This is a genomic window from Atlantibacter hermannii, from assembly GCF_009907385.1.
Taxonomy (GTDB): domain Bacteria; phylum Pseudomonadota; class Gammaproteobacteria; order Enterobacterales; family Enterobacteriaceae; genus Atlantibacter; species Atlantibacter hermannii_A.
Genome location: NZ_JAAATR010000042.1, coordinates 1 through 115,343, shown reverse-complemented (window position 1 = coordinate 115,343; position 115,343 = coordinate 1). Strand labels below are relative to the sequence as shown.

The following is a 115,343-nucleotide window of genomic DNA, read 5'->3' as shown; positions in this document are numbered from 1 at the left end:
TCGCCGCGATTTTCCCGATCTGCCGCTGGATCTGAGCGTAGGGAATACCCAGGACGTGGTGAACGCGATTATTGATTTTCGCGCCGACGTCGGGTTTATCGAAGGGCCATGTCATATGGCGGAAATCGTCACCGAGCCGTGGCTGGATGACGAGCTGGTGGTGTTCGCCGCGCCGGATAATGCGCTGGTCAACGGCCCGGTGACGCTGGAAAGCCTGGCAGCCGCGCCCTGGATCCTGCGCGAACGTGGCTCCGGCACTCGGGAAATCGTCGACTATTTATTGCTGTCTCATCTGCCGCGTTTCCATCTTGAGATGGAGCTGGGCAACTCCGAAGCCATTAAACACGCGGTGCGCCACGGGCTGGGTATTAGCTGCCTGTCGCGCCGGGTGATTGCCGAACAGCTGGCGGCGGGGACGCTGGTGGCGCTGGAACTGCCGCTCTCCCGCCCGGTGCGCACGCTATACCGCATCCATCACCGGCAAAAGCACCTGTCCCGGGCGTTGCAGCGTTTTATCGGCTATTGCGGGCCGTAGCGCCGAAAAGCCGTCCTGCCGTTCCCTGAATGACGGCTTTACTTATAATCCTACCCCGATCATGAAGGTCTCTTATAACCGCGATTTTCTGCCGTGATATAAGGAAACGCTCTGCTACAATCGCGCCTCATTTTATGGATGGGCATTATTTTTATATGGTTAGCGAAACGAAAACCACACAAGCGCCTGGCTTACGCCGTGAATTAAAGGCGAGACATCTGACCATGATCGCCATTGGCGGCTCAATCGGCACCGGGCTTTTTGTCGCCTCTGGCGCGACCATTTCCCAGGCGGGCCCCGGCGGCGCGCTGCTTTCTTATATTCTGATCGGCCTGATGGTCTACTTCCTGATGACCAGCCTCGGCGAACTGGCGGCGTATATGCCGGTGTCCGGTTCTTTTGCCACCTATGGTCAGAAGTACGTGGAAGAGGGCTTCGGCTTCGCGCTGGGCTGGAACTACTGGTACAACTGGGCGGTGACCATCGCCGTTGACCTGGTGGCCGCGCAGCTGGTGATGACGTACTGGTTCCCGGATACCCCGGGCTGGATCTGGAGCGCCCTGTTCCTTGCCATCATGTTCCTGATTAACTACATTTCGGTGCGCGGTTTCGGTGAAACCGAATACTGGTTCTCGTTGATCAAAGTGACCACGGTGATTGTGTTTATCATCGTCGGCATCCTGATGATCCTGGGCATCTTCCAGGGTTCGCAACCGGCGGGCTGGAGCAACTGGACCGTGGGCGAAGCGCCGTTCGCTGGCGGATTTGCCGCGATGATCGGCGTGGCGATGATCGTCGGCTTCTCCTTCCAGGGCACCGAGCTTATCGGCATTGCGGCGGGCGAATCCGAGAACCCGGAGAAGAACATTCCGCGCGCGGTGCGTCAGGTGTTCTGGCGTATCCTGCTGTTCTATGTGTTCGCCATTCTGATCATCAGCCTGATTATTCCGTACACCGATCCGAGCCTGCTGCGTAACGATGTGAAAGACATCAGCGTCAGCCCGTTCACCCTGGTGTTTGAACACGCGGGCCTGCTTTCAGCGGCGGCGATCATGAACGCGGTGATCCTGACGGCAGTACTGTCGGCGGGCAACTCCGGTATGTACGCCTCAACCCGTATGCTGTACACCCTGGCCTGCGACGGCAAAGCGCCGCGCATCTTCGCGAAGCTGTCCCGTGGCGGCGTGCCGCGTAACGCGCTGTATGCCACCACCGTGATTGCCGGTCTGTGCTTCCTGACCTCTATGTTCGGCAACCAGACCGTGTACCTGTGGCTGCTGAATACCTCGGGGATGACCGGCTTTATCGCCTGGCTGGGTATCGCTATTAGCCACTATCGCTTCCGTCGCGGCTACGTGATGCAGGGGCATGATATTAACGATCTGCCGTATCGCTCCGGGTTCTTCCCGCTGGGGCCGATCTTCGCTTTCGTGCTGTGCCTGATTATTACCCTCGGCCAGAACTATGAAGCCTTCCTGTCGGATACCATCGACTGGGGCGGCGTGGCGGCGACCTATATCGGTATCCCGCTGTTCCTGATTATCTGGTTCGGTTACAAGCTGGCGAAGGGCTCGCACTTCGTGAAGTACAGCGAGATGGAATTCCCGGATCGCGTTAAAAAATAACCCCTTAAAGGCGCGGCTCCCGCGCCTTTTTCTTTTCCTCCGATATATTCTGCTTACCCTTTCTCGCCGTTTTTTCCATTTAACAACAAATTTTAACAATTTAATTGATAAGCATTATCGTTTGCTTTATGGTTAGCCGCGTAAAAAGCCACCCGCCTCGATGCGGGGGCGCGGCGGTGTGAGCGATGAGATGAATTTGTTGTATTTCACCTCATGGAGATAAGGAATGTTCAGGTTGAATCCTTTGGTCAGGGGCGGACTGTGCGCGTCTGCGTTGACCCTGGCCTTGCCCGTTATGGCGGCCGACAATCCGGAAGAGACGATGGTTGTCACCGCATCGTCTACCGAACAAAACCTCAAAGATGCGCCCGCCAGCATTAGCGTGATCACCCAGCAAGATTTGCAACGTAAACCGGTTCAGAACCTCAAAGAGGTGCTGAAAGAAGTGCCGGGCGTGCAGCTGACCAATGAAGGCGATAACCGCCAGGGCGTCAGCATTCGCGGCCTGAGCAGCAGCTATACGCTGATTCTGGTAGACGGCAAGCGGGTGAACTCGCGTAACGCGGTGTTCCGTCATAACGATTTCGACCTGAACTGGATCCCGGTAGACGCCATCGAGCGCATCGAAGTGGTGCGCGGGCCGATGTCTTCGCTGTACGGTTCCGATGCGCTGGGCGGCGTGGTCAACATCATTACCCGTAAAGTGAGCAAAAGCTGGCACGGCTCCGTCACCGCAGACACCACCATCCAGGAACACCGCGATCGCGGCGACACTTACAACGGCCAGTTCTTCACCAGCGGCCCGCTGATTGATGACGTACTGGGCGTAAAAGTGTACGGCAGCCTGTCGAAGCGTGAAAAAGACGATCAGCAGCCGACCAGCACCGGCGAAACGCCGCGTATTGAAGGCTTTACCAGCCGTGACGCCAGTGTGGAGTTCAACTGGACGCCGAACGAGAATCATGACATCGACTTCGCCTATGGCCGCGACCGCCAGGATCGTGACTCCGATTCCCTCGCCAAAGACCGCCTTGAGCGCGAAACCTGGGCCATCGGCCACAACGGGCGCTGGGATTCAGGTAACAGCGAGCTGCGCTTCTACGGCGAAAAACTTGATAACAAAGATCCTGCCAGCACCGGCACCATTACCTCCGAAAGCAATACGCTGGACGGTAAGTACGTGCTGCCGATTGGCGCGATCAACCAGTTAGTGACTTTCGGCGGCGAATACCGCCACGACAAACTGAAAGATCCGGTCAATCTGACGGGCGGCAACAGCAGCGAAACCTCTGCCAGTCAGTACGCGCTGTTCCTGGAAGACGAATGGCGGATTATCGATCCGCTGGCGCTGACCGCCGGTCTGCGTATGGACGACCACGAAACCTACGGCGACCACTGGAGCCCGCGTGCGTATCTGGTGTACAACGCCACCGACACCCTGACGGTGAAAGGCGGCTGGTCCACCGCGTTTAAAGCGCCTTCGCTGCTGCAACTGAGCCCGGACTGGACCACCGGTTCCTGCCGTGGCGCGTGCGAAATCGTCGGTAGCCCGGATCTGAAGCCGGAAACCAGCGAAAGCTACGAGCTCGGCCTGTACTACGCCGGGGAAGAAGGGTGGCTGGAAGGCGTCACCGCCAGCGTCACGACCTTCCAGAACGATATTGACGACATGATCAACATCGACCGTACGCAAAGCCGCACGCTGGCGCCAAGCTACAGCAACTTTGTGGGGTTCAACAGCGACGGCGAACCGATCTTCCGCTATTACAACGTCAACAAAGCGCGGATTCGCGGCGTGGAAACCGAGCTGAAAGTGCCGTTCAACGACCAGTGGAAACTGACGGTGAACTACACCTATAACGACGGGCGTGACCTGAGCGGCGGCGGCAACAAACCGCTGTCCTCGCTGCCGTTCCATACCGCCAACGGCACCCTGGACTGGACGCCGCTGGAAGACTGGTCGTTCTATGTGTCCGGTAACTATACCGGCGAGCAGCGCGCCACCACGACCGCTACCACCGCCACCGGCGGCTATGTGATCTGGAATGCGGGCGCGGCCTGGCAGGCCACGAAGAACGTCAAGCTGCGTACCGGCGTGATGAACCTCGGCGATAAAGACCTGAGCCGCGAAGACTACAGCTATAACGAAGATGGCCGTCGTTACTTTGTGGCCATGGATTACCGCTTCTGATGGATTGCTGAAAAGAGAGAAGGGTATCCCGGGCGGGATACCCTTTTTTACTTACGCCTCAGCAAAAAGATGCTCAGCATGAAAGCGCAGGTGATCTTCAATAAACGAGGCAATAAAGAAATAACTGTGATCGTAGCCTGGCTGAATGCGCAGGGTTAACGGCCAGCCGGTCTGGCGCGCCACTTCCGCCAGTTGCGCAGGCTGAAGCTGATCGGCGAGGAACTGATCGTTATCGCCCTGATCCACTAAGGTCGGGATCTGCTGTTCGGCGCTTGCCTGCGCCATCAGCGCGCAGCTGTCCCATGCCGCCCACTGGTTTTGATCCTCGCCCAGATACGCGCTGAACGCTTTCTGGCCCCAGGGCACGCGCACCGGGTTCACAATGGGCGCAAACGCCGAAATCGACGTAAAGCGTCCCGGATTTTTCAGCGCCATGATCAGCGCCCCGTGGCCGCCCATCGAGTGACCGCTGATAGCGCAACGATCGCTGACGTTAAAGTGCTCCTGAACCAGCGCCGGTAGCTCATCGCGCAGATAGTCGTACATCCGGTAATGTGCTGCCCACGGCGCCTGGGTGGCGTTCAGGTAAAAGCCCGCGCCTTTGCCCAGATCGTAGCCGTCGGCATCCGCCACATCATCGCCGCGCGGGCTGGTGTCCGGCATCACCAGCACAATGCCCAGTTGCGCCGCGACGCGCTGAGCGTTGGCTTTGGTAGTGAAGTTTTCATCATTGCAGGTCAGGCCCGAGAGCCAGTACAGCACCGGCGGCGGATTGGTGGAAACCGGCGGCGGCAAAAATACGCTCAGGGTCATGGTGCAGTTGAGCACCTCTGAATGATGACGCCAGCGTTGTTGCCAGCCTTCAAAACAGCGGTGCTCTTCAATCATCTCCATAATGGCTCCTTGGGGTATCGAAAGGGTACGCAGGTTATTCATTTTACAGTGAAGAAATTTCAGTTCAGCTTTATTTGGCTATCCTGCATCATCTATATAACCGCATTGTAACAAATGGAGTGGCCGTGGCGCTGCGAATTGCGATAACGGGTTTTCTGGTTTTAGTCGTGGCGATGGGTATCGGCCGTTTTGCCTTTACGCCGCAGGTGCCGTTAATGATAGCCGAAGGGCAGCTTACCCTGACCAGCGCGGCGCTGGTGGCGGCGATTAACTATCTGGGCTATCTGGCAGGGGCATGGGACGCGATGCGCGCCTGTCGCCACGTGGAGTGCCGGTTGCACCTCGGCGTCTGGGGCGCGGTAGGGCTGACGTTACTCTCTGCGCTGGCCCCGGAGGCCTGGAGCCACGCGATAATTCGCTTTGTCATTGGCGGTATGAGCGGCTGGGCGATGGTGTTGATCGCCGCCTGGACCAACGAACAGCTGGCGCATTTCGGCAAACCGGGGTTAAGCGCGGCGGTATTCGCCGGGCCGGGCGCGGGTATCGCCATCAGCGGGTTGCTGGCCGTGGCCATTCAGGCGGGCGATTTGCACGCCTGGCAGGGCTGGCTGGTATACGGGGTGCTGGCGCTGATCCTGATTGGCCTGATCGCGCGTAATTTGCCGCGCAAGGGGCAACTCCATCGCCCGGAGAGCCAGCCGCAGCCGCTGACGCTCACGCCTGGCCTGAAGCGCCTGGTCTGGAGCTACAGCCTTGCCGGTTTCGGCTACATCCTGCCCGCGACGTTTCTTTCGCAAATGGCGGCGGCGCGCTTTCCCGGCAGCTTTATGGCGCAGTTCGTCTGGCCAGTGTTTGGCATCGCTGCGGTGTGCGGTATTGCATTAAGCATTGCCCTGCGCCACGTGGGCTCCAGCAATCAGCGGCTGGCGGTGGTGCTGTTGTTACAGGGCGTCGGGGTGCTGGGCGCGGCGTTATTGCCTGCGATGGCGGGGCTGGTGGTTGGCGCGTTGCTGGTGGGCGGCGGATTTTTATGCGCGGTGCAGCTGTCGCTGCTTTACGGACGCGAGCTTGCGCCCCAGCATACGCGCTATATGGCGGGGTTATTAACCACCGGCTATGCCGTCGGGCAGTTGGGCGGGCCGATGACGTCGGCGCTGTCCACCGTCCTGACCGGCAGGCTGGAGCCTGCGCTGTGGATTGCCGGCGTAGCGCTGTTTGTCGCCGCCGGGCTGGTCTGGAAGCGTGAGCCTGAAAGGCCAGACCAATTTCAATAATTATCATGGTGAATACTGGATTATGTGCACCGGCTCACGCACAATGAATGCGCACTTTGCCCCGGGAGGGCAGAGGTACGCCACACCTGCAGGAGAAAAATAAATGTCATCACTCAGTAAAGAAGCCGCCCTGGTTCATGAGGCGCTGGTCGCCCGCGGTCTGGAGACGCCGTTGCGTCCGCCGTTGCGCGAACTGGACAACGAAACCCGCAAGCGCCTCATTTCCGAACATATGAGCGAAATCATGCAACTGCTCAATCTGGATCTGAGCGATGACAGTTTGATGGAAACGCCGCACCGCATCGCCAAAATGTATGTCGATGAGATTTTCTCCGGGCTGGATTACGCCAATTTCCCGAAAATCACCGTCATTGAAAATAAAATGAAGGTTGATGAAATGGTCACCGTGCGCGACATCACCCTGACCAGCACCTGTGAACACCACTTTGTGACCATCGACGGGAAAGCCACCGTGGCCTATATTCCCAAAGAGTCGGTAATCGGCCTGTCGAAAATTAACCGTATCGTGCAGTTCTTCGCCCAGCGCCCGCAGGTGCAGGAGCGTCTAACCCAGCAGATCCTGGTGGCCCTGCAAACCCTGCTTGGCACCAACAACGTGGCGGTGTCGATCGATGCGGTGCATTACTGCGTGAAAGCGCGCGGCATTCGTGACGCGACCAGCGCGACCACCACCACCTCGCTCGGCGGGCTGTTCAAGTCCAGCCAGAATACGCGTCAGGAGTTTTTGCGCGCGGTGCGTCACCACAGCTAACAGAAGGCCGGATGCATGGAACGAAATGTCACGCTTGACGCGGTTCGTGGCGTTGCCATTCTTGGCATCCTGCTGTTGAATATTATGGCTTTCGGCCTGCCGAAAGCCGCCTACCTGAATCCCGCCTGGTATGGCGATATTACCTCCCGCGACGCCTGGACCTGGGCGCTTCTCGACCTGTTTGCCCAGGTGAAATTCCTGACCTTATTCGCGCTGCTGTTTGGCGCGGGCCTGCAACTGCTATTGGCGCGCGGCAAACGCTGGATCCAGTCGCGTCTGACGCTGTTAGTTTTGCTCGGTTTCTGCCACGGTCTGCTGCTGTGGGATGGCGACATTCTGCTGGCTTACGGGCTGGTGGGGCTGATTAGCTGGCGGCTGATCCGCGACGCGCCCAGCGTCAAGTCGTTATTCAATACCGGCCTGATGCTGTTTCTTGTAGGGCTCGGGGTATTGATATTGCTGGGCCTGATTTCCGGCGACCAGCTTAACCGCTCGTGGATCCCTGACGAGTCGGCCCTCCAGCTGGAACAGTTCTGGCGTACTGAAGGAGGAATGACCGCCATTCGCTACCGGGCGGATTTGCTCTCCTCCACGCTGCTGGCTTTGGGCGCGCAGTACGGTTGGCAACTGGCGGGCCTGATGCTGATCGGCGCGGCGCTGATGCGCAGCGGCTGGCTGAAAGGGCAGTTTAGCATGGGGCATTACCGGCGCACGGGCGTCATACTGATCCTGACTGGCGTGGCGATTAACCTGCCGTCAATCCTCCTGCAATGGCATCTCAACTGGGCCTACCGCTGGTGCGGCTTCCTGTTACAGGCCCCGCGCGAGCTGAGCGCGCCGTTTCAGGTGCTGGGCTATACCGCGCTGATCTACGGTTTCTGGCCGCAGCTTTCCCGCTGGCGCATCACCGGCGCGGTGGTGTGCGTCGGGCGGATGGCGCTCAGCAACTATCTGCTGCAAACCCTCATCTGCACCACCTTGTTCAGCCGCTTCGGTCTGTTTATGAAATTTGACCGCCTGCAACTGCTGGCCTTTGTCCCGGCGGTTTGGGCCGTGAACCTGCTGTTCTCCGTTTGCTGGCTGCGCTATTTCCGCCAGGGACCGGTGGAATGGCTGTGGCGGCAATTAACCGCACGGGCGTCAGGGGTTAGCCTTTCCCGCACAGACAGATAACGATCCAGATCACAATCATTAACATTTTGGATGTAACCGTTTTCAGCGGTGTGATGCGCTTCACGCAGCATCCATTCACGCGCTGACACAATATCCTGAGCTTAACACAGGGGGTATTCGTGAGTTGCTGCCAAAATAAACAGGATGAGGGTTATGATCACCATTCGTGATGTCGCACGTCAGGCGGGCGTATCCGTCGCCACCGTTTCCCGGGTCCTGAATAACAGCGCGCTGGTGAGTCCAGAGACGCGCGAACTGGTTCTGCAGGCCGTCAATCAGCTGGGATACCGCCCGAACGCCAATGCCCAGGCGCTGGCGACCCAGGTCAGCGATACCATTGGCGTGGTGGTCATGGACGTCTCCGACCCCTTCTTCGGCGCGCTGGTGAAAGCGGTGGATACCGTGGCCCAGCAGCATCAAAAATATGTGCTGATCGGCAACAGCTATCATGAAGCGGAAAAAGAGCGCCACGCCATTGAGGTGCTGATACGCCATCGCTGTAATGCCTTGATCGTTCATGCAAAAGAACTTCCTGACGACGAGCTGGCGCAGTTCATGGATCACATCCCCGGCATGGTGCTGATTAACCGCATTGTTCCGGGTTATGAGCACCGCTGCGTCGGGCTGGACAACATCACCGGCGCGATGATGGCGACGCGGATGCTGCAAAGCAACGGCCATCAGCGCATCGGCTATCTGGCCTCAAGTCACGCTATTGAAGATAACGATCATCGCCGTGAAGGGTGGCAGCGCGCGCTGGCGGAGCAGGGGATTGTCGCCCCGGAAAGCTGGGTTGGCACCGGTTCGCCGGATATGCAGGGCGGCGAGGCGGCGATGGTTGAACTGCTGGGCCGCAATCTCCAGCTGACGGCGGTTTTCGCCTATAACGACGGGATGGCGGCGGGGGCGTTGACGGCGTTGAAAGATAACGGCATTGCGGTGCCGCAGCATTTGTCACTGATCGGCTTTGACGACATTCCCATGGCGCGTTACACCGATCCGCAGTTAACCACCGTGCGTTATCCGATTGTTTCAATGGCGCGGTTGGCGACAGAGCTGGCGTTACAGGGTGCGCAGGGGCTGCTCGATAATGCAGCAACCCACTGTTTTATGCCGACTTTAGTGCGTCGCCATTCGGTAACCGGGCGCCAAATTGTGGCTCCGATCACTAGTTTGTAAATATGCGTGATGTAACCGCTTTCAATCTGTGAGTAAATTCACAGTATCTTAACAAGCCGCTGACTATGATGTCAGCGGTTTAGGGGCTGAAACACTATGTAACGATAACCATAGATGACAAGCCCGAAAGCGCAAATAACACGCAGTACTGGAGCGTTACCTGTCACGGAAGAAAATTTTCATCAGTGAACTTAGGCAGTCAGTAACGTGAACTCCACGCTGTCCTGCCGTCCATTATTCACAAGAACTACCCTGCAAATACCGGAGATACCATGAATAAGAAGGTGTTGACCCTGTCCGCTGTGATGTCGTGCATGCTGTTTGGCGCTGCTGCTCAGGCAGCCGATCGTATCGGCGTGACCATCTATAAATATGACGATAACTTCATGTCTGTAGTACGTAAGGCGATTGAGAAGGAAGCTACCGCCTCTCCGGATGTTCAACTGCTGATGAACGACTCGCAGAACGACCAGTCCAAACAGAACGACCAAATTGACGTCCTGCTGGCGAAAGGCGTGAAGTCTCTGGCTATCAACCTGGTTGACCCGGCTGCAGCGGGCACCGTGATTGAAAAAGCGCGCGGCCAGAACGTGCCAATCGTGTTCTTCAACAAAGAACCGTCCCGTAAAGCGCTGGACAGCTATGACAAGGCCTTCTACGTCGGTACTGACTCCAAAGAATCCGGCATTATCCAGGGCGACCTGATTGCCAAACACTGGGCGGCAAACCCGGCGTGGGATCTGAATAAAGATGGCCAGATCCAGTTCGTACTGCTGAAAGGCGAACCGGGCCACCCGGATGCTGAAGCGCGTACCACTTACGTGATCAAAGAGCTGAACGATAAAGGCGTGAAAACCCAGCAGCTGCAGCTTGATACCGCTATGTGGGACACCGCCATGGCGAAAGACAAGATGGACGCCTGGCTGTCTGGTCCGAACGCGAACAAAATTGAAGTGGTTATCGCCAACAACGACGCCATGGCAATGGGCGCGGTTGAAGCGCTGAAAGCCCACAACAAATCCTCTATTCCAGTATTCGGCGTTGACGCCCTGCCGGAAGCCCTGGCGCTGGTTAAATCCGGTGCGATGGCCGGTACCGTGCTGAACGACGCCAACAACCAGGCGAAAGCCACCTTCGATCTGGCGAAAAACCTGGCAGCAGGTAAAGGCGCCGCCGACGGGACTAACTGGAAAATCGAAAACAAAGTGGTTCGTGTTCCTTACGTCGGGGTTGATAAAGAAAACCTGGCTGAGTTCACCAACAAATAATAAGCCGTATTTAAAGGGCGCAAGCTGCGCCCTTTTTTAAACTCGTCATACCCGTCAACCTATACGCCACCAGGTATAACTATGGTCAGCACGAACACGCAATCCTCAGGCGAATACTTGTTAGAAATGAGCGGTATCGACAAGTCATTCCCGGGCGTTAAGGCACTGGATAATGTTAATTTGAAAGTACGCCCACATTCTATCCATGCATTAATGGGTGAAAACGGGGCGGGTAAATCGACATTATTAAAATGCCTTTTTGGGATCTATAAAAAAGATTCCGGCAGCATTCTTTTTCAGGGGAGAGAGATCGATTTCCAGTCAACCAAAGAGGCGCTGGAAAATGGGATCTCAATGGTTCACCAGGAATTAAACCTGGTATTACAACGTTCCGTGATGGACAACATGTGGTTGGGGCGTTACCCGACTAAAGGCGTGTTTGTCGATCAGGACAAAATGTACCGCGATACCAAAGCGATTTTCGACGAGCTCGATATTGATATCGATCCACGCGCGCGCGTAGGGACGCTTTCTGTCTCGCAAATGCAGATGATCGAAATTGCCAAAGCGTTTTCCTATGACGCCAAGATCGTAATTATGGATGAGCCCACTTCTTCCTTAACGGAAAAAGAGGTTAATCATCTGTTCAAAATTATCCGTAAATTGAAAGAGCGCGGCTGCGGCATCGTGTATATCTCCCATAAAATGGAAGAGATCTTTCAGTTGTGCGATGAAATTACCATTCTTCGTGATGGTCAATGGATTGCCACCCAGTCGCTGGAAGGGCTGGATATGGACAAGATCATCGCCATGATGGTGGGTCGCTCCCTGAACCAGCGCTTCCCGGATAAAGAAAACGTTCCTGGCGAAGTGATCCTCGAAGTGAAAAACCTGACCTCTCTGCGTCAGCCGTCGATTCGCGACGTCAGCTTCGATCTGCATAAAGGCGAAATTTTAGGTATTGCCGGGCTGGTGGGCGCCAGGCGTACCGATATCGTGGAAACCTTATTCGGCATTCGCGAGAAATCCGCCGGGACGATTAAGCTGCACGGTAAGCAAATTAATAACCATAACGCTAATGAGGCAATTAACCACGGTTTCGCCCTGGTGACCGAGGAGCGTCGCTCTACGGGTATTTATGCCTATCTGGATATCGGCTTTAACTCGCTTATTTCCAACATTCGCAAATACAAAAACAAAGTCGGGCTGCTGGATAATTCCCGCATGAAAAGTGATACCCAGTGGGTTATTGATGCCATGCGCGTAAAAACGCCGGGCCATCGCACCCAGATTGGTTCGCTTTCCGGTGGTAACCAGCAAAAGGTGATTATCGGGCGCTGGCTGTTAACCCAGCCGGAAATACTTATGCTTGATGAACCCACCCGCGGTATTGACGTGGGCGCGAAGTTTGAAATTTATCAGCTCATTGCTGAACTGGCGAAAAAAGGCAAAGGGATCATTATCATCTCCTCCGAAATGCCAGAGCTGTTAGGAATAACCGACCGTATCCTGGTAATGAGCAATGGTCTCGTTTCCGGAATTGTTGACACCAAAACGACGTCGCAGAATGAAATTTTGCGTCTTGCGTCTTTGCACCTTTAATATCAGGGGCTCCTCATGAGTGCGTTAAATAAGAAAAGTTTTCTCACTTATCTGAAAGAAGGCGGTATTTACGTCGTCCTTTTAGTTTTGCTGGCCATTATTATTTTCCAGGACCCGACCTTCTTAAGCCTGTTGAACTTAAGCAACATCCTGACCCAGTCTTCGGTACGTATTATCATTGCGCTGGGCGTGGCGGGGCTTATCGTCACCCAGGGGACTGACCTGTCTGCCGGTCGTCAGGTTGGCCTGGCGGCAGTCGTGGCGGCAACCCTGTTACAGTCGATGGAAAACGCCAATAAAGTGTTCCCGGAAATGGCGACCATGCCGATTTTCGTGGTGATCCTCATTGTCTGCGCTATCGGGGCGATCATCGGCCTGATTAACGGCATCGTTATCGCTTACCTGAACGTGACGCCGTTTATCACCACCCTGGGCACCATGATCATCGTGTACGGCATCAACTCCCTGTACTACGACTTCGTGGGCGCATCGCCGATTTCCGGTTTTGACAGCGGCTTCTCGACGTTTACCCAGGGCTTTATCGCGCTGGGCAGTTTCCGACTCTCGTATATCACCTTCTATGCGCTGATTGCGGTGGCCTTCGTCTGGATCCTGTGGAACAAAACCCGCTTTGGTAAAAACATCTTCGCTATCGGCGGCAACCCGGAAGCGGCAAAAGTCTCCGGCGTTAACGTGGCCCTGAACCTGCTGATGATTTATGCGCTGTCCGGCGTGTTCTACGCCTTCGGCGGGATGCTGGAAGCAGGCCGTATCGGCTCCGCCACCAACAACCTTGGCTTTATGTACGAACTGGATGCGATTGCCGCGTGCGTAGTGGGCGGCGTTTCCTTCAGCGGCGGCGTGGGTACGGTGATTGGCGTGGTAACCGGTGTGATCATCTTTACGGTTATCAACTACGGCCTGACCTACATCGGCGTGAACCCGTACTGGCAGTACATTATCAAAGGCGCAATCATCATCTTCGCGGTTGCGCTGGATTCCCTGAAATACGCCCGTAAGAAGTAATGTTGACCTGTTTTGTCCAGCCCCCGGTTACGGGGGCTTTTTTTATTAGCGCTTCGTTTCCGTCACTTCCTGCTGCGCAGGCACTTTCGAATCATCCCCGTTCAGCCGCCGCTTCTCCTGGTCAGCCTGATAGAAATAGTTCCAGCAGGTGACAAACAGCGCCGCGACCATCGGGCCAATCACAAAGCCGTTGATGCCGTAGATGCTCAGCCCGCCCAGCGTGGTGATCAGGATCAACCAGTCCGGCATCCGGATATCTTTACCCACCAGCAGCGGGCGCAGAATATTGTCCGACAGGCCCACCACCACCACAAACCACAGCGTCAGCAGTAAGCCTTTGATAATCATCCCGGTGGCAAACAGATAAATTGCCGCCGGGATCCACACCAGCGCCGTGCCCACCGCCGGGATCAACGACAGGAACGCCATCAGCGCGCCCCACAGCAGGCTGGCTTCAATGCCCGCAAAGTAAAATGCGATCCCCCCCAGCGCGCCCTGAACCACCGCGACGACCACGGTGCCTTTTACCGTGGCGCGAGCCACCGCAGCGAAGCGGGCAAACAGACGGTATTTCATGTTGTTTTCCAGCGGGATCGCTTTGAACGCCAGTTCCACCAGCCGTGCGCCGTCTTTCAGGAAGAAGAACAGCAGATACAGCATCACGCCGAAACCTACCGCCAGGCTGAAGGTGTTTTTACTGATCAGCAATACGCTGCCAGCGGCATACTGGCTGCCCTTCATGGCGACTTCAGACAGTTTGCTGCGGATGTCGGTGAGGTTATCAAGCTGGTATTCCGCCAGCAGGCCGCGCGCCCAGTCCGGCAGATAGCCGAGATATTCATAAAACAGCCGCGCGATATTGGCGTTATCGGTTTGCAGGTTCTGGTAGACGGTATTGAATTCCCGTGCCAGTGAAGAGGCGATAATCGCCAGCGGGGTGAAAACGATTAAACAGATCACCAGCAGCGTCAGCAGCGCCGCCAGGCCGTTGCGGCCACCGGTGGCGCGGCTCAGCCAGATTTTCGTTTTATAAAAAATAACGGCGAGGATAACGGCCCACAGCAGTGAGGAGAACCAGGGGCGTAAAATGCTGCACAGTGCCAGCGTGACCAGCGCCAGTATCAGCGCGAAAAGAATTTTCGACGTTTTTCCCATAAGCATAGTGATTCCCTTTTGACGGCGTGAGAGACACGCGTTGTGCATAAGTCAGTGTAGACGCTGTATAAACGAGGACAGTTTCCGCCAACGCCGGAAACGAAGAATTCAGAATGGAGGAAGAGGATGCGGTTAACAAAACGCCGTTATTTCGCCTTTTGCAGCTCAAGCAGCTGTTCTGCCGTCACCGCCGGGTAGCCCTGTGCATCGTCCGGTACATCGTGCAGGGCCGGGATAGGCACCAGCGGCCCCAGGAAGCGGGGTTCACGTTTGAAAATATACAGATCGGCAAGCGCCCCCAGGCGCGCGCCGAACTCCCGGACCCGTACCGTCAGCATATCTTTCGGCGAAGGCACCGCGTAGCACTGCGCCTGGATCCCCATATGCAGGGCGATAAACAGCGCGCGCTCGCAGTGGAAGCGCTGGGTAATGATAATAAAATCGTTGGTATCGAACACCTTACGGGTGCGAACGATAGAATCCAGGGTGCGGAACCCGGCGTAATCCAACACGATGTCTGCCGGATCGACGCCTGCGGCAATCAAATCCTTACGCATGGTCATTGGTTCGTTATAGCTTTGCAGCGCGTTATCGCCGCTCAGCAGCAGGTAATTTACTTTGCCGCTGTTGTAAGCGTTAATTGCGCCCTGAATGCGGTAACGGTAATACTGATTGATCACGCCGGTGCGGTAGTACTTGGCGGTGCCTAACACCACACCGACCTGGCGGTAGGGCAGGTCCTGTAATTCGTCATAGACGTAGGGGGAGGTTTTCCAGCTTATCCAGCGATCAAGAAGCAGCGCCGCTAACAGCAGTAAGCCGATAAACACAACCAGGCTGTACAACAGGCGCTTCAACATTCAGGTGGCTCAGAACAGGAAAATTGTCACCAAGGCTACTTTACCCGCCAGGCGAGCGCAACCGGTGACCGTGCGGGTGGATTAAAATTAAGCATTCCGCACGGTGTAGCGTAAAGCATCAGGCTAAAAGCACCCGCTCGACATTCTGGCAGCCCAGGCCATTAAGCGTGGACACCGTCGGCGCCCACTGGCTGATATTGCCATTCGGCAGCTCAGCGAGGATGGCGCGCTGGATATCCGCAAAGCCGTAACCTTTCAGGATCACCAGATTCAGCGCCGCCTGCAACGGCGGCAGTGACGGGTTGAAGGCGGCGTTTTCGGCATAACTGCCGGTCAGGATAGTGCTGTCGCGCAGTTCCATCGCCAGGCCGCACGGCGACCGGGTATATGGCGCGTGGCTGCGGTTGGCCGCTTTAATCGCCTGTTGGCTCAGCTCATCGCCTTCCAGCGCGAAACCGTGGTCTTCAGCATCGAAAATGGTGGTTTTAATCTCCAGATCGCGCGGACCAAAGGCGTCTGGCAGATAGTCTTTCAGCCTGGCGGCGGCGCGCCCCGGTAAATGGATATGCAAATCGAGGCCGCTGTTCAGTTCATTCATAAACTGGCGGCAGTGCCCGCACGGCGTGTAGTTAACGGTAATTGCCCGCAGGCCCGTTTCACCGCTCATCCACGCGTGGGTAATGGCGCTTTGTTCGGCATGGACAGTTTGTTGCAGCGCGATGCCGGGGTATTCCATGTTCGCGCCAAACCATAAATTGCCGCTGACGCCGCGCGCGATAGCGCCGACGTTAAAATGGGAGATAGGGGTTTCTGCATACGCCGCCGCGAGCGGCAGTAATGCGAACGCCAGCTCATCTTCGTTGAGGCCGCACTGGCGTTGGATCTGCTGCGACTGTTCGGCCGTCAGCCTGGCCGGAAAATGTTCGTCTTCCAGCAGGGGAGCAAGTGCGGTTTGCAGAGGCTGTGAAAGCCCGGCAAAGGCGGTGTGAAATCGTGAATGCATGGCAAAGCCTCTTAATATCGATTACTGGATCCGTAGTTTACGGAGCCAGGGAGGCTTGATATGTGATTTGCATCCCGTTATTTATGCAACGAAACTTCTTTCATACAAATTTGCGCGACATCTCGCAAATTTTACGCCCAAAACGCCAGAATCAACGGGAATAAAAACGGCGCGATCAGCGAAGTGATAATCCCGCAGATCACCAGCGCCAGCGAACTGAACGCCCCTTCCTGATAGTCCAGCTCCGCGCAGCGGGCGGTGCCCAGCGCGTGCGACGCGGTGCCCATCGCCAGTCCACGCGCCGATTTGGTATGGATGCGCATCACATTCAGCAGGCTGTGACCAAATACCGCGCCGAGGATGCCGACAAAAATCACACATACCGCGCTGATTGCCGGAATGCCGCCGAGACTGCCGCCCACCGCCATGGCAATCGGCGTAGTGACGGATTTCGGTAATATCGATGCGGCAATTTCTGGCGACGCGCCCAGCAATAGCGCTATCGACGTGCCGGTCAACATCGCCACCATGCTGCCGATAAAACAGAGGGTAATAATTGATTTCCAGCGGGCGCGGATCTGATGGAGCTGCTCATACAGCGGAAACGCCAGCGCTACCACGGCAGGTTGCAGCAGATCATTGAGGATTTTGCTGCCCTGGAAATAGTGCTCGTAAGGCGTATGGGTAAACACCAGCAGCGGGATAATCACCACCATCGACACCAGTAGCGGGTTTAACAGCGGGGTTTTTAACTTCGCCGCCAGTTTGCGGGCCGCGAAAAAGACCGCCAGGGTTAACGGCAGCGACCACCAGATATGCTCAATCATTGTTTAGGCTCCTGCTGCCCAATCACTTTGCGCTGGCCGTGCACCAGATGTGAACTCCAGCTGACCACCAGAAACACCACCAGGGTGCTGATAAAACAGGACACCACCACCGGGCCGAACTGCGCTTTCAGCACGTCGACATACTGCATCACGCCAATCCCTACCGGTACAAACAGCAGCGCCATATAGCGGATCAGCACGTTACAGCCGGGCTTGACCCATTTCGCCGGCAGGATTTGCAGCGACAGCAGGATAAACATAATCAGCATACCGATAATACTGCCGGGAATGGTGATGGGCAGCAGCGCCGCCAGGGCGATACCCGCGTAAAGACAGGCGTAAATCAGGATAAACGCACGGACAAAGTGCCAGAGGGTAGTCAGCATAGTGCTCATATCAATAACCTTGTTGGAATGCATTCATCATACAATTAATGAAAATTGTGTGCTACAGATCACATCATGATTTTATGGCATCAACAGTATGCCTGCTGTGCACAGTTGCAAGCCTTGTCAGAAATGAAAAAGAGGGAGGTGCAGGTGCGGCATATTCTATTTTTTGCCAGCATACCCGGCACAGCAGGCTGGCTCAATGGCAGCACGTAAAATGCGTTTCCCTTATTGCCGCCAGGCGCTACCATAGCGCCTCTTTTTTACTGAGGTCGGCTATGCGTGTGTTACTGGCGCCAATGGAAGGCGTACTGGACTCTCTGGTGCGTGAACTGTTAACGGACGTGAACGACTACGATCTGTGCGTCACGGAATTTCTGCGCGTGGTGGACAGCCTGCTGCCTGCCAAATCCTTCTATAAACTTTGCCCGGAGCTGCATCATCAGAGCCGCACGCCGTCCGGCACCCTGGTGCGCATACAGTTGCTGGGCCAGCACCCGCAATGGCTGGCGGAAAACGCCGCACGCGCGGTAGAGCTGGGCTCCTGGGGCGTCGACCTCAACTGCGGCTGCCCGTCAAAGCTGGTTAACGGCAGCGGCGGCGGGGCGACGTTGCTCAAAGATCCCGACCTGATTTATCGCGGCGCAAAGGCGATGCGTGAAGCGGTCCCGGCTGCGCTGCCGGTGACGGTGAAAGTGCGCCTCGGCTGGGACAGCGACGCGCGCCAGTTTGAGATCGCCGATGCGGTACAGCAGGCGGGCGCGACGGAACTGGTGGTGCATGGCCGCACCAAAGAGGATGGTTACAAAGCGGAACGCATCAACTGGGCGGCGATTGGCGAAATCCGCCAGCGCCTGTCGATCCCGGTGATTGCTAACGGTGAAATCTGGGACTGGCAGAGCGGCCAAGCCTGTCTTCAGGCCACCGGATGTGACGCGCTCATGGTCGGACGCGGCGCGCTCAATGTGCCGAATTTAAGCCGGGTAGTGAAATACAACGAAGCGCCAATGCCCTGGCACGAGGTGGTGGAACTGCTGCAAAGGTATACGCAGCTGGAGAAGCAGGGCGATACCGGGATGTATCACGTCGCGCGTATCAAGCAGTGGTTGGGGTATTTACGCAAGGCCTATCCGCAGGCGACTGAACTGTTTACCACTATCCGTACCTTAACGGATTCGCCGTCGATTGCCGCGGCGATTGACGGGTACGCCCGACGGGCGTACCACGCGGTATAACGCGGCGATTTAGAAAATCGCTTTAAACACACCCGTAACCACCAGCAGCCCAATCAGGAAGATAATCAAAACGGCCCATAGAATAATTTTCATCGCTTTCCCTCTGTTTAATAACCAGTACATCCGTTACTGAGTATAGGAAAGATTGTGAAAGTGGCGAGGCGGGATGTTTCTTATCCCCGTTTGCGGGCGCTGAGCAAAAAGATCATGGGCCGTTCTTTTTCTTCATCCAGCGCCGGATCCTTCGCGATTTGCGCGGCGCTCGGGCCCCATTCATTCAGCGCCACCAGTTCAAAACCCGCCTCAATCAGCAGCGTTATCCAGGTGGATAATTTGCGGTGCTGCTTGCGCACGCCTTCGGCGAACCAGTGAGTGATGCGCTCGCCCTCCTGCTGATAGTGACTTACCGGCCAGCTTTTTTGGCCCTGATCGTCCACCTGCCAGCCTTGCTGAAGGGGGGCGGTGAAAACAGGGTGTTCGGCGGAAAAGATCAGCATGCCCCCCGGCGTCAGCGCCTGATGAAGCGTGGCGACCGAGCGCGGCAGCGTGGCGTAGCCGTTAAAAAACGCCTCGTCATCATAAATGTTCTGGCTCATAGCATGTCCTTATCGTGATACGTTTTATGCGTGCAGTGTAATACAGCGGTTGCAGCGGCCAAAACGCCTCTCTGATTAGTTTCTATACTTACCCTTTCTTCGCATCCAGAGAGGACGACCTATGACCCAACGAGTTGCAATAGTGACGGCTTCCGATTCCGGCATCGGCAAGAAATGCGCGGAATTACTGGCACAGCAAGGTTTCGACATCGGTATTACCTGGCATAGCGACGACAAAGGGGCCAAAGAGACTGCCGAACAGGTGCGTTCGTTTGGCCGTAAAGCGGAGTTAATCCAGCTGGATCTGGGTAATCTGCCTGACGGCGCAAACGCTATTCAGGAGTTGATTGACCGCTTCGGGCGCATCGATGTGCTGGTGAACAATGCGGGGGCGATGTCGAAGGCGGCGTTTCTGGATATGCCGTTTGAGGACTGGCGCAACGTCTTCACGGTCGATGTGGACGGGGCGTTTTTGTGCTCGCAAATTGCCGCGCGCGCGATGGTGAAGCAGGGCGAGGGCGGGCGTATTGTCAATATCACTTCGGTTCATGAGCATACGCCATTGCCGGAAGCCAGCGCCTACACGGCGGCCAAACATGCCCTTGGCGGCCTGACGAAGTCCATGGCGCTGGAGCTGGTGAGTCACGGCATCCTGGTCAACGCCGTCGCGCCGGGGGCTATCGCCACGCCGATGAACGATATGGATGAAGAGGACGTGAAGCCCGGATCGCTGCCGACAGTGCCGCTGGCGCGCCCGGGCAGAACCGAAGAGATCGCCAGTCTGGTGGCCTGGCTGTGTTCTGAGCAGGCGGCTTACGCCACCGGCCAGTCGTTTATCGTCGACGGCGGCTTTATGCTCGCCAACCCGCAGTTTAAGCCTCAGGAGTGAGGTTTCTTGCGCTGACGGCGTTTAACGCCGTAGCGCAGCAGCGCCACGCATCCCACGGCCAGCGCCAGCCAAATCCAGTGTTTCAGGTGCTGGTCGAGGGAGTGCAGCCAGGGCGCGATCGCTTCGCCGCCCAGGTAGCCCAGCGTCGTAAACAGCGCCGCCCACACCAGCGCGCCGAGGATATTCAGCGGCAGAAACACCTTTGGCGGCACGCGGCTGGCGCCGATCAGCAGCGGCCCAATAATGCGAAATCCGTACATAAACCGGCAACCGGGCACAAACAGTAGCGGATGACGGGCAATTAACTTCTGCGCCGAGGCGATTTTATCCTGATGCTTATTAAAGCGTTTCAAAATCCCGTTGCCATAGCGCCGCCCCACTAAATAAAGCACCTGATCGCCAATCATCCCGCCCAGCGCCACCATCAGCACCACCAGCGGAAACGACAGCAGACCCTGGTGCGCCGACACGCCGCCCAGCAGGGTGATGGTTTCTCCTTCCGCCATGCTGCCCACCAGCAGCGCGGCATAGCCATAGTGTGAAATGAGTGCTGAAACATCCATCGTGGGTCTGTTCACTCCATGTTATTCATTGCATTAAGAATACACCCCGATGCCGGGTTCGCCTCGTCCGGGAGTGATTTTCACGGGTTTCGCTAAATCGTGCTGTTCAATAATTAATCATTCGACCTGCGTTATACTTACTGCATCCTTGCGGGAGCCAGCGTCGTTGCTGGCGTGAGCGTGTTACCAAACAGGGGGCGTTATGAACCATGTCTGGGGGCTTTTTTCCCATCCTTATCGTGAAATGCAGGTTATTAAGGGCGAAAACGAAACCGTTTCGCATCATTACACCCACCACGTGCTGATCATGGCGGCCATCCCGGTGATTTGCGCGTTTATCGGCACCACTCAAATCGGCTGGGATTTCGACGACGGCAACGTGGTGAAACTGTCGCTGTTTACCGGCTTTGCACTGGCGATCCTGTTTTACGGCCTGATGCTGGCGGGCGTAGCGGTTATGGGCCGCGTGATCTGGTGGATGGCGCGCAACTATCCTCAGCGTCCGTCGTTAACGAACTGTATGGTGTTTGCCGGTTACGTGGCGACCCCCCTATTTTTGAGTGGTATCGTCGCACTGTATCCCCTCGTTTGGCTGTGTGCGCTGGTGGGGACGCTGGCGCTGTTTTATACCGGCTATCTGCTGTACGTCGGCGTTCCGGCGTTCCTTAATATCAATCGCGAAGAGGGGTTGAGCTTCTCCAGTTCGACGCTCGCCATTGGTGTTTTAGTGCTGGAAGTGCTGCTGGCGTTGACTGTTATCTTGTGGGGTTACGGATATCGTCTATTCTGATGAAGGTGCATTGCCGGTTAAATCTGGCGCAATGTACTCTTAAATCACGATTCTCCTGTAGCGATAAAGCTGGACGCCGGAGTATCATCCCGGCGCCAGCTTCCAAATATTCATTTAATGCATGGAAGCGGTGTGCGTCACAACGTGCGTGAATAATTTTCTGAAGTAAAACCATGCCGACTACAATCCGTCATTCACTTCTGAGCCTTGCGCTCATGCTGGCCGTACCCTTTGCGCCCGTAGCCATCGCGGCGAAAACAGCGGTCGCGCAGGCCGCCGCCCAGCCGGAAATCGCCTCCGGCAGCGCCATGATCGTCGACCTGCAAACCAACAAGGTACTTTATTCCAGCCATCCCAATCTGGTGCGTCCTATTGCCTCTATCACCAAAGTGATGACGGCGATGGTGGTGTTAGACGCCCGCTTGCCGCTGGATGAAATGTTGAAAGTCGACATCAGCCAGACGCCGGAAATGAAAGGTATTTATTCGCGGGTACGGCTGAACAGTGAAATCAGCCGTAAAAACATGCTGCTGCTGGCGCTGATGTCCTCGGAAAACCGGGCGGCGGCCAGTCTGGCGCACCATTATCCTGGCGGCTATAACGCATTTATCCGCGCCATGAACGCCAAAGCGAAATCCCTTGGCATGACTCATACCCGTTTTGTTGAGCCGACCGGGCTGTCGATTAAAAATGTCTCTACTGCCGCAGATCTCACCAAACTGCTGATCGCCACCAGACAGTATCCGCTGATCGGCCAGCTCAGCATCACCCGCGAAGATATGGCGACGTTCGCTAAACCGGCCTATACGCTGCCGTTTCGCAATACCAACCATCTGGTCTACCGCGATAACTGGAACATTCAACTGACGAAAACTGGCTTTACCAATGCGGCGGGCCACTGCCTGGTGATGCGCACCGTGATCAATAACCGTCCGGTGGCGCTGGTGGTGATGGATGCCTTCGGCAAATATACTCACTTCGCCGACGCCAGCCGCCTGCGTACCTGGATGGAAACCGGTAAAGTCACGCCGGTTCCGGCCTCCGCGCTGAGCTATAAACGGCAAAAAGCGGCGCAGATGGCCGCAAACAGTACGGCCAGCGCTGCACAAAACGAGTAATTAATCCGGCAGCGCCCAGTCGCCCTGGTTGAGCGGGCGCTGCATAATTAACGTGTCCCGCCAGTTACCCAGTTTAAAGCCCACGCTGCGCAATTGACCTACCACTTCAAAGCCCAGTTGCCGGTGCAGGCGCTGCGAACCGGGGTTGTTTTCTCCATCGCCGATAATGGCGACCATCTGCCGCCACGGCCCCTGTTCGCAGCGTTCAATCAGTGCTTCCAGCAGCGCCCGGCCGATACCGCGCCCGGTCATACTGGCATCGACGTAGATCGACTCTTCAATGGTGTAGCGGTAAGCGGGTCGCGAGCGATAGGGCGCGGCGTAACAGTACCCCACCACAATACCGTGCCATTCCGCCACCAGCCACGGATAGCCCTTTTCGCTAAGGTGCGCGATGCGCTGCGCCATTTCTTCGGCATCCGGCGGCACTTCTTCAAAGGAGGCGCGGCCATGCTGGACATGCCAGGCGTAAATGGCGGCGATAAGCGCGGTATCATCAGGCAGGGCATCACGGACAGCTAGAGCAGGGACAGGAACCACTTCGACTGCTGACATTTTCCATTCCTCAGGGCTGGCTCAGGCCAGCGCGATGCTGGCCTTGCCGTTACTCTAATCGGAATTTTCTTAGTCTAAAAGATGTTCGATATATTTTAATCACAATCTCACAACTTAGCCTGGTCGTGAACGCTTTCGCTAACCGGTTCCGCCCAGTTTTTCAGCTTGCTTGTCTTGCCAATACCGGGGTTCATGCTGTTTGTCGGGTCATTTTGTTTATAAAAGCGTTTTAATTGCGTTGGCGCTTCATACAAATGCCCCACGTTATGCTCCGCCGGGTATTGCGCTCCGCGCGCCCGCAGCAGTTCCAGCATTTCATCCTTCAGCGCATGGGCATCCACGCCTTTTTTAACGATGTAATCCTGATGGAACACATAGCAGAAGAAGTGGCCGTAATAGAGCTTGTGTACCAGCTTGCTGTCGATTTCCGCAGGCAGGGTTTCGAACCACTCGGTATCGTTGCGGCGCAGCGCAATGTCTAACGCCAGAATGTCTTCCACTTCATCGGAATGTACCGCCTGATAGCGGATCGCCGCCCCCGCCGCCGCAAAGCGATGCAGAAAGGCCTTGCTGCCTTCTTCCGGCGTGCAGGCAAAGAACGCGCCCTCCGCCTCGTTGAAGAAGTGGGTCAACCAGCTGCGCGCTTCTTCAATGCCGTCGCCCGCCATTTTCAGCAGGAGATGATGCTCGTACTTATCGCGCCACTGCTTCATGCGCGGCGGTAAATGACCGGGGAAGATTTTGCCCAGCTTTTGCATCGCGCGGTCGGTAAAGTGCGGTTTAAACACGCTGACTTTTTCCAGCAGCGCGTCGGTGCGCCCTTTAAGGGTAAAGAAGAACGGCATTTTGTCGGTGCCGAGTTTATCGATCATTAAAAACGTGTCTTTACCGTAGCGCTCGGCGATATCGTAAATATCGCGATGCATGTATTCGCCCGCCACCGGCAGGTTTTCAAAATTCGCCAGCATATGGCGGCGGATTTCCGTCAGCACCGCCGCGTCGTTGGTGCCGATGTAAAACACCTGCTGATTCTTTTGCGCCGGGAAGGTGTCGAGGCGCACCGCGAACACCGCCAGTTTGCCCGCGCAGCCGGAGGCTTCAAACAGCCGGTCCGGGTCGGCGTTATAGCGCGCCGGGGAATCGGCATTGATATCGCGCACCCGGCTAATGTAATCGCTGTCTGAGGCGTGGCGGCCATCGTGGCGCACGTCTTCTGGCTTCAGGCGATCATCATCCAGCTTGCCGAGGATCTGCTCCGGCGTTTGCCCCAAATCGATGCCCAGATGGTTTACCAGCGTCAGCTTGCCGTCTTCGTTAATGCGCGCGTACAGCGCCATCTCGGTATAGGCCGGGCCGCGCTGAATCAGCGCGCCGCCGGAATTATTACAAATACCGCCCACTACCGATGCGCCGATACACGACGAGCCGATCACCGAGTGCGGCTCGCGGCCCAGCGGTTTAAGCGCTTTTTCCAGGGTGTAGAGCGTGGTGCCGGGGAAAGCCAGCACCTGCTCGCCGCTATCAATCAGCTGTAATTTATCCAGCCGCAGGGTGCTGATAATCACGATCTGGCGGTCATAATCGTTGCCGTTTGGCGTAGAGCCTTCCGTCAGGCCGGTATTGGCGGCCTGCATTAAAATGATCTTATCGGCATTCACACAGGCTTGCAGCACGCGCCACAGTTCCAGCAGCGAACCGGGGAACACCACGGCCAGCGCGTCGCCCTGGCCTGAGCGAAAGCCCTTGCGATAGCGGGCGGTTTTCGCGGGATCGGTCAGCAGGTGGCTGGTGCCGACCAGCCGGGTCAGTTCAGCAATAAAGGCGGAATTATCGTTATGCGAGGTGAGGGACATGCTCCACTCCTTGTGGTATGACAAATGTAGACGGAGTTAATCATAGCCCCGCCTTTGCGAGAAAACTCGGAAAGTGCCGAAAAATCAGAGCGCAAACACATTGCGCCTCTTCTTACCGATTTATCCCTGTGGCACACTGCACATCAAATCTGCATGGGCGGCTATGCTTATTAGCCGCATGACTGAGAGAGTAAATGGCATGAAATGGCTTTGTTCTGTAGGGATAGCAGTCAGCCTCGCGCTGCAACCTGCTTATGCTTCATCGACCTTTGGCGAACATCCGTTAACCCCTGAGGCGCGGGATGCGTTTGTCACCGATCTGCTCAAACAAATGACCGTGGATGAAAAGATCGGTCAGCTGCGGTTAATCAGCGTGGGGCCTGATAATCCCAAAGAAGCGATCCGCGACATGATCCAGAAAAGCCAGGTGGGCGCCATCTTTAACACGGTTACCCGCCAGGATATCCGCGCCATGCAGGATCAGGTGATGGAACTGAGCCGCCTGAAAATTCCTTTATTCTTCGCCTACGACGTGCTGCACGGCCAGCGCACCGTGTTCCCGATAAGCCTCGGGCTGGCGTCCTCGTTTAATCTCGAGGCGGTTAAAACCGTGGGCCGGATTTCCGCGTATGAAGCGGCGGACGACGGGCTGAATATGACCTGGGCGCCGATGGTGGATGTCTCGCGCGATCCGCGCTGGGGCCGCGTGTCGGAAGGCTTTGGGGAAGATACCTATCTAACCTCCATCATGGGTAAAACCATGGTTGAAGCGATGCAGGGCAAAAGCCCGGCGGATCGCTATTCGATAATGACCAGCGTTAAGCACTTCGCCGCCTACGGCGCAGTGGAGGGCGGTAAAGAGTACAACACCGTGGATATGAGCCCGCAGCGCCTGTTCAACGACTACATGCCGCCGTACAAAGCGGCGCTCGACGCGGGCAGCGGCGGGGTAATGGTGGCGCTGAACTCGCTCAACGGCACCCCGGCGTCCTCGGACAGCTGGCTGTTGAAAGATCTGCTGCGCGATCAGTGGGGCTTTAAGGGCATCACCATCTCCGACCACGGGGCGATCAAAGAGCTGATCAAACACGGCACGGCGGCGGATCCGAAAGACGCGGTGCGCGTGGCGCTGAAGTCCGGCATCAACATGAGCATGAGTGACGAGTACTACAGCAAGTACCTGCCGGAGCTGGTGAAAAGCGGCGACGTCACGATGGAAGAACTGGACGACGCCGCGCGCCATGTGCTGAACGTGAAATACGATATGGGGCTGTTTAACGATCCGTACAGCCACTTAGGGGCCAAAGAAACCGACCCGCAGGACACCAACGCCGAAAGCCGCCTGCACCGCCAGCAAGCGCGTGAAGTGGCCCGCGAAAGCATGGTGCTGCTGAAAAACCGTCTTGATACGCTGCCGCTGAAAAAATCCGGCACGATTGCGTTGATCGGCCCGCTGGCGGACAGCCAGCGCGACGTAATGGGCAGCTGGTCGGCGGCGGGCGTGGTGAAACAGTCCGTCACCCTGATGAGCGGCATCAAGAGCGCCGTGGGCGATAACGCCAAAATTTTGTACGCCAAAGGGGCGAACCTCACTAACGATAAAGGCATTATCCAGTTCCTGAATCAGTACGAGCAGGGCGTCGCCGTTGATGAACGTACGCCTCAGGCGATGATTGACGAAGCCGTGGAAACCGCGAAGCAGGCCGACGTGGTGGTGCTGGCGGTGGGTGAGGCCCAGGGCATGGCCCACGAAGCCTCCAGCCGTACCGATCTGACGCTGCCGCAAAGCCAGCGCGATCTGATCGCGGCCATTAAAGCCACCGGCAAACCGCTGGTGCTGGTGCTGATGAACGGGCGTCCGCTGGCGCTGGTAAAAGAAGATCAGCAGGCGGATGCGATTCTGGAAACCTGGTATGCGGGCACCGAAGGGGGCAACGCCATCGCCGATGTGCTGTTTGGCGATTACAACCCGTCGGGCAAACTGCCGATGTCTTTCCCGCGTTCGGTAGGGCAAATCCCGGTGTACTACAGCCATCTGAACACGGGCCGTCCGTATAATCCGGAAAAGCCTAATAAGTACACTTCGCACTACTTCGATGAAGCTAACGGCCCGCTGTATCCGTTTGGTTATGGCCTGAGCTACACCACCTTTAGCGTATCGGACGTGAAGCTCTCTTCGCCGACGATGCCGCAAAACGGCAGCGTGACCGCCAGCGTGGAGGTGACCAACACCGGCAAACGCGAAGGCGCCACGGTAGTGCAGTTGTATCTCCAGGACGTGACCGCCTCCCTGAGCCGCCCGGTGAAAGAGTTGAAAGGGTTTAACAAGGTCACCCTGAAACCGGGTGAGACCCAAACCGTCAGCTTCCCCATCGACGTCAATGCGCTGAAATTCTGGAACCAGAAGCTGCAATACGTGGCCGAGCCGGGCAAGTTCAACGTGTTTATTGGCCTGGATTCCGCCCGCGTGAAGCAGGGCGAGTTTGAACTGCAGTAATTATTCATCACCTGAAAGGCCGGGCAACCGGCCTTTTTTATTTCCGTCACGCTCCGGTTAATCCTCCATCCATAATGCGCAGCGTCTGATTCTCAACTACGCTTTTCCCTTGAACCCCGCGTTTGGGTGTGATGAGGAAAATCAATGAAAACGAAAATCTGGAGTGCGGCAGGCTTACTTTTGTTGGCGGCAGGGGCTCAGGCGGCGGACCCGGTAAAAGTCGGTTCAAAAATCGACACCGAAGGCGCGCTGTTGGGCAATATCATTATTCAGGTGCTGGAAAGCCACGGCGTCAAAACCGTGAATAAAGTGCAGCTCGGCACCACGCCGGTGGTACGCGCCGCGATTACCTCCGGCGAGCTGGATATCTACCCGGAATACACCGGCAACGGCGCGTTTTTCTTTAAAGATGAAAACGATCCCGCATGGAAAAACGCCAAAGCGGGCTATGAGAAAGTCAAAAAGCTCGATGCTGAGCAAAATAAACTGACCTGGCTGGCGCCTGCTTCGGCGAACAATACCTGGACTATCGCCGTGCGTAAGGATCTGGCTGAAAAGAACAAACTCACCTCGCTGGCGGATCTCAGCCGCTATCTGAAAGAAAAAGGCGAGTTCAAACTGGCCGCCTCGGCGGAATTTATTGAGCGCCCGGACGCGCTGCCCGCGTTTGAAAAAGCCTACGATTTTAAACTCAACCAGCCGCAACTGCTGTCGCTGGCGGGGGGCGATACCGCCGTGACGATCAAAGCCGCTGCGCAGCAAACCTCCGGCGTGAATGCCGCCATGGCCTATGGCACCGATGGCCCGGTCGCCGCGCTGGGCCTGCAAACCCTGACCGACCCGAAAGGCGTACAGCCGGTGTATGCGCCTGCTCCGGTGGTGCGTGACGCCGTGCTGAAAGCGTACCCGCAGATGGGCGAGTGGCTTGACCCGGTATTCGCCTCGCTGGATGAGAAAACCCTTCAGCAGCTGAATGCCTCTATTGCCGTCGAAGGTCTGGATGCGAAAAAGGTCGCTGCCGATTATCTGAAGCAAAAAGGATTTGTGAAGTAATCACGCCTGGAAAAGGGATGTCTTTTGACAATACGCTGTCATAACCGGGTGATGCTGCTGCTGGCAATCTTGCTGGCGGCAGCGCTCCTGCTGCCGTTTATTAACTACGCGCCTAACCGTCTGGTTTCAGGCTCGCCGATGAGCGTGTCGGCGCTCTCCCCGCTGGCGCTGTATGGGCTGCTGGCCGCTGCGCTACTGCTGGTTGTGCTGTCATGGTTACCCGGACGCGCGGCGCGCATTGCCGGCCTGGTCAGCGCGGAAGGGCTGTTTATCGCGCTGTTGCTGCTGGTGGGCTATGCCGCGACCCACCTGGCCCAGCAGGGCAGTCCGCTGGCGCGCACCTCGCCGGGTAGCGGAGCCTGGCTGATGGCGGCGCTGGCGCTGCTGTTGATGAGCGATACCATCAGCCGCCTCACGCAAAAGCCGCTGTGGCGCTGGCTGCTGCTGGCGCAGCTGTGGATCGTGCCGTTGTGGCTGTTGCTGACCGGTTACTTCAACGATATCTCGCTGCTAAAAGAATACGCCAATCGCCAGGACGTGTTTAACGACGCGTTCAGTCAGCATCTGACGCTGCTGCTGGCGACGCTGAGCATCGCCCTGGCCATCGGCATCCCGCTGGGCTTGCTGTGCCACCGGTATGCCCGTTCGCAGCCTGCGGTCTTTTCCGTCCTTAACGTCATTCAGACCGTACCGTCGATTGCCCTGTTCGGGTTGCTGATCGCGCCGCTTGCCGCGCTGGCGGCGCTGTTTCCCTGGCTGGGGCGATTAGGCGTTTCCGGCATCGGGATGGCACCGGCGCTGATCGCGTTGGTGCTTTATGCGCTGTTGCCGCTGGTGCGCGGCGTGGTGGCGGGCCTCGGCCAGGTGCCGGAAAACGTGCTGGAAAGCGCGCGTGGCATGGGCATGACCGATCGCCAGCGCTTCTTCAAAGCTGAAGTGCCGCTGGCGCTGCCGGTGCTGTTACGCAGCCTGAAGGTGGTGGCGGTGCAGACCGTCGGCATGGCGGTGATTGCCGCGCTGATTGGCGCAGGCGGCTTCGGCGCGCTGGTGTTTCAGGGGCTGCTGAGCAGCGCGCTGGATCTGGTGCTGCTGGGCGTCATACCGGTGATCGCCATGGCGGTAGCGGTGGATGGACTGTTTAACCTGCTGATTGCGGCGCTGGAGGCGCAACGACATGATCGAATTTGATGGCGTGACCAAATATTACCAGGGACGCGCCGCGGTAGAAGATCTCAATCTGAACTTCCGCAAGGGCGCGTTTTCAGTCTTGATCGGCACCTCCGGCTCCGGGAAATCCACCACCTTAAAAATGATCAACCGGCTGGTGGAGCACGACGAAGGGCGCATCCGCTTTGCCGGAGAAGAGATCCGCAACTTTTCGCCGCAGGATTTACGGCGGCGTATGGGCTACGCGATTCAGTCTATCGGGCTGTTCCCGCACTGGGACGTGGCGCAGAACATCGCCACCGTTCCGCAACTGCTGAAGTGGCCGAAGGCGCGGATCAACCAGCGGGTGGATGAACTGCTGGCGCTGCTTGGGCTGGATCCGGCGCAGTTTCGCCGCCGCTATCCGCATCAGCTTTCCGGCGGCCAGCAGCAGCGGGTCGGCGTGGCGCGGGCGCTGGCGGCAGATCCGGAAGTGCTGCTGATGGATGAACCCTTTGGCGCGCTCGATCCGGTGACCCGCGAGGCGTTGCAGCAGGAGATGATGCGCATTCATCAACTCCAGGGGCGCACCATCGTTCTGGTCACTCATGACGTGGATGAGGCGCTGCGCCTCGCGGATCATCTGGTGGTGATGGATGGCGGCAAAGTGGTGCAGCAGGGCGCGCCGCTGGCTCTGCTCAGCCAGCCGGAAAACGCGTTTGTGCGCGATTTCTTTGGCCGCAGCGAGCTGGGCGTGCGGCTGCTGTCAATGCGCCAGGTGAGAGATTACCTCACGGCGGGGCATTGCGAAGGCGTGCCGGTTACTCGCGATACCACGTTGCGCGAAGCGCTGTCGCTGTTCGTGGAGCGGCGCTGCGACGAGCTGCCGGTGGTGGATGAACAGGGCAACCCGTGCGGCGTGATCCGCTTTCATACTCTGCTGGAGGGCGATCGTGCGTCTGCTTCGTGATCCTCTGCTGTGGCTGATCCTGCTCTATGCCGCGCTGCTGGTGGGCCTGCCTTATAGCGCGGGATTGTTCAGCTGGTTATTTCCGCAACTGCCGCGCCCGCTGTATCAGCAGGAGAGTTTCTGGGCGCTGACCGTAGCGCATTTTTATCTGGTGGGCGTTTCGAGCCTGGTCGCCATCGTGCTCGGCATCGGGTTAGGGATTGTGGTGACGCGCCCGTTCGGGCTGGAGTTCCGCGCGCTGGTGGAAACCATCGCGGCGGTGGGCCAGACGTTTCCCCCGGTAGCGGTGCTGGCGGTGGCGGTGCCGGCGATTGGCTTCGGCAAAGAGCCCGCGATCATCGCGCTGATTTTGTACGGCTGGCTGCCGGTGCTACAGGGCACGCTGGCGGGCATTGGCGCGGTGCCGGGCAGCGTTAAAGAGGTGGCGCGCGGCGTGGGGATGAGCGGCTGGCAGACCTTATGGAAAGTGGAGATGCCGCTGGCCGCGCCGGTGATCCTCGCGGGCGTGCGCACCTCGGTGATTATCAATATCGGCACGGCGGCTATCGCCTCGACGGTGGGCGCAAACACCCTCGGCACGCCGGTGATCATCGGCCTGAGCGGCTTTAACACCGCATATGTGATTCAGGGGGCGATTCTGGTGGCGCTGGCGGCGATTATCGTCGACCGCGCCTTCGAGCGTTTACAGCAGATTATGACCCGGCATGCAGGATAACGGTGTAGCCAGCCAGCATCACGCCGCCGATCCCGCCAATCGCCATCAGTAACATGCCGGTAACGATCGCTATTCTGGTTAATTTCATGGACTGCTCCTTGGGTTAACCCGACGATTATACCCGTCTGCGCTCAGGTTGCACCTTTGTTATTTTTGTTACGTCGTTTACAGCGCTTCCGGCGCGTTTAAGTCGATGATGGCCCGGCCTTCCGTGCGCCACTGCGCCAGTTGGCTACGCTGTTGAGAGGTCGGATTATCGCCGCACCACACCAGCAACGTCTGGCCCTCGAAAATTTCCGGCCGCAGCTGCGCCACCGGATGCGCCAGAATGCTCACCCGCCAGCCCCGTTGAGTGGCGCTCCAGCCCGCCAGCCACAGGCGCGTGGTGTCGGTAATATTCCAGCCGATCACCAGCGCGTCTTTGCCGCTTTTTTTGCGCGCCGACGACAGGCACAGGGCGATGTAGTTGATCAGGACGCCATCAAGGATGCTCAGGAGTATCGCCAGGGCGGCCTGCTGGCTTTGCAGGCGATGGCGAAGGGGGATAAACAGCTTATCGACCAGGGTTTGGGCGGGGTAGTCGCGTCCGGTTTCGCTGACCCAGTTACGTACCCGGTTGATATTCCCGGCGCGCAGCAGGCGCAATAGCGTCTCTTGCATTTGATACCACTGGGAGCCCGGATCCTGCGCGTCCGTCAGTAGCAGCGATTTCACTTTGCTAACCTGAACGCCGTTATCGATCCACTGTTTGATCTCGCGGATCCGGTCGATGTCAGATTCGTTGAATAAGCGGTGCCCGCCATCGGTGCGTTGCGGCTTAACCAGCCCATATCGCCGCTGCCATGCCCTGAGTGTGACAGGGTTAATATCACACAACTCCGCCACCTCACCGATGGTGTAAAGCGCCATACCACCCTCACTATGAGCGTAAAAATCCCCACTTAACTGTAGTCGGTAGCAGGCTAACCAGGCAAAATGTATTGTGTATTTTTAGACATATATTCGAAAGGCGGATTGACCCAAACGTAAATGCACGGCTAAAAAAATGCCCTCGCGAGGAGGGCATTAAAATTATTTAACCTGTTGGCCCGGCTTAGCGCCCTCGTCAGGGCTTAACAGGAAGATATCTTTCCCGCCAGGACCCGCCGCCATCACCATGCCTTCAGAGACGCCAAAGCGCATTTTGCGCGGCGCCAGGTTGGCGACCATCACGGTCAGGCGGCCAATCAGCACCTGCGGATCCGGATACGCGGAGCGGATGCCGGAGAACACGTTACGTTTCTCGCCGTCCAGATCCAGCGTCAGGCGCAGCAGCTTGTCAGAGCCGTCGACGAACTCCGCGTTTTCAATCAGCGCCACGCGCAAATCGACTTTGGCGAAATCATCGAAGCTGATGGTTTCCTGAATAGGGTTATCCGCCAGTTCGCCGGTCGCGGGCGCGGCGGCTGCTTTCACTTCTTCTTTCGATGCTTCCACCAGCGCGTCAACCTGTTTCATTTCGATGCGGTTGTACAGCGCTTTGAAGGTATTCACCTTATGGCCGAGCAGCGGCTGCTGGATAGCGTCCCAGGTCAGCTCGGCGTTCAGGAAGGCTTCGGCGCGCTCGCTCAGCTGCGGCAATACCGGCTTCAGCCAGGTCATCAGCACGCGGAACAGGTTAATACCCATCGAGCAAATCGCCTGCAGGTCGGCATCGCGGCCTTCCTGTTTCGCCACCACCCACGGAGCCTGCTCGTCTACGTAGCGGTTGGCTACGTCGGCCATCGCCATGATTTCGCGCACGGCTTTGCCGAACTCACGGCTTTCCCAGGCTTCGCCGATGCTTTGCGCCGCGTCGGTAAAGGTTTTGTACAGCGCCGGATCGGCCAGCTCAGCCGCCAGCACGCCGTCGAAGCGTTTGGCGATAAAGCCCGCGTTGCGGGACGCCAGGTTCACCACTTTGTTGACGATGTCGGCATTCACGCGCTGGACGAAATCCTCCAGGTTCAGGTCGATATCATCAATGCGCGAAGAGAGCTTGGCGGCGTAGTAATAGCGCAGGCTGTCGGCGTCGAAATGGTTCAGCCAGGTGCTGGCCTTGATAAAGGTGCCGCGTGATTTAGACATCTTCGCGCCGTTCACCGTCACATAGCCGTGGACGAACAGATTGGTCGGCTTGCGGTAGCCGCTGCCTTCCAGCATCGCCGGCCAGAACAGGCTGTGGAAGTAAACGATGTCTTTACCGATGAAGTGATACAGCTCGGCGTCAGAGTCTTTTTTCCACCAGTCGTCAAAGTTCAGGTCGCTGCGCTTGTCACACAGGTTTTTGAACGAGCCCATGTAGCCGATCGGCGCGTCCAGCCAGACATAAAAGTATTTGCCCGGCGCGTTGGGGATCTCAAAGCCGAAATACGGCGCATCGCGGGAGATATCCCACTGTTGCAGGCCGGATTCAAACCACTCCTGCATTTTGTTCGCCACCTGCTCCTGCAGCGCGCCGCTGCGGGTCCAGGCTTGCAGCATTTCGCTGAACGACGGCAGGTCAAAGAAGAAGTGCTCGGATTCACGCATCACCGGCGTTGCGCCGGAAACCACCGACTTCGGCTCGATCAGCTCGGTCGGGCTGTAGGTCGCGCCGCACACTTCGCAGTTATCACCGTATTGATCCGGAGATTTGCATTTCGGGCAGGTGCCTTTTACAAAACGGTCCGGCAGGAACATGCCTTTTTCCGGATCGTACAGCTGGGAAATGGTGCGGTTCTTAATGAAGCCGTTCTCTTTCAGACGGGTATAGATCAGCTCCGACAGCTCGCGGTTTTCGTCGCTGTGCGTGGAGTGATAATTATCGTAGCTGATGTTGAAGCCAGCAAAATCGCTCTGATGTTCCTGACTCATCTCGCCAATCATCTGCTCCGGCGTGATGCCAAGCTGTTGTGCTTTGAGCATAATCGGCGTGCCGTGGGCATCGTCGGCGCAGATGAAGTTGACGTTGTGGCCGCGCATTCGCTGGTAACGAACCCAGACATCAGCCTGGATATGCTCCAGCATGTGGCCGAGGTGGATCGAGCCATTCGCATAGGGAAGGGCACAGGTTACCAGTATTTTTTTCGCGACTTGAGTCATAGTGAGAATTACTTCTTCCAGGTAAAAAGGGGGTTCGATATTACCAAATGGGTAATTATTTGGTAACCCAAAAGCGAAGGCTGGGGGAATTATTCCCTTTTTGGTATGCTTAACGCTTCGAACCCTTATCAAAACACAATTACAAAGGAGTCGGGATGAGTCCTCAATCCCAGGCCAAATCTCCGGAAGCTTTGCGAGCCATCGTTGCCGGGACACTGGCGAATTTCCAGCACCCCACCCTGAAACATAACCTCACCGCCCTGAAGGCGTTGCACCACGTGGCGTGGATGGATGACGTCATCCATATCGAACTGCAAATGCCGTTTGCCTGGCAGAGCGCGTTCGAGGAGCTGAAAGAGAGCGCCAGCGCGGATCTGCTGCGCCTTACCGGCGCGAAAGCCATCGACTGGAAACTGACTCACCAGATCGCCACCCTGAAGCGCGTGAAAAATCAGGCGGGCATCAACGGCGTGAAAAATATCATTGCCGTCAGCTCCGGCAAGGGCGGGGTGGGCAAGTCCTCCACCTCGGTCAACCTGGCGCTGGCGCTCGCCGCCGAAGGGGCGAAAGTGGGCATTCTGGATGCCGACATCTACGGCCCGTCAATCCCGACCATGCTGGGCACTGAACACGAGCGCCCGACCTCGCCGGACGGCACCCATATGGCGCCGATTGTCGCTTACGGGCTGGCCAGCAACTCTATCGGCTATCTGGTCACCGACGATAACGCCATGGTGTGGCGCGGCCCGATGGCCAGCAAAGCGCTGATGCAGATGCTGTCTGAAACCTTATGGCCGGAACTGGATTATCTGGTACTGGATATGCCGCCGGGCACCGGCGACATCCAGCTGACGCTGGCGCAGAACGTGCCGGTGACCGGCGCAGTGGTCGTCACCACGCCGCAGGATATCGCGCTGATCGACGCCAAAAAAGGCATCGTGATGTTCGAGAAAGTGGACGTGCCGGTGCTGGGCATTGTGGAAAACATGAGCATGCACGTGTGCAGCCAGTGCGGCCACCACGAGCCGATTTTCGGCACCGGCGGCGCGGAGAAACTGGCTGCGCAATACAATACCTCGCTGCTCGGCCAGTTGCCGCTGCACATCACGCTGCGCGAAGATCTCGATCGCGGCCAGCCGACCGTAGTGAGCCGCCCGGAAAGCGAATTCACCCAGATTTACCGCCAACTGGCAGGGCGCGTTGCGGCGCAGCTCTACTGGCAGGGCGAGGTGATCCCGAGCGAGATTTCATTCCGCGCGGTGTAAATCCTTTAAGGCAGACGCGAGTCTGCCTTTTTTTGCTTCCAGTGCATTAAGTAATATTCCCCTTCCGGGCTGTCGCCCGTCGACTCAATCTCCCAACCGTGACGCTGATAAAACGCCACCGCCGGTTTATTTTTCACCAGGCATTTTAGCGCCCCGGTGCTGGTGAAGTTTTCCTGCGCCTTATGCAGCAGCGCGCTGCCCGCGCCAGATCCCTGATACAGCGGATCGATAAACAGGTTATGCAAAAAGTTGTCGTTCTCCAGTACCGAGGCGAAGCCAACGCGATGCCCGTCCTGTTCCGCTACCCAGATCGTTTCGCCGAGCGTCGCGGCGTCAAAATCCTCCAGTTGCCACTGGCTGGCGTCCAGCCACGGCCAGGCGTCGCGCCGGGCGTGCAGATACAGGGTGCGTAAAAAGGGCCGATCGGTCTCCTGCCACGGGCGGATTACCAGGTTTGATTGTTGGTCTGATTCAGAATTCGTCACTTTTTTGTGCATCTTCATAGAAAGTCTTTTTCGTGCCGGGTATCTTACGCGCTTTCAATCGAAAGCCCGGTGTGTGGAGTATGTACGAGTTTAACCTGGTGTTGCTGTTGCTCCAGCAAATGTGCGTGTTTTTGGTCATCGCGTGGCTGATGAGCAAAACGCGGCTGTTTATCCCGTTGATGCAGGTCACCGTGCGTCTGCCGCATAAGCTGCTGTGCTACGTCACGTTCTCGATTTTTTGCATTCTCGGCACCTATTTCGGTTTACATATTGAAGACTCCATCGCCAATACCCGGGCGATCGGCGCGGTGATGGGCGGTTTACTGGGCGGCCCGGTGGTGGGCGGCCTGGTAGGGCTGACCGGCGGTCTGCACCGCTACTCAATGGGCGGGATGACCGCGCTGAGCTGCATGATATCCACCATCGTCGAAGGGCTGCTGGGCGGGCTGGTGCACAGCGTGTTAATCCGCCGTGGCCGCAGCGATAAACTGTTTAGCCCACTCACCGCCGGGGCAGTAACCTTCATCGCCGAACTGGTGCAGATGATGATTATTCTGCTGATCGCCCGGCCTTATCAGGATGCGCTGAAGCTGGTGGAAAGCATCGCCGCGCCGATGATCGTCACCAACACCGTGGGCGCGGCGCTGTTTATGCGCATCCTGCTGGATAAGCGCGCGATGTTTGAAAAATACACGTCGGCGTTTTCCGCCACGGCGCTGAAGGTGGCGGCGTCTACCGAGGGGATATTGCGACTTGGATTTAATGAAGAGAACAGCGCGAGGGTGGCAGACGTTATCTGGAAAGAGCTGGATATCGGCGCGGTGGCGATCACCGATCGCGAAAAGCTGCTCGCCTTTACCGGCATCGGCGACGACCACCATTTACCGGGGCGGCCCATTTCTTCGTCCTGTACCTGGCGGGCGATTGAATCCGGCGAAGTGGTCTATGCCGACGGCAATGAAGTGCCGTACCGCTGCTCGCTGCATCCGCAATGCAAGCTGGGGTCAACGCTGGTGATCCCGCTGTACGGCGAGAACCATCGGGTCATCGGCACCATCAAACTCTATGAAGCTAAAAATCGCCTGTTCAGCTCCATCAACCGCACGTTGGGGGAGGGCATTGCGCAATTGCTGTCGGCGCAAATCCTGGCGGGCCAGTATGAACGGCAAAAAGCGCTGCTGACCCAGTCGGAAATCAAGCTGCTGCACGCCCAGGTGAACCCGCACTTCTTGTTTAACGCCCTGAACACCTTAATGGCGGTGATCCGCCGCGACAGCGAACAGGCCGGGCAACTGGTGCAATACCTGTCGACCTTTTTCCGTAAAAACCTTAAGCGTCCCTCAGAGATCGTCACCCTTGCCGACGAGATTGAGCATGTTAACGCCTATCTGCAAATCGAAAAGGCGCGCTTTCAGGCGCATTTACAGGTCACCCTGACGCTGCCGTCTGAACTGGCCCACGTCAGCTTACCGGCGTTTACCCTGCAACCCATCGTTGAGAACGCCATTAAACACGGCACGTCCCAGATGATGGAGACCGGAAAAATCCAGCTTAGCGCTCGCCAGCAGGGCAACCGGCTGGTGCTGGAAATCGAAGACAACGCCGGGCTGTACCAACCAAAACCGCAGACGAACGGTTTGGGGATGAGCCTGGTGGAAAAACGGCTGCGCGCCCGGTTCGGGGACGACTGTTCCATGACCATTCGCTGCGAGCCGGACCATTTTACCCGTATAACCCTACAACTACCGATGGTGGATTCCCCATGTTAAAGGTGCTTCTGGTTGATGATGAACCGCTGGCGCGCGAGAACTTACGCTTTCTGCTCCAGGAACACAGCGATATCGACATTGTCGGCGAGTGCGCCAATGCGGTAGAGGGCATCAGCGCGGTTCACCGGCTGCGACCGGACGTGCTGTTTCTCGATATCCAGATGCCGCGTATTTCCGGCCTGGAGATGGTCGGCATGCTCGACCCAAGCCACCGGCCGGGCATTGTGTTTCTCACCGCGTACGACGAGTACGCGGTAAAAGCTTTTGAAGAGCATGCTTTTGATTATTTGCTGAAACCCATTGAGGCCGCGCGGCTGGCGAAAACGCTTGACCGTCTGCGCCAGGAGCGCGCGCCGCAGGATGTGTCGCTGCTCAACGCCAGCCAGCAGCATCTGAAATTTATCCCCTGCACCGGGCACAGCCGCATCTGGCTGCTGCAAATGGAAGACGTGGCGTTTGTCAGCAGCCGGATGAGCGGGGTGTTCGTCACCAGCGCCCAGGGCCAGGAAGGCTTTACCGAGCTGACGTTGCGCACTCTGGAAAGCCGCACGCCGTTGTTGCGCTGCCACCGGCAATATCTGGTGAATCTGGCGCACCTGAAAGAGATCCGCCTCGAAGAGAATGGCCAGGCGGAGCTGCTGCTGCGCGACGGGCAAACCGTGCCGGTCAGCCGTCGCTATCTGAAAAGCCTGAAAGAGGCGCTCGGGCTGTAGCGTGTTTTTATCATCAGTCGGCCAGTGGAAAATGGTACACTGGTCTTTTCCCGCTGTACTAAAGAGAACACGCCAGTGCTGAATAACGATATTTTACGTAGCCTTCGCTACACCCTGAAAATGAATAATAACGACATCATCTCCACCCTGGCGCTGGCGGATGTGGAGGTGAGCGCCGCTCAGGTGGTGCAGTACATCAAGAAAGAAGACGACGACGGCTTTGCGCGCTGCCCGGATCTGATCCTCTCCTCGTTTCTCAACGGCCTGATTTACCTGCGCCGCGGCAAAGACGAAAGCCAGCCGCCGCTCAAGGCCGACCGCAAAATCACCAATAACATTATCCTTAAAAAACTGCGCATCGCCTTTGAGTTGAAAACCGACGATATCCTGGCGATCCTCACCGAGCAGAAATTCCGCGTCTCAATGCCGGAAATCACCGCCATGATGCGTGCCCCGGAGCATAAGAACTATCGCGAGTGCGGCGACCAGTTTCTGCGTAACTTTCTTAAAGGGCTGGCGAGCCGCTTTAACCCCTCCGCCGCTCAGTAGCCTTTTTTGACCGCTTAGATTGCAATACGACCGCTGGAGCAAATCCCGCCCTGTTGTGTGACATCGCCATGCCAGGATAGCGCTGAAAACTATCTTATCTCTGGAGTTGGCTATGTCACACGCACTGACGTTTGTTATTGCGACCCTGTGTATCCTTGCCATTTGCTACCGTCTGTACGGCGTGTTTTTTGTCCGTAAGGTACTGAACGCAGATGACAGCGAGGTTACCCCTTCGCATGTTTATGAGGACGGCAAAGATTACGTCCCGACCAAAAAATGGGTGAACTTCGGCAGCCACTTTGCTGCTATCGCCGCCGCAGGCCCGCTGGTGGGGCCGGTGCTGGCCGCCCAGTACGGTTATTTCCCTGGCTTCCTGTGGCTGCTGGTGGGCTGTGTCATCGGCGGCGCGGTACACGATACCGTGGTGCTGTTCGCCTCCATGAAGCATCAGGGCAAATCCCTGTCTGAAGTGGCGAAATCCGAGCTTGGCCCGGTTGCGGGCTGGTGTACCGGTCTGGCGATGTTGTTCATCATCACCATTACCATGGCAGGTCTCTCCATGGTGGTGGTTCACGCCCTTGAGCGTAACCCGTGGGGCACCTTCGCGGTGTTTATGACCATTCCGGTAGCGATTGGCGTGGGCCTGTGGGAGCGTTTCACCGGCAGCATGCGCGGTGCGACCTGGGTCGGCATTCTGGTGATTTTCGGCTGCGTGATCGCCGGTCCTTACATCCAGGCTTCCGCGTTTGGCGAGTGGCTGAGCCTGAAAGCCTCCACCGTGAGCCTGGTACTGCCGTTCTACGCATTCTTCGCTACCGCGCTGCCGGTATGGATGCTGTTGACCCCGCGCGGTTACCTGTCCAGCTTTATGAAAATCGGCGTGTTCGGCGCGCTGGTGATTGGCGTGGTGTTTATCAACCCGGAAATCCAGTTCCCGGCGGTGACGCAGTTCATCCACGGTAATGGCCCGGTACTGGCCGGTCCGGTCTGGCCGTTTATCTCGATCACCATCGCCTGTGGCGCAATCTCAGGTTTCCATGCGTTTATCGGTTCCGGCACCACGCCGAAGCAGATCGACAAATGGAACGACATTCTGCCGGTGGCCTTTGGCGCAATGTGTGCTGAGTGCGTGGTGGGCGTAATGGCCCTGATCGCTGCTACCGCGCTGCACCCGGCGGACTACTTCGCCATCAACTCCGCGCCGCAGGTGTTTGCCGATCTGGGGATGGATGTGGTTAACCTGCCGAAACTGAGCCAGGAGATTGGTCTGGATCTGTACGGACGTACCGGCGGGGCCGTAACCCTGGCGGTGGGCATGGCGGACATCTTTACCCGCATTCCGTGGTTCAGCAACCTGGCGTCTTACTTCTTCCAGTTTGTGGTGATGTTCGAAGCGGTATTTATCCTCACCGCCGTGGACTCCGGCACCCGCGTGGCGCGCTATTTGCTGCAGGATTTCTTTGGCGATCTGTGGGCCCCGCTGAAACGCACCAACTGGATGCCCGGCGCGATCGGTTGCAGCATTGTCGCCTGCCTGCTGTGGGGTTACCTGCTGAACTCCGGCGATATCAACTCGGTCTGGGCGCTGTTTGGCGTCTCTAACCAGCTGATGGCGTCGATTGGCCTGATGATTGGCGCGACCATCATCATGCGGATGTCGAAAAAACGCTGGTATGCGCTGACCTGCCTGGTGCCGCTCTCTTACCTGTACATTACCGTTAACTACGCGGCGTACTGGATGGTGAAAAATGTCTATTTCAACTCTGCGGCCAAGGGCTTCAACATCTTCAACGGCACCATTTCCATCATTATGGTGGTGCTGGGGCTGGTGATTATGATTTCCTCTGTCCAGCGCTGGATTGTGCTGTGGCGCGCCCGCGCGCAGCCGGAGCCGGTTGAGGCGCTGTCCTGATTGATATGAAAACGAAAAGCCAGGGGAAACCCTGGCTTTTTCTTTTGCCGCTCACGTCCCGCCCGCGCCAGGCTTGCTTTTGAAAAGGCGCTTCCTTATCCTTCATGCGTAACTTGACTCGGGGTGCCCTTCTTTGTGAAGGCTGAGAAATATCCGTACCACCTGATCTGGATAATGCCAGCGTAGGGGGCCAAAACTTGGCCTACTTATCATGAAATTGATTCTCTTTTTGTCGGTGCGTAATGCACTTGAGGTACAAAAAGGGTGTATTCATGGGGTACAGTACTCTTCCACACACGTTTCAGCGAAACGGCAACTACTACCTGCAAATCCGGCTTTCTAATGGCAGGATGTATAAGAAATCCCTCCTCACTGACAGATATCGTGAAGCATCTGCTTTGATGATTGGCGTTACTCCGCATATTCCTTTTGTTAAATCATTAGCTACGCCGATCTCAGTGTTCGATTCATTTTTGTCAAACCTGATTGCGTCAGAACGTAAGGCTGCGAGAAATCCACTTTTTCTCCACCAGCAGATAGCTCCTCCTGTTGAAATTGTGGAATCTCAACCGCCAGCCGAACCGGAAAAAGTGCTAACCCTCTTGGATACGTGGGCGATGTACAAAGACGAAAAGGGGCGAAACTGGACTAAATCGATCTCAATGGCAAATGAGCGCTACATGGAAGTGCTGTTAACGGTCTTGGGAGGGGAAACTGATGTAGCGGCGATTAGCAAACAGGACATTAAACAGGTGGTGGAAAACGTTGAAAATCTTCCTAAGCGTGTTGTTCAGCCCTACCGCTCAATGAACATCCAGCAACTGATTGAGTACGATGATGTTCCACCGAATCAACTGGTAGGCGTTGAGGCCATCCATAAGCATCCTAAGCTGTATAAATCACTCTTCAAAACCTTCCTCACAGAAAGCAAAGACATTTTATCTAAGTCGCCAACTGACGGCGTAGTGGCTGCACCATCGAAAGCAAGATTTGGTGCATACAGCACAGCGGAGATGAAAAAATTTGTAGGGTGGGCGCTTAAGCAGCCTGTCAACTGGCAAAAATGGATCACATTGCTGCTGGCATATACCGGAGCCAGAAGAGGCGAGATTGCCAAACTGGAAAAGTCACAAATCAAATTCGACAAAGATAGCCAGCGTTACTATTTCCTGATTGCCCAAGGAGGGCAGGGGAAAACTGAGAACGCTACAAGGCAGGTTGCTATCCACCCTAAGTTAATTGAATGGGGTTTCATGGAGTATGTTAATCGCCAGTGGAAGGAGCGGATATTCTCAGAGGTGGCGGGTACGAACATTATTAAGGTCGGTAAAACGTTTGCTGAAGTTCGAGAGCAGTTAGGTATTGCTTACCTGGACAATTATTGACCGCGAAGGTTACTGCATTCTATCCGTCACTCGGTCTGTTCCGCTGCAATGGCTGGTTGGGTGAAGAACATCCTACACCTGCAACAGACTGTTGGTCATGAGAAGAGCAGGGGAATAACTAAGCGCTATCTGCATACATTTCCCTTTCAACGATTTGTTATGTGATAGACGGCTTGAGTAGGACGAGCTAACAAACTTTAATGCTTGATAGTGCAACCGCATTTACTGTGCGAAAAATATACTCCAACCAATAAAGTTGCAAGAAAAGAAGTTATGAGTCAGCTATTCTGAATAGTGCTGACCTTTGCTGGATCAAAGGGTTAATTATAAATGTATGATAGCTTTTAACTCATGATACTAATCATACTCTCTTCTTTACTTTTCAAGATAATGATACTATGGCAAAATTGCAGAAAGGAACGAACACATGGATCTAATCAATGAATTTCACAGCAATTGACCTATTTTGCGGTGCGGGTGGATTGACATGCGGTTTAAAAGAAGCTGGCTTTAAAGTTATCGCAGGTGTTGAGCTTGAAGCTGTTGCTGCAAGAACTTACAAAACTAACCATGCCGATCACATCCTCTACGAAGCTGATATTCGCTCGTTAAATCCTTTAAAAATTATGGAGGAGTTGCAGCTCAAACCGGGAGAGTTGGATTTATTAGCGGGTTGCCCTCCATGCCAAGGTTTCTCATCTCATCGCACTCGAAACAAATGTACTTCAGTTGAAGATATTAGAAATGACCTTATTTTTGATTTAATGAGATTTGTGAGGGTATTTGAACCTAAAACAGTCATGATCGAGAATGTTCCTGCTCTGGCTAAAGATGAGAGAATAAATAAGGTCATTGACGAGCTTCATGATCGTGGATATGCCATTGGTGAAAAGACATTGCAAGTGAAAGATACCGCTTGCTATGGAGTTCCTCAACGTAGAAAAAGAATGATCCTTATCGCATCTAAGTTTGGTTATATCGATGAGCCTTTAAAAGTAGCTTCCCCCAAGACCGTCAAAGATGCAATTGCAGATTTTCCTGTTCCTGGTGAAGGTAATGATATTCTGCATGATTTTATTCCGAGCAGGACCGATAAAATTAAAGCTATGATCAGAAATATTCCTAAAGATGGTGGTTCGAGATCAGATTTACCCAAACACTTATGGCTACCCTGCCATTTGAAAAATCCAGATGGATATAAAGATGTTTATGGGCGAATGTCATGGGATAAAGTTTCTCCAACTATTACTGGTGGGTGTACCAATCCTTCAAAGGGACGTTTTTTGCATCCTGAACAAAATAGAGCTATCACGTTGCGTGAAGCTGCCGCACTTCAAACGTTTCCCAAAAACTATGCCTTTTCGCTGGATAGAGGTAGAGAGTTCGCAGCACTAATGATCGGCAATGCCTTGCCACCTGCTTTTATTTGTGCACATGCAACCAAGATTATTGAGCATTTGAATCAGTTAGGAAAACAGAATAGGGAATAACAACATGTCTGGTTACGAAATGAAGTTTGATCCTCATACGATAGAACATCTCGGCGTGAAAATGTATTCTACGCTTCCACCAGCTCTTGCTGAACTGATTTCAAATGCCTATGATGCTGATTCAGGAAACGTGACTCTCGATTTTTTGGAAGTAGGGAGTAACAAATTTATCAGTATTAAAGATGATGGTACAGGGATGAGTACCACAGATATTCAACAACGATTTTTGGTTATAGGCAGAAATAGACGCCGACATGATGGCGATAAGCCAACGCCACGGTTTGGACGTTATGCCACAGGTAAAAAAGGTTTAGGGAAATTAGCTCTTTTTGGTCTCGCCAAGGAAATAACTATTGATACCGTTAAGGATGGAAAAAGAAATAGGTTTATACTTGATTGGAATGCACTGCTTAATGCTGATGGGGTTTATAATCCAACGGTTGAATTATCTGATGAGCCCACAGATGCTCCAAATGGGACGACGATAAAACTATCCAAACTCAAACGACAATCGCCATTCGATCTTGAAGCGATTGCTAACAGCTTGTCAAAAATATTTATCGTTGATGATAGTTTTAATATAAATCTTAAAGACCAACATGGTCATGTTGCAACGGTAAATAATGCTCGTCGTTATAGTGGCTTTGAGCAGCAGTTCGAATGGGATGTTGAATCTTTGGTTAAAGATGACAGCCCTTATAAAGATAAATTGAAAGGCACATTGTATACTTCACGAACTCCTATAAGACCAAATTCGGGATTAAGAGGTATTTCGCTGTTTTCAAGAGGGAAACTTGTTAATAACCCCGAGTTTTTTTCAAACAGCACTTCGAGCCATTTCTTTCAATATTTGACCGGCTGGATATCTGTTGATTTCATTGATGATCTTGATGATGATGTTATCTCAACCAACCGGCAGTCTATTGATTGGGATAATGAAGAAATGGCTCTTCTTCGAGAATATCTATCAACAATAATTAACCAAGTTAATAATGATTGGAGAAATAAGAGGAAAGAGAAGAAAGAAAAAGAACTTGAGGTGACAACTGGCATAGATACCAATCAATGGATAAGTACTATGCCCGAGGATATAAGGCAACAAGCATCAAAAATTATAGACTTTCTTGGTGAAGAGGACGCACTGGAGAAGTATAGTCCTGTAATTGAAGCTCTGCATACAATAGTTCCAGAATATCCTTTGCTACACTGGCGGTATCTGAATGAGAAAATTAAAGCTAGAATAAAAGCATTCTATACAAATAAGCAATATGGAATGGCAGCTGATCAAGGAACGAAAATATACTGTGAGGTGATTCGTGAACTTACTGGTTCAACACTTGATGGTACAGAACTTGTTAATTTAGTCTTCTCTCCTAATAAACCTGTTATTAAATTATGTGATACTTCAACTAAAACAGGTATGAGTATTCAAAGTGGACAGCGCTCATTATCTCAAGGGGTTATTGAGTCCTTTAGAAACCCGGCTGCTCACATGCCATTGGATAAATTAGTTCCTGAGCAATATTCAGAATTGGATTGTTTAAACGTTTTAAGTTTGATTTCTTATCTTTTTGAAAGAATGGAAGGTGCTGAAGTTGTAATAGAGAAAAGAGCAAAATAGTAATTAATTTTAATTCTGAAGATATGAAAGCATACACAGAGTTTAGTGTATGCTTCATTCAGAGAGGCCTACTCTCCGTTGATTATTAGCTTGGTTATTTAAGCTGTTAAACGTTAATTTTTGGGATCTCCCCAATATGACATTAGGAATTCTCAAATATCAGAGAGTTGTTAAATGTCTTAAGGCGGTAGTGGACTGCTCCCACGACAGTAGACAAATTCTGTCCTCACGACGAGGCCTGTTCGAAAGCCTCCGGACTGACGCCGCCGAGATGACTGTTAAACCCGTGGCGATTCAAACTGCCAACACTACTTCAGCATCGTCATTAAGCCGAATGCCGATCAGGTAATCGAAATCCTAGGAGCGAATTACATCAAATCCTATTAACTAAACGTAGATATCGATGATCTTGTTAATCACAGCTTCGAGGTATCAAGCCCAGCAGCTTTGAGTCGTTCGGTGAGATTCCTCATTTTGCTGAATTCAGTACCAAAACTGGCTTTAAGTCCTACACCCGCGCAAAACTCTTTTGCAGTGACGTTTTTCAGGTGGTCGGCGTATTTGATCATCTGGAGGTGCATTTCAACCGTTTGACCATTTCGCGGTGCGCTGTTGATGGCTTGCTTAATGTTCTCGTAGATCTGGGTTTCTGTCATTTGCATATCTCACTTACCAAATTTAGATAAATAATATAAATTAGCTAATTTTGATAATCAAGGGATTTTGTCATACAGATATGGGGTACAAACTGAAGTACAAGGTGGGGTACAGCGTGAAGAAGCGATACACGGAAGGGCGGGCTTGCGCCAGCAAGCAACTTCCCCTAAGCTGGCAGAAAGTATAGAGATTCAATCTACATGACTCGGGGTGCCCTTCTTTGTGAAGGCTGAGAAATACCCGTACCACCTGATCTGGATAATGCCAGCGTAGGGAAGTCAGATACCTGCCGGGTATCCCTTCTTCACAGCCTGGCAGGAGCGAAACATGCAACCTGACCTGCTTTCCCCCGCGCAAACCGCGCACGTCGCCAGCCAACTGGCTACCCACTCGCCGCTTATTCACTGTCTGACCAATCAGGTCGTTCAGTCATTTACCGCCAACGTGCTGCTGGCCGTAGGCGCATCGCCCGCCATGGTGGTCGATCACGAAGAGGCGCTGGCGTTTAGCGCCATCGCCGATGCGCTACTGATCAATATCGGCACCCTGACCCGCGAACAGGCGTTGGCGATGCGGGCGGCAATTGACGGCGCTAACCACGCGGGAAAACCCTGGACGCTCGATCCGGTCGCCGTGGGTCCGCTGGCGTTTCGCAGCCGCTTCGCACGGGAAATTCTCGCGCAGAAACCGGCGGCGATCCGCGGCAACGCCTCGGAAATCCTCGCGCTGGCCGGCAACGGCGCGGGCGGGCGCGGCGTGGATACCACCCTGGGCGCGCAGGAAGCGGTGAGCGCGGCCTGCGAGCTGGCCCGGCAAACCGGTGCGATAGTGGCGGTGACGGGCGAAGTGGATTATGTCACTGATGGCGAGCGCACCCTGACCATTAGCGGCGGCGATCCGCTGATGACGCGGGTGGTGGGCACCGGTTGCGCATTATCGGCCGTGGTCGCAGCAGCCTGCGCCTTGCCGGGTTCCCGGCTGGACAATGTCGCGGCGGCCTGCGGGATGTTTGCTCTGGCGGGCAAGCGGGCGGCCGCGCAGTGTCAGGGGCCGGGCAGCTTCCCGTCTCGCTTTCTCGACGCGCTTTACCAACTGCATACGGAAGGGCACGATGAAACGCATTAACGCCCTGACCATTGCCGGCACCGATCCCAGCGGCGGCGCGGGGATCCAGGCGGATTTAAAAACGTTTTCCGCGCTGGGAGCCTATGGCGCGACGGTGATCACCGCGCTGGTGGCGCAAAATACCTGCGGCGTGCAGTCGGTGTACCGCATCGAACCGCACTTTGTGGCGGCGCAGCTTGATTCCGTGTTCAGCGACTTACGCATCGATACCGTGAAAATCGGCATGCTGGCGGAGACGGACATTGTTGACGCGGTCGCCGAACGGCTGGCGCACTACCGGGTCGCCAATGTGGTGCTGGACACGGTGATGCTGGCGAAAAGCGGCGATCCGCTGCTGTCGCCGTCGGCGGTGGCGACCCTGCGCGAGCGGTTATTGCCTCATGTCGCGTTGATCACCCCCAACTTACCCGAAGCCGCCGCGCTGCTGGATGCGCCTCACGCCCGCACTGAGCAGGAGATGCATCATCAGGGCGAAGCGTTGCTGGCGCTCGGCTGCGAAGCGGTGCTGATGAAAGGCGGCCATCTCGACGATCCGGAAAGCCCGGACTGGCTGTTCACCCGCCATGGCGCAACGCGCTTTACCGCGCCGCGCATCGCGACTAAAAATACCCACGGCACCGGTTGTACGCTCTCGGCGGCGCTGGCGGCGTTGCGCCCGCGTCATCAAAACTGGGCGGATACGGTGGTGGAAGCCAAAGCCTGGCTCTCGGCGGCGCTGGCGGCGGCAGATTCGTTAGAGGTGGGGCAGGGCATCGGTCCGGTACATCATTTCCACGCCTGGTGGTAGCAGGGTTCGCCAGGCTAATACCACTGGTATTATACTGGCGATATTCTTCCTCAGGATGAGAAACGTATGGAACCCGCTCATAATCATTTGATTGAACAGCTTATCGCGCGGTTTGCATTGCCCGACAACACCCCGCTGTACCTGAAATTCGCCCAAACGGTCAAAGACGCCGTGCGCAGCGGCGCGCTGGAACATGGCAATATCCTGCCCGGCGAACGCGATCTGAGTCAGTTAACCGGCGTATCGCGGATCACCGTGCGTAAAGCGATGCAGGCGCTGGAGGACGAGGGCGTGGTCACGCGTTCGCGCGGCTACGGTACGCAAATCAATAATATATTTGAATATTCGTTAAAAGCCGCGCGCGGTTTTTCTCAGCAGGTGATGCTGCGTGGCAAAAAGCCTGACACGTTGTGGGTCAACAAACGCGTCATTCCCTGCCCGGAGGACGTGGCGGCGGAGCTGAACGTGGCGGCAAAAAGCGATGTGTTTTTGCTTAAGCGCATCCGCTATGTGGATGATGACGCCGTGTCGATTGAAGAATCCTGGGTTCCGGCTGCGTTGATTGATGACGTGGACGCCATCGGCGTTTCGCTGTACGACTATTTTCGCAGCCGCCAGATCCACCCGCAGCGCACCAAAAGCCGGGTCAGCGCCCGGATGCCGGATGCGGAGTTTCAGGCGCATATTCAGCTCGACAGCAAAGTGCCGGTGCTGGTGATTAAGCAAGTGGCGCTCGATCAACAAAACCGGCCGGTTGAATACAGTATTAGCTATTGCCGCAGCGATCTATACGTCTTCGTCTGCGAGGAGTAGCTGTCGGGTAAGTTCCGCGCGGTCCGGCGCGCAGTCGCCGCCCCGGTGGCTGACCACATACGCCGCGACCGCATTGCCGAGCTGGACGGCCTGCGCCAGCCGCCAGCCCGCCGCCAGCCCGGCCAGCGTACCGCCGGCATGGCTGTCCCCTGCGCCGATAGTATCCACCACCCTGGCGTGAAACGCCGGCATATGGCAGGCGTCAACGCCGTCAAAACACCACGCGCCTTCTTTATCAAGACGGATAATCAGCGGTGCCGCATAGCGCCCAAACCAGGCGCTGCCAAGGGTGTGTGGATCGGCGGCGACACTGAGATGCTCTGCGGCAATGGCCGCCTCCTGACGATTTAACGACACGATGGGGCGGCAGGCCATGATTCGCTGGAAGAGGTCCGGCGGAATATCGGCAATGCGCGGACCAAAGTCGATAAACGGCGTCACGTCTTTCAGGTGTTCCAGCCAGGCGACCAACCGTTCGCCGCAGGGCGCGGCAAGCTGATAACCGGAGAGCGAGACCAGGCTGCGGGCGGGAACGCGCAGGCCGTCCAGCCACTGCGCCCGCCACTGATTCTCTATGCCGCTGAACGACATAAACGTCCGTTCGCCATCCGGTTCCACCAGCGCCAGACACCAGCCATTATCGCCCTCATCGGTATGGATGACGCTGACGATGCCGCGCGCCGTCAGCGACTGGCGAATGATATCTGCCCATACTCCCCGGCCCAGCGGCAATGCGTTTTGCGCCGTCACCCCCAGCCGGGACAGCGCCACGGCGATATTCAGCGCGCAGCCGCCGATATTGACGCTTTGCTGCTGCAGCTCGATATCACAGCCGCGCCACGGGAGGGCGTAGGCATCGGCGATCACGTCGATCACCGCCGCGCCAATCACCGTGACCGGCCTGGCGGCGGTTAACGTCTCCAGCGCATCCGTCAGTTCGCGGGCGTTCATTGCGCCTCCCGGCGGGCGCGATAACCCAGCAGCGCTTCGCTGTAGCGACTGAAATCGAGCTGGTTGGCGTCGTCCAGTTGACGTTTAAGATCGCTGTCGATGCCCGCTATGCCGTGCAGCGCGCCGCAAATTGCCGTCGCCATTGCGCCAATGGTATCGGTATCGCCGCCAAGGTTGGCGCACAGCACAGCACAGCGCTGCGGATCGGTCTGCGCCAGTTCCACCATCGCAATGGCGCAGGCCACGGATTCAAGCGTACTGGTGCCCGCGCCGATGACCTGGTACAGCCGCTCAGAGATGGATTCGCTGCCGGATCCTTCTCTGACGATCTGTAACGCCAGTTCGATACGCGCCGCCAGCGAGGCGCTGAAGGTGGTAATCTGCTGTTCCTGGGCGTAGCGCGCCACGCAGGGCAGGGCGTCGACGATGGTTGGCCAGCTTGCGCCGTCAATCGCGCGCGATACCGCCCAGGCAATCACCGCCGCCCCCGCGATCGCCAAATCCGATTTATGGGTCGGGCTGGAGGCGAGGCGCACGTTAGCGACAAACGCGTCCAGCGGAGCCGCAGGCAGCAGGCAACCCAGCACCGAGGCGCGCATCGCTGCGCCGTTGGTCACGCCGTTGTTCTCCAGTTCGCTGACCGGCGTACCCTGGCGGATAGCGTTAAGCGCGATTTTTGACGTTGGCCCCAGGACGTTTTTATTAAACGCATCGAAACCTTCTGCCCAGCGCAGAATATGACGACCTATCACATCGGGATTGATCTCGCCGTCGCACTCCAGCAGCGCATCGGCGACCGCCAGCGTCATCGCGGTATCGTCAGTGAATTCCGCACGTTTGAAGTAGCAGGCGGCATTGTTTTCCGCCGGGCCGGGCAAAAATCGGTCAATCCAGCCAAAGTGCGTTTTCACGCGGCTACGCGGCCATAATTCGGAGGGCATGCCCAGAGCGTCCCCTAAAGCCTGGCCATATAAGGCGCCGAGAATACGCGTTTGTTTCATTTTGCTTCCTCTGTCTGTAGTGCGGTGGTGTCGCTTTCCACGGCGATGGGGCGGATCTCGCGATCGGATTCACGGAAAAACAGCATAAACAGTATCGTAATGACGGCGATCATCGCCGCGCCGAATCCCCACATTCCTGCCCAGTTAAAGGTCAGGCCGTTGACGGGCGGATTATAAGCGAACATTTTTTCCATGATTACGCCGCCCAGGCGATAGCCCAGCAGGCTACCGAAGCCCTGGCAGCACAGGGTAATCAGCCCCTGCGCGGCGGTGCGCATATGTACCGGCGCTTTTTTGTCGACGTAGATATAGGCGGTCACGTAGTAGAAGTCATAGCTGACGCCGTGCAGCAAAATGCCGAGGAACAACAGCCCGTAAGTAAAGTAGTGGTCTGCGCCGCCATAAACGAAGAAGCCATAGCGGATGGCGGCAGTGATTAAGCCCAGCAGCAATACCTTCTTAATACCAAAGCGTTTGGTGAAGAAGGGCAGCGCCAGCATAAAGAAAATTTCTGAGAACTGGCCCAGCGTCATCCAGCCGGTGGCGTTTTGCATCCCGACTTCGGTCAGATAGCCGTTGGCGAAGATGTAATAGAAGGCCAGCGGCATTGCGAACAGGAATGAGCAGAAGAAAAACACCAGAAAATTTCTGTCGCGCAGCAGGACGACGGCATCCAGACCGAGCATGACTTTCAGGCTCAGTTTGCCGGTGCTCTTCGGCGGGGTGTGAGGCAGAAACAGGGCGTACACCCCCAGCAACGCAGAGCTGGCGGCGGTAATTAACAGCGGAACATTGGTTGGCGAGATATCGTTATAGCCCATCATTTGCGGCAGGAAACCGCACACCAGGCCCGATGCGATCCAGCCGATCGTCCCCATCACCCGGATGCGCGGAAAATCGCGCTCAACATCACCGACATGCGAAAACGCGATGCTGTTGGTCAGGGCAATGGTCGGCATATAGGTCAGGGAATAGACGAGCAGCAGCGGAAAGAACAATGCGAACTCCGTTTGCTGCGCCGCCAGATACATCAGGATCGCCCCGGCGAACATCAATACCGCCAGCACTTTCTGCGCAGCGAAAAAGCGATCGGTCAGCGAACCGACCAGTATAGGCGACAGAATCGCTGCAATGGCGGTACAGGCGTAAGACCAGCCGATCTCACCGGCGGTGAATCCGCTTTTACTTAAAAACAACCAGAGCGGTACAAACCAGGCGCCCCAGATAAACCATTCAACAAACATCATGAATGAGAGTTTCAGATTGGTTTTCATTATTTATGTTCCTGCGTAGTAGGGTACACCTTAAAGATACCACTCAATAATACCTTTCAAATACCTTTGAGCGTTTTTTTTGAGCGGGATAACAATTATTCCGGGTTTACTGCCAGGTTGCGTGCTGAAAGGATACCGGCGAAAAATGCACCAGAGGGTGGAAAATAGTTCGGTTGGGTATCAGACTTAGTGCTGCCCGCAACCCTACGGGCACAGAATATTTCACCCCATTGAGGAACTTACGGGAGCGTATTATGACTGATATTGCGCAGTTGCTTGGCAAAGATGCCGATAGCCTGTTACAGCATCGTTGTATGACCATTCCGGCAGACAATCTCTACCTGCCCGGCGCGGATTATGTCGACAGAGTGATGATTGACAATAACCGTCCGCCTGCGGTGCTGCGAAACATGCAAACCCTCTACAATACCGGGCGACTGGCGGGGACGGGGTATCTGTCCATTCTGCCGGTTGACCAGGGCGTGGAACATTCGGCGGGTGCCTCGTTTGCTGCCAACCCGCTTTACTTCGATCCGAAAAACATCGTGGAACTGGCGATTGAAGCGGGCTGTAACTGTGTTGCCTCGACGTATGGCGTGCTGGCATCGGTGTCGCGCCGCTATGCTCACCGCATCCCGTTTCTGGTGAAACTCAACCACAACGAAACCCTGAGTTACCCGAATACCTATGACCAGACGCTGTACGCCAGCGTCGAGCAGGCGTTTAATCTCGGCGCGGTTGCCGTCGGTGCGACCATCTATTTCGGCTCTGAAGAGTCGCGCCGCCAGATTGAAGAAATCTCTGCGGCCTTTGAGCGCGCCCATGAACTGGGTATGGTGACGGTGCTGTGGGCCTACCTGCGTAACGCCGGCTTTAAGAAAGATGGCGTCGATTACCACGTCAGCGCCGATCTCACCGGCCAGGCGAACCATCTGGCGGCCACTATCGGCGCGGATATCGTGAAGCAGAAAATGGCGGAAAATAACGGCGGCTATAAAGCGGTGAATTACGGTTATACCGACGAGCGCGTGTACAGCAAATTAACCAGCGATAACCCTATCGACCTGGTACGTTATCAACTGGCGAATTGCTATATGGGGCGCGCCGGGTTAATTAACTCCGGCGGCGCGTCGGGCGGTGAAGCCGATTTAACCGATGCGGTGCGTACCGCAGTGATTAATAAACGCGCCGGGGGCATGGGGCTTATTCTGGGGCGTAAAGCCTTTAAGAAATCCATGGCTGACGGCGTGAAATTAATTAACGCGGTTCAGGATGTTTATCTGGATGGTAAAGTCACCATCGCCTGATGATGATCTCGCCGGGCAGCACTCAACGCCGCCCGGTAACGAGTTGCCCCTGTGACACAGGGCTCGCGTGATCTTTACTACGCGATTTAAGAATAATAATTTTCACTTTTACCCGTAAAGGAAACGATCATTTCCCGATCTCAAAGGACGTGGTGTCGCGACCGGGGGCATGACTGATACATCGCTACTGCGCGCGACGCTGCCGCAGTTCGGCCTGCGCGCCAGGGTTACGTTTTATCTCAATATCCATAAAGTCAGCCATGACGGCTGGAGGTTCTGTCCCAGCCGTACGCCCTCGCTGTACTGCCGGGGTTAGCGTAACAGCGGGCAATCCGGCGGCAGGCGGCACAGCAGCGCGCCGGGTTTCACTTCCAGCCGGAACTGCTGGCCGCTGAGCGGCTCGCCGTCCAGGTTAAAGGTCATTTCGTGGGGCGAGGTGATTTCAAACCACGAAGAGATGCCATCGACAATATTCGGGCTGTCGTCCGGGCGGGTGAGGGTGGTAAACAGCGCGGGCAGCAGCTCGTCACCGGTAAAAATCCGCACCCGCAGTTGCCCGTCGTTAATCAGCGCGTCCGGGCACAACTGCTGGCCGCCCCCCGCCTGACGCCCGTTGCCGAAGCCGATCACCAGCGCGTCACCCTGCCAGTGAAAATTCTCCCCGCGAATTTCGCAGCGGTCCGGTTGCAGGGTATCCATGCGCAGCAGGCCGTGCAGCAAATAGGAGACGCTGCCCAGCGCGGCCTTGAGTTTTTCCGGCGTTTCGGTGGTGATGCGGGTGCCGAAGCCGCCGGTCGCCATATTGATAAACGCCGCTTCGTTATTGACTTCCACCAGATCGATGGGCGTGGCTTTACCGGCAATGGCGAGCTTTAGCGCTTTATCCAGTTCATCCGGAATGCCGGTGCTGGTGGCGAAGTCATTGGCGGTGCCGAGCGGCATGATGCCGAGCGCCGGACGCACTGCCGTATCTATCCGCGACAGCGCGGTCGCCACTTCGTTAATGGTGCCATCCCCGCCGCCTGCAATTACCGTTTCTACCCCCAGCGCCACCGCTTCATTGACGAAGCGTTCGGCATCGCCTTTTTCCCACGTGACGCGAACATGCAGCGTAATGCCTTCTTCGCGCAGCAGCTTAACTGCGCTTCGCAGCAGGTCATTGCCTGCGCCTTTGCCATTAAGAACGATCAGTGAAGCGGGGATGCTGTCCATGGGGTGTCCTGAAATGAGTCAATCTTCAGGAAGTTTATCCTGGAAAGGAAAATTGCGTGTCAGAACGCACCGAAAGAGAGAAAAAAATAAGCCTGCGTAAGGGAGATTACGCAGGCTAAGGAGGTGGTTCCTGGTACAACTAGCATTTATGGGTTATGTTTTTCAGCGAAACGAATCATACCCGGATCAATCGTGGCGGTATGTGATCTCTTTCTAAGAATCATCCCATAAGAAAAAATAACCGAAATGAATTACTTACCGTGAGGATTGCGGGTACTCTGACCAGTGAAATTCCGCATCAGCAGGGCAAAATCCAGCGCTAAATCCTGAGGAACCGGCATCCAGACGGTATAACCATCTCCCGGCGCCACGTCCATTTTCTCTCCTTTCGGGTTTTCCAGATGCGCCAGCGTAAAGTTGATGTTGCCCTGCGGGGTCATCAGCTCCAGGCTGTCGCCGGTAGAGAATTTGTTTTTTACCTTCACCTCTGCCAGTTCGCCGCGACGTTCGCCGGTAAATTCCCCGACAAACTGTTGGCGATCCGATACCGAAAAGCCATATTCGTAGTTCTGGTAATCATCATGGGTGTGCCGGCGCAGGAATCCTTCGGTATAGCCGCGATGCGCCAGGCCTTCCAGCGTTTCCAGCAGGGTCGGATCAAACGGTTTGCCGGCGGCGGCGTCATCAATCGCGCGGCGATAAACCTGGGCGGTACGGGCGCAGTAGTAGAAGGATTTCGTACGGCCTTCGATCTTCAGGGAGTGCACGCCCATTTTGGTCAGGCGTTCAACGTGCTGGATGGCGCGCAGATCTTTGGAGTTCATGATATAGGTGCCGTGCTCGTCTTCGAACGCGGTCATGTATTCGCCAGGGCGCTGAGCTTCTTCCACCATAAATACTTTATCGGTCGGCGCGCCGAGGCCCAGCGTCGGCTCGACGGTCTGCACCGGGATCGGTTCGTGGACGTGCACGATGTTGCCCACGTCGTCCTCTTTGCCTTCTTTAACGTTGTATTCCCAACGGCAGGCATTGGTGCAGGTGCCCTGATTCGGGTCGCGCTTGTTAATATAGCCGGACAGCAGGCAGCGGCCAGAGTAGGCCATGCACAGCGCGCCGTGAACGAAGATTTCAAGTTCCATATCAGGCACCTGTTCGCGGATTTCCGCGATCTCTTCCAGCGACAGCTCGCGGGACAGAATCACCCGCGTCAGGCCCATTTGCTTCCAGAACTTCACCGTCGCCCAGTTCACCGCATTGGCCTGCACCGACAGATGGATATCCATCTCCGGGAACGCTTCGCGTACCATCATGATCAGGCCCGGATCGGACATAATCAGTGCATCCGGGCCCATATCGATCACCGGCTTGAGATCGCGGATAAAGGTTTTCAGCTTGGCGTTATGCGGCGCGATATTCACCACCACATAGAATTTTTTACCCAGCGCATGGGCCTCGTTGATACCGAGCTGCAGGTTCTCGTGATTGAATTCGTTATTGCGCACCCGCAGGCTGTAACGCGGCTGGCCGGCATACACAGCGTCCGCGCCATAGGCGAAAGCGTAACGCATATTCTTCAGCGTTCCCGCCGGGGAAAGGAGTTCAGGTTTAAACATGGTGTTCTCGTTCTGATGTCAGGTCAGAACCGCCTCACCAGGTGGGGCGGCTTGGAGGAAGGTTATCCCCACATTGAAGGCGGGAATTGTAGCGTCGAGGGGGGAGGGTGTAAACCGATTCAGCCAGACGCTACACGATCCGACAGGCGTCCGCTTCCCAGCGATACCCCACGCCGTAGACCGCGCGGATAAACGACTGCGCTTCGTCGAGGGCTTCCAGCTTGCGGCGCAGGTTTTTAATATGGCTGTCGATGGTACGGTCGGTCACTACCCGGTAATCGTCGTACAGCTGGTTCAGCAGTTGCTCGCGGGAAAACACTTTTCCCGGCTCGTGCGACAGGGTTTTCAGCAGCCGGAATTCGGCGGGCGTCAGGTCTAATACTTTATTGCGCCAGCTGGCCTGGAAACGCCCTTCATCAACCACCAGCGGGCTTTCGGCATCCTGTTTCGCCAGCTCTTTTTGCGGCTTGCAGCGGCGCAGTATGGTTTTTACCCGCGCCACCACTTCCCGTGGGCTGTAGGGTTTGCAGATATAATCGTCTGCGCCGATTTCCAGCCCCAGCAGACGGTCGATCTCTTCGATTTTGGCGGTGACCATCACAATCGGCACTTCGGAAAAGCGGCGGATTTCCCGGCACAGCGTCAGACCGTCGACGCCGGGCAGCATCAAATCCAGCAGGATCAGCGACGGCGGCGTCTGGCGCACAAAATTCAGCACGTTATCGCCATGATCGATCAGCGTCGGCGCATAGCCTGCCGCCCGCAGATAGTCGATTAACAGTTGTCCCAGCTTGGGTTCGTCTTCCACGATCAGAATGCGTGGCGTGTTTTCATCAATCGGTAGCTCTGTCATGCGTCTCCCGGTAATTCGTCGTCGAGGGGTAGCGATACAGTAACGCTAATCCCGCCTGAAGGGGAGTGGTCGGCGCGCAGCGTGCCGTTATGGGCCGCGACGATATTGGCGCAGATCGCCAGCCCCAGCCCGGAGCCGCCGCTGGCGCGGTTGCGCGATCCTTCGGCGCGATAAAAACGTTCAAACAGCTTGCCGAGCTGGGCATCGGTCACGCCGGGGGCGCTGTCGGAAAACGTCAGCGTCAGGGTGTCGGCATTGAGGCGCCCGTGGATCTGCAGCCCACCGCCCGCGTCGGTATAACGCAGGCTGTTTTCCAGCAGATTATTAAACAGCTGCATCAGGCGATCGCCATCGCCGAATACCATCGCATGATCGGGTAGCGACAGCGAGATCGTCAGCCCGCGCGCGATAAAACGTTCGCGAAACGCGCCTGCCGCCACTTCCAGCAGATTGACGATATCCACCGGGGCTTTCTGGTACGCCAGCGCGCCTTCGTCGGACAGCGACAGCTGATGCAAGTCGTCCACCAGCTTGGTGAGGGTGCCCACTTCCGCCTGCAGCGAGGCCACCGACTCCGGGGTAAACTGGCGCACACCGTCCTGGATCGCCTCCAGTTCGCCGCGCAGCACCGCCAGCGGGGTCCGCAGTTCATGGGAAATATCCGCCATAAAGTCACGGCGCATCTGCTGGTTTTTCTCCAGCGTGCTGGCGAGCTGGTTAAAATCCTGGGCCAGTTTGCCCAGTTCATCCTGACTGTTCGTGGTCACCCGCGTAGAGAAATTCCCCGCCGCCAGCTGGTGGGTGCCTTCCACCAGCCGCTTAACCGGAGCCAGCAGGCCCCGCGCCAGCAGCAGCGTGGCCGCCGCGGCCAGCAGCGTTGACAGTGCGACAATCAGCCAGCTGGTGCGCCGCTGCTGTTTATCAAAATTGATGTCGGTGGAGCGGGTCAGGCGCTCCACCGGCGAAGCAATCACCCAGCCGACGCTGGCGTTATTGACGGTAATCGCCCGGCGCATCCCGTCCGGCGGCACCGGCGAGCGCGGGCCGACCAACACGGTCTGGTTTTCATCCACCACCCAAAATTGAGTGCGCCAGCCATGGGGCGGCATCCCGTTCGGGCGGCCATGCCCCTCGTCATTATCCCGGTCGAACGAGCGCAGGATTTGAAACACAAAACGATCGTTATGGCGTAAAAATTGCCAGTTGCCGTGCAGGGCGTACTGTTCGCCCAGGGCGTCGCTCAGCAGTTCAAGCCGCTGGGCGTTGCCGTGTTTGATGTAATCAATAAAACCGCGCTCGAAGCTAAACCGCACCGCCCAGTGCATGGTGATCAGCAACAAAATGCAGGTGGCGAAAATCGCCAGAAACAGCTTTCCCGTAATGCCGGGACGCCACAACTTCATTACTCGCTCCTTCTGCGCCGTGCGATCACCACGTTTTTGCGGGTGTCTTCAGGGACGCGGGTAAACACCAGCGCGGGCAGCGCGATAATCACCGCCATGCTGAGATACGTGTAGAGAAACACGCTGTGCGCCGATTCCGGCGTCAGATGCTGATGGCCGAACGCGCCGAGCAGCAGCCCGGCAACGGTGACGCCGAGGCTCATGGAAAGCTGCATCACCATCGACAGCAGGCCGTTGCCGCCGCTGGCGAGTGGGTCGGGCAGATCTTTCAGCGTCAGGGTATTCATGGTGGAGAAACGCACCGCGTTGACCACGCCCTGCAACAGCAACACCACCGGCAATACCCAAATCCAGCCCAGCAGCGCGGTGCCCATAAACAGCAGCGTCACCAGCGCCAGCGCGAGGGTGGAGAACACCAGCACCTTGCGATAGCCGAAGCGGTTAACAATCTGCACCACGATACGCTTGATGCCCATACTGCCGAGCACCATCGGGATCATCATCAACCCGGCGTGAAACGGCGAAAACCCCAGGCCGATTTGCAGGAATACCGGCGTCATAAACGGCAGCATCCCGCTGCCGATGCGCCCGACTAAACTGCCCAGCAGCCCGACAGAAAAACTCGGCGTCTGGAACAGCTCCAGCCTGAACAGCGCCCGCTCGTTGCCTTTGGCGTGTTTGATGTACAGCGCCAGCGCCAGTAAACCGCCTGCCATCATCAGGCCGACCCAGGAAAGGGCTATGCCGAGGGTTTTTTGCCCGTCCAGCGCCAGAGTCAACGCCGCCATCCCGAAGGCCAGCATCAGAAAGCCGGAGAAATCGAAGCGCCGGGTTTGCATGGTGTAGTTGGGCATCAGCCACAGCGTGGCGATGGCGCCGACAATCCCCACCGGCAGGTTAATCAAAAAGATCCAGTGCCAGGAGGCGTATTCCACCAGAATACCGCCCAGCGCCGGGCCAAGCAGCGGGCCGATTTGCCCCGGCAGAGTGACGAAGGTCATGGCCGCCATATACTGCTCGCGCGGCACGATTTTCATCACCGTCAGCCTGCCCACCGGCACCATCATCGCGCCGCCGATCCCCTGCACCACGCGCGCCATAATCAGCCCGTCCAGAGTGCTGGCCTGGGCGCAGAACAGCGAGCCAAGGGTAAACAGCACGATGGCGCTGAAGAAGATATTACGCACCCCCACGCGGTCGGCGAGCCAGCCGCTGGCGGGCAGCATCACCGCCACGGTCAGCACATAGGAGACAATCACCATATGCATGTGTAGCGGATCTTCGCCGAGGCTCCGCGCCATCGAGGGCAGGGCGGTGTTCACAATGGTGGTGTCCAGCGTTTGCATAAAGAATCCAAACGCCACAATCCACAGCTGCCAGCGCACGCTTTTGGGCAATTCCGTCATCGGCTATTCACTCGTCGTTATGGCTTCACCTCCACGACGTTGACGCGTAAAGCGCAGTCGCAGTCGGTCGAAAAACAGATACACCACCGGCGTGGTGTAGAGCGTCAACAACTGGCTCATCACCAGACCGCCGACAATGGTGATGCCCAGCGGCTGGCGCAGTTCCGCGCCGTCGCCGCTGGAGATCACCAGCGGCAGCGCGCCAAACAGCGCCGCCAGCGTGGTCATCATAATGGGACGAAAGCGTAGCAGACAGGCCTGGAAAATTGCCTGCTCCGGCGACAAATCGCCTTTACGCTGCGCGTCGATAGCGAAATCTACCATCATGATGGCATTCTTTTTCACGATCCCGATCAACAGCATAATGCCGATCAGCGCAATCAGGCTGAATGGCGCGCCGAACAGCTCCAGCGCCAGCAGCGCGCCGACCCCCGCCGAGGGCAGGGTGGAGAGAATGGTCAGCGGATGCACATAGCTCTCATACAGGATCCCCAGCACGATATACACCGTGGCAATCGCCGCGAGGATCAGGAATACCTGTGAGTTCATGGTGTCCTGGAACACCTGGGCGGTGCCTGCGTAGCTGCCGCGCACCGTGGAAGGCACGCCGAGCGCGGTCATGGTGCGGTCGATGGCGTCGCTGGCCTCAGATAACGATACCCCGCCAGGCAGGTTAAACGCGATGGTCGAGGCCGCCGACAGGCCCTGATGGTTGACCGACAGCGGCGCGTTCGCCGGTTGCCAGTGGGCGAAACTGGACAGCGGGATCGGCTTGCCGTCGCTGTTGATGACAAACATCTGGTTCAGGGCGCTGATATCCTGGGTGTAGCGCGGATCGACCTGCATCACCACTTTATACTGGTTCAGCGGCTGGTAGATGGTTGAAATCTGCCGCTGGCCGAAGGCGTTATTCAGCAAGCCGTTGGCGTCCTGCACGCTGATCCCCAGCCGCGCCATGGTTTCGCGGTCGTAAATCAGGCTCATTTCCGCGCCGTTGTCCTGCTGGTCGGAGTTAACGTCCGCCAGTTCAGGCAGCCGGGACAGCGCCTGGCGGATCTTCGGCTCCCACTCGCGCAGCGCGGCCAAATCGTCGGAGAGCAACGTGTACTGATAACTGGCGTTGGACTGCCGCCCACCGACCCGAATATCCTGCACCGCCATTAAAAACAGGCTGGCGCCCGGCTCCTTAGCGAGCTTTTTACGCAGCCGGTCAATCACCTGCTGCGAGCTTTCATGGCGCTCGCCCAGCGGTTTCAGGGAGATAAACATCATCCCGCTGTTCACCCGCGAGCCGCCGGTAAAGCCGGTGACATTATCCACCGCCGGATCGTCGCGAATAATCTTCATAAAGTCTTCCAGCTTGCCGCGCATCGCCTGGAAAGAAATGCTCTGATCCGCCTGGATGCCGCCCATCAGGCGGCCGGTGTCCTGTTCCGGGAAAAAGGTTTTCGGGATGGCGATATACAGCCAGATATTGAGCGCAATGGTGGCGAGCAGCACCACGCCCACCAGCCGGGTATGGCGCAGCACCCATTGCAGGGATTTGGCGTAACCCTCCTGCAATGCGGTAAGCACCCGGCCAACGCCGCGTTTGCGCGGCTGAGTGTGTGGTTTAGCGGCTTTCAGCAGCCAGCCGCACATCATTGGCGTTAAGGTCAGGGACACCACCAGTGAGATGCCTATCGCCACCGAGAGCGTGACGGCGAATTCCCGGAATAACCGCCCCGGCAGCCCGCCCATCAGCAGCAGCGGCAGGAACACCGCCACCAGCGACAGGCTCATGGACAGCACCGTGAAGCCCACTTCCCGCACGCCCTGGAGCGCCGCCTGAAGCGGTTTTACGCCAGCTTCAAGGTGCCGGGAGATATTCTCCAGCACCACGATGGCGTCATCCACCACAAACCCGGTGGCAATGGTCAGCGCCATCAGCGACAGGTTATTCAGGCTGAAGCCGCACAGGTACATCGCGGTAAAGGTGCCGATTAACGACACCGGCACCGCAATGGCCGGAATAAAGGTGGCGCGCCCGGAGCGTAAAAACAGAAACACCACCAGGATCACCAGCGCCACCGAAATCACCAGCGTCTGCTCCACTTCTTCGAGGGAGGCGCGAATGGTCGGCGAGCGATCCTGCGCAATTTGCAGATCGATAGAGGCCGGGATGATCTCGCGCAGCTCCGGGACCCGGGCGCGAATGCGATCCACGGTTTCGATGATATTGGCTTCCGGCGCTTTGCGGATCATCAGCAAAATCGCCGGTTTGGCGTTGGTCATTCCGGCGTTGCGCACGTCCTGCACCGAGTCGGTGACCGTCGCCACGTCCTGAAGCTTCACCGCCGCGCCGTTGCGATAGTGAATAATCAGCGGCTGGTATTCGGCGGCGGTTTTCAGTTCATCGTTGGTCTGGATCTGCCAGCGCCGATCGCTGTCTTCCAGCGCGCCCTGAGGGCGGCGCACGTTGGCGTCGCTGATGGCGGTACGCACCGCGTCCAGCGACACGCCCTGGTTAAACAGCGCCTGGGGATTGAGATCGACGCGCACCGCGGGCAGGGAACTGCCGCCGACGTCCACATCCCCGACGCCATCGATTTGCGCGATGGTCTGGGCCAGCTGGGTCGAAGCAAAGTCGTACAGCGCTCCTTGCGAGAGGGTATCGGAAGTCAGCGTCAGGATGATGATCGGCGAATCGGAGGGGTTGGCCTTGCGATAAGTCGGGCGGCTCGGCATCCCGCTGGGCAACAGGCTCTGGGCGGCGCTGATTGCCGCCTGCACGTCGCGCGCCGCGCCGTTGATATCGCGGTCAAAATCAAATTGCAAAATAATCCGCGTACTGCCGAGCGAACTGGACGAGGTCATTTCGTTGACCCCGGCAATGCGCCCTAACGCGCGCTCCAGCGGCGTCGCCACCGACGAGGCCATGGTCTCCGGCGACGCGCCGGGCAGCGAGGCGCTGACCATAATCACCGGAAAATCCACCTGCGGCAGCGGGGCCACCGGCAGCAGGCGAAACGCCAGCACGCCGCACAGCGTCACCGCCAGCGTCAGCAGGATAGTGGCAACGGGCCGATAGATAAACAGGGCGTAAAAACGCATTTACGCCTCCCCGGCTTTACGGCTAAAACGCGCCCGGGTGTAGTGGGACAGGCGGTCAAACAGCAGATAAATCACCGGGGTGGTGAACAGCGTCAGCACCTGGCTCACCAGCAGCCCGCCCACCATGCCAATGCCTAACGGTCGGCGCAGCTCCGCGCCGACCCCGGTACTCAGCATCAGCGGCAGCGCGCCGAGCAGCGCGGCCAGCGTGGTCATCAGGATCGGACGAAAACGCAGCAAACAGGCCTGGTAGATGGCGTCGTAAGGGGACAGCCCCTGTTCACGCTCCGCCGCCAGCGCAAAGTCGATCATCATGATGGCGTTTTTCTTGACGATACCAATCAGCAGGATGATGCCGATAATCGCGATCACATCCAGCTCGCTGCCCGCCAGCATCAGCGCCAGCAGCGCGCCGACGCCTGCGGTTGGCAGCGTGGAGAGGATAGTGATCGGGTGAATAAAGCTCTCATACAGCACGCCGAGCACGATATACATTGCCACCACCGACGCCAGGATCAGCCAGATGGTATTGCCCAGCGCCGACTGGAAGGCGAGGGTACTGCCCTGGAACGAGGTGGTAATATCTGCCGGGAATTCGAGGGTTTTCTCGGCGTCGAGAATGGCGTTCACCGCCTGCTCCAGCGAATAACCGTCGGTCACGTTGAACGAAATGGTGGTGGAGGGGAACTGATCGAGATGGTTAATCGACATCGGCCCGTGGCGCTGCTCGACTTTCGCGATCGCGCTTAACGGCACGATGCCGCCGTCGGCGCTGGTCAGGCGAACGGTGTCCAGCCCGCTGATACCGGGCGTGGTGCGGGTGTCGTGCTCCAGCACCACGCGATACTGGTTTGCCTGGGTATAAATCGTCGAAATCAGCCGCTGACCGAAAGCGTTGTACAGCGCGTTATCCACGTCGCTCATGCTGATGCCGAGACGGCTGGCGCTGTCGCGGTCGACATTCACATACGCCACCAGCCCCTGATCCTGCCAGTCGCTGCTCACGTCCGACAGCGCGGGCAGGGTGGCGAGTTTATCCATCAGCGCCGGAACCCAGGTGCTGAGCGCCTCCAGCGAGTTGCCCTGGAGCGTAAACTGGTACTGAGTGCGGCTCACCTGGGTATCGATGGTCAGATCCTGAGTCGGTTGCAGATACAGCGCCACCCCCGGCACATTTGCGACCGCCTGCTGGAGCCGGGCAATCACCGGCTGAATACGGTCGTCGCGCTCGTCCAGCGGTTTGAGATGGATTTGCAGACGGGCGCTGTTCAGCGAGGCGTTAGTCCCGTCCACCCCGACGAACGAGGTCAGGCTTTCCACCGCCGGGTCTTTTAAAATCACATCCGCCACCCGCTGTTGACGCTCCGCCATACTGGCGAACGACGCCGACTGCGGGGCCTGCAAGGTGCCCTGAATAATGCTGTTGTCCTGTACCGGGAAGAAGCCTTTGGGGATTAGCATCCACAGCAGCACCGTCAGCGCCAGGGTGGCGAACGCCACGCCGAGCGTCAGCCACGGATGGTTCAGCACCCGCTTTAAGCCGCGTCCGTAACTGGCAATCACCCGCTCGAAGAAGCGCTCGCTGGCGCGGGAGAAGCGGTTCTGCTTGCGCAGCGAGGCGTGGCTCAACATGCGCGCGCACATCATCGGCGTGAGCGTCAGGGAAACCACGGCGGAAATCAAAATCGCCACCGCCAGGGTGATGGCAAATTCACGGAATAATCGTCCAACGATATCGCCCATAAACAGCAGCGGGATCAGCACCGCAATCAGCGAGAAGGTCAGGGAGATGATGGTAAAGCCGATCTCCCCGGCGCCTTTTAGCGCGGCAGCGAGCGGCTTTTCCCCTTTTTCGATATAGCGCGAGATGTTCTCGATCACCACGATGGCGTCATCCACCACGAAGCCGGTGGCGATGGTCAGCGCCATCAGCGTCAGGTTATTGATCGAGAAATCAAAGAACACCATCACCGCAAAGGTGCCGACCAGCGACAGCGGCACCGCCACGGCGGGAATGATGGTCGCCGGGACGTTGCGCAGGAACAGGTAAATGATCATCACCACCAGCGCGATAGCCAGCATCAGCTCGAACTGGGTGTCGGTTACCGAGGCGCGAATATTGGTGGTGCGGTCGGCCAGCAGTTTAACTTCTACCGATTTCGGCAAACTTTGCGTCAGCGTGGGCAGCATCTGACGCACACTGTCGGCGGTGGCGATAATGTTCGCGCCGGGCTGGCGCTGAATATTCATCACGATGGCCTGTTGCTTGTTGGCCCATGCGCCGAGCCAGCGATTTTCCGCGCCCTGTTCGATGGTCGCCACATCCCCCAGGCGGATCGCCGCGCCGTTCTGGTAAGCGATAATCAGGTTGCGGTATTCATCCGCCGATTTCATCTGGTCGTTGGCGGAGAGCGTAATGGCGCGCTCCGGGCCGTCGAGGCTGCCTTTCGCCGAATTAACGTTGGCATTGCTGATGGCGGTGCGCACGGTTTCGCTGGTTACCCCGAGCGCGGCCAGCGCCTGGGCGTTAAGTTTGACCCGCACCGCCGGGCGCTGCCCGCCGGACAGCGTGACCAGCCCGACGCCGGAAACCTGGGAAATTTTCTGCGCCACCCGGGTTTCCACCATGTCTTCCACCTGGGTCATCGGCAACGCCGTAGAGGTGACGGCCAGGGTCATGATCGGCGGGTCCGCCGGGTTGACTTTGCTGTACACCGGCGGGTTCGGCAAATCGTTGGGCAGCAGGTTGGTGGCGGCGTTAATGGCTGCCTGCACTTCCTGCTCCGCTACATCCAGCGCTAATGAAAGCTGGAATTGAAGGGTGATCACGCTGGCGCCGCCGGCGCTTTGCGAGGCCATCTGCTTCAGGCCAGACATCTGGCCGAACTGGCGTTCCAGCGGCGCGGTAATCGCCGAGGTCACCACATCCGGGCTGGCGCCGGGATACAGCGTCACCACCTGGATGGTGGGGTAGTCCACCTCCGGCAGCGCCGAGACCGGCAGAAAACGGTAGCCCAGCACGCCCGCCAGCATAATGGCGATCATCAGCAGCGTGGTGGCGACCGGGCGGAGGATAAACAGCCGCGACGGCCCGCCGGTGGCGCTCGGAGGTAACACCTGCATCAGGACTGCGCTCCCTGCCGTTTTTGCGTCGGAGCCTCTTTCGGCGTCCCGGCCTTGGCGTTATGCGCGTCCACCACTTCCACGCTGGCTCCTTCGGTGAGACGGTCGATCCCGTCGGTCACTACGCGATCGCCTGCCGACAGCCCGGCGGTAATCACCACTTTTTCGCTGTCCTGAATCCCGGTGGTCACCGTATGTTTGCTGACTTTGTTATCGCTGTTCAACACCCAGACGAAATGACCGTCGTTGCCCATTTGCAGCGCGGCGGTGGGGATAACGATGGCGTCCTGCTGGGTGTCCACCAGCATGCGGGCGTTAACGAACTGGTTGGGAAACAGGGCATCATCCTGGTTTTCGAAACGGCCCTTGAGCTTAATGGTGCCAGTGGCGGCGTCGATTTGGTTATCCAGACTGAGCAGGGCCCCGGTGCTGAGCTTCTGTGTGTTGGTGCGATCCCAGGCTTCCACCGTCAGGGTTTTCCCGGCTTTTTGCGCCTGCACGATGGTGGCGATATCGCTCTCCGGCAGGGTGAACAGCACGTCGACAGGATGGGTCTGGGTCAGCACCACGATGCCGTTGGTGTCGCCGCTGGAAATCTGGTTGCCGATATCCACCTGCCTGAGGCCGACACGGCCGTCAATCGGCGCGGTGATGCGGCTCCAGGTCAACTGTAATTGCGCGCTGGCGACGGCGGCTTCATCAGCCTTGAGAGTGCCGAGGGTTTCATTGACCAGCGCCTGCTGGGCATCCAGCTCCTGGCGCGAAACCAGGTTGGTTTTGCTCAACTGCTGATAGCGCGCTAAATCGCGCCGGGCATTGGCGAGGGTGGCTTTATCGCGCGCCAGCTGGCCTTCGGCCTGGGCTAATGCCACCTTAAACTGGCTGGGATCGATTTCCGCCAGCAGATCGCCCGCTTTCACCTGCTGCCCTTCCTGGAAGTGCAGCGCCATCAACTGCCCGTCAACCCGGCTGCGCACGGTAACGGTATTGGCGGCGGTGATAGTACCCAGCCCGGAAAGATAGCGGGGAACCGCTGCGCTGACGGCGGTTGCCGCCTGTACCGGCGCGAGCGCGCCGCGCATCCCGGGGCGACCGCCGCCCGCTTTGCGCTGCTGACCGGAAGCGTGCTGGCCCGACGGCGCGTCGGGCTTTTGAACGTGCCAGTATCCCAGGCCCGCGACGATGGCGATAACAATAACGATGGGCCACATCCAACGCGATAAACCAGTACCTTTCATAAGTTAAACGTCTTCTTATCCTGAAACGATTAGGCGTAATGATACTAGTTTAGAGATCAGCGACGGGGGAAAAATGGAGGAAATATGGAACAGCTTCAGGATTCCTCCGAATCCATGCAGTTATTCGGGATTTCTCGCAGGATCGACACGGCAATCAGCAGTACAAATTTTGACAGTTTAAAGTGTGGTTCAGGTAAAAATTATAAATTACCCTTTATGAGGTGGTTATGACATGGACGGTTATCTTCACGCCAGAGTTTGAGCAGTGGCTTTATGATCAGGAGCTTGGGTTGCAGAATCGCGTTGAGTTAACCGGCCCGGCACTGGGTCGACCACGGGTGGATACGCTCTTCGGATCCCTCTACCCCAATATGAAAAAATTGCGCCTGCAATACGCTGGCGACCCGTGGCGGATTTGTTTCGCCTTTGATGAGAACCGACAAGCGATCATGCTTTACGGCGGAAAGAAAACGGGGCAGAAGCGCTTTTACTCAACATTGATTAAGCGGGTTGACGCGATTTTTGCGCGCTATCTTGCCCGCAAAAAGGATCGGAAATGAAAACATTACAGCAACACCTGGCAGAGCTTACCCCTGAACATCGGGCTGAAATTGAGCGTTTGGCTGAAGAGTTCGCCGCCGAAAACGGCTTACCGACCATCAGAGAAATGCGCGCCATGTCCCAGCAGGAACTTGCTGAGAGACTGGGCGTAACCCAGCCTGCGGTGGCGGCCATGGAACGGCGCGGAGATGACATCAAAGTCTCCACACTGAAGCGTTATGCAGAAGCCTTAGGCGGCGAACTGAAAATCAGCATCGAACTGCCCGAAGGAAGCCGAGTGATTTCACTCTGATCTTCCCCGGACAACATCATCATTATCGAAACACCACGTTTGCCCAGCGCGCTAACCCGGCGGTGACCGAGCCGAAATCGTCGCCGCCGCGGATCGGTATTCCTGGCAAATACGCGGCCAGCAGATTGCGGATCAGCGGCGAGCGGGCGCTGCCGCCGGTAAGATAAATCACCTCCGGCGTGATATGGCTGGCTTCCAGCGCCAGCGTCACCTGCTCGATGATGCGTTGCAGCGGCTGGGTCAGCGCCGTTTCCAGTTCGGTTTGCGAAATGGCGGCCTGTAAGTCGTCGCTGATAAATGGCATCCGCGCCAGGTGGTTGTCCCCGGCAGAGAGCGCGATTTTGCTCTCCTCGGCGACCCGCACCAGACGGTAGCTCAGACGCTGCTGCCACACTTTACGCAGTCGGACGACGTCGTCAGGCGCTTTGGCGTCGCGGATCAAATCCAGCAGCAGCCGGCCATTAGCGGCGCTGTAAAAATCGCTTTGCGCCGGGACATCATTGATGGCCACCGCGTTCCACCAGGGTAGCGTTGGCAGGGCGATGCCTTTCTGAGTCTCGCCACCCATGCCTAACAGCGGCATCAGCTGCTTAAAGGCCAGCGCGATATCCAGATCGTTTCCGCCGATGCGGCAGCCGCTGTGGCCTAACAGGCTGGCTTCGCGATCGGCTTGCATGGCCCACTGCGGCCCCATTAACAGTACCGAGCAGTCGGTGGTGCCGCCGCCGATATCCACCACCAGCACCCGTGTTTCCTGGGCCAGGGTGGATTCAAAATCCAGCCCGGCGGCGACGGGTTCATATTGAAATACCACGTCGCGAAAACCGGCGCGCTGCGCAGCGCGTTCGAGAATGCCCTGCGCCTGCGCGTTGGCGTCATCGCCGCCCAGACCCTGGAAGTTAATCGGACGACCGATAACCGCCTGGTCGATGGACTCGTGGGTTTGCGCGGCGGCGGTGTTGCGAATATGCAGCATCATGGCGCACACCAGATCTTCAAACAGCGCCACCTGCTGCGGTTTCAGGCCGCTTGCGCCGAGAAACGACTTTGGCGATTTAACGAACCAGACCTCTTCCGGGTCGTCCATATAGTGCTGCAACGCCGCCAGCCCGAACTGCACGCTGGCGTCGGTAACCCGGATATCTTCTTCGCGGTTGGCGTTAATCGCCCGGCGCAGCAGCGCTTTGTTTTCATCGTCCGGCGTCGGGACATCGTGACAGCGGTATAACCATTCGCTCACCGCCTCGCGGGTGGGCGCGCACAGCATCGACGGCAGCAGCGGGGAACCGTTTTCCAGCGTCAGCATCTGCGGCGCGCCGTCACGCATCATCGCCACCGAACAGTTCGCGGTGCCGTAATCAAAACCAATAAACATGTTCATCCCCATGCCTGTGAAGAAGGGGGGCGACTTTAGCCGAATGTGGTGCCGGCGGCAATCGGAATAGTAAAGCAAGGCGAAACGGGCGGGAAAAGGCTACCCTGAATCGAGTATTCAAGGAGATAGCATGTTTATTATTGATTACCGCGGCCCGTATGACTGGCCCTGGATGTGCGGTTTTTTACGCCACCGTACCGTCGAGGGCGTTGAAATCATTAACGATGACAACCTGCAGCGGGTGATGGCTTTCGGCGATGCCCGGGGACTGGCGACCATTCACCTCGCCGGGAATCATCAACTGCACGTCACCCTGAGCGACGGCCTGATGCCGGTTGCTGATGAGGCGCTGGCGCGGCTGCGGCGCTGGCTGGATCTCGATACCGACCCGCAACCCATTATCGACACCCTGGGCGAACTTGCCGCGCCGATACCGGGTTTGCGGCTGCCCGGCTGCGTCGATCCGTTTGAGCAGATGATCCGCGCGGTATTAGGCCAACTGGTGAGCGTCGCCATGGCGGCGAAACTGACCAGTAAACTGGTGCAGGCGTATGGTGAACCGCTGGAGGGTGTACCGGGCTGGCGCTGCTTTCCGGACGCGCAGATTTTGGCCAGTGCCCGTTGGGAGGCGTTAAAAGCGCTGGGCATGTCGAAAATGCGGGCAGACGCCATCATTAACCTGGCGCAGTTGTGTCTGGACGGGCAACTGATGCTGTCACGCCCGGAAAACGTCGAGCAGGGCATTAAAGCGCTGATGAAACTACCCGGAATTGGCCGCTGGACCGCCAGTTATTTCGCGTTGCGCGGCTGGCAAAGCCCCGACGTGTTTTTGCCGGATGACTATGCCATCAAACTCCGTTTCCCCGGCATGACCCCTGCGCAAATTCGCCGTTACGCCGAGCGCTGGTCGCCCTGGCGCTCGTATGCGTTATTACACATCTGGTATAACCACGGCTGGCAGCCGGATCAGTTAATCGCAAAGTAACCCTGGTTCAGCAGCATATCCAGCGGCTGGGTCTGGGCGATGGTATCGCCCCAAATCATATCGATGCCGATGCCGGAGAGCGTGTCCATGATCAGCGCCTGATCGGCGGGGCCGGCGATGCACTTCAGCCCCAGCCGCTGGGCGTGACCCTGGATAATGGTCACCATCATCTCGTCCATCAGGTTGGTGTGAACATCCGTGACCAGTTCCGGCTCAATCATCACGTAGTCGCACATCTGGCGAGTCAACTGGTTAAAGATTTCCATATCGCGCCCGACCTGGCTGATGATGATGCGGCAACCGGCATTGCGCAGTTTGATCATATTGTTTTTGGCGCGATCGTCTTCCGCCAGCAGTACATCGCTGTGGAGCGTGAAATGCAGCAGGCGCGGCGGCAGCGCGCTGGTGCTCAGCGCCGCCAGGATCTCGTTAATGGTCTCATCACTGGCGATGCCCTGAGGCGATAAAGGCAGAGCGATGCCAAAGCCTTTCAGCGTGATGGCGGTAGCATGGTTGTGCAGAAAATCAGTCAACACGCGGCGGTCAAGCGCGCACGAAAGCGCGGGGTCGGTGAGCCCTGAGCGAAACGCCGACTCCTCCAGCACGTTGCCATCGCTGGTCCACAGTCGCAGCGACAGCAGCCAGAAGTTGGTGGATTCCGGAATGCGCGGCGACGCCACGGCGCGGGCCAGCAGCATCATATGATTGTCGTTAATAATCCGCGCCTGTTCTTCATGGGCCAGCAGCGTGCGCTGCTGCTGCAAATGCTGCTGCTGCGGCTCATAAACCGTTACCACGCCGCGCCCTTTGTTTTTCGAGGCATAACAGGCGATATCTGCCTGGGACATGACCTCAGAGGCCAGATTGTTACTGGCGTCGATCAGCGTGATCCCGGCGCTGGCGCCGATGCGGTGCAAACGGCCTTCCCACATAAAGTGGTAGTCGTTCACTGCCTGAATCAGCCGGGTTGAAATGGTATAGGCGTTTTCGATGCCGCAGTCCGGCAACAGAAGGCCGAATTCGTCGCCGCCGAGGCGCGCCAGAATATCGGTGGTGCGCAGCATACCCAGCATCAGTGACGCCAGTTCGCGCAGCAAAGCATCCCCCGCCGCATGGCCTGCGGTATCATTTACCGCTTTAAAGCGATCGAGGTCGATGCACACCAGCGCGTGGCGCTGATGGTTTTCGCCGACGCTTTGCAGCAGGCGCTTGAGATGATTTTCAAAACTGACGCGGTTTGCCAGATGGGTGAGGGCATCGTGCGAAGCGCTGTAGCTCAGTTGGCGCAGCATTTTGCGTGATTCGGTGACATCCTGTATCACCAGCACGGAACCGATGTTTTGCCCGTCCAGCGTGCTGAGCGGCGTTACGGTGTAGTGGATGTCGTAGCTTCCGCCGTTGCGGCAGTGTAATACCACATCCTGTTCGATGGCGGAGCGGCTGACGTCCCCGCTGTGGATATTTTCCATCAGCGGGCCTTTATCGCCGAAAGTAATACGCAGAACCGACAGCAGCGGTTGCCCTATGGCCTGTTCCTGCGACCAGCCGCTCATTGTCTCCGCGACCGGGTTCATAAAGGTCACTTTCATATCGACGTCGGTACAAATTACCGCTTCACCGATGGAGTCGAGCGTAATATGCAGACGCTCTTTTTCCTGGAAGAGGGCCTCGTTAAGCTGTTTAACTTCAGTCATATCCATATTCACGCCGAGCAGACGTTCCACATCGCCCTGTTTATTAATGACGCGATTGGCGAGCGCGCGAATATGGCGGATGCCTTCGCTCACCTGAATACGGAATTCGATTTTAAACGGGACGCGCGCTTTTAACGCATCGCGGATCGTCATTTCCACTGACCCGAGATCTTCTTTTACCACCCGGGACGCCCAAAGTTGGTAGGTGGGCTTAATGTGCGGCGGAATATCGTACAGCTCGAACATCCGCTTATCCCAGCTAATAATGTCCGGCCCCAGCTCCCATTCCCAGATACCGATGCCGCCGGCTTCATTCGCCAGCGTGATGCGTTCCATTAAACGCTTATTCATCCACTCGGTATGCTTGAGATCGTTTATATCTTCAATCTGGGCGATGAAATAGAGCGGCGCGCCGTTATTATCCCGCACCACGGACACCGACATCAGCGCCCAGACCACGTCACCGGCCTGGTTGAAATAGCGCTTTTCCATGGAATAGCTGTTGATATCGCCCTTAATCAGGCTTTCCAGCTGTTCCAGATCGTCATGTAAATCTTCCGGCCAGGTAATTTGCTGGAACGTCATGCTGCACATTTTTTCAGGGGTGTAACCCAGGAACTGGCACAGGGATTTATTTACCTCCAGCCAACGGCCATCTATTGAGACCAGCGCCATGCCGATGGAGGAGTATTCCATGGCGTTGCGAAAACGGGTTTCGCTCTCGGAAATATGCTTGCGCTCTTCGCGAAACGCGTACATCACCATGGTCATCACGTTGGCGGGCAGCAGGATCAACAAAAACGGCAACCAGGGCGCGTTAATCATCACCGTGGGATGCGGGGCGACGAGCATTTCCGGATTACGGGTTAGCGTCAGGGAAACCATCATCACCGTTGCCAGGAAAATCGTGAACGCCTCCAGACGCGGCAGCCGGATGGCGCTCCACATCAGCAGCACAATAATAAAAGTAAACGGCCAGGGCAGGTAATGCAGCGCCAGCCAGCTCAGGAGCAAGGTCGCGCATAATGCCCCCAGCGTCTCCATCAACAGGCGAGGATTACGATGGCGCAGCAAATAATGGGATTTAAACAGCAGTCCAATGGGCACCAGCGCGATGGCGGCAATCGACTCCGATAATATCCAGACAAAAAATGTCCGCAAATTCTCGTCGTTTGGCGTAAAAATAACCGCTAAAACCGCGCCGAAAAACGGGGGGATAACCGCGCTGCCGATCGCCAGTTTTACCCAGTTGTTGAGATTTTGTAATGGATTGGCGGATGGCAGAAGTTTACGCAGTAATATGGCCCCAAGCAGGGCCTCCAGAATATTGATGACAGGAAAGGTTAAAACAATTTGGCTTGTCGATAATAACACCCGCGATGCCAGTAAATTCCCGACCACGCACACTGCGGCGATAGCGGGCCAAAAAGAGGCCGGATGCCGATAAAAGGCCACCATCATAATGGCGGTAGGGAACCACAGTGGTGCAAGGGGTGCACCTGACAACGTCAGCTCAAGAGAAAACAGGGTAAATAAAAAACTTAATAGCCCCAGACTTAGCAACCGTAATACGGGATGAGGCGTAGAAACTTCAACGCGCATGTTCTTTTTATTCATTACCGCTAATCCGTTGTGGCATTGCCGCCAGGAGCAAAGCCCGGACGCATTATTCGACATATCGGGCTATGCTAGTACAAACAATTTACAATTCCTATGCCGCTGTCTGATAAATTCTCATTGCACCCAGCTTTATTGTATTAATCGCAATAGCCTGAATTATTAACTGAGATTATGGTTAAAAAAATGCGTTCCGGTGCCACTCTTTAAAAAAAGTTATTCGCAACCGGATGTCAGCGCACCTGTGACTGGTATCAGGGGGGCGAAGTCCCTATAATTGCCGCGTTTGGCGCTTCGGCGTCGTCCTTCCCCTCATTTAAAAACCAGGTCGCTACATTTATGACTGACAAGTCTCATCAATGCGTCATCATCGGCATCGCCGGCGCATCCGCTTCGGGCAAAAGCCTTATCGCCAGCACACTTTATCGGGAGCTGCGCGACCAGGTCGGTGACGAACACATTGGTGTTATTCCGGAAGACAGCTATTACAAAGATCAGACCCACTTGTCCATGGAAGAACGGGTTAAGACCAACTATGACCATCCCAACGCCATGGATCACAGCCTGCTGTTCCAGCATCTGCAAACGCTGAAGTCCGGCAAGCCAATTGAACTGCCCGTCTATAGTTATGTCGAACATACACGCACCCGGCAAACGGTCCATATCGAACCCAAAAAAGTGATTATCCTGGAGGGGATCCTGCTGCTCACGGATGCGCGCCTGCGCCAGGAGATGAACTTCTCGATTTTCGTCGATACGCCGCTGGATATTTGTCTGATGCGCCGCATTAAACGTGACGTGAACGAGCGTGGCCGTTCGATGGACTCGGTGATGACGCAGTACCAGAAAACGGTACGCCCGATGTTCCTCCAGTTTATTGAGCCATCGAAACAGTATGCCGACATCATCGTGCCGCGCGGCGGTAAAAACCGCATTGCGATTGATATTCTCAAAGCGAAAATCAGCCAATTCTTTGAATAACACGCAGTTAGCGTGTACCGTTTTAAGAGTCATAATGTCTTTCCCGGCCTGCACGGGTCGGGAACTGAAGCACAACAGAGGAGCGTGCGATGCGTCTTTGCGACCGTGATATTGAAGCCTGGCTTGATGATGGCCGTTTAGCGATTACCCCGCGTCCTCCGGTAGAGCGCATTAATGGCGCGACGGTGGATGTGCGTCTGGGCAACAAATTTCGCACCTTCAGCGGCCATACCGCCGCGTTTATTGATTTAAGCGGACCGAAGGCGGAAGTCAGCGCCGCGCTGGATCGCGTGATGAGTGATGAAATCGTGCTGGCGGACGGTGATGCGTTTTTCCTCCATCCCGGCGAGCTGGCCCTGGCGGTAACGCTGGAGTCGGTGACCTTACCGGCGGATCTGGTGGGCTGGCTGGATGGTCGTTCTTCGCTGGCGCGTCTCGGGTTGATGGTCCACGTGACCGCGCACCGTATCGATCCCGGCTGGCAGGGCTGCATCGTGCTTGAGTTCTATAACTCCGGCAAACTGCCGCTGGCGCTGCGTCCGGGGATGGTGATCGGCGCGCTGAGTTTTGAGCCGCTCTCGGGGCCTGCCGCGCGGCCTTACAATCGTCGTGAAGATGCCAAGTATCGGGATCAACAAGGTGCGGTAGCCAGCCGTATCGATAAAGACTAACCCGGTTACTGACTGAGGATGCCATGAGACGACTTCTGACGACGCTAATGATATTGCTGGTGGTCATCATCGCTGGCCTGTCCGCATTAGTGCTGTTGGTCAACCCCAACGATTTTCGCGACTATATGGTTCGCCAGGTTGAGGCGCGCAGCGGATACCAGCTCAAGCTGGAAGGGCCGCTGCGCTGGCACGTCTGGCCTCAGTTAAGCATCCTTTCCGGCCGGATGAAACTTACCGCCCCGGGCGCGTCACAGCCGATGGTAACCGCCGATAATATGCGCCTTGACGTGAAGCTGCTGCCGCTGCTGTCGCACCAGTTGCACGTCCGCCAGGTGATGCTGAAGGGCGCGGTGGTTCAGTTAACGCCCGAGAGCGAAGCGCGTCGTCCAAAAGATGCGCCGATAGGCCCACAGGGCGGCGCAACCCCTGCCGATACCGATCGCGGCTGGAGCTTTGATATCTCGCGTCTGAAAGTGGCCGACAGCGTACTGGTTTTCCAGCACGAGGGCGATGAGCAGGTCACGGTGCGCAACCTTAATCTCCAGATGGAGCAGGATGAGAAGCGGCAGGCGCAGATTGATTTCAGCGCCCGGGTGCTACGCGACCAGCGCACGCTGGATCTCTCTTTCAACGCCGCGCTTAACGCCGCGGACTATCCCGAGAACCTGACGGCCAGCGTCAGCAATTTACGCTACCAACTGCGGGGCGCAGATCTGCCGCGCCAGGGCATTACCGGTCAGGGCGCGTTTAACGGAAACTGGCAGGAGAGGCAGAAAGCGCTCAGCTTCAGCCAACTGCAACTCACCGCGAATGACAGCCAGCTAAGCGGCGATGGCAGCGTGATGTTGCAAAAGCAACCTGAGTGGCTGCTGAATCTGGCTTTTAACAAACTCAATCTGGAAAATCTGCTGCCGACGCAAGCGCCCTCCACCACGCCAGTCGCCCAGCAGGCGCAAAGCCAGCCCGTGCTGCCGCGTCCGGTGATTGCCGACAATGCCTCTGAGCAGGATTATTCGGCGCTGCGCGGTTTTAACGCCCGGGCCAATATCAGTGCGGAGAGCGTACTGTGGCGCGGGCTGAACTTCACTAAAGTGCGCGCGGCGCTGGCAAATAACCGCGGATTACTGACCATTGCCACGCTGGAAGGCAACCTGGGCGCGGGCCATATTTCCCTGCCGGGCAGCCTGAATACCAGGCAGCAACCGGCGCAGGTGAAGTTCACCCCAACTATTCAGAATATCGAAATCAGCCAGGTGCTTAAGGCGTTTGATTATCCGATAGCCCTGAGCGGCGCGCTGTCGATGACCGGCGATTTTTCCGGAGCGCAAATCGATGCCAACGCATTTCGTCAGAACTGGCAGGGCAAGGCTAACGTCGAGATGACCCACTCGCGTCTCGAAGGGATGAACTTCCAGCAAATGATCCAGCAGGCAGTAGCGCGTAATAACGGTTCGGTGCAGGCGCAGCAGTTCGAAGAGAACGCGACCAAACTGGAACAGTTCACGACGGACGTGTCGCTCGACCACGGCAAGCTGACGCTGAACAAAATGGAAGGACGTTCCTCGATGCTGGCGCTGAATGGCGAAGGCACCATGGATCTGGTCACTGAACAGTGCGATACCCTGTTCCAGGTGCGGGTTGTCGATGGCTGGAAGGGCGAGGGCAGCCTGGTGGAATTCCTGAAGCAAACGCCGATCCCGCTGCGGGTCTATGGCCCCTGGAGGCAGTTGAACTACTCGCTGCAGGTTGACCAGGTGCTGCGTAAGCATTTGCAGGAGGAAGCGAAGCGGCGGTTAAACGACTGGGCCGAGCGCCATAAAGACAGCAGCAAGTCGAAGGACGTGAAAGAGTTGCTGAAAAAGCTGTAGTAAAAAACTGAAGTAAAAACTGGAATAAAAAACGGGGCCGAATGGCCCCGTTGGTTTTTCCGCTTAGCGGGCTTGCCAGCAGTGGCTCGCTTCGCCGTTGATCATCAATGTACGGTGTTCACCGGACGGCAGGCTAACGGTGAGTTCGCGCCACGCAGGCTGATAATCGCCGCGGGTAGTGATCTCCAGACGAATGGTATTGGCATCGCAGGTCATTTCCCATTCCAGCCACAGGGCATTGCCATCCTGATAGCCCCAGCTTTCGCCGTCGTCTTCAAACAGCATGCCGCCACTGCTCCCGCAGCCCTTCAGCGGGAACAGCTTCAGCTCGCGGTACGTGTCGTCTTTCGGGCAGGTATGCGCCAGCCGCGCGCTCATCGGCAGGCCCGCGCCTGCACGCGCCAGCAACGGCAGCGTTTCCAGCGGCGCCGCCAGAGTGATCCATTGCCCGCCGCTGTACCAGTGGCCGGTGTAGAAGTCATACCAGCCGTCGGTGTTAGCGGGCAGCCACAGCGTGCGCTCGCGTGCGCCGGGCTCCACCACGCTGGCGACCAGCAGGTCTTTGCCGAGGATAAACTCATCGCACTCTTCAAAGGTTTGCGCATCGTGTTCGTGATCGAGGAACGTCGGGCGCAGCATCGGCTCATCGTCGGCGTGAGCCTGCCACAGCAGGGTATAGAACCAGGGCAGCAGGCGGTAGCGCAGTTCGATGGCGCTGCGGATGGCGGGCGTGATGGCCGGGTACATCCAGGGTTCGTTAACCGTATGGTCGTCGTTCCAGGAGTGAATAGTGAAGCGCGGATGCATCACGCCGTTTTGCACCCAGCGTACAAACAGCTCCGGGTCCGGACGATCGCCGGAAAAACCGCCTACATCGTGACCGACGTTATACAGCCCCGAAAGGCTCATGCCGACGCCCATGCGGGTGTTAAAGCGCAGCGTTTCCCAGCTGGTGCGGTTATCGCCGCTCCAGGTTTGCACGTAGCGCTGCATCCCGGCGCAGCCGGAGCGGGAAATCAGGTACGGGCGTTTTTCCGGCGCAAAACGCTGCTGGGCTTCCAGCGACGCGCGCATCATCAGCAGCGGCATCACCGGACGCATATATTTAATGGCGACAGGGTTACCGAAGCCGTGACAGCGCGCTTCGCCGTCCCACACTTCGAACTCGTTGTTATCGTTCCAGGTCGAATCGATGCCCATCTCCAGCAGTTGGGTGGTGACGCCGTTCTGCCACCATGTGATGGTATCCGGGTTGGTGAAATCGAGGTGAGAGCCTTCGTCATCCCAGAAGCTTGAGCGCTCCGGCATATCCGACTCCGAATCGCGAATAAACAGCCCCTGTTCCGCCACTTCGTTATAGCGCGGATGGTCCTGCAACAGGCAGGGCTTGATATTGGCCGCCAGCCGCAGCCCCGCATCGTGAAACGCCTGGCTCATCACTTTGGGCTGCGGCACTTTGTCGTAGTTCCAGTTGAACACGTAGCGCTTGTTGTTGATGGAGGTATAACCGGACGACAGCTGGAACGAATCGCAAGGGATGGCGTGCTCCTGACACAGCCGGATAAAATTCATCAGCTGCTGCTGGGCGTCCGGCGCGTCGGTGTAATGCATGGTCGAGCCGCTATAGCCCAGGCTCCATTTTGGTCCGAAAAGCGTTTTCCCGGTCAGCCGCACAAACGCTTTGGTGATATCCAGCACCCGCTTACCCACGAACAGGTAATAATCGATATCGCCGGCCTCGGCCTGCCAGCGGCGATAGGGGCGGTGGTAATTGTCGATCTCCTTACCCATGTCAAACCAGCAACTGCTCAGGTTATCGTAAAACAGGCCGAAGCTGACGCCGGGGCGCCGGGTGATGGTAAACGGAATATGCTTGTACAGCGGATCGGTATGGGCGGCGTTATACCCCATGGCGTCCAGGTTGCGCATTTCATAGCGTTTGCCGTTGCGCTGTAGCGGCCCGGCTTTTTCCCCCAGCCCGTAATAACGATCGCCTTCCAGCCGATGCTGGTAGTGCGCCACGCCGTCGCCGTGGGCGTTGATCAGATAGGCGCTGGTGGCGCGGTCGCTGGCCAGCAGTTGCCATTCGCCCTGGTCATCCCGGTAGTGCCACTCCAGCCACAGCGGCTGGTGCACCGTCACGCGCAGGGTGTCGGTGGCGACCACCAGGCGATCGTCCTGTTCCTCAACGTTGAAGCCCGGCAAGGAAAATCCGCTTAAATCATCGCGGCTGCGTCCTTCCCAGGGCACATCCTGCCCGGGCGCTATGCTCCAGGTTTTATCCAGCGCCCAGCCGGTATTGCGGGAGATCGCCACCCGAAACAGCCCTTTTTCCAGCACGTACAGCGCCAGGCGATAACGTTGATCGAGTTGCAGTGTGATATGGCTTTGGTCTGCGTTGAGCAGGGTCCAGTTTTTCAGTGTTTTCATAACATCCCTTGTCTTCAGGCGCGACGCGCGCGGCGTTCAGCGATAAACACCACCAGGAAGAAAGCCCCGATGAGATCGAAGAAGCCCATGGCGATAAACAGCGGGTTAAAACCGATCTTGTCGGCGGTGACGCCGATAAGCAGCGAGAACAGGAAGCTGGCGATCCACGCGCAGGAGCCGCGCATGCCGTTAACGGTCGCCATCTGGCCTTTATCGAACGACTCCACCACCAGCGCGCTGAGCATGCAGGAGATGATCTGGTGCCCGAAGCCGCCGATGGAGATCAGGATGATGGTGATATAGGGATCGCGGGTCAGGGCGACGATAGCCAGCGACACCATTAAAAACGCGCCGGTGACCGAGCTGGCGACCACCGAGTTAACCCGGCTACAGCCGAACAGGCGGGTATAAAGGCGAGTTAAATAGCCGCTGGCGACGCTGCCGAGGTCGGCGGCCAGGAACGGCAGCCAGGCGAACATGGCGATCTGCTTCAGGTCCATCCCGTGTTCTTTAGCCAGATACAGCGGCACCCAGAAGCTCATCACCGCCCAGGCGGGTTCGGCCATAAACGCCGGAATGGCGATGCCGTAAAAGCGTCTGTTTTTGCCGACGGTTTTCAGGGCCGTAAAGAAGGGGAGTTTGACGGCGGGCGGTTCGTTATCCTGCTGGATATATGCCAGCTCGTCTTTGCTCAGGTTGGGGTGTTTCTCCGGGTTATGGTAGAACAGCCACCACAGCAGCACCCACAGCAGCGCCAGCACGCCGGTAAACATAAATGCGCCCTGCCAGCCGAACGACGCGTGGGCAAAATAGATAATCGGCGGCGCCAGCATCGCGCCAATCGAAAAGCCCACGCCTGCCCAGCCAGCGGCAACCGGGCGTTCCTTTTTCGGGAACCATTCGCCGAGGGTTTTGGCGTTAGCGGGCGTGGCTGCGGCCTCTGCGCCGCCCATCACAAAGCGCAGCAGCGCCAGTTGCAGCCAGCTGCCCGCTCCGGCATGAAAAATACAGGTCAGCGCCCAGATCGAGGCGCAAATCAGAAAGCCGACTTTCAGGCCGATCACGTCAATCAGCCAGCCGCAAACCGGCTGGAAAACCGTGTAGGCCAGCTGGAACGCACCGACAATCCACGAGTACTGCTCGGTGGTGATGCCCAGGCTCTCTTTCAGTTCCGGGGCGAGGATCCCCAGCGAGTTACGGGTGATGTAGTTAACCGTCACCCCCATCAAAAACAGGACCAGCACCCACCAGCGCAGATTTTTCACAACGCGCCGGGTTTTTCCGGTCGCTAACGGCTCGTTCACACCCTGACTCATAACGGTCTCCAGACAGCGTTAATACGGTTGATTGGTATGACAACTCGCGGGACGGGGTTAACCGGACGGCACCGCGCGGATTTCATATTCCCTTGAAATAGTGTTGTTATCGGTACGGCTTACGGTGTATTGGTTGACCAATCTGAGACTAGTTAACGGGCTGGCGTGGAAAAAGCGAAAATTGTGCAAATTTTCTCATTAATCTGTGCATTTTAACGTTAGGCTAATTTAACTGATGAAATTATTACTGTTTATCTGATGAAAATTTTTTCATTTCGCGATTGGGCGTAGATCACACAATGAGCAAAAACCTAAAAATCAGCCTGATAGCCGGTCAAACGGGCCTGTCGATCAGCACGGTTTCCCGCGTGCTGGCAGGGAAGTCGAACACCAGCGATACAGCACGGGCGCGGGTGATGGCGTGCGCACGCCAGCTTGGGGTGCTGGACGGTATGGCCGCGGGGCGGTTGTTGCTTAATAACCTGCTGGTGTTCGCGCCGCAGCGCGCTTTCGACGAGCGTTCCGATATTTTTTATTACCGGGTGATCCAGAGCATTAATAAGGCGCTGGCCCCCCATGACGTGCGGCTGCGCTACTGCGCGCTGGAAGAAGAAGACAGCGATGCCAACCTGTTTCTGGCGCGGATCAACGAGCCGGAAACTCAGGCCGCGATCCTGCTGGGTATCGACAGCGCCCATATCCACGATCTGGCTGCCGATATCGGTAAACCCTGCGTGCTGATTAACTGCCGCGATCCGAAAATGCGCCACCCGGCGGTCGCGCCGGATCACCGTTCCATTGGCGAGGCCGCCGCCCGCTATCTGTTTGAGATGGGGCATAAGCAGGTGGTCAACCTGTTGTGCCTGCGGCGCTACACCATGGACCTGAGGCTGGCGGGGATTAAAGAGAGCTGGGAAGCGCACAATCTGGCGTTTGATGATTCACGCCATCTTATTGCCGCCAGCAGTTTTAGCGCAAAAGAGAGCGAGGCGCTGATCGGCGAATTTCTGGCGAATACTGACGGCCCGTTGCCCAGCGCGATTCTGGCGGGCGGCGATTTTATGGCGGCAGGGGCGGTCAGCGCATTGCAAAAAGCCGGTTTGCGGGTGCCGCAGGATATTTCGGTGATGAGCATTGACGCCTTTAATCTGGCGGCGATCCAGGATGTGCCGCTCACCGCGATGCACGTGCCGCGCGATGAGTTGGGGGAAGAAGCGGTTTTGATGCTGCAACAGCGTCTGATCCGGCCCCACGCGGCCTGCGGTACGCTGCTGTTGCACGGCACCCTGGCCGTCAGGGAGTCGGTGCGCCGTATCCGCAGCGGCAAACACGCCGCCGGGGCACGGCACAACGGTTTATATGATGATTAGCCGCCGCAAACCTCGCACTGCGGGTTGCGCGCCAGCTTCATTTCTCGAAACTGACAGGTCATGGCGTCGTACATGACGATTTTGCCCGCAGCGGGTTTACCGTACCGGGCGAGGATTTTAATGGCTTCCATGGCCTGCATCGCGCCAATCACCCCAACCAGCGGAGCCATTACGCCTGCCTCCACGCAGCTTAACGCGCCGTCGCCGAATAACCGGCTCAGGCAGCGGTAGCAGGGCTCGTCGTCGCCCCAGGTAAAGACCGTGATTTGCCCTTCCATGCGGATCGCCGCGCCGGAAACCAGCGGGATTTTCCCGGCAAACGCCAGCCGGTTAAGCTGATTGCGCACCCCGACATTATCGGTGCAGTCCAGCACCAGATCGTGCGCGGCAATCTGTTGTGCCATCGCCTCGTCGTCCAGCAGGGCGGAAACGGTGTTAATAACGGCGTTGGGATTGATGGCGGCGAGCTGATCCCGCGCCGAATCCACCTTCAGCAGGCCGACAGTCGCGTCGCGGTGCAGCGTCTGGCGCTGCAGATTGGAAACGGAAACCGTGTCGAAATCGACCAGCGTTAACTGCCCGACGCCTGCCGCCGCCAGATACTGGCTGGCGGCGCAGCCCAGCCCACCGAGCCCGACGAGCAGCACCCGCGCGGCTTTCAGACGCTCCTGGCCGTCAAAATCAAACCCGCGCAGCACGATTTGCCGGTTATAGCGCATCATCTCCTGGTCGGTGAGCTGCTCCATGGTTAGCCTCCGAACAGGTGATTAAACGGCTGAACCTCGACCCATTCGCCGGCTTCGACATTGCCGCGCTCGCGCTCCAGCACCACAAAGCAGTTGCCCTGGCTGAACGAGCTGAAAATATGCGAACCCTGATGGCCGGTGGTGACCACTTCCGGCGTACCGTCCGCGCCGCGCTGCAACATGCCGCGCTGGAAGTCGAGGCGGCCCGGGGATTTTTTAAAGCGACCGCCCGCGCGCACCCGCAGCGTTTGCGGCAGCGATGGAGAGTGCTGGCCGCTAAGCTTCGCCAGCAGCGGGATCACCAGTTGATAAAAAGTCAGCGTCGCAGAGACCGGGTTGCCCGGCAGGCCGCAGAACCAGCTATTCGGCAGGCGGCCAAACGCGAAGGGTTTGCCCGGTTTGATCGCCAGCTTCCAGAAGGTGATTTCACCCAGCTCTTCCAGCAGGGTTTTGGTGAAATCCGCTTCGCCTACCGAGACGCCGCCCGAGCTGAGCACCACGTCCGCCTGGCTGTCGGCGCTGATAAACGCGGCGCGCAGCGCATCCGGATCGTCCGGGATAATCCCCAGATTGATCACTTCGCAGCCGAGCTGTTCCAGCATCACATGTACCGCGAGGCGGTTGGTGTCGTAAATCTGGCCGTCGCCGAGCGGCTGGCCCGGCAATTGTAATTCATCGCCGGTGGAGAAAATCGCCACTCTGGTTTTGCGCACCACCTCAACATGGGGGATGCCCAGCGACGCCAGCATCGGCAGTTCGCCGACGGTGAGTTTGGTCCCGGCGGTGAGCACCGCCGCATCGCGCTGGATATCCTCTCCGCGCAGGCGAATGTTTTGCCCCGGACGCACCGGATGCGGAAAACGCACGCCCGCGTCGTTGGCGTCGGCTTCTTCCTGCATGATCACCGCGTCGCAGCCCGCCGGAACCGGCGCGCCGGTCATGATGCGGATGCAGGTGCGCTGCGGCCATTCGCCCTGGAACGGTTGCCCGGCGAACGCTTTGCCCGCCACCGGCAGCACCGCGCCGTCTTTCACATCGCCCAGGCGCACCGCGTAACCGTCCATCGCCGAATTATCGAATCCGGGAACATCCATGGGCGAGGTGACATCGCGTGCCAGCACCCGGCCAAAAGCCTGTTGCAGCGGTAAGGTTTCGGTATCGGTCAGCGGCGTGATACGGGCAAGCATCTGTCCAAGGGCGTCATCAAGCGCCATCAGTCCAGCGGTGAAATCCATGAGCTCTCTCCTGGCGGGAAATAAAGGATGCATTATGTCAGAAATCGCACGTCAGCGGGATGCCCCTCTGGGGATCAGAAAGCCGGGGCGCTTTACATCACATGTGGCACTTTCTATATTCAAATTCGATATGAATAAATTGCAACGATAATGATATTTATAAAGAAAACGTGGCAATACCTTATTGATGCAGGATAAAGAGAGCATGGGAAAAGCGGTTATTGCCATACACGGCGGCGCGGGGGCGATTGCCCGGGCCAGCGTGAGCGCGGAGCGCGAGCGCCAGTATATCGCCGCGCTAGGCACGGTGATTGAAGCCGGACAGGCGATTCTGGCAGCGGGCGGCAGCGCGCTGGATGCGGTTACCGAAGCCGTGCGTTTACTGGAAGAGTGCCCGTTGTTTAATGCCGGGATCGGCGCGGTGTTTACCCGGGACGCCACCCACGAACTGGACGCCTGCGTGATGGAAGGCCATACCTTAAAAGCGGGCGCGGTAGCGGGCGTTAGCCATTTGCGTAACCCGGTACAGGCGGCCCGGCTGGTGCTGGAAAAAAGCCCGCACGTGCTGCTGATTGGCGACGGGGCGGAGGCCTTCGCCCATCAGCACGGCATGGCGCTCGTCTCGCCGGATATTTTTTCCACCCCGGAGCGGCTGGAACAGCTGCATCAGGCGCAACAACAGAACGCGGTCCAGCTCGACCACAGCGCGCCGCTGGATGAGCAGCGTAAAATGGGCACCGTCGGCGCGGTGGCGCTGGATCGCCACGGCAATCTTGCGGCGGCAACCTCCACGGGCGGAATGACCAATAAACTGCCGGGCCGGGTCGGGGATTCCCCGCTGCCGGGCGCGGGGTGTTATGCCAACAATGCCAGCGTGGCGGTCTCCTGTACCGGCACCGGCGAAGTGTTTATCCGCGCGCTGGCGGCTTATGACATCGCCGCGCTGATGGAGTACGCCGGGCTGAGTTTACCCCAGGCGGCGGAGCGGGTGGTGATGGAGAAGATCCCGGCGCTCGGCGGCAGCGGCGGGCTGATTGCCATTGACCGGGAAGGCAACGTGGCGATGCCGTTTAACAGCGAAGGCATGTACCGCGGCTACGGCTACGTCGGCGATGCGCCCACGGTGGGCATTTATCCGGAAGCAGGAGGCCCTGGTGTCACAGAATGAATTACTGGCGGACGACGAAGTCCTTGCGGTTGAGGATCTCACTGTCGCGTTCCGTCAGGAGCAGGGCGTTACCCAGGCAGTCAGCGGGCTTAACTTCTCGCTGCGGCGCGGAGAAACCCTGGCGATTGTCGGCGAATCCGGCTCCGGGAAATCGGTGACCGCGCTGGCGCTGATGCGCTTAATTGAACAGGCGGGCGGCGAGGTGAACAGCGGCCCGATGCGGCTGCGGCGGCGTAACGGACAGGTGCTGGATCTCGCGACCGCAAGCCAGGGGCGGATGCGCGAAGTGCGCGGCGCGGATATGGCGATGATTTTCCAGGAGCCGATGACTTCCCTGAATCCGGTCTTTCCGGTGGGCGAGCAAATCGCCGAATCTATTCGTCTGCATCAGGGGTTGAGCCATAAAAGCGCGCTGGCGGAGGCGAAGCGGATGCTCGATCTGGTGCGTATTCCCGAAGCCCAGGCGATTTTATCCCGCTATCCGCACCAGCTTTCCGGCGGGATGCGCCAGCGGGTGATGATCGCCATGGCGCTCTCCTGTAAACCCGCGGTGCTGATTGCCGATGAACCGACCACCGCGCTGGACGTCACCATCCAGGCGCAAATTCTTCAGCTAATCCGCGTGTTGCAGCAGGAAATGTCCATGGGCGTGATTTTTATCACGCACGATATGGGCGTGGTGGCGGATCTGGCGGATAGGGTGCTGGTGATGTACCAGGGTAAAGCAGTAGAAACCGCCCCGGTAAATGACATTTTTAGCCATCCTCAGCACCCTTATACCAGAGCGCTGCTGGCGGCGGTGCCGCGCCTCGGCTCGATGAAAGGCCATCCGCTGCCGCGTAAATTCCCGCTGCTCAATGACGCCGCCGGGGATGAAAAGCGTCCGGCGCGCGATACGGTGATAACCGGGGAAGGCCCGATTTTGCAGGTGCGCGACCTGGTGACGCGCTTTCCGGTGCGCAGCGGTATTCTCAACCGCGTGACCCGGGAAGTACACGCCGTCGAGCACGTCAGTTTTGATCTGTGGCCCGGCGAGACGCTGGCGCTGGTGGGCGAATCCGGCTGCGGAAAATCCACCATCGGGCGTTCTCTGCTGCGGCTGGTGGAGAGCGAGTCCGGCAGCATTACTTTTGAAGGCCAGCGCATTGACCAGCTTTCCCCGTCAGAAATGCAACCGGTGCGCCGGGATATCCAGTTTATCTTCCAGGATCCGTATGCCTCTCTCGACCCGCGTCTGACGGTGGGCTATTCGATTATGGAGCCGCTGCTGGTGCACGGGTTGATGAAGGGCGAGGCCGCCGAACAGCGCGTCGCCTGGCTGCTGGAGCGCGTCGGGCTGAAGCCGGAGCACGCCTGGCGCTACCCGCATGAGTTTTCCGGCGGCCAGCGCCAGCGGATTTGCATCGCCCGGGCGCTGGCGCTTAATCCCAAAGTGGTGATTGCCGATGAGTCGGTTTCCGCGCTGGATGTGTCGATTCGCGCGCAGATCATCAATCTGCTGCTCGACTTGCAGCGTGAATTCGGCATCGCCTTTTTATTTATTTCCCACGATATGGCGGTTGTGGAGCGCATCAGCCACCGCGTGGCGGTGATGTATCTCGGGCAGATTGTCGAGATTGGCCCGCGCCAGGCGGTGTTTGAGAATCCGCAGCACCCGTATACCCGGAAACTGATGGCCGCCGTTCCGGTGGCCGACCCGGCGCACCGGCGTCGCCAGCCGGTGTTGTTATCCGATGAAATACCCAGCGCCACCCGCAGGCGCGGCGATAACCCTTTTGTTGCCCCGCTGGTATCGGTCGGGCCTGATCACTTTGTGGCGCGCCATACCGTCGGCAACGCGTAACGCCAACTATAAAAATGCAGGGATAATGAGGAAATCACATGACACAATCCATCACCCGTAAGTTACTGGTCGCGGCCAGCATCAGCGCGGCGCTGTTCGCCGGTTCCGCCTTCGCGGCAAAGGATGTCACCGTGGCGGTGGCGTCGAACTTTACGACGCTCGACCCGTATGACGCCAACGACACCCTGTCCCAGCAGGTCGCCAAATCGTTTTATCAGGGGCTGTTTGGCCTGGATAAAGAGATGAAAGTGAAAAACGTGCTGGCGGAAAGCTACACCGTTTCCGATGACGGGCTGGTATACACCGTGAAACTGCGTCAGGGCGTAAAATTCCAGGACGGCACCGACTTCAACGCCGCTGCGGTGAAAGTGAACCTCGACCGTGCCAGCAATCCGGATAGCAAACTCAAGCGCTATAACCTGTACAAAAACATCGCCAGCACCGAGGCGGTGGACCCGTCTACCGTGAAGATCACCCTGAAGCAGCCGTTCTCGGCGTTTATCAATATCCTCGCCCACCCGGCGACGGCGATGATCTCCCCGGCGGCGCTGGAGAAATACGGCAAAGAGATCGGCTTTCATCCGGTGGGCACCGGGCCTTACGCGCTGGATACCTGGAACCAGACCGATTTCGTCAGGGTGAAGAAAAACGCCAGCTACTGGGAGCAGGGGCTGCCGAAGCTCGACAGCATCACCTGGCGTCCGGTGGTCGACAACAACACCCGCGCGGCGATGCTGCAAACCGGCGAGGCGCAGTTTGCCTTCCCGATCCCTTACGAGCAGGCCGCGGTGCTTCAGAAGAACGACAAACTGGATCTGGTGACCACGCCGTCTATCATGCAGCGCTACATCAGCATGAACGTCACCCAGAAGCCGTTCGACAACCCGAAAGTGCGTGAAGCCATTAACTACGCCATCAACCGCGATGCGCTGGTGAAAGTGGCCTTTGCCGGGTTCGCCACGCCGGCAACCGGCGTGGTGCCGCCCGCTATCGCCTTCGCCGAGCCGTTTAAAGCCTGGCCTTACGATCCGGCTAAAGCGCGCGCGCTTTTGAAAGAGGCGGGTTATCCGAACGGCTTTGAAACCACGCTGTGGTCGTCCCATAACCACAGCACCGCGCAAAAAGTGCTGCAGTTTACCCAGCAGCAACTGGCGCAGGTGGGCGTGAAGGTGAAACTCACCGCCATGGACGCCGGGCAGCGTGCGGCGGAAGTGGAGGGCAAAGGTCAGAAAGAGAGCGGCGTGAGAATGTTCTACACCGGCTGGTCGGCGTCAACCGGCGAGGCCGACTGGGCGTTGTCGCCGCTGTTCGCTTCCCAGAACTGGCCGCCGACGCTGTTCAATACCGCGTTCTACAGCAATCCGCAGGTGGATAAAGATCTCACCGAAGCGCTGAAAACCACCGACAACGCGCAGAAAGCGAGCCTGTATAAAAACGCCCAGGAAATCATCTGGAAAGAATCCCCGTGGGTACCGCTGGTGGTGGAAAAACTGGTTTCCGCGCACAGCAAATCCCTGAGCGGGTTTTACATGATGCCGGATACCGGCTTTAGTTTCGAAGAAGCGGATATTAAATAACGGCGCTCCCCCGGCAGCGGGGGAGACGCACGCTAAAGGATCGCGATGTTCAGTTATGTGGTGAAACGCCTGCTGGGACTCATCCCGACGCTGTTTATTGTGGCGGTGCTGGTGTTTTTATTTGTTCACCTGTTGCCCGGGGATCCGGCGCGGCTGATTGCCGGGCCGGAGGCTGACGCGCAGGTGATTGAGATGGTGCGCAGCCAGTTGGGTCTCGATAAGCCCTTGTGGTCGCAGTTTTTAAGCTATATGGGCAACGTGTTACAGGGTGATTTCGGCACCTCGCTGGTGTCACGCCGCCCGGTTTCCGGGGAGATCGCCAGCCGCTTTATGCCCACGCTCTGGTTAACCCTCGCCAGCATGGTCTGGGCGGTGCTGTTCGGCCTGGCGGCGGGCGTGATTGCGGCGGTATGGCGCAACCGCTGGCCGGATCGGTTGAGTATGACCCTGGCAGTATCCGGCATCTCCTTCCCGGCATTTGCCCTGGGGATGCTGTTGATGCAGGTCTTTTCCGTGGAGCTGGGCTGGTTGCCCACCGTCGGCGCGGACAGCTGGCAGCACTACATTCTGCCGTCCATCACCCTGGGCGCGGCGGTATCGGCGGTGATGGCGCGCTTTACCCGCGCGTCGTTTGTCGATGTGCTGGGGGAGGATTATATCCGTACCGCCAGGGCCAAAGGCGTGACCGAACGCTGGGTCGTGATGAAACACGCGCTGCGCAACGCCATGATCCCGGTCGTCACCATGATGGGCCTGCAGTTCGGCTTCCTGCTCGGCGGCTCAATAGTGGTGGAAAAAGTGTTCAACTGGCCGGGGCTGGGGCGCTTGCTGGTGGATTCGGTGGAAATGCGCGACTACCCGGTGATTCAGGCGGAGGTATTGCTGTTTTCGCTGGAATTTATTCTTATCAACTTAGTGGTGGACGTACTCTACGCTGCCATTAACCCGGCTATCAGGTACAAGTAAGGATGCGACTTTTTAACTGGCGCCGACAGGCGGTACTCAACGCGATGCCAGGGCTGCATCCTCATCAGGTGCGCACCCCGTGGTCGGAATTCTGGCGGCGGCTGAAGCGCCAGCCGGTGGCGATGATCGCCGGCGGCTTTGTGCTGTTGCTGATCCTGCTGGCGGTGGCAGCCCCCTGGCTGGCCCCGTTTGATGCGGAAAACTACTTCGATTATGACCGGCTCAACGACGGTCCGTCGCTGATGCACTGGTTCGGCGTGGACTCTCTGGGGCGCGATATTTTCAGCCGGGTACTGGTGGGCTCGCGTATTTCGCTGGCCGCCGGGGTGCTGGCGGTGCTGGTGGGCGCGGCCATTGGCACGGTGTTCGGCCTGCTGGCGGGTTATTACGAAGGCTGGTGGGATCGCATTATCATGCGCATCTGCGACGTGCTGTTCGCGTTTCCGGGCATTTTGCTGGCGATTGCCGTGGTGGCGGTGATGGGCAGCGGGATGACTAACGTGATTATCGCGGTGGCAATTTTCAGTATCCCGGCTTTTGCCCGCCTGGTGCGCGGCAATACGCTGGTGCTGAAGCAGCAAACCTTTATCGAATCGGCGCGCAGCATCGGGGCATCGGATTTCACCATCCTGTTCCGCCATATTCTGCCGGGTACGGTATCGTCGATCGTGGTCTATTTCACCATGCGTATCGGCACCTCGATTATCTCCGCCGCCAGCCTGTCGTTCCTCGGCTTAGGCGCGCAGCCGCCGACGCCGGAGTGGGGGGCGATGCTCAACGAGGCCCGCGCGGATATGGTGATTGCGCCGCACGTGGCGCTGTTCCCGAGCCTGGCGATTTTCCTGACGGTGCTGGCGTTTAATTTATTGGGCGACGGTTTGCGCGATGCGCTGGATCCGAAAATAAAAGGATAAAAAAAGGCTGCCAGTCGGCAGCCTTTTTCACAGCAAGCGCGCTTAAACGCGGCTGCCCCACAGATCGTACTCGTCGGCGTTTTCCACTTTCACGCGGATAATGTCGCCCGGCTTGACGCCGGTTTCGCCGTTCAGGTAGACCGCGCCGTCAATTTCCGGAGCGTCCGCCATGCTGCGGCCAATCGCGCCTTCTTCGTCCACCTCATCGATGATGACCAGGATTTCGCGACCCACTTTTTCCTGCAGGCGCTCGGCGGAAATCTGCTGCTGGAGCTGCATAAAGCGGTTCCAGCGCGCTTCCTTCACCTCTTCCGGGATCTGATCCGGCAATTCGTTAGCGCCAGCGCCTTCAACCGGGCTGTACTTAAAGCAGCCCACGCGGTCCAGGCGGGCTTCTTTCAGGAAGTCGAGCAGCATCTGGAAGTCTTCTTCGGTTTCGCCCGGGAAGCCGACGATAAAGGTCGAGCGCAGGGTTAATTCCGGGCAAATCTCGCGCCACTGCTTGATGCGCTGCAGCTGGCGATCCACTGAACCTGGACGTTTCATCAACTTCAGGATGCGCGGGCTGGCGTGCTGTAACGGGATGTCCAGATAAGGCAGCACTTTGCCTTCGGCCATCAGCGGGATCACATCGTCGACGTGCGGGTACGGGTATACGTAATGCAGACGCGTCCAGATTCCCAGTTTCGCCAGCTGTTCGCACAGGCCGACCATGCTGGTTTTCACCGGCTCGCCGTTGTGGAAGCCCATGCGGTGTTTCACATCGACGCCGTAAGCGGAGGTATCCTGGGAGATCACCAGAATTTCTTTCACGCCCGCGTCGGCCAGACGTTTGGCTTCTGACAGCACCTCGCCAATCGGGCGGCTCACCAGATCGCCGCGCATTGACGGGATAATGCAGAAGGTGCAGCGGTGGTTGCAGCCTTCGGAAATTTTCAGGTACGCGTAGTGGCGCGGGGTCAGCTTGACGCCCTGTTCCGGCACCAGGCTTAAAAACGGGTTGTGCTTCGGCTTCGGCACATAGTGATGCACATGTTCCAGCACCTGCTCGTAGCTGTGCGGCCCGGTGATTTCCAGCACCTTCGGATGCACTTCGCGGATTTGATCTTCTTTCGCGCCAAGGCAGCCGGTCACAATCACCTTGCCGTTCTCGTTTAACGCTTCGCCAATGGCCTCCAGCGACTCCTGCACCGCGCTGTCGATAAAGCCGCAGGTGTTGACGATCACCATATCGGCATTGTCGTAACTCGGCACCACGTCATACCCTTCGGTACGCAGTTCAGTCAGGATGCGTTCAGAGTCCACCAGGTTTTTCGGGCAGCCCAGGGAGACGAAGCCGATTTTCGGCTGGTGTGATACATTGCTCATAAGGTCAAAAAATAGTCAGTTATCGAATGGTCAGGGCAGGGATTGTACGGATTTCCTCGGGGAATTTATACACATCTGTACGTAAATTACGTCTTCATTAAGCCATACTCATCCCGGCTTTGCGTTTCACTAATGGGTTCAAAGGAGGTAACAGGATACTTTGTATTCAGCCACTCACTGTTACGAGGTATCCAATGAAAGATGTAGATTTGCTGGCGAAATTAGAAATGGCGAAAACGCTCCATGATCATGGTGTTGATTTGGTTCAGATCGCCACCGCCACCGGACTCACCCGACCGGAATTAATCGCGGCGCTTAAGATTATTTTCCGGGATGAGATTGATCATCGCCGTAAGCAGGTTTCACGTACCGGAGCGGTTGCCAGTCTGATTTAGTTGTGAATGTCTGTTAATAACCACTGGAGCATTTTGTTAGTTTCTTTACGGCAGGATGAAAAAATACTGAAGTGCGGTAATGCAAAAGGCGTTTCCAGTTTTTTTAGTTGATACATTTCGCGATAGGTTGAAAATAACTTTTCCGGGATGATCCCCAGGCAATTGGTTTTTGAAACGATTAACAGTAAAGAGGAAAATGAGGTGGTTAAAAGACACCGTTCACGCGATCTAAATTTTTTATCAACAATGCTTCGGTGATAAATAATTTTTTCGTTTTTAGTGTTGTAGCCAATCAGACTGGCATCTGTAAATAAGGCCTCAGTAATGGCATCGCCATAAAGCTCACTTTGTTGGGAGACAATCAGTACCAGTTTCATCTCAGCAACTTTCTGGCAGGTTATATTACTGCTCTCTACCGCAAACGTTGAAAACACGACGTCAGCCTGACGCATATTTAACAGTTCCGTGATGTTATGTTCATTTAAATCTGCGGTGCGATGCAACAGGCTGATGTCAGATTGCGACGTAATAATTTTTTCCGTTAATTCGGGGATGACCAGCGGTGATATATAGGGTTCAGTATAAAGCGTTAATCTTTTCTTTTTTACCTGCGCTGATAGAGGAAGTAAACTTGAGAGCGAATCTAAAACGGGGAGAATATTATCGTAAAGTTCATCCGCATAGACCGTGGGTAAAAGCGTATTCCCGCTGCGAACGAATAAATTATCGCCCATGAGTTCGCGTAATTTTTTCAACGACTGGCTGACGGCTGAAGCGGAAATGTCCAGCATATCTGCGGCCTTGCTAATGCTGCCCATACTGTAAATTAAACAGAAAATGGCCAGCAGGTTCAGATCTATTTTTGTTAATGCGCAGGTTTTTTCTGAAACTGAATTGGTGGACATGGATCCCTCAGAATCAATATGAATGTACCGCCTGGCCTGTTTTTCACCATAGCAGAGAAAACCGTTCCCGTTGGCGCGGGTGATCAAAACGGTTATCTCGCCTGAATAACCGACAATCTCATCCTTTCCTGGTATTGATCCGGTGCGCCTCTCCTGCCGCTTCGCTGGCGTTGTGTCAATGTAAATAATGTTAATGTGTGATGGAAAGTTGATTTAAAACATGTGAACGCTCAGAAATTAGCCATACTCTGTCTGTGCATGTTAGATGTCGCACAGGGAGGATACCGTTATGTCCGTTGCCAGACTCAAACACGATCTCTACCAGAAGCTGATCGTGGCCAGAAATGCACTTTCTGCGTACCTGAAGTTGAGAAAAGCGAAGGGATATATGTCGGTGGCTGAGAGCAATCATCTGCGCGATAATTTGTTTGCTTTATGCGCCTTCTGGCGGGAAAAACACCCGCGTTTGAAACTGGCGCTACGCGAAGATGAGCTGGCGGCATTGCACCGCGGGCTGGATGCGATATCCAGCGCGGCGGTGTGTTTAATGACCGGCAGCCACGATTGCCCGCTCTATATCACGGTAGATGCCGATAAGCTGGAGCGCGCCATTGCCACATTGAACCAGAGCATTCGTCAACTCACCCACTATCAGGCTCCCGCAGAGGCCTGAACCCGGGGGAGCGCTGCTCCCCCGATTTGTTAAAGGTTTTGTAAAATTCCCGCCCTTCGTCGGCGCGCTGGCTAACCTTATCGAAAACTGAGGAGAGAGCCATGAAACCGCGCGTGTCCATTGTTGCCGCCCTGTTGTTCGTCAGCGTTTCTGCCCAGGCGCAGGACGTCAATGTTGAAGTCCTGCAAAGCAAGCTCGATCATCCCTGGTCGCTGGCGTTTTTACCGGATAATCAGGGCATGCTGATCACGCTGCGTGACGGCCAGCTTAAACGCTGGCAGCCCGGCGAAGGGCTTTCTGACCCCATCGTCGGTGTGCCGGATGTCTGGGCTGAAGGGCAGGGCGGGCTGCTGGACGTGGTGCTGGCACCGGATTTTGCCCAAAGCCGCCGGGTGTGGCTGAGCTATTCCGAAGCGGGCAGCGACGGTAAAGCGGGCACTGCCGTGGGCTATGGCCGCCTGAGCGATGACGTTAAACGGCTGGAAAACTTCACCGTGGTGTTCCGCCAGCTTCCGAAGCTCTCTACCGGCAACCACTTCGGCGGGCGTATGGTGTTTGACGGCAAAGGCTATCTGTATATCGCGTTAGGCGAGAACAACCAGCGGCCCACCGCCCAGGATCTGGATAAGCATCAGGGCAAACTGATCCGTCTGACCGATCAGGGCAAGGTGCCTGACGATAACCCGTTTGTGAATCAGCCGGGCGCGAAACCGGAAATCTGGGCTTACGGCATCCGCAACCCGCAGGGGCTGGCGATGAACCCGTGGAGCAACGCGCTGTGGCTTAACGAACATGGCCCGCGCGGCGGCGATGAGATTAATATTCCCGAGCGCGGCAAAAACTACGGCTGGCCGCTCGCGACCTGGGGCATCAATTACAGCGGGTTAAAGATCCCGGAAGCCAAAGGCGGCAAAGTGGCGGGCACCGAGCAGCCGATTTTCTGGTGGGAGCACTCTCCGGCGCTGAGCAGTATGGCGTTCTATAACGCTGACACCTTCCCCCAGTGGAAAAACAAACTGTTTATCGGCGCGCTGAAAGATAAAAACCTGATCGAAATGACCGTCAATGGCAACAGCGTTAAAGAGGACGGGCGCTTGCTGGAGTCGCGGAAACAGCGTATCCGCGATGTGCGCGTCGGGCCGGATGGCTATTTATATGTGCTGACCGACGAATCCGACGGCCAGCTGTTGAAGGTGTCGCCGAAAAGCTAATCAGCTCACCGGGATCATCACGGTATGACGGAACGCCGGGCGCTCGCTGAGCTGCTGATACCAGCGCTGCAGATTGAGGCGCGGCGTGAGCTCAATATCGATATTCCACAGGTTATAGACATAGGGCGCAACGGCGATATCGCCTGGTCCGAACTGCTCCCCGGACAGCCACGGCAGATGGGCCAGTTCGGCATCCAGCATCCCTAACAGCTTATCGCACTGGGCGATGGCCTCATTGATTTGCGCCTGGTTGCGCTGCTCCGGCGGGGTTCTCACCAGGCCAAACAGCACCACGCGGTGCGCGGGCGGTAAGGTCGATGCTGCCCAGTCCATCCACTTTTCACCCTGGGCGCGTACCGCAGGCGAATCAAACCAGATGCGGTTTTGCCCGTACTGCGCAGCCAGGTAGCGCACAATCGTATTGGATTCCCACAGGGTAATGCCGGTTTCGTCGTCACGCAGGCAGGGGATCAGCCCGTTGGGGTTCATCGCCAGATATTCCGGCTCGTGATTAAGGCCAAACTGACCCCCCGCAGGAATGGCGTGATACGGCAGTTCAAGCTCTTCCAGACACCACCGGACTTTTTTGACATTCGTGGAATTCTCTCTGCCCCAAACGGTAATCATGGCTCGCTCCTTAGATGCGCAATTAAGTGTCAGCATCATACTCTGCCACGTTCGCCGCCGGCGTGAAACAACCCTGATAAATCTTCAACACCGGCTAAAAAAATCGCCGGCGCGGCGGCGGCGGCCCGTTAATTCGCATAAACTTTAAAAACTTTACCAACATAGTGTTTCTTTACGCGGATGAGTGCGGGACACTCACCGCTCATTGCGATGCATTTGATTTCACTTGTTTTGTTGAAAGGATACTCGGGTGGCACCTATGAACCAGAAAACGCAACTGACAACTCTGCGTGTATGGGCCGCAGGCTCTGCACTGTTATTGATTTCTTCCACGGCAGCGTATGCCGCAGAACAGGTTCAGACACCCGATGCGCCCCCGGTGGAAGCCAGGGCCTGGATCCTGATGGATTATGCCAGCGGCAAAGTGCTTGCCGAAGGCAACGCCGATGAAAAGCTCGACCCGGCCAGCCTGACCAAGCTGATGACCAGCTACGTGGTGGGCCAGGCGCTGAAGGCGCAAAAAATTCATCTAAACGATATGGTCACCGTGGGCAAAGACGCCTGGGCGACGGGCAACCCGGCGCTGCGTGGCTCCTCGCTGATGTTCCTGAAACCGGGCGATCAGGTCTCGGTGGCGGATCTCAACAAAGGCGTGATTATCCAGTCGGGCAACGACGCCAGCATCGCCATTGCCGATTATGTGGCCGGTAGCCAGGATTCATTCGTCAGCCTGATGAACAGCTATGCCGCCAAACTCGGCCTGACCAATACCACCTTTAAAACGGTACACGGGCTGGATGCGCCGGGCCAGTTCAGCACCGCGCGGGATATGGCGCTGCTGGGCAAGGCGCTGATCCACGATGTGCCGGAAGAGTACGCGATCCACAAAGAGAAAGAGTTCACGTTCAATAAGATCCGCCAGCCGAACCGCAACCGGCTGCTGTGGAGCACCACCATGAATGTTGACGGGATGAAAACCGGCACCACCGCCGGGGCCGGGTATAACCTGGTGGCTTCTGCAACCCAGGGCGATATGCGTTTAATTTCCGTGGTGCTGGGCGCGAAAACCGATGGCGTGCGCTTTCGCGAATCGGAAAAGCTGTTGACCTGGGGCTTTCGCTTCTTTGAAACCGTGACGCCGATTAAGCCGGACGCCGCTTTTGTTAACCAGCGCGTCTGGTTTGGCGATAAATCTGAGGTGAAGCTGGGCGCGGGGGAAGCGGGATCCGTGACTATCCCGAAAGGCCAGCTGAAAAATCTCAAGGCCACCTTTACCCTGACCGAGCCGCAGCTCACCGCGCCGCTGAAAAAAGGCCAGGTGGTCGGCAATATTGATTTCCAGCTCAATGGCAAATCGATTGAACAGCGTCCGCTGATCGTCATGGAAGCGGTAGAAGAGGGCGGTTTCTTTAGCCGGATGTGGGATTTCGTGTTGATGAAATTCCATCAGTGGTTTGGCGACTGGTTTTAACCCCTGAACGCTTCCCGCTTTCCGGCGGGAAGCCATTCTTGTTACCACACTAACGTGATATTTTTTTCCTGTGCGTAACGCACAAACTCATCATCCGGGCGGCTGTCGGTGATCAGCGTATCAAACGACGTCAGCGGGCCCATGCAGGCCGAACGCACTTTGCCGAACTTACTGGCATCCGCCACCAGCACATGACGCTGGGCCATCTCCAGCGCCCAGTGTTTCACCGGCAGCTCATCCAGATTAAAACAGGTCGCTCCGTGGCGGATATGGATGCCCGCTGCCGAAAAGAAAGCGATATCCGGGCACAAATTCCCCAGGGTTTCCTGGAAGTTCAGCGGCTTAAAAATGGCGTTGCTGGCGTGGAACTCTCCGCCGCACAGGATCACCCGGCACAGCGGTTTTTCCTGTAACGCCAGGAAAGTATTCAGCGAATAACAGACGCCGGTGAAGGGCAGATCGTCATCCAGCGCGTCGATAATCCACGGCGTGGTGGTGCCGCAGTCGAAAAACAGCGTGTGATGGGGGCGGACGAGATCCGCAGCGTGACGGGCGGCTTTGCGTTTTTCTTCTACCAGACGGGTTTTCTGGTCGCTCAGCAGATAGTGACTGACGGCAGAGCTACGCGGTTCCAGTACGATATAGCCGCCCAACAGCACCACCGGCGCGTTATTGCCGCTCAGGTCCCGGCGGATGGTCATTTCCGAGACGCCCAGCAGCGCCGCCGCTTCTTTGAGATGGAGTTTGTCGCTGCGCTTTAACGCCTGCAACAGCTGCCCGATTCGATCGCCACGCCGAGTTTCCATATCACCTCTGTTGTTGTGTTTACCCTGTCTGTGGGCCACGGCCTTCGCCGCCAGCGGGCAATTTTACGCGTCGATGCCGCGTTAGTCACGCACCCAACCTTTGCGGATGGGTAGCGCGAAGCAGATTCGATAAACGCGGCACAAAAATCGGTACAGCGCAGCGCCGCACAGGTTCCAGACGATTTGCGTCGTGAGGCAGGCCAGCAGGCCGACCAACAGGCCGCCCAGCATATCCAGCGGCCAGTGTACCCCAAGGTAAACCCGCGACCACGCCACGGCGCAGGCGATAATAAACAGCGCCGTACCTGACCACAGGCGATGCCAGAACAGAAACGCCAGCGCGAAGGTAAAAATCACCGTGCCGTGATCGCTGGGCCATGAATAGTCCGGCGCGTGATGCAGGAAGTTATAGCCGATCCCTTCAGCGAACGGGCGTTCATGGGGAAAGGCCTGACCCAGCACCCAGGACACCGACATGCTGATGGCGAGGGCGATGGCGGTGCGGATCACCAGATGACGTTGGTAATCGACCTGATGACGCGGCCCCCAGAGCCAGAGCGCCACAATCAGCACCGGCACGATATGAATTAAATCTTTGGCGATAAAAATCGCGGCCTGAATAAGCCAGGCGGGGGACGCCGGGGTGGCGTTAATCAGGTCAAACAGTGACAGGTTCAGGGTTTCCATCATAATCCAGTCCTTAGCGGTCCCACGATTGTCGCCAGGGTGCGGCGCGAAAGGGGATAAACATAAAAGCGCAGCGCCGGGCGGTAAAGGGGTATTGTCTTAGTTATCGGGATGTTGTGTAACAATAGATAACCCGACTCACCTGATTAGAAACCTGCAATTCTGAATAAAACCTTAACGCCACGCGAAAACGTGCGTTTTCCGGTCCTGTCGCGCACAATTCACTATCTGAATCGCCGCCGTTTCATTACACTCTGCGCGATTTTTAACGGATGACTTTCACGCATGCAAACAACGACTTCTTCAACCAAACGGCTGGGGCGGCAGGCGCTGCTGTTCCCGCTCTGTCTGGTGCTTTATGAATTCTCGACCTATATCGGCAACGATATGATCCAACCCGGCATGCTGACGGTAGTGGCGCAGTATCAGGCGGGCGTGGAGTGGGTGCCGACCTCGATGACCGCCTATCTGGCGGGCGGGATGTTTTTGCAATGGCTGCTGGGGCCGCTCTCCGACCGCGTGGGTCGCCGTCCCGTCATGCTGTGGGGCGTGGTGTGGTTTATCGTGACCTGCCTGGCGACGCTGCTGGCGCAAAATATCGAACAGTTTACTGTGCTGCGGTTTCTCCAGGGGATCAGCCTGTGCTTTATCGGCGCGGTGGGCTATGCGGCGATCCAGGAATCGTTTGAAGAGGCGGTGTGCATCAAAATTACCGCGCTGATGGCGAACGTGGCGCTGATTGCGCCGCTGCTCGGCCCGCTGGTGGGCGCGGCCTGGATCCACGTCGCGCCCTGGGAAATGATGTTTGTGCTGTTCGCGGTGCTGGCGGCAATCTCCTTTTTCGGGCTATGGCGCGCGATGCCGGAAACCGCCACCCGCCTCGGCGACACATTGTCGATGAAGGCGTTGGGGCGCGATTACCGTGAAGTGATGAAGAACGTGCGGTTTGTGGCGGGCGCGCTGTCGATCGGCTTTGTCAGCCTGCCGCTGCTGGCCTGGATAGCCCAGTCGCCGGTGCTGATCATCAGCGGTGAAAAGCTCAGCACTTACGAATATGGTCTGTTACAGGTGCCCATTTTCGGCGCGCTGATTATCGGCAACCTGGTGCTGGCGCGTTTAACCTCGCGCCGCACCGTGCGGGCGCTGATTATCATGGGCGGCTGGCCGATTATGCTTGGCCTGGCGGTGGCCGCGCTGGCGACGGTGGTGTCGTCCCACGCATACTTGTGGATGACCGCCGGGCTGAGTATTTACGCGTTCGGGATTGGCCTTGCCAACGCCGGGCTGGTGCGCCTGACGCTGTTCGCCAGCGACATGAGTAAAGGCACGGTTTCCGCCGCCATGGGGATGCTGCAAATGCTGATCTTTACCGTCGGGATTGAGCTCAGCAAACACGCCTGGCTGTTGGGCGGCAATGGCCTGTTCAGCCTGTTTAACCTCGCTAACGGGCTATTGTGGCTGGGGCTGATGGTGGTGTTCCTGAAGGATAAATCGGTAGGCAGCGGGTTACAGCCGCAGTAAAAAATCGCCCTCTGCTGAGGGCGATAGCTTAGTTGAAGGGCGCGTCGCGATTCAGCACCTTATCAATCACATCAAGCACCGCCTGATGGTTATTATGCCCGGCCTGATAGCGGGCGAGGGCGCGAATATTTTCCGGCGCGTTTTGCATCGCAAATCCATACCCGGCCTGGGTGAGCATTTCGATATCGTTGCCGCCGTCGCCAAACGTCACCACTTCATGGTCTTCAATGCCCCAACGCGCCTGCACCATCCGCAGGCCGTTGGCTTTGTGCAGGCCGGGGATAATCAGATCGATAGAGCCGTGCCCGCTGGTTACCGGCACCACGATGCCCTCCAGCGATTCGCCCAACGCGATCATGGTTTCGGCGAGTATATCGTCCGGCAGGTTCAGCGCGAATTTAAAAAATACGTCGTCGATACCGGTAAAGCTGTCCACCTCTTTCAGGCGGTGGTAATAGCGCGCCGCCATCAGCTTGAATGACGGATCGTAACTTTTCAGGATATAGCCCCACTGCTTGCCGCTGGCGATAACTTCAATATCTGGCAGGGTCAGCAGATGATCCACCACGGTGTTGTATTGCTGTACAGTGAATTCGCCATTGAACAGGTCGTCGCCTTCGCAGAGCACCCAGGCGCCGTTATCGGCAACAAAAGCGATCTCCTGAGCGATTTCCGGGAAGAAGGAATACAGCTGGTAATACTGGTTGCCGCTCGCCACCGCAAAGCGGATGCCTTGCTCTTTCATCCGGGCGTATTGCGCTAAAAAGCGCGGGCGGTTGTACTGCTTTACGTCATCCAGGAAGGTGCCATCCATGTCGACAGCGATCAGTTTCACGCTCATCTGCATTGCTCCGTTGAACTTTCAATTTGAGATTCAGGCTTCGCCACCGCACGGGCTACCAGCGCGGCGATAATCACCAGCGACAGCACCACGATCATGGCGCTGCGCAGCCCGTAGTGTTCACCCAGGAAACCTAACAGCGGCGGTCCCACCAGGAAGGCCAGATAGCCGGTGGTGGCCACCACGCTGACGCGAGACGCGGCATCCGGGCCGGTATCGCTGGCGGCGGAAATCGTCAGTGGGAAGCCGAGCGACGCGCCAAGCCCCCAGAGTAACACCGATGCGCCCGCCAGCCAGGGGTTATCAACGAACACGATAATCGCGATGCCCAGCGCGCCCATCATGGCGCTGGCCCGCACCACCGCCACGCGGCTGTAGCGATCGATAAACCAGCCGCCGGTAAAGCGGCCCAGCGTCATGCCGAGGGTAAAACCGGCATAGATAATCGAGCCGGAAGTGGCGCTAAAACCGTGACCGTCCACCATCAACAGCGGCAGCCAGTCGTTAGCCGATCCTTCAGCAAAGGCCATCGCCAGCACGATCACGCCAATGAGCAACAGCTGGAAATCCTTATAAAACGGCACCCGCTGTTGGGCGTTAGCCTGTTTTTCCTGCCTGGATTCTTTACCCACGCCGTCAGGAATGGCGCGCATGGCGTAAATCATCGGCGCGACGGTGACCAGCCCGGCCAGCAGAATATGCCCGTCGGCGCGAATATTGATGGCGGTCAGCGCCATACCGACGCCCGCGCCCGCCAGCGTGCCCAGGCTGTAGAAGCCGTGCATCATCGGCAGAATGGTTTTATGGCTTTCACGCTCGACCACCGCGCCTTCAATATTCAGCGCCACCTCAGAGGAGCCCAGGCCCGCGCCAAACAGCGCCAGACCGCTGGCAAATACAAAAGCGGTGGAGATGGCGAGCCCGCCGCTCATCAGCATGATCCCGGCAATCGCCAGGATCATGCTGTTGCGGATCACGATGCGGGTGCCAAAGCGTTTCACCAGCCAGGCGGAGCTCAGCACGCCGCTCATCGAGCCAATCGACAGCCCAAACAGCACCACGCCCATTTCTGCGGTGGAAACGGCGAGACCGTCGCGGATCGCGGGAGTACGGGTGGCCCAGGAGGCCATCAATAAACCGGGTAAAAAGAAGAAGATAAACAGCGCCCAGGTGCGGCGACGCAGGGCCTGACGTGCGGTTAACGGCATTTACTAACCTGGTTTCCGGAAAAGGTAAGACAACACTAGCAAGGAAGTGTACATTTGTACATCTCACGTTTATGACCCCGAGGATGGGATGATGAAATCAGATTCCGCCCCCAGCGGGCGGCGAGACATTATTTTAGACGCCACCCTGGATGCCGTCGCGGAGCATGGCATTAACGGCGTCACCCATCGCAAAATCGCGGCGCTGGCCGGGGTGCCGCTGGGGTCGATGACCTATTACTTCACCGGTATCGACGATCTGCTTGAAGAGGCGTTTTGCCGGTTTGCCGATCGGATGTCAGAAAGCTTTATTCATCATATAGGGCAGGCGATCAGCCCCGCGATGGCCTGCGATGCGCTGGCCGATCTGATTTGCGGCGCGTACATGACCACGCCGCGCAATATGGAACTGATGTACCAGCTGTACGCCTACGCCGCGCGGCGTCCCGGTTTAAAGCTGGTGATGCAGGCCTGGATGCGTCGCAGTCAGGCGCTGCTGGAACGCTGGTTCGACCCGGTCACCGCGCGGGCGCTGGACGCGTTTGTCGAAGGGATGACGCTGCACTATGTGACCGATAGCGCGCCGCTGGGACGTGAGCAGCTGCGTGAGCTATTGGGCAGAATTGCGGGGGAAGAAGGGCGCGTAAGCTGACTTTCAGGCAACAAAAAACCCATCAACCTTGAACCAAAACGGCGGGGTTGATGGGCTCCACAAATTGGGGACATCAAAGAAAAGCAGTGGCACTAATTCAGACTGCGCACGCCTTCAAAAGTTCGCCCCTAAGTTAAAAAAATCACAAAAATTTTTAACGTCCTACCAACCCAGGCCCGGCCAGATGATGACAATCAGCGTTCCTGCCAATGTTAACAAGACGTTAGCGATCGCGTAGGTGCCGGCATAACCCAGCGCCGGGATATTGCTGCGGGCGGTATCGCTGATAATTTCCATGGCTGGCGCACAGGTGCGCGCGCCCATCAGGGCACCAAACAGCAGCGCGCGGTTCATTTTCAGTACCCAGACGCCGAACATAAAGCTGATAACCACCGGCAACAGGCTGACGATAAGCCCGGCGATCAGCATTTGGCCGCCCACCGCCCCCAGGCTGTGGCCGATGCCGCTGCCCGCGCTTAATCCCACGCCCGCCATAAACACCATCAGGCCGAACTCTTTCACCATCATCAGCGCGCCCTGCGGAATGTAGCCGAAAGTGGGATGGTTGGCGCGCAAAAAGCCCAGCATAATCCCGGCGAACAGCAGACCTGCCGCATTGCCGATGCCGAAGCTGAATGAACTGAACTGGAACGTGATCATCCCGATCATCAGGCCGATAATAAAGAAGGCGCAGAAGGCCAGCAGGTCGGTGACCTGGCTGTGAATCGAAATAAACCCGATGCGGTCGGCGATGGTTTTCACGCGCCGCGCGTCGCCGCTCACCTGCAACACATCCCCTTTGTTGAGCACGATATTGTCGTCGATGGGCATTTCAATCTGGCTGCGGATCACGCGGTTCAGGAAGCAACCGTGATCGGTGAGCTTCATCTGGCCGAGCCGGCGGCCCACCACGTTATGGTTTTTCACCACGATCTCTTCGGTCACGATGCGCATGTCCAGCAAGTCGCGATCAAACACCTCTTTACCGTTGCGGAAACTCGGGTCGAGGCGGGCGTGGGCGTCCGGATAACCCACCAGCGCGATTTCATCCCCCACCTGCAACACCGCGTCGCCATCCGGGTTCGCCAGAATGCCGTTACGGCGGATACGTTCGATATAGCAGCCGGTCTGGCGGTAAATCCCCAGTTCGCGCAGATTTTTGCCGTCGGCCCAGGCGACCAGTTCCGGCCCAACGCGGTAGGCGCGGATCACCGGCAGATAAACTTTGCGGTTGGAATCGGTATCCAGCCCACGCTCGCGGGCGATTTGCTGGGCGCTGGTCTGTAAATCCTGATGCTGCAATTTGGGCAGATAGCGCGCGCCGAAAATCAGGCTGACCAGGCCAATCAAGTAGGTAAGAGCGTAGCCGAGGCTGAGATGATCCAGCGCGGTGCTCAGCGTATTGCCTTCCATCCCGGAGTGGCGCAGCGTATCACCCGCGCCGACCAGCACTGGCGTGGAGGTCATCGAACCCGCCAGCATCCCCGCCGTGAGGCCGATATCCCAGCCAAACAGTTTGCCAAGGCCCAGGGCGATCAGCAGGGCGCTGCCAACCATCACCGTGGCTAACATTAAATAATTCTTACCATCGCGAAAAAAAATAGAGAAAAAGTTAGGCCCGGCTTCCACGCCGACACAAAAAATAAACAGCATAAAGCCCAAATTTAACGCGTCGGTGTTAATCGAAAAATTATGCTGGCCTAATAATAACGAGACAACTAAAACGCCAATAGAATTACCCAGTTGGACAGAACCGAGTCGTAATTTGCCAAGACAGAGTCCTAAAGCCAGTACTACAAATAATAACAGGATGTAATTCCCGCTTAACAAATCTGCGACGTTTATATTCACGGCGGCTAACTTCTCGTTTACCAGTAACCTATTGAAATGGGTGATGTTTTACGCTACTGTTTTGGCCCGTAATCGAAGATATGCTGATTGTTCATTCATCACATTAATATCTCGGGCAAAAACACGCGATGGCCGGTAGTTTAATCGGATTACCGGTGGTCGGCTAGCGAGAAATAGTGTCATGAATCGTTTTAGGCAGGGATTGCCGCAGTGCTTATTCTAACTGGGTAACCCGTATTTCCGGGTGATTGTTTTTAGTTTGATATGGGCAATGTCAGGGGATATCGGTGATGAAAGCTCCTTTTTGGCCGGGTACGGTATGCAGCTTTATCCTTTTTCTGGTCGTATTTATTCTCCATAAGCTTTCGGTGTCGGGATATTATCCCGTACAGAAGCATCTCGATCTCGGCATGCTGTGTTTTATTCTGCCGGGAATGATTGCCAGTTTTTTTTCTCGCGACGATCGCCTGTTTAAACCGCTGCTGGGCGCGATGCTGGCGGCGCCGGTGTGTTTGCTGCTGGTATTTATTACGCCTGTTCCTGAGCGTTCGCTGTTTCAGGAGGTGGCCTGGCTGTTTGGCGCGGTATTCTGGTGCGGGCTGGGTGCGCTTTGCTATCTGTTCGCGCGAAAACTGTTAAAACTGTCAGAATAAAAAAAACCGGCTCGGTGAGCCGGTTTTTTTATGGGCGATACATCAGGCGGTATAAAGCGAAAGATTGGCTTTCGCCCAGGCTTCAAAATCGGTGCAACCGCCGATGTGGGTGGAATCCACGAAAATCTGCGGCACGGTTTCTACCGGTTTGCCGACGGTTTTTTCCAGGTCAGCTTTGGTGATGCCTTCTGCGTGAATATCAACGTAGCGGAAATTAAAATCGTCGCGCTCGGCGGTCAGTTTCTCTGCCAGTTCTTTAGCGCGAACGCAGTAAGGGCAGCCCGGACGACCAAAAATAACTGCAAACATGATAACTCCTTGATAACGAGTGCCTGTCGGCGAATGCGGCTATCATGCCATAACGCTAAGTAATGAAAAGCAGGTTACACCTCTTAGTTTGATACCTGTCATCTTTCATTGGCTATTTTTTATCGCGCCGTTATGGCTAAAAAGGGCGGCGTGGTTTTCAGGTTATACTCCCTTTTTTAACCGCAGGAGAAACCCAATGCGCTCACTGGGTGCGTTACCCAAACCGGTGCTGATCCTGGAGGCCGTGGGCATGGTCGTGCTGGGCACGGCCTGGCTATCCCTGAAAGGGTATGTCGACTTGCCTGCGCCGTTTAACAGCGCGAGCTGGGGCATCGTAATGGTGTTCCTCGGCGTGCTGCTGATGTTGCCCGCCGCCGTGGCGCTGGTGTGGAACATGGGCCAGAATATGGCACCGCTACTTTTTAAATCATCTGCAAAATCAAAAACATCGCCAGAAAAGGACTCGCATCATGACGCCAACCATTGAGCTGCTCTGTTCGCACCGCTCGATCCGCCATTTTACCGACCAGCCGATGACCGACGCGCAACGCGAGGCGATCTTTGCCGGGGCCCGCGCGGCGTCCAGTTCCAGTTTTTTACAGTGCAGTTCGATTATCCGCATTACCGATCCGGCGCTGCGCGCAAAGCTGGTGCCGCTCACTGGCGGCCAGAAGCACGTGGCGCAAGCGCCGGAGTTTTGGGTGTTCTGCGCCGATTTTAACCGCCATCTGCAAATTAGCCCGGACGCGCAGCTCGGCCTTGCTGAACAGCTGCTGTTAGGCGTGGTGGATACCGCGATGATGGGACAAAACGCCATGGTGGCGGCGGAATCGCTGGGGCTGGGCGGTGTATACATTGGGGGGATCCGTAACCATATCGAGGCGGTAACCGAGTTGCTGGGTCTTCCCCAACAGGTGCTGCCGCTATTCGGCCTGTGCCTCGGCTGGCCTGCCGATAACCCGGATGTGAAACCACGTTTGCCGACCGCCATTGTGGTGCATGAAAATCGCTACCAGCCGCTGGATCGCGAGGCGCTGGCCGCCTATGACGAGGAGCTGGCGCGCTACTATCTCACCCGCGGCAGTAATACTCGCCGCGATACCTGGAGCGACCATATTCGCCGTACCATCATTAAAGAAAATCGCCCGTTTATTCTCGACTTTTTGCATAAACAGGGGTTCGCCACGCGTTAATTGTCCAGGCTTGCTACGCAGTTGGTAACGGGCCGTGTATGATGTGCCGGTTAATACCAGTGAGAGCGAGGTGAAGGATGAAAATCGCCGTTTTATCCCGGGATGGAACCCTGTGGTCGTGTAAGCGACTGCGCGAAGCCGCAATGCGGCGCGGACATTTTGTCGAAATTCTCGACCCGCTCTCCTGTTATATGAATATCAATCCGCTGTCGCCCTCGATGCACTACAAAGGGCGCAAACTGCCCCATTATGATGCGGTGATCCCGCGCATTGGTTCCGCCATCACCTTTTACGGCACCGCCGTGCTGCGCCAGTTCGAAATGATGGGCAGCTACCCGCTGAATGAATCCGTCGCCATTACCCGCGCCCGCGATAAGCTGCGCTCCCTGCAACTGATGGCGCGCCAGGGTATTGATTTGCCGGTGACCGGCATTGCCCATTCGCCGGACGACACCAGCGATTTGATTGATATGGTGGGCGGCGCGCCGCTGGTGGTGAAGCTGGTGGAGGGCACGCAGGGGATTGGCGTGGTACTGGCGGAAACGCGCCAGGCGGCGGAGAGCGTGATTGACGCGTTTCGCGGCCTCAACGCCCATATTCTGGTGCAGGAATACATCAAAGAAGCCAAAGGCCGGGACGTGCGCTGCCTGGTGGTGGGCGATCGGGTGGTCGCCGCCATTGAACGCCAGGCGAAAGAGGGGGATTTCCGCTCCAACCTGCACCGCGGCGGCGTGGCGCGGGTCGCGGATATTACCCCGCGCGAGCGGGAGATCGCTTTACGCGCGGCCAGCACCATGGGGCTGGACGTGGCGGGGGTGGATATCCTGCGTTCCGACCGCGGCCCGCTGGTGATGGAGGTCAACGCGTCGCCAGGCCTGGAAGGCATTGAAAACACCACCGGCATTGATATCGCCACCCTGATGATCCAGTGGATTGAAAAAAATGCCAGGCCGGGTTTTTGTCTAAAAATGGGGGGTTGAAGCGCCCCGCAGCTTTGCGCCAGAGTAAAGGATGCGCCCTTAAACGTAGTATCGGAGGGGCTTTTTGCGTAAGCTATCGGCCAGTTATCATTCACCGCACATCGCGAACCGGAATTAAGAGGTATCAGTTTTTATGGATTCACTCGTCGTCCCCAGTCTGGACACACTGCGCCACTGGCTTGAACAGTTAGAGGTGAGTTTTTTCGAGTGCGATACCTGCCAGGCGTTGCATTTGCCCCATATGCAAAATTTTGATGGCATCTTCGATGCCAAAATCGATCTGCTGGATAACACCGTACTGTTCTCGGCGCTGGCGGAAGTAAAACCGTCGGCGCTGCTGCCGCTGGCCTGCGATTTATCGGCGATTAACGCCAGCTCCCTGACGGTGAAAGCCTTCCTGGATATTCAGGACGATAATATGCCGAAGATGGTGGTCTGCCAGTCGCTGTCCGCCAGCGTGGGCGTGACGTTCGAACAGTTCGCGGCGTTTTTCCGCCAGAGCGAAGAGCAAATTTCGATGGTGATTCTGGAAGCGGGATCGCATCATTTACTCTTTACCGCCGAAGACGAAGAGAAAAATAGCGTCGATATGCATACCCATTTTCTTCACTAACGGCGCTCATCCCTGCCGCAGTCGCTACCAGGGCGACTGCGTATCACATTTTATTATTCTGCTGATAACCTTCTCTTAAAGAACATTTCACTGCCTTTATCCCCTTTTTAACCGAGGTGATAGAGCGATTCAGTCTAAAAAATTGATAAAACGCATTTTTTCTACCGGGCTATAGTCCTGGACATATCCTACAGTTATTCTTGCGAAGCGAAAAAAGCCTGCATTGTCTGCCGAAGGATGGTCGATCCTTTTTCTGCGCAGCATGACCAAATATGCACGAAAATTGCATATGTTTCATTGCAGATGTGTAATTGCGTAAATTTAGCTCGGAAAACAACGAGTTTTTACCCTTTATTCAGAAGGAAACAGATATGTTCACCCAAAGAAAAAAATGGTTGTCGGGTGTGGTTGCCGGTGCGTTGATGGCAGCCTCTGCAAGCGTCATGGCTGCCGAACAAAAAACACTGCATGTGTATAACTGGTCAGACTATATTGCCCCGGACACCATCGAAAACTTCACCAAAGAAACCGGCATTAAAGTGGTTTACGACGTGTTCGATTCCAACGAAGTACTGGAAGGCAAATTAATGGCGGGCAGCACCGGTTTCGACCTGGTGGTGCCGTCGGCCAGCTTCCTTGAGCGCCAACTGGCCGCCGGCGTGTTCCAGCCGCTGGATAAAAGCAAGTTGCCGAACTGGAAAAACCTCGACCCTGAGCTGCTGAAACTGACGGCGAAGCACGATCCGGAAAACAAATATGCTATGCCGTATCTCTGGGCTACCACCGGCATCGGCTATAACGTTGATAAAGTGAAAGCCGCGCTGGGCGGCGACGTGCCGCTGAACAGCTGGGATCTGGTGCTGAAGCCGGAAAACCTTGAGAAGCTGAAAAGCTGCGGCGTCTCTTTCCTCGATGCCCCTGAAGAGGTGTTCGCCACCGTGCTGAACTACCTGGGCAAAGATCCGAACAGCGACAAAGCCGCTGATTACACCGGCCCGGCGACCGATCTGCTGCTGAAGCTGCGTCCGAACATTCGTTACTTCCACTCGTCCCAGTACATTAACGACCTGGCGAACGGCGATATCTGCGTGGCTATCGGCTGGGCAGGGGACGTATGGCAGGCGGCGAACCGCGCGAAAGAAGCCAAAAATGGCGTGAATGTTTCCTACACCATTCCTAAAGAAGGGGCGCTGGCCTTCTTTGACGTCTTCGCCATGCCGACTGACGCCAAAAATAAAGAAGAAGCTTATCAGTTCCTGAATTACCTGATGCGTCCGGACGTGATCGCTCACATCAGCGATTACGTGTTCTACGCCAGCGCCAACAAAGAAGCCACCCCGCTGGTCAGCGCTGAAGTGCGTGACAACCCGGGCATTTACCCGCCTGCGGATGTGATGGCGAAACTGTTTACGCTGAAAGTGCAGGATCCGAAAATCGATCGCGTCCGTACCCGTGCGTGGACCAAAGTGAAAAGCGGTAAGTAATTACCGCCCGTTTCTGAATAACCGTTATGCCAGGGCTGCCCTGGCGTGGGGCAGAGGCGAGCCGGTCTCTGCCCCGTTATTCGTGCGACAACCGGGCCGCACAGGTATTCATGCTTTTGCCGGAGAGCAATAATTGAACGACGCTATCCCCCGCCCACAGGCGAAAACCCGCAAAGCGCTCACCCCGCTGCTGGAAATCCGCAACCTGACTAAATCCTTCGACGGCCAGCATGCCGTGGACGACGTCAGCCTGACTATCTACAAAGGCGAAATTTTCGCCCTGCTCGGTGCCTCCGGGTGCGGTAAATCAACCCTGCTGCGGATGCTGGCGGGTTTTGAGATCCCCACTCACGGCCAGATTTTGCTGGATGGCGTGGATTTATCCCGCGTACCGCCGTACCAGCGTCCCATTAATATGATGTTTCAGTCCTACGCGCTGTTCCCCCATATGACGGTGGAGCAGAATATCGCCTTTGGTCTGAAGCAGGACAAACTGCCGCGTGGCGAGATCGCCGCGCGGGTCGAAGAGATGCTGACCCTGGTGCATATGCAGGAGTTCGCCAAACGCAAGCCGCACCAGCTTTCCGGCGGCCAGCGTCAGCGCGTGGCGCTGGCGCGCAGCCTGGCGAAGCGCCCGAAACTGCTGCTGCTCGATGAGCCAATGGGCGCGCTGGACAAAAAACTGCGCGACCGGATGCAGCTCGAAGTGGTGGATATTCTGGAGCGCGTGGGCGCCACCTGCGTGATGGTAACCCACGATCAGGAAGAGGCCATGACCATGGCCGGACGTATCGCCATTATGAATCGCGGCAAGTTCGTGCAGATTGGCGAGCCGGAAGAGATTTACGAGCACCCGACCACCCGCTACAGCGCGGAATTTATCGGCTCGGTAAACGTGTTCGACGGGCTGCTGAAATCCCGCGAGGAAGACGGTCTGGTGATCGACTCCCCCGGCCTGATGCACCCGCTGAAAGTCGACCCGGACGCCTCGGTGGTGGACGGCGTACCGGTACACGTGGCGCTGCGCCCGGAAAAAGTGATGCTCTGCGAACAGCCCCCTGCCGACGGCTATAACTTTGCCGTGGGTGAAGTGGTGCATATTGCCTATCTGGGCGATCTGTCCATCTATCATGTGCGCCTGAAAAGCGGGCAGATGATCACCGCCCAGTTGCAGAACGCTTATCGCTACCGCAAAGGCGCGCTAACCTGGGGCGACGAAGTGCGTCTGTGTTGGGACGCCGACAGCTGTGTGGTTCTGACGGTTTAAGGAGGCGTGATGAGTCGTTTACCTGAACGCCGCGAAGCCCAGCACGTCACCGGCTTTAAAGCCTGGCTGGCGCGGATGCAGATGGCCCATGGCCGCAAGCTGGTGATCGCGCTGCCGTACCTGTGGCTGATCCTGCTGTTTATGCTGCCGTTCCTGATTGTGTTTAAAATCAGCCTGGCGGAAATGGCGCGGGCGATCCCGCCGTACACCGATCTGGTGAGCGTCGAGGATTCGCAGCTGTCGATTATGCTGAATCTCGCCAACTTCCTGCAGCTAACCGACGATCCGCTCTATTTCGAGGCCTATTTACAATCGTTGCAGGTAGCGGGGATCTCAACGCTGTGCTGTTTACTGCTGGGTTATCCGCTGGCCTGGGCGGTGGCGCACAGTAGCCCGTCGATGCGTAATATCCTGCTGCTGCTGGTGATCCTGCCGTCCTGGACGTCGTTCCTGATCCGCGTGTATGCCTGGATGGGCATCCTCAAGGAGAACGGGGTGTTGAACAACGTGCTGCTGTGGCTGGGGGTTATCGATCAGCCGTTAACTATCCTGCACACCAACCTGGCGGTGTATATCGGCATTGTGTATGCCTATCTGCCGTTTATGGTGCTGCCGATTTACACCGCGTTGACGCGAATTGATTACTCGCTGGTGGAAGCGGCACTGGATCTGGGCGCGCGCCCGTTGAAAACCTTCTTCACGGTAATTGTGCCGCTGACCAAAGGCGGGATTATCGCCGGGTCAATGCTGGTGTTTATCCCGGCAGTAGGGGAGTTTGTGATCCCGGAACTGCTGGGCGGCCCGGACAGCATCATGATTGGCCGCGTACTGTGGCAGGAGTTCTTTAACAACCGCGACTGGCCGGTGGCATCGGCGGTGGCGATCACCATGCTGGTGATCCTGATTGTGCCGATCATGTGGTTCCACAAGCATCAGAACAAATCCACGGGAGATCACGCATGAATAATTTACCCGTCGTGCGTTCCCCGTGGCGCATTTTGATTTTGCTGATTGGCTTTACTTTCCTGTACGCGCCGATGCTGATGCTGGTGATCTACTCCTTCAACAGCTCTAAGCTGGTGACGGTGTGGGCTGGCTGGTCGACGCGCTGGTACAGTGAACTGTTCCAGGACAGCGCGATGATGAGCGCGGTGGGGCTGAGCCTGACCATCGCCGCCCTGGCCGCGACCATGGCGGTCGTGCTGGGGACGATTGCTTCGGTGGTGATGGTGCGCTTTGGGCGTTTTCGCGGGGCCAACGGCTTTGCGTTTATGCTGACTGCGCCGCTGGTGATGCCGGACGTGATCACCGGGCTGTCGCTGCTGCTGCTGTTCGTGGCGCTGGGCAACGCCATTGGCTGGCCCTCAGAGCGCGGGATGCTCACCATCTGGCTGGCGCACGTCACCTTCTGTACCGCCTATGTGGCGGTGGTGATCAGTGCTCGCCTGCGCGAACTGGATCGCTCTATCGAAGAGGCGGCGATGGATCTGGGCGCCACGCCGGTGAAAGTGTTCTTCGTGATCACTTTGCCGATGATCATGCCGGCAATCCTCTCCGGCTGGCTACTGGCGTTTACCCTGTCGCTGGATGACCTGGTGATCGCCAGCTTTGTCTCCGGCCCGGGGGCGACAACCCTGCCGATGCTGGTGTTCTCCAGCGTGCGCATGGGCGTCAACCCGGAGATCAACGCCCTGGCGTCGATCATCCTCGGCGTGGTAGGGATTATCGGTTTAATCGCCTGGTATCTTATGGCGCGCTCCGAAAAACAGCGCCAGAAAGACATCCAGCGTGCAAGAACCGGCTGATGATTCTAAAATCTGAGATTATTAGCTAACAGTGCCGCGTTCGTCGCGGCACTGTGATTCAGGGATGCCAGAAACATAGCGATGATCTTTACCCGATCACACCATAATCACGCGCGCCTCAATGTACCCACGCTGGTATATATTGCGGCTATTGCCATTATCACCACCCGCTGCGTCGATCTGCTGATGGTGTTTAATATGCTGGGGCTGCGCGGCGCGATGGATTTTATTCACCGCAGCGTCCAGACCTGGAGCCTGACGCTGGTGTTTCTGTCCAGTCTGCTGCTGTTATGCATCGAGTTTCGCTGCGCTTTTGCCATTATCAAAGGGCGCAACTGGGGACGCTGGATTTATCTGATCTCGCAAATCGCCGCCAGCGGCTATCTGTGGGCGGCGTCGTTGGGCTGGGGTTACCCTGAGCTGTTCAGCATCGCCGGGGAAACCAAACGGGAGATCCTCCATTCGCTGGTGATGCAGAAAACCCCGGATATCATGATCCTCGTCCTGCTGTTTTTGCCGGTGCAGAGCCGCCGGTTTTTCCAGTTGCAATAACGGTGGTACAATCCTGCGCCCTCCGTTTCTAAGGTTTTACTATGCAGTGCGCTCTCTATGATGCCGGGCGCTGTCGCTCCTGCACGTGGATTGAAAAATCCCGGCAGCAACAGCTCCAGGACAAAATGACCGATCTCCGCCAGTTGCTTGGCGATCTCCCCGTTGGCCAGTGGTGCGACCCGGTAGCGGGGGAGGCGCGCGCGTTTCGCAATAAAGCCAAAATGGTGGTCAGCGGCAGCGTGGAGAAACCGCTGCTCGGCATTCTGAACCGCGATGGCAGCGCGGTAGATTTAACCGACTGCCCGCTCTATTCCGACGCGTTTCGCCGGGTGTTCGCCGTACTGAAGCCGTTTATCGCCCGCGCCGGACTAACGCCCTATAACGTGGCGCGTAAGCGCGGCGAACTGAAATACCTGCTGCTCACCGAAAGCACGCTTGATGGCGGCATGATGCTGCGTTTTGTGCTGCGTTCTGACGCCAAACTTCCCCAGCTTGAAGCGGCGCTACCATGGCTGCGCGAACAGCTGCCGCAGCTCAGGGTTATCTCCGCCAATATCCAGCCGGTGCATATGGCGATTATGGAAGGGGAGCAGGAGATTGTTTTCACCGCAGAGCGCGCGCTGGAGGAGAATTTTAACGGCGTACCGCTGTGGATCCGTCCGCAAAGCTTTTTCCAGACCAATCCGCAGGTGGCGAGCCAGCTGTACGCCACCGCTCGCGACTGGGTACGCGCCTTGCCGGTGAAGCATATGTGGGATCTGTTTT

Annotated in this window: 103 protein-coding genes, 2 pseudogenes and 2 riboswitches (1 of these 107 running past the window's edge); of the genes and pseudogenes, 62 read left to right on the top strand and 43 right to left on the bottom strand. The window is 57.1% G+C overall.

Annotated elements, in window-relative coordinates; translation table 11 throughout:
* Positions 1-535: the 3' portion of a DNA-binding transcriptional regulator YeiE gene (yieE, locus tag GV764_RS12345; RefSeq protein ID WP_161660411.1), read on the top strand. It extends 332 nt beyond the left edge of the window; 535 of the gene's 867 nt are visible here — the last part of the coding sequence; its start codon lies off the left edge, out of view; the stop codon is at positions 533-535.
* Positions 536-690: 155 nt separating this feature from the next.
* A complete protein-coding gene (lysP, locus tag GV764_RS12340; protein ID WP_125291628.1) occupies positions 691-2,160 on the top strand; it encodes a lysine-specific permease in 1,470 nt (489 codons plus the stop codon).
* Between the two features lie 132 nt (positions 2,161-2,292).
* Here lysP and GV764_RS22285 read toward each other — a convergent pair whose 3' ends face one another.
* On the bottom strand, positions 2,293-2,493 hold the full coding sequence (locus GV764_RS22285) for a hypothetical protein (RefSeq protein ID WP_328515172.1): 201 nt from the start codon (positions 2,491-2,493) through the stop codon (positions 2,293-2,295).
* On the opposite strand from GV764_RS22285, the gene cirA reads away from it, so the two are divergent.
* On the top strand, positions 2,396-4,351 hold the full coding sequence (gene cirA, locus GV764_RS12335) for a catecholate siderophore receptor CirA (RefSeq protein ID WP_328515171.1): 1,956 nt from the start codon (positions 2,396-2,398) through the stop codon (positions 4,349-4,351). The two genes, GV764_RS22285 and cirA, sit on opposite strands and share 98 nt — an antisense overlap.
* Positions 4,352-4,402: 51 nt before the next feature.
* Here the strand turns inward: cirA and fghA are convergent, their stop codons facing one another.
* Positions 4,403-5,245, bottom strand: a complete 843-nt coding sequence (gene fghA, locus GV764_RS12330; RefSeq protein WP_161660409.1) for an S-formylglutathione hydrolase — start codon at positions 5,243-5,245, stop codon at positions 4,403-4,405.
* A gap of 125 nt (positions 5,246-5,370) precedes the next feature.
* Between fghA and GV764_RS12325 the strand changes: the two genes are divergently transcribed.
* The 7 genes from GV764_RS12325 (at position 5,371) to mglC (ending at position 13,539) form a co-directional block, all read left to right on the top strand.
* Positions 5,371-6,519, top strand: a complete 1,149-nt coding sequence (locus GV764_RS12325; RefSeq protein WP_161660408.1) for a YbfB/YjiJ family MFS transporter — start codon at positions 5,371-5,373, stop codon at positions 6,517-6,519.
* Positions 6,520-6,622: 103 nt separating this feature from the next.
* Positions 6,623-7,291, top strand: a complete 669-nt coding sequence (gene folE / locus GV764_RS12320; protein ID WP_125291632.1) for a GTP cyclohydrolase I FolE — start codon at positions 6,623-6,625, stop codon at positions 7,289-7,291.
* Between the two features lie 15 nt (positions 7,292-7,306).
* Complete coding sequence (yeiB, locus tag GV764_RS12315; protein WP_161660407.1) at positions 7,307-8,464, top strand: DUF418 domain-containing protein YeiB; 1,158 nt, start codon at positions 7,307-7,309, stop codon at positions 8,462-8,464.
* A gap of 153 nt (positions 8,465-8,617) precedes the next feature.
* On the top strand, positions 8,618-9,643 hold the full coding sequence (gene galS, locus GV764_RS12310) for an HTH-type transcriptional regulator GalS (protein ID WP_161660406.1): 1,026 nt from the start codon (positions 8,618-8,620) through the stop codon (positions 9,641-9,643).
* Between the two features lie 272 nt (positions 9,644-9,915).
* The gene (gene mglB / locus GV764_RS12305) at positions 9,916-10,911 is read left to right on the top strand and encodes a galactose/glucose ABC transporter substrate-binding protein MglB (protein ID WP_161660405.1); all 996 of its coding nucleotides are present in this window, start codon (positions 9,916-9,918) and stop codon (positions 10,909-10,911) included.
* Between the two features lie 81 nt (positions 10,912-10,992).
* Positions 10,993-12,513, top strand: a complete 1,521-nt coding sequence (mglA, locus tag GV764_RS12300; protein ID WP_161660404.1) for a galactose/methyl galactoside ABC transporter ATP-binding protein MglA — start codon at positions 10,993-10,995, stop codon at positions 12,511-12,513.
* A gap of 15 nt (positions 12,514-12,528) precedes the next feature.
* The gene (gene mglC / locus GV764_RS12295) at positions 12,529-13,539 is read left to right on the top strand and encodes a galactose/methyl galactoside ABC transporter permease MglC (protein WP_161660403.1); all 1,011 of its coding nucleotides are present in this window, start codon (positions 12,529-12,531) and stop codon (positions 13,537-13,539) included.
* Positions 13,540-13,584: 45 nt separating this feature from the next.
* Here the strand turns inward: mglC and GV764_RS12290 are convergent, their stop codons facing one another.
* The 5 genes from GV764_RS12290 to GV764_RS12270 form a co-directional block, all read right to left on the bottom strand.
* Positions 13,585-14,700, bottom strand: a complete 1,116-nt coding sequence (locus GV764_RS12290) for an AI-2E family transporter (RefSeq protein ID WP_161660402.1) — start codon at positions 14,698-14,700, stop codon at positions 13,585-13,587.
* Positions 14,701-14,840: 140 nt separating this feature from the next.
* Positions 14,841-15,554 carry an outer membrane permeability protein SanA gene (gene sanA, locus GV764_RS12285; RefSeq protein WP_161660401.1) on the bottom strand — a complete coding sequence of 238 codons (714 nt, stop codon included), beginning with the start codon at positions 15,552-15,554 and terminating at the stop codon, positions 14,841-14,843.
* A 118-nt stretch (positions 15,555-15,672) separates the two neighbouring features.
* Positions 15,673-16,557, bottom strand: a complete 885-nt coding sequence (gene cdd / locus GV764_RS12280) for a cytidine deaminase (protein WP_161660400.1) — start codon at positions 16,555-16,557, stop codon at positions 15,673-15,675.
* Positions 16,558-16,688: 131 nt separating this feature from the next.
* Positions 16,689-17,384, bottom strand: a complete 696-nt coding sequence (locus GV764_RS12275) for a CidB/LrgB family autolysis modulator (protein ID WP_161660399.1) — start codon at positions 17,382-17,384, stop codon at positions 16,689-16,691.
* Positions 17,381-17,779, bottom strand: coding sequence for a CidA/LrgA family protein (locus tag GV764_RS12270; RefSeq protein WP_125291642.1), 399 nt, complete (start codon positions 17,777-17,779; stop codon positions 17,381-17,383). The genes GV764_RS12275 and GV764_RS12270 overlap by 4 nt, the downstream gene beginning before the upstream one ends.
* A 66-nt stretch (positions 17,780-17,845) precedes the next feature.
* Between GV764_RS12270 and GV764_RS12265 the strand changes: the two genes are divergently transcribed.
* Together GV764_RS12265 and dusC are read left to right on the top strand one after the other, a co-directional pair.
* Entirely contained in the window at positions 17,846-17,989 is a 144-nt protein-coding gene (locus GV764_RS12265; protein WP_161660398.1) for a hypothetical protein, read from the top strand.
* Between the two features lie 62 nt (positions 17,990-18,051).
* Positions 18,052-19,008: a tRNA dihydrouridine(16) synthase DusC gene (gene dusC / locus GV764_RS12260; RefSeq protein ID WP_161660397.1), complete on the top strand. Its 957-nt coding sequence runs from the start codon at positions 18,052-18,054 to the stop codon at positions 19,006-19,008.
* A gap of 9 nt (positions 19,009-19,017) precedes the next feature.
* On the opposite strand, the gene yohP is transcribed toward dusC, so the two are convergent.
* Together yohP and GV764_RS12250 are read right to left on the bottom strand one after the other, a co-directional pair.
* On the bottom strand, positions 19,018-19,101 hold the full coding sequence (gene yohP, locus GV764_RS12255) for a small membrane protein YohP (RefSeq protein ID WP_085949451.1): 84 nt from the start codon (positions 19,099-19,101) through the stop codon (positions 19,018-19,020).
* Positions 19,102-19,181: 80 nt separating this feature from the next.
* A pseudogene (locus tag GV764_RS12250) lies at positions 19,182-19,538 on the bottom strand (SAM-dependent methyltransferase); the annotation flags it as partial.
* 187 nt (positions 19,539-19,725) lie between these two features.
* Here GV764_RS12250 and GV764_RS12245 point away from each other — a divergent pair.
* On the top strand, positions 19,726-20,493 hold the full coding sequence (locus tag GV764_RS12245) for an SDR family oxidoreductase (RefSeq protein WP_161660395.1): 768 nt from the start codon (positions 19,726-19,728) through the stop codon (positions 20,491-20,493).
* Here GV764_RS12245 and GV764_RS12240 read toward each other — a convergent pair.
* Positions 20,484-21,056 carry a DedA family protein gene (locus tag GV764_RS12240; RefSeq protein WP_161660592.1) on the bottom strand — a complete coding sequence of 191 codons (573 nt, stop codon included), beginning with the start codon at positions 21,054-21,056 and terminating at the stop codon, positions 20,484-20,486. The two genes, GV764_RS12245 and GV764_RS12240, sit on opposite strands and share 10 nt — an antisense overlap.
* Before the next feature lie 202 nt (positions 21,057-21,258).
* Here GV764_RS12240 and GV764_RS12235 point away from each other — a divergent pair, with 202 nt between their 5' ends.
* Both GV764_RS12235 and pbpG read left to right on the top strand, forming a co-directional pair.
* Complete coding sequence (locus GV764_RS12235; RefSeq protein WP_161660394.1) at positions 21,259-21,846, top strand: Yip1 family protein; 588 nt, start codon at positions 21,259-21,261, stop codon at positions 21,844-21,846.
* Between the two features lie 173 nt (positions 21,847-22,019).
* Complete coding sequence (pbpG, locus tag GV764_RS12230; protein WP_161660393.1) at positions 22,020-22,964, top strand: D-alanyl-D-alanine endopeptidase; 945 nt, start codon at positions 22,020-22,022, stop codon at positions 22,962-22,964.
* Here the strand turns inward: pbpG and GV764_RS12225 are convergent, their stop codons facing one another.
* Positions 22,965-23,519 (bottom strand): GNAT family N-acetyltransferase, encoded by a 555-nt coding sequence (locus GV764_RS12225; RefSeq protein ID WP_161660392.1) that lies wholly within the window; start codon positions 23,517-23,519, stop codon positions 22,965-22,967. It abuts the gene before it with no gap.
* Between the two features lie 107 nt (positions 23,520-23,626).
* The gene (gene dld, locus GV764_RS12220; protein ID WP_161660391.1) at positions 23,627-25,372 is read right to left on the bottom strand and encodes a D-lactate dehydrogenase; all 1,746 of its coding nucleotides are present in this window, start codon (positions 25,370-25,372) and stop codon (positions 23,627-23,629) included.
* Between the two features lie 199 nt (positions 25,373-25,571).
* On the opposite strand from dld, the gene bglX reads away from it, so the two are divergent.
* From bglX to GV764_RS12195, 5 genes are all read left to right on the top strand, one after another.
* Positions 25,572-27,869, top strand: coding sequence for a beta-glucosidase BglX (gene bglX / locus GV764_RS12215; RefSeq protein ID WP_161660390.1), 2,298 nt, complete (start codon positions 25,572-25,574; stop codon positions 27,867-27,869).
* A gap of 144 nt (positions 27,870-28,013) precedes the next feature.
* Positions 28,014-28,922 carry a glycine betaine ABC transporter substrate-binding protein OsmF gene (gene osmF / locus GV764_RS12210; protein WP_161660389.1) on the top strand — a complete coding sequence of 303 codons (909 nt, stop codon included), beginning with the start codon at positions 28,014-28,016 and terminating at the stop codon, positions 28,920-28,922.
* Positions 28,923-28,946: 24 nt separating this feature from the next.
* The gene (locus GV764_RS12205; RefSeq protein ID WP_328515169.1) at positions 28,947-30,110 is read left to right on the top strand and encodes an ABC transporter permease; all 1,164 of its coding nucleotides are present in this window, start codon (positions 28,947-28,949) and stop codon (positions 30,108-30,110) included.
* Positions 30,097-31,038 (top strand): ABC transporter ATP-binding protein, encoded by a 942-nt coding sequence (locus GV764_RS12200; RefSeq protein WP_161660388.1) that lies wholly within the window; start codon positions 30,097-30,099, stop codon positions 31,036-31,038. Before GV764_RS12205 ends, GV764_RS12200 begins: the two co-directional genes overlap by 14 nt.
* Positions 31,022-31,753, top strand: coding sequence for an ABC transporter permease (locus GV764_RS12195; protein WP_161660387.1), 732 nt, complete (start codon positions 31,022-31,024; stop codon positions 31,751-31,753). The genes GV764_RS12200 and GV764_RS12195 overlap by 17 nt, the downstream gene beginning before the upstream one ends.
* On the opposite strand, the gene GV764_RS12190 is transcribed toward GV764_RS12195, so the two are convergent.
* The 3 genes from GV764_RS12190 to metG form a co-directional block, all read right to left on the bottom strand.
* Entirely contained in the window at positions 31,731-31,841 is a 111-nt protein-coding gene (locus GV764_RS12190) for a protein YohO (protein WP_125291656.1), read from the bottom strand. The genes GV764_RS12195 and GV764_RS12190 overlap by 23 nt on opposite strands.
* Positions 31,842-31,918: 77 nt before the next feature.
* The gene (locus GV764_RS12185) at positions 31,919-32,662 is read right to left on the bottom strand and encodes a MerR family transcriptional regulator (RefSeq protein WP_161660386.1); all 744 of its coding nucleotides are present in this window, start codon (positions 32,660-32,662) and stop codon (positions 31,919-31,921) included.
* A 162-nt stretch (positions 32,663-32,824) separates the two neighbouring features.
* Complete coding sequence (gene metG, locus GV764_RS12180; RefSeq protein WP_161660385.1) at positions 32,825-34,855, bottom strand: methionine--tRNA ligase; 2,031 nt, start codon at positions 34,853-34,855, stop codon at positions 32,825-32,827.
* Positions 34,856-35,010: 155 nt separating this feature from the next.
* Here metG and apbC point away from each other — a divergent pair, with 155 nt between their 5' ends.
* Entirely contained in the window at positions 35,011-36,120 is a 1,110-nt protein-coding gene (gene apbC / locus GV764_RS12175) for an iron-sulfur cluster carrier protein ApbC (protein ID WP_161660384.1), read from the top strand.
* 5 nt (positions 36,121-36,125) lie between these two features.
* On the opposite strand, the gene GV764_RS12170 is transcribed toward apbC, so the two are convergent.
* Positions 36,126-36,623 carry a GNAT family N-acetyltransferase gene (locus GV764_RS12170; RefSeq protein ID WP_201743165.1) on the bottom strand — a complete coding sequence of 166 codons (498 nt, stop codon included), beginning with the start codon at positions 36,621-36,623 and terminating at the stop codon, positions 36,126-36,128.
* A gap of 62 nt (positions 36,624-36,685) precedes the next feature.
* On the opposite strand from GV764_RS12170, the gene GV764_RS12165 reads away from it, so the two are divergent.
* The 7 genes and pseudogenes from GV764_RS12165 to GV764_RS12135 all read left to right on the top strand — a co-directional run bounded on the left by GV764_RS12165 (position 36,686) and on the right by GV764_RS12135 (position 46,044).
* Positions 36,686-38,374, top strand: a complete 1,689-nt coding sequence (locus GV764_RS12165) for a LytS/YhcK type 5TM receptor domain-containing protein (RefSeq protein WP_161660383.1) — start codon at positions 36,686-36,688, stop codon at positions 38,372-38,374.
* Entirely contained in the window at positions 38,368-39,087 is a 720-nt protein-coding gene (btsR, locus tag GV764_RS12160; protein ID WP_161660382.1) for a two-component system response regulator BtsR, read from the top strand. The genes GV764_RS12165 and btsR overlap by 7 nt, the downstream gene beginning before the upstream one ends.
* A 75-nt stretch (positions 39,088-39,162) precedes the next feature.
* A complete protein-coding gene (locus tag GV764_RS12155; RefSeq protein WP_161660589.1) occupies positions 39,163-39,636 on the top strand; it encodes a YehS family protein in 474 nt (157 codons plus the stop codon).
* Positions 39,637-39,748: 112 nt separating this feature from the next.
* Positions 39,749-41,548: a carbon starvation CstA family protein gene (locus tag GV764_RS12150; protein WP_201743164.1), complete on the top strand. Its 1,800-nt coding sequence runs from the start codon at positions 39,749-39,751 to the stop codon at positions 41,546-41,548.
* A gap of 109 nt (positions 41,549-41,657) precedes the next feature.
* Positions 41,658-41,753: riboswitch (TPP riboswitch) on the top strand.
* Positions 41,754-41,820: 67 nt separating this feature from the next.
* Positions 41,821-43,124, top strand: a pseudogene (locus tag GV764_RS12145) (tyrosine-type recombinase/integrase).
* Positions 43,125-43,373: 249 nt separating this feature from the next.
* The gene (locus GV764_RS12140) at positions 43,374-44,423 is read left to right on the top strand and encodes a DNA cytosine methyltransferase (protein ID WP_161660380.1); all 1,050 of its coding nucleotides are present in this window, start codon (positions 43,374-43,376) and stop codon (positions 44,421-44,423) included.
* A 4-nt stretch (positions 44,424-44,427) separates the two neighbouring features.
* Entirely contained in the window at positions 44,428-46,044 is a 1,617-nt protein-coding gene (locus GV764_RS12135; protein WP_161660379.1) for a TIGR02391 family protein, read from the top strand.
* 416 nt (positions 46,045-46,460) lie between these two features.
* Here GV764_RS12135 and GV764_RS12130 read toward each other — a convergent pair whose 3' ends face one another.
* On the bottom strand, positions 46,461-46,700 hold the full coding sequence (locus tag GV764_RS12130; RefSeq protein WP_161660378.1) for an HTH-like domain-containing protein: 240 nt from the start codon (positions 46,698-46,700) through the stop codon (positions 46,461-46,463).
* A gap of 197 nt (positions 46,701-46,897) precedes the next feature.
* A riboswitch (TPP riboswitch) is annotated at positions 46,898-46,994 on the top strand.
* Between the two features lie 34 nt (positions 46,995-47,028).
* On the opposite strand from GV764_RS12130, the gene thiM reads away from it, so the two are divergent.
* The 3 genes from thiM (at position 47,029) to GV764_RS12115 (ending at position 49,426) form a co-directional block, all read left to right on the top strand.
* The gene (gene thiM / locus GV764_RS12125) at positions 47,029-47,826 is read left to right on the top strand and encodes a hydroxyethylthiazole kinase (protein ID WP_161660377.1); all 798 of its coding nucleotides are present in this window, start codon (positions 47,029-47,031) and stop codon (positions 47,824-47,826) included.
* Positions 47,813-48,613, top strand: coding sequence for a bifunctional hydroxymethylpyrimidine kinase/phosphomethylpyrimidine kinase (thiD, locus tag GV764_RS12120; protein WP_161660376.1), 801 nt, complete (start codon positions 47,813-47,815; stop codon positions 48,611-48,613). Before thiM ends, thiD begins: the two co-directional genes overlap by 14 nt.
* Positions 48,614-48,679: 66 nt before the next feature.
* Complete coding sequence (locus GV764_RS12115) at positions 48,680-49,426, top strand: GntR family transcriptional regulator (RefSeq protein WP_161660375.1); 747 nt, start codon at positions 48,680-48,682, stop codon at positions 49,424-49,426.
* Here the strand turns inward: GV764_RS12115 and GV764_RS12110 are convergent.
* Genes GV764_RS12110 through GV764_RS12100 form a run of 3 tightly spaced genes read right to left on the bottom strand, consistent with a single transcriptional unit; the run spans position 49,400 to position 52,652 of the window.
* Positions 49,400-50,377: a PfkB family carbohydrate kinase gene (locus GV764_RS12110; RefSeq protein ID WP_161660374.1), complete on the bottom strand. Its 978-nt coding sequence runs from the start codon at positions 50,375-50,377 to the stop codon at positions 49,400-49,402. The genes GV764_RS12115 and GV764_RS12110 overlap by 27 nt on opposite strands.
* Positions 50,374-51,378, bottom strand: a complete 1,005-nt coding sequence (locus GV764_RS12105; protein WP_161660373.1) for an ADP-ribosylglycohydrolase family protein — start codon at positions 51,376-51,378, stop codon at positions 50,374-50,376. Before GV764_RS12105 ends, GV764_RS12110 begins: the two co-directional genes overlap by 4 nt.
* Positions 51,375-52,652, bottom strand: coding sequence for a nucleoside permease (locus GV764_RS12100; RefSeq protein ID WP_161660372.1), 1,278 nt, complete (start codon positions 52,650-52,652; stop codon positions 51,375-51,377). Before GV764_RS12100 ends, GV764_RS12105 begins: the two co-directional genes overlap by 4 nt.
* 254 nt (positions 52,653-52,906) lie before the next feature.
* Here GV764_RS12100 and fbaB point away from each other — a divergent pair, with 254 nt between their 5' ends.
* Both fbaB and GV764_RS12090 read left to right on the top strand, forming a co-directional pair.
* Positions 52,907-53,959 (top strand): class I fructose-bisphosphate aldolase, encoded by a 1,053-nt coding sequence (gene fbaB, locus GV764_RS12095; RefSeq protein WP_161660371.1) that lies wholly within the window; start codon positions 52,907-52,909, stop codon positions 53,957-53,959.
* A 169-nt stretch (positions 53,960-54,128) separates the two neighbouring features.
* Positions 54,129-54,275, top strand: a complete 147-nt coding sequence (locus tag GV764_RS12090) for a hypothetical protein (RefSeq protein ID WP_161660370.1) — start codon at positions 54,129-54,131, stop codon at positions 54,273-54,275.
* Here GV764_RS12090 and yegS read toward each other — a convergent pair.
* The 8 genes from yegS to GV764_RS12050 all read right to left on the bottom strand — a co-directional run bounded on the left by yegS (position 54,272) and on the right by GV764_RS12050 (position 67,900).
* Positions 54,272-55,171 (bottom strand): lipid kinase YegS, encoded by a 900-nt coding sequence (gene yegS, locus GV764_RS12085; protein WP_161660369.1) that lies wholly within the window; start codon positions 55,169-55,171, stop codon positions 54,272-54,274. The genes GV764_RS12090 and yegS overlap by 4 nt on opposite strands.
* A gap of 251 nt (positions 55,172-55,422) precedes the next feature.
* On the bottom strand, positions 55,423-56,784 hold the full coding sequence (gene trhP / locus GV764_RS12080) for a prephenate-dependent tRNA uridine(34) hydroxylase TrhP (RefSeq protein WP_161660368.1): 1,362 nt from the start codon (positions 56,782-56,784) through the stop codon (positions 55,423-55,425).
* Positions 56,785-56,914: 130 nt separating this feature from the next.
* On the bottom strand, positions 56,915-57,637 hold the full coding sequence (gene baeR / locus GV764_RS12075; protein WP_161660367.1) for an envelope stress response regulator BaeR: 723 nt from the start codon (positions 57,635-57,637) through the stop codon (positions 56,915-56,917).
* The gene (gene baeS / locus GV764_RS12070; RefSeq protein WP_161660366.1) at positions 57,634-59,040 is read right to left on the bottom strand and encodes an envelope stress sensor histidine kinase BaeS; all 1,407 of its coding nucleotides are present in this window, start codon (positions 59,038-59,040) and stop codon (positions 57,634-57,636) included. Before baeS ends, baeR begins: the two co-directional genes overlap by 4 nt.
* A complete protein-coding gene (gene mdtD, locus GV764_RS12065) occupies positions 59,040-60,446 on the bottom strand; it encodes an MFS transporter (protein ID WP_161660365.1) in 1,407 nt (468 codons plus the stop codon). The genes baeS and mdtD overlap by 1 nt, the downstream gene beginning before the upstream one ends.
* Positions 60,447-60,449: 3 nt before the next feature.
* Positions 60,450-63,539 (bottom strand): multidrug efflux RND transporter permease subunit MdtC, encoded by a 3,090-nt coding sequence (gene mdtC / locus GV764_RS12060; RefSeq protein ID WP_161660364.1) that lies wholly within the window; start codon positions 63,537-63,539, stop codon positions 60,450-60,452.
* A complete protein-coding gene (locus GV764_RS12055; RefSeq protein WP_161660363.1) occupies positions 63,540-66,662 on the bottom strand; it encodes an MdtB/MuxB family multidrug efflux RND transporter permease subunit in 3,123 nt (1,040 codons plus the stop codon).
* Positions 66,662-67,900: an MdtA/MuxA family multidrug efflux RND transporter periplasmic adaptor subunit gene (locus tag GV764_RS12050; RefSeq protein ID WP_161660362.1), complete on the bottom strand. Its 1,239-nt coding sequence runs from the start codon at positions 67,898-67,900 to the stop codon at positions 66,662-66,664. Before GV764_RS12050 ends, GV764_RS12055 begins: the two co-directional genes overlap by 1 nt.
* 227 nt (positions 67,901-68,127) lie before the next feature.
* On the opposite strand from GV764_RS12050, the gene GV764_RS12045 reads away from it, so the two are divergent.
* Together GV764_RS12045 and GV764_RS12040 are read left to right on the top strand one after the other, a co-directional pair.
* Positions 68,128-68,460: a type II toxin-antitoxin system RelE/ParE family toxin gene (locus GV764_RS12045; RefSeq protein WP_161660361.1), complete on the top strand. Its 333-nt coding sequence runs from the start codon at positions 68,128-68,130 to the stop codon at positions 68,458-68,460.
* Positions 68,457-68,753 carry a helix-turn-helix domain-containing protein gene (locus tag GV764_RS12040; RefSeq protein WP_125291701.1) on the top strand — a complete coding sequence of 99 codons (297 nt, stop codon included), beginning with the start codon at positions 68,457-68,459 and terminating at the stop codon, positions 68,751-68,753. The genes GV764_RS12045 and GV764_RS12040 overlap by 4 nt, the downstream gene beginning before the upstream one ends.
* A gap of 22 nt (positions 68,754-68,775) precedes the next feature.
* On the opposite strand, the gene yegD is transcribed toward GV764_RS12040, so the two are convergent.
* Positions 68,776-70,128 carry a molecular chaperone gene (gene yegD, locus GV764_RS12035; RefSeq protein WP_161660588.1) on the bottom strand — a complete coding sequence of 451 codons (1,353 nt, stop codon included), beginning with the start codon at positions 70,126-70,128 and terminating at the stop codon, positions 68,776-68,778.
* A gap of 130 nt (positions 70,129-70,258) precedes the next feature.
* Here yegD and alkA point away from each other — a divergent pair, with 130 nt between their 5' ends.
* Positions 70,259-71,113 carry a DNA-3-methyladenine glycosylase 2 gene (alkA, locus tag GV764_RS12030; RefSeq protein WP_161660360.1) on the top strand — a complete coding sequence of 285 codons (855 nt, stop codon included), beginning with the start codon at positions 70,259-70,261 and terminating at the stop codon, positions 71,111-71,113.
* Here alkA and GV764_RS12025 read toward each other — a convergent pair.
* Positions 71,095-74,424: a diguanylate cyclase gene (locus tag GV764_RS12025; protein ID WP_161660359.1), complete on the bottom strand. Its 3,330-nt coding sequence runs from the start codon at positions 74,422-74,424 to the stop codon at positions 71,095-71,097. The two genes, alkA and GV764_RS12025, sit on opposite strands and share 19 nt — an antisense overlap.
* A gap of 339 nt (positions 74,425-74,763) precedes the next feature.
* On the opposite strand from GV764_RS12025, the gene udk reads away from it, so the two are divergent.
* The 3 genes from udk to asmA all read left to right on the top strand — a co-directional run bounded on the left by udk (position 74,764) and on the right by asmA (position 77,944).
* A complete protein-coding gene (udk, locus tag GV764_RS12020; protein WP_161660358.1) occupies positions 74,764-75,405 on the top strand; it encodes a uridine kinase in 642 nt (213 codons plus the stop codon).
* An 89-nt stretch (positions 75,406-75,494) separates the two neighbouring features.
* Positions 75,495-76,076, top strand: a complete 582-nt coding sequence (gene dcd / locus GV764_RS12015) for a dCTP deaminase (RefSeq protein WP_144130456.1) — start codon at positions 75,495-75,497, stop codon at positions 76,074-76,076.
* A gap of 23 nt (positions 76,077-76,099) precedes the next feature.
* Entirely contained in the window at positions 76,100-77,944 is a 1,845-nt protein-coding gene (asmA, locus tag GV764_RS12010; protein ID WP_161660357.1) for an outer membrane assembly protein AsmA, read from the top strand.
* Positions 77,945-78,007: 63 nt separating this feature from the next.
* Here asmA and GV764_RS12005 read toward each other — a convergent pair whose 3' ends face one another.
* Positions 78,008-80,374 carry a glycoside hydrolase family 31 protein gene (locus GV764_RS12005; protein WP_161660356.1) on the bottom strand — a complete coding sequence of 789 codons (2,367 nt, stop codon included), beginning with the start codon at positions 80,372-80,374 and terminating at the stop codon, positions 78,008-78,010.
* A gap of 14 nt (positions 80,375-80,388) precedes the next feature.
* On the bottom strand, positions 80,389-81,690 hold the full coding sequence (locus tag GV764_RS12000; RefSeq protein ID WP_161660355.1) for an MFS transporter: 1,302 nt from the start codon (positions 81,688-81,690) through the stop codon (positions 80,389-80,391).
* A gap of 299 nt (positions 81,691-81,989) precedes the next feature.
* On the opposite strand from GV764_RS12000, the gene GV764_RS11995 reads away from it, so the two are divergent.
* Positions 81,990-83,060, top strand: a complete 1,071-nt coding sequence (locus tag GV764_RS11995; RefSeq protein ID WP_161660354.1) for a LacI family DNA-binding transcriptional regulator — start codon at positions 81,990-81,992, stop codon at positions 83,058-83,060.
* Here the strand turns inward: GV764_RS11995 and moeB are convergent.
* The gene (gene moeB / locus GV764_RS11990) at positions 83,057-83,806 is read right to left on the bottom strand and encodes a molybdopterin-synthase adenylyltransferase MoeB (protein ID WP_161660353.1); all 750 of its coding nucleotides are present in this window, start codon (positions 83,804-83,806) and stop codon (positions 83,057-83,059) included. The two genes, GV764_RS11995 and moeB, sit on opposite strands and share 4 nt — an antisense overlap.
* A 2-nt stretch (positions 83,807-83,808) precedes the next feature.
* The gene (gene moeA / locus GV764_RS11985) at positions 83,809-85,041 is read right to left on the bottom strand and encodes a molybdopterin molybdotransferase MoeA (protein WP_161660352.1); all 1,233 of its coding nucleotides are present in this window, start codon (positions 85,039-85,041) and stop codon (positions 83,809-83,811) included.
* Between the two features lie 205 nt (positions 85,042-85,246).
* Here moeA and iaaA point away from each other — a divergent pair, with 205 nt between their 5' ends.
* The 5 genes from iaaA to gsiD are packed head-to-tail and all read left to right on the top strand — an operon-like array spanning position 85,247 to position 91,509.
* On the top strand, positions 85,247-86,209 hold the full coding sequence (gene iaaA, locus GV764_RS11980) for a beta-aspartyl-peptidase (RefSeq protein ID WP_161660351.1): 963 nt from the start codon (positions 85,247-85,249) through the stop codon (positions 86,207-86,209).
* On the top strand, positions 86,154-88,052 hold the full coding sequence (gene gsiA / locus GV764_RS11975) for a glutathione ABC transporter ATP-binding protein GsiA (protein ID WP_161660350.1): 1,899 nt from the start codon (positions 86,154-86,156) through the stop codon (positions 88,050-88,052). The genes iaaA and gsiA overlap by 56 nt, the downstream gene beginning before the upstream one ends.
* A gap of 38 nt (positions 88,053-88,090) precedes the next feature.
* Positions 88,091-89,629, top strand: a complete 1,539-nt coding sequence (gene gsiB / locus GV764_RS11970; RefSeq protein ID WP_161660349.1) for a glutathione ABC transporter substrate-binding protein GsiB — start codon at positions 88,091-88,093, stop codon at positions 89,627-89,629.
* 45 nt (positions 89,630-89,674) lie between these two features.
* Complete coding sequence (gene gsiC, locus GV764_RS11965; protein ID WP_161660348.1) at positions 89,675-90,595, top strand: glutathione ABC transporter permease GsiC; 921 nt, start codon at positions 89,675-89,677, stop codon at positions 90,593-90,595.
* Between the two features lie 2 nt (positions 90,596-90,597).
* Positions 90,598-91,509, top strand: coding sequence for a glutathione ABC transporter permease GsiD (gene gsiD / locus GV764_RS11960; RefSeq protein WP_161660347.1), 912 nt, complete (start codon positions 90,598-90,600; stop codon positions 91,507-91,509).
* Between the two features lie 42 nt (positions 91,510-91,551).
* Here gsiD and rimO read toward each other — a convergent pair whose 3' ends face one another.
* Positions 91,552-92,877, bottom strand: coding sequence for a 30S ribosomal protein S12 methylthiotransferase RimO (gene rimO / locus GV764_RS11955; protein ID WP_161660346.1), 1,326 nt, complete (start codon positions 92,875-92,877; stop codon positions 91,552-91,554).
* Between the two features lie 194 nt (positions 92,878-93,071).
* On the opposite strand from rimO, the gene GV764_RS11950 reads away from it, so the two are divergent.
* Positions 93,072-93,272 (top strand): hypothetical protein, encoded by a 201-nt coding sequence (locus GV764_RS11950; RefSeq protein WP_161660345.1) that lies wholly within the window; start codon positions 93,072-93,074, stop codon positions 93,270-93,272.
* Here GV764_RS11950 and GV764_RS11945 read toward each other — a convergent pair.
* A complete protein-coding gene (locus GV764_RS11945; RefSeq protein WP_236651870.1) occupies positions 93,269-94,264 on the bottom strand; it encodes a LysR family transcriptional regulator in 996 nt (331 codons plus the stop codon). The two genes, GV764_RS11950 and GV764_RS11945, sit on opposite strands and share 4 nt — an antisense overlap.
* A 202-nt stretch (positions 94,265-94,466) precedes the next feature.
* Here GV764_RS11945 and GV764_RS11940 point away from each other — a divergent pair, with 202 nt between their 5' ends.
* Positions 94,467-94,850, top strand: coding sequence for a biofilm formation regulator BssR (locus GV764_RS11940; RefSeq protein ID WP_161660344.1), 384 nt, complete (start codon positions 94,467-94,469; stop codon positions 94,848-94,850).
* A 101-nt stretch (positions 94,851-94,951) separates the two neighbouring features.
* Positions 94,952-96,061, top strand: coding sequence for a PQQ-dependent sugar dehydrogenase (locus GV764_RS11935; RefSeq protein WP_161660343.1), 1,110 nt, complete (start codon positions 94,952-94,954; stop codon positions 96,059-96,061).
* Here the strand turns inward: GV764_RS11935 and GV764_RS11930 are convergent, their stop codons facing one another.
* Positions 96,062-96,688 carry a glutathione S-transferase family protein gene (locus tag GV764_RS11930; RefSeq protein ID WP_161660342.1) on the bottom strand — a complete coding sequence of 209 codons (627 nt, stop codon included), beginning with the start codon at positions 96,686-96,688 and terminating at the stop codon, positions 96,062-96,064.
* Positions 96,689-96,947: 259 nt separating this feature from the next.
* On the opposite strand from GV764_RS11930, the gene dacC reads away from it, so the two are divergent.
* Positions 96,948-98,159, top strand: coding sequence for a serine-type D-Ala-D-Ala carboxypeptidase (gene dacC, locus GV764_RS11925; protein WP_161660341.1), 1,212 nt, complete (start codon positions 96,948-96,950; stop codon positions 98,157-98,159).
* Positions 98,160-98,200: 41 nt separating this feature from the next.
* On the opposite strand, the gene deoR is transcribed toward dacC, so the two are convergent.
* Positions 98,201-98,965, bottom strand: a complete 765-nt coding sequence (gene deoR, locus GV764_RS11920; RefSeq protein ID WP_161660340.1) for a DNA-binding transcriptional repressor DeoR — start codon at positions 98,963-98,965, stop codon at positions 98,201-98,203.
* Positions 98,966-99,046: 81 nt separating this feature from the next.
* On the bottom strand, positions 99,047-99,655 hold the full coding sequence (ybjG, locus tag GV764_RS11915; protein ID WP_161660339.1) for an undecaprenyl-diphosphate phosphatase: 609 nt from the start codon (positions 99,653-99,655) through the stop codon (positions 99,047-99,049).
* 282 nt (positions 99,656-99,937) lie between these two features.
* On the opposite strand from ybjG, the gene GV764_RS11910 reads away from it, so the two are divergent.
* Positions 99,938-101,173 (top strand): MFS transporter, encoded by a 1,236-nt coding sequence (locus GV764_RS11910; RefSeq protein ID WP_161660338.1) that lies wholly within the window; start codon positions 99,938-99,940, stop codon positions 101,171-101,173.
* Positions 101,174-101,201: 28 nt separating this feature from the next.
* On the opposite strand, the gene GV764_RS11905 is transcribed toward GV764_RS11910, so the two are convergent.
* A complete protein-coding gene (locus GV764_RS11905; RefSeq protein ID WP_161660337.1) occupies positions 101,202-102,014 on the bottom strand; it encodes a Cof-type HAD-IIB family hydrolase in 813 nt (270 codons plus the stop codon).
* Entirely contained in the window at positions 102,011-103,222 is a 1,212-nt protein-coding gene (locus GV764_RS11900) for an MFS transporter (protein WP_161660336.1), read from the bottom strand. Before GV764_RS11900 ends, GV764_RS11905 begins: the two co-directional genes overlap by 4 nt.
* A 91-nt stretch (positions 103,223-103,313) precedes the next feature.
* On the opposite strand from GV764_RS11900, the gene GV764_RS11895 reads away from it, so the two are divergent.
* A complete protein-coding gene (locus GV764_RS11895) occupies positions 103,314-103,871 on the top strand; it encodes a TetR/AcrR family transcriptional regulator (RefSeq protein ID WP_476561220.1) in 558 nt (185 codons plus the stop codon).
* Positions 103,872-104,033: 162 nt separating this feature from the next.
* On the opposite strand, the gene GV764_RS11890 is transcribed toward GV764_RS11895, so the two are convergent.
* The gene (locus tag GV764_RS11890) at positions 104,034-105,722 is read right to left on the bottom strand and encodes an aspartate:alanine antiporter (protein WP_161660334.1); all 1,689 of its coding nucleotides are present in this window, start codon (positions 105,720-105,722) and stop codon (positions 104,034-104,036) included.
* 290 nt (positions 105,723-106,012) lie between these two features.
* On the opposite strand from GV764_RS11890, the gene ybjM reads away from it, so the two are divergent.
* Positions 106,013-106,375 (top strand): inner membrane protein YbjM, encoded by a 363-nt coding sequence (gene ybjM, locus GV764_RS11885; RefSeq protein WP_161660333.1) that lies wholly within the window; start codon positions 106,013-106,015, stop codon positions 106,373-106,375.
* 42 nt (positions 106,376-106,417) lie between these two features.
* Here ybjM and GV764_RS11880 read toward each other — a convergent pair whose 3' ends face one another.
* On the bottom strand, positions 106,418-106,684 hold the full coding sequence (locus GV764_RS11880; RefSeq protein ID WP_125291731.1) for a GrxA family glutaredoxin: 267 nt from the start codon (positions 106,682-106,684) through the stop codon (positions 106,418-106,420).
* A 196-nt stretch (positions 106,685-106,880) separates the two neighbouring features.
* On the opposite strand from GV764_RS11880, the gene GV764_RS11875 reads away from it, so the two are divergent.
* From GV764_RS11875 to GV764_RS11830, 10 genes are all read left to right on the top strand, one after another.
* On the top strand, positions 106,881-107,171 hold the full coding sequence (locus GV764_RS11875; protein ID WP_161660332.1) for a DUF1418 family protein: 291 nt from the start codon (positions 106,881-106,883) through the stop codon (positions 107,169-107,171).
* The gene (gene nfsA / locus GV764_RS11870) at positions 107,155-107,877 is read left to right on the top strand and encodes an oxygen-insensitive NADPH nitroreductase (RefSeq protein WP_161660331.1); all 723 of its coding nucleotides are present in this window, start codon (positions 107,155-107,157) and stop codon (positions 107,875-107,877) included. The genes GV764_RS11875 and nfsA overlap by 17 nt, the downstream gene beginning before the upstream one ends.
* A gap of 77 nt (positions 107,878-107,954) precedes the next feature.
* Positions 107,955-108,857: a 30S ribosomal protein S6--L-glutamate ligase gene (gene rimK, locus GV764_RS11865; protein WP_161660330.1), complete on the top strand. Its 903-nt coding sequence runs from the start codon at positions 107,955-107,957 to the stop codon at positions 108,855-108,857.
* A gap of 133 nt (positions 108,858-108,990) precedes the next feature.
* Entirely contained in the window at positions 108,991-109,470 is a 480-nt protein-coding gene (locus tag GV764_RS11860; RefSeq protein WP_161660329.1) for a type III secretion system chaperone family protein, read from the top strand.
* A gap of 371 nt (positions 109,471-109,841) precedes the next feature.
* A complete protein-coding gene (gene potF / locus GV764_RS11855; protein ID WP_161660328.1) occupies positions 109,842-110,954 on the top strand; it encodes a spermidine/putrescine ABC transporter substrate-binding protein PotF in 1,113 nt (370 codons plus the stop codon).
* A 133-nt stretch (positions 110,955-111,087) separates the two neighbouring features.
* Complete coding sequence (potG, locus tag GV764_RS11850) at positions 111,088-112,221, top strand: putrescine ABC transporter ATP-binding subunit PotG (RefSeq protein ID WP_161660327.1); 1,134 nt, start codon at positions 111,088-111,090, stop codon at positions 112,219-112,221.
* Between the two features lie 9 nt (positions 112,222-112,230).
* A complete protein-coding gene (gene potH, locus GV764_RS11845) occupies positions 112,231-113,184 on the top strand; it encodes a putrescine ABC transporter permease PotH (protein WP_161660326.1) in 954 nt (317 codons plus the stop codon).
* Positions 113,181-114,026: a putrescine ABC transporter permease PotI gene (potI, locus tag GV764_RS11840; RefSeq protein ID WP_125291739.1), complete on the top strand. Its 846-nt coding sequence runs from the start codon at positions 113,181-113,183 to the stop codon at positions 114,024-114,026. The genes potH and potI overlap by 4 nt, the downstream gene beginning before the upstream one ends.
* A gap of 81 nt (positions 114,027-114,107) precedes the next feature.
* On the top strand, positions 114,108-114,578 hold the full coding sequence (locus GV764_RS11835; protein WP_161660325.1) for a YbjO family protein: 471 nt from the start codon (positions 114,108-114,110) through the stop codon (positions 114,576-114,578).
* Positions 114,579-114,619: 41 nt separating this feature from the next.
* Positions 114,620-115,343, top strand: a 724-nt coding sequence (locus tag GV764_RS11830) for a class I SAM-dependent methyltransferase (RefSeq protein ID WP_476561219.1), incomplete at its 3' end; no start/stop codon positions are given.

Excerpts from the sequence above, each read along its gene's own strand:
- lysP (WP_125291628.1), top strand. The coding sequence starts at position 691 with ATGGTTAGCGAAACGAAAACCACACAAGCGCCTGGCTTACGCCGTGAA.
- fghA (WP_161660409.1), bottom strand. The coding sequence starts at position 5,245 with ATGGAGATGATTGAAGAGCACCGCTGTTTTGAAGGCTGGCAACAACGC.
- folE (WP_125291632.1), top strand. The coding sequence starts at position 6,623 with ATGTCATCACTCAGTAAAGAAGCCGCCCTGGTTCATGAGGCGCTGGTC.
- yeiB (WP_161660407.1), top strand. The coding sequence starts at position 7,307 with ATGGAACGAAATGTCACGCTTGACGCGGTTCGTGGCGTTGCCATTCTT.
- galS (WP_161660406.1), top strand. The coding sequence starts at position 8,618 with ATGATCACCATTCGTGATGTCGCACGTCAGGCGGGCGTATCCGTCGCC.
- mglB (WP_161660405.1), top strand. The coding sequence starts at position 9,916 with ATGAATAAGAAGGTGTTGACCCTGTCCGCTGTGATGTCGTGCATGCTG.
- mglA (WP_161660404.1), top strand. The coding sequence starts at position 10,993 with ATGGTCAGCACGAACACGCAATCCTCAGGCGAATACTTGTTAGAAATG.
- mglC (WP_161660403.1), top strand. The coding sequence starts at position 12,529 with ATGAGTGCGTTAAATAAGAAAAGTTTTCTCACTTATCTGAAAGAAGGC.
- GV764_RS12290 (WP_161660402.1), bottom strand. The coding sequence starts at position 14,700 with ATGCTTATGGGAAAAACGTCGAAAATTCTTTTCGCGCTGATACTGGCG.
- sanA (WP_161660401.1), bottom strand. The coding sequence starts at position 15,554 with ATGTTGAAGCGCCTGTTGTACAGCCTGGTTGTGTTTATCGGCTTACTG.
- cdd (WP_161660400.1), bottom strand. The coding sequence starts at position 16,557 with ATGCATTCACGATTTCACACCGCCTTTGCCGGGCTTTCACAGCCTCTG.
- GV764_RS12275 (WP_161660399.1), bottom strand. The coding sequence starts at position 17,384 with ATGATTGAGCATATCTGGTGGTCGCTGCCGTTAACCCTGGCGGTCTTT.
- GV764_RS12270 (WP_125291642.1), bottom strand. The coding sequence starts at position 17,779 with ATGAGCACTATGCTGACTACCCTCTGGCACTTTGTCCGTGCGTTTATC.
- GV764_RS12265 (WP_161660398.1), top strand. The coding sequence starts at position 17,846 with ATGATTTTATGGCATCAACAGTATGCCTGCTGTGCACAGTTGCAAGCC.
- dusC (WP_161660397.1), top strand. The coding sequence starts at position 18,052 with ATGCGTGTGTTACTGGCGCCAATGGAAGGCGTACTGGACTCTCTGGTG.
- yohP (WP_085949451.1), bottom strand. The coding sequence starts at position 19,101 with ATGAAAATTATTCTATGGGCCGTTTTGATTATCTTCCTGATTGGGCTG.
- GV764_RS12245 (WP_161660395.1), top strand. The coding sequence starts at position 19,726 with ATGACCCAACGAGTTGCAATAGTGACGGCTTCCGATTCCGGCATCGGC.
- GV764_RS12240 (WP_161660592.1), bottom strand. The coding sequence starts at position 21,056 with ATGGATGTTTCAGCACTCATTTCACACTATGGCTATGCCGCGCTGCTG.
- GV764_RS12235 (WP_161660394.1), top strand. The coding sequence starts at position 21,259 with ATGAACCATGTCTGGGGGCTTTTTTCCCATCCTTATCGTGAAATGCAG.
- pbpG (WP_161660393.1), top strand. The coding sequence starts at position 22,020 with ATGCCGACTACAATCCGTCATTCACTTCTGAGCCTTGCGCTCATGCTG.
- GV764_RS12225 (WP_161660392.1), bottom strand. The coding sequence starts at position 23,519 with ATGTCAGCAGTCGAAGTGGTTCCTGTCCCTGCTCTAGCTGTCCGTGAT.
- dld (WP_161660391.1), bottom strand. The coding sequence starts at position 25,372 with ATGTCCCTCACCTCGCATAACGATAATTCCGCCTTTATTGCTGAACTG.
- bglX (WP_161660390.1), top strand. The coding sequence starts at position 25,572 with ATGAAATGGCTTTGTTCTGTAGGGATAGCAGTCAGCCTCGCGCTGCAA.
- osmF (WP_161660389.1), top strand. The coding sequence starts at position 28,014 with ATGAAAACGAAAATCTGGAGTGCGGCAGGCTTACTTTTGTTGGCGGCA.
- GV764_RS12200 (WP_161660388.1), top strand. The coding sequence starts at position 30,097 with ATGATCGAATTTGATGGCGTGACCAAATATTACCAGGGACGCGCCGCG.
- GV764_RS12190 (WP_125291656.1), bottom strand. The coding sequence starts at position 31,841 with ATGAAATTAACCAGAATAGCGATCGTTACCGGCATGTTACTGATGGCG.
- GV764_RS12185 (WP_161660386.1), bottom strand. The coding sequence starts at position 32,662 with ATGGCGCTTTACACCATCGGTGAGGTGGCGGAGTTGTGTGATATTAAC.
- metG (WP_161660385.1), bottom strand. The coding sequence starts at position 34,855 with ATGACTCAAGTCGCGAAAAAAATACTGGTAACCTGTGCCCTTCCCTAT.
- apbC (WP_161660384.1), top strand. The coding sequence starts at position 35,011 with ATGAGTCCTCAATCCCAGGCCAAATCTCCGGAAGCTTTGCGAGCCATC.
- GV764_RS12170 (WP_201743165.1), bottom strand. The coding sequence starts at position 36,623 with ATGAAGATGCACAAAAAAGTGACGAATTCTGAATCAGACCAACAATCA.
- GV764_RS12165 (WP_161660383.1), top strand. The coding sequence starts at position 36,686 with ATGTACGAGTTTAACCTGGTGTTGCTGTTGCTCCAGCAAATGTGCGTG.
- btsR (WP_161660382.1), top strand. The coding sequence starts at position 38,368 with ATGTTAAAGGTGCTTCTGGTTGATGATGAACCGCTGGCGCGCGAGAAC.
- GV764_RS12150 (WP_201743164.1), top strand. The coding sequence starts at position 39,749 with ATGTCACACGCACTGACGTTTGTTATTGCGACCCTGTGTATCCTTGCC.
- GV764_RS12140 (WP_161660380.1), top strand. The coding sequence starts at position 43,374 with ATGAATTTCACAGCAATTGACCTATTTTGCGGTGCGGGTGGATTGACA.
- GV764_RS12135 (WP_161660379.1), top strand. The coding sequence starts at position 44,428 with ATGTCTGGTTACGAAATGAAGTTTGATCCTCATACGATAGAACATCTC.
- GV764_RS12130 (WP_161660378.1), bottom strand. The coding sequence starts at position 46,700 with ATGACAGAAACCCAGATCTACGAGAACATTAAGCAAGCCATCAACAGC.
- thiM (WP_161660377.1), top strand. The coding sequence starts at position 47,029 with ATGCAACCTGACCTGCTTTCCCCCGCGCAAACCGCGCACGTCGCCAGC.
- thiD (WP_161660376.1), top strand. The coding sequence starts at position 47,813 with ATGAAACGCATTAACGCCCTGACCATTGCCGGCACCGATCCCAGCGGC.
- GV764_RS12115 (WP_161660375.1), top strand. The coding sequence starts at position 48,680 with ATGGAACCCGCTCATAATCATTTGATTGAACAGCTTATCGCGCGGTTT.
- GV764_RS12110 (WP_161660374.1), bottom strand. The coding sequence starts at position 50,377 with ATGAACGCCCGCGAACTGACGGATGCGCTGGAGACGTTAACCGCCGCC.
- GV764_RS12105 (WP_161660373.1), bottom strand. The coding sequence starts at position 51,378 with ATGAAACAAACGCGTATTCTCGGCGCCTTATATGGCCAGGCTTTAGGG.
- GV764_RS12100 (WP_161660372.1), bottom strand. The coding sequence starts at position 52,652 with ATGAAAACCAATCTGAAACTCTCATTCATGATGTTTGTTGAATGGTTT.
- fbaB (WP_161660371.1), top strand. The coding sequence starts at position 52,907 with ATGACTGATATTGCGCAGTTGCTTGGCAAAGATGCCGATAGCCTGTTA.
- GV764_RS12090 (WP_161660370.1), top strand. The coding sequence starts at position 54,129 with ATGACTGATACATCGCTACTGCGCGCGACGCTGCCGCAGTTCGGCCTG.
- yegS (WP_161660369.1), bottom strand. The coding sequence starts at position 55,171 with ATGGACAGCATCCCCGCTTCACTGATCGTTCTTAATGGCAAAGGCGCA.
- trhP (WP_161660368.1), bottom strand. The coding sequence starts at position 56,784 with ATGTTTAAACCTGAACTCCTTTCCCCGGCGGGAACGCTGAAGAATATG.
- baeR (WP_161660367.1), bottom strand. The coding sequence starts at position 57,637 with ATGACAGAGCTACCGATTGATGAAAACACGCCACGCATTCTGATCGTG.
- baeS (WP_161660366.1), bottom strand. The coding sequence starts at position 59,040 with ATGAAGTTGTGGCGTCCCGGCATTACGGGAAAGCTGTTTCTGGCGATT.
- mdtD (WP_161660365.1), bottom strand. The coding sequence starts at position 60,446 with ATGACGGAATTGCCCAAAAGCGTGCGCTGGCAGCTGTGGATTGTGGCG.
- mdtC (WP_161660364.1), bottom strand. The coding sequence starts at position 63,539 with ATGCGTTTTTACGCCCTGTTTATCTATCGGCCCGTTGCCACTATCCTG.
- GV764_RS12055 (WP_161660363.1), bottom strand. The coding sequence starts at position 66,662 with ATGCAGGTGTTACCTCCGAGCGCCACCGGCGGGCCGTCGCGGCTGTTT.
- GV764_RS12050 (WP_161660362.1), bottom strand. The coding sequence starts at position 67,900 with ATGAAAGGTACTGGTTTATCGCGTTGGATGTGGCCCATCGTTATTGTT.
- GV764_RS12045 (WP_161660361.1), top strand. The coding sequence starts at position 68,128 with ATGACATGGACGGTTATCTTCACGCCAGAGTTTGAGCAGTGGCTTTAT.
- GV764_RS12040 (WP_125291701.1), top strand. The coding sequence starts at position 68,457 with ATGAAAACATTACAGCAACACCTGGCAGAGCTTACCCCTGAACATCGG.
- yegD (WP_161660588.1), bottom strand. The coding sequence starts at position 70,128 with ATGTTTATTGGTTTTGATTACGGCACCGCGAACTGTTCGGTGGCGATG.
- alkA (WP_161660360.1), top strand. The coding sequence starts at position 70,259 with ATGTTTATTATTGATTACCGCGGCCCGTATGACTGGCCCTGGATGTGC.
- GV764_RS12025 (WP_161660359.1), bottom strand. The coding sequence starts at position 74,424 with ATGAATAAAAAGAACATGCGCGTTGAAGTTTCTACGCCTCATCCCGTA.
- udk (WP_161660358.1), top strand. The coding sequence starts at position 74,764 with ATGACTGACAAGTCTCATCAATGCGTCATCATCGGCATCGCCGGCGCA.
- dcd (WP_144130456.1), top strand. The coding sequence starts at position 75,495 with ATGCGTCTTTGCGACCGTGATATTGAAGCCTGGCTTGATGATGGCCGT.
- asmA (WP_161660357.1), top strand. The coding sequence starts at position 76,100 with ATGAGACGACTTCTGACGACGCTAATGATATTGCTGGTGGTCATCATC.
- GV764_RS12005 (WP_161660356.1), bottom strand. The coding sequence starts at position 80,374 with ATGAAAACACTGAAAAACTGGACCCTGCTCAACGCAGACCAAAGCCAT.
- GV764_RS12000 (WP_161660355.1), bottom strand. The coding sequence starts at position 81,690 with ATGAGTCAGGGTGTGAACGAGCCGTTAGCGACCGGAAAAACCCGGCGC.
- GV764_RS11995 (WP_161660354.1), top strand. The coding sequence starts at position 81,990 with ATGAGCAAAAACCTAAAAATCAGCCTGATAGCCGGTCAAACGGGCCTG.
- moeB (WP_161660353.1), bottom strand. The coding sequence starts at position 83,806 with ATGGAGCAGCTCACCGACCAGGAGATGATGCGCTATAACCGGCAAATC.
- moeA (WP_161660352.1), bottom strand. The coding sequence starts at position 85,041 with ATGGATTTCACCGCTGGACTGATGGCGCTTGATGACGCCCTTGGACAG.
- iaaA (WP_161660351.1), top strand. The coding sequence starts at position 85,247 with ATGGGAAAAGCGGTTATTGCCATACACGGCGGCGCGGGGGCGATTGCC.
- gsiA (WP_161660350.1), top strand. The coding sequence starts at position 86,154 with ATGCGCCCACGGTGGGCATTTATCCGGAAGCAGGAGGCCCTGGTGTCA.
- gsiB (WP_161660349.1), top strand. The coding sequence starts at position 88,091 with ATGACACAATCCATCACCCGTAAGTTACTGGTCGCGGCCAGCATCAGC.
- gsiC (WP_161660348.1), top strand. The coding sequence starts at position 89,675 with ATGTTCAGTTATGTGGTGAAACGCCTGCTGGGACTCATCCCGACGCTG.
- gsiD (WP_161660347.1), top strand. The coding sequence starts at position 90,598 with ATGCGACTTTTTAACTGGCGCCGACAGGCGGTACTCAACGCGATGCCA.
- rimO (WP_161660346.1), bottom strand. The coding sequence starts at position 92,877 with ATGAGCAATGTATCACACCAGCCGAAAATCGGCTTCGTCTCCCTGGGC.
- GV764_RS11950 (WP_161660345.1), top strand. The coding sequence starts at position 93,072 with ATGAAAGATGTAGATTTGCTGGCGAAATTAGAAATGGCGAAAACGCTC.
- GV764_RS11940 (WP_161660344.1), top strand. The coding sequence starts at position 94,467 with ATGTCCGTTGCCAGACTCAAACACGATCTCTACCAGAAGCTGATCGTG.
- GV764_RS11935 (WP_161660343.1), top strand. The coding sequence starts at position 94,952 with ATGAAACCGCGCGTGTCCATTGTTGCCGCCCTGTTGTTCGTCAGCGTT.
- GV764_RS11930 (WP_161660342.1), bottom strand. The coding sequence starts at position 96,688 with ATGATTACCGTTTGGGGCAGAGAGAATTCCACGAATGTCAAAAAAGTC.
- dacC (WP_161660341.1), top strand. The coding sequence starts at position 96,948 with ATGAACCAGAAAACGCAACTGACAACTCTGCGTGTATGGGCCGCAGGC.
- deoR (WP_161660340.1), bottom strand. The coding sequence starts at position 98,965 with ATGGAAACTCGGCGTGGCGATCGAATCGGGCAGCTGTTGCAGGCGTTA.
- ybjG (WP_161660339.1), bottom strand. The coding sequence starts at position 99,655 with ATGATGGAAACCCTGAACCTGTCACTGTTTGACCTGATTAACGCCACC.
- GV764_RS11910 (WP_161660338.1), top strand. The coding sequence starts at position 99,938 with ATGCAAACAACGACTTCTTCAACCAAACGGCTGGGGCGGCAGGCGCTG.
- GV764_RS11905 (WP_161660337.1), bottom strand. The coding sequence starts at position 102,014 with ATGAGCGTGAAACTGATCGCTGTCGACATGGATGGCACCTTCCTGGAT.
- GV764_RS11900 (WP_161660336.1), bottom strand. The coding sequence starts at position 103,222 with ATGCCGTTAACCGCACGTCAGGCCCTGCGTCGCCGCACCTGGGCGCTG.
- GV764_RS11895 (WP_476561220.1), top strand. The coding sequence starts at position 103,314 with ATGAAATCAGATTCCGCCCCCAGCGGGCGGCGAGACATTATTTTAGAC.
- ybjM (WP_161660333.1), top strand. The coding sequence starts at position 106,013 with ATGAAAGCTCCTTTTTGGCCGGGTACGGTATGCAGCTTTATCCTTTTT.
- GV764_RS11880 (WP_125291731.1), bottom strand. The coding sequence starts at position 106,684 with ATGTTTGCAGTTATTTTTGGTCGTCCGGGCTGCCCTTACTGCGTTCGC.
- GV764_RS11875 (WP_161660332.1), top strand. The coding sequence starts at position 106,881 with ATGCGCTCACTGGGTGCGTTACCCAAACCGGTGCTGATCCTGGAGGCC.
- nfsA (WP_161660331.1), top strand. The coding sequence starts at position 107,155 with ATGACGCCAACCATTGAGCTGCTCTGTTCGCACCGCTCGATCCGCCAT.
- rimK (WP_161660330.1), top strand. The coding sequence starts at position 107,955 with ATGAAAATCGCCGTTTTATCCCGGGATGGAACCCTGTGGTCGTGTAAG.
- GV764_RS11860 (WP_161660329.1), top strand. The coding sequence starts at position 108,991 with ATGGATTCACTCGTCGTCCCCAGTCTGGACACACTGCGCCACTGGCTT.
- potF (WP_161660328.1), top strand. The coding sequence starts at position 109,842 with ATGTTCACCCAAAGAAAAAAATGGTTGTCGGGTGTGGTTGCCGGTGCG.
- potH (WP_161660326.1), top strand. The coding sequence starts at position 112,231 with ATGAGTCGTTTACCTGAACGCCGCGAAGCCCAGCACGTCACCGGCTTT.
- potI (WP_125291739.1), top strand. The coding sequence starts at position 113,181 with ATGAATAATTTACCCGTCGTGCGTTCCCCGTGGCGCATTTTGATTTTG.
- GV764_RS11835 (WP_161660325.1), top strand. The coding sequence starts at position 114,108 with ATGATCTTTACCCGATCACACCATAATCACGCGCGCCTCAATGTACCC.